Annotated in this window: 98 protein-coding genes and 1 CRISPR repeat array; of the genes, 51 read left to right on the forward strand and 47 right to left on the reverse strand. The window is 34.3% G+C overall.

What is annotated here, in order from left to right:
• The 5 genes from J2T59_RS04425 to gp17 form a co-directional block, all read right to left on the reverse strand.
• Nucleotides 1-542 (reverse strand): hypothetical protein (locus J2T59_RS04425; protein ID WP_259134374.1); only part of this gene is annotated, 542 nt, incomplete at its 3' end.
• A gap of 5 nt (nt 543-547) precedes the next feature.
• Complete coding sequence (locus J2T59_RS04430) at nt 548-811, reverse strand: hypothetical protein (RefSeq protein WP_259134377.1); 264 nt, start codon at nt 809-811, stop codon at nt 548-550.
• Nucleotides 812-846: 35 nt separating this feature from the next.
• On the reverse strand, nt 847-1,203 hold the full coding sequence (locus J2T59_RS04435; RefSeq protein WP_259134381.1) for a hypothetical protein: 357 nt from the start codon (nt 1,201-1,203) through the stop codon (nt 847-849).
• A 2-nt stretch (nt 1,204-1,205) separates the two neighbouring features.
• Complete coding sequence (locus tag J2T59_RS04440) at nt 1,206-2,000, reverse strand: hypothetical protein (protein WP_259134384.1); 795 nt, start codon at nt 1,998-2,000, stop codon at nt 1,206-1,208.
• 30 nt (nt 2,001-2,030) lie between these two features.
• Nucleotides 2,031-2,411: a tail completion protein gp17 gene (gene gp17 / locus J2T59_RS04445; protein ID WP_259134388.1), complete on the reverse strand. Its 381-nt coding sequence runs from the start codon at nt 2,409-2,411 to the stop codon at nt 2,031-2,033.
• A 495-nt stretch (nt 2,412-2,906) separates the two neighbouring features.
• Here gp17 and J2T59_RS04450 point away from each other — a divergent pair, with 495 nt between their 5' ends.
• The 5 genes from J2T59_RS04450 to J2T59_RS04470 all read left to right on the forward strand — a co-directional run bounded on the left by J2T59_RS04450 (nt 2,907) and on the right by J2T59_RS04470 (nt 14,646).
• Nucleotides 2,907-3,956, forward strand: a complete 1,050-nt coding sequence (locus J2T59_RS04450; protein ID WP_259134390.1) for a hypothetical protein — start codon at nt 2,907-2,909, stop codon at nt 3,954-3,956.
• Between the two features lie 650 nt (nt 3,957-4,606).
• Complete coding sequence (locus J2T59_RS04455; protein WP_259134392.1) at nt 4,607-8,686, forward strand: PAS domain S-box protein; 4,080 nt, start codon at nt 4,607-4,609, stop codon at nt 8,684-8,686.
• A 176-nt stretch (nt 8,687-8,862) separates the two neighbouring features.
• Nucleotides 8,863-10,971 (forward strand): histidine kinase dimerization/phosphoacceptor domain -containing protein, encoded by a 2,109-nt coding sequence (locus J2T59_RS04460; protein ID WP_259134395.1) that lies wholly within the window; start codon nt 8,863-8,865, stop codon nt 10,969-10,971.
• A 341-nt stretch (nt 10,972-11,312) separates the two neighbouring features.
• Nucleotides 11,313-11,708 (forward strand): (deoxy)nucleoside triphosphate pyrophosphohydrolase, encoded by a 396-nt coding sequence (locus J2T59_RS04465; RefSeq protein ID WP_259134398.1) that lies wholly within the window; start codon nt 11,313-11,315, stop codon nt 11,706-11,708.
• A 1-nt stretch (nt 11,709) separates the two neighbouring features.
• Nucleotides 11,710-14,646, forward strand: a complete 2,937-nt coding sequence (locus J2T59_RS04470; protein WP_259134399.1) for a DEAD/DEAH box helicase — start codon at nt 11,710-11,712, stop codon at nt 14,644-14,646.
• A gap of 318 nt (nt 14,647-14,964) precedes the next feature.
• Here the strand turns inward: J2T59_RS04470 and J2T59_RS04475 are convergent, their stop codons facing one another.
• The 9 genes from J2T59_RS04475 to J2T59_RS04515 all read right to left on the reverse strand — a co-directional run bounded on the left by J2T59_RS04475 (nt 14,965) and on the right by J2T59_RS04515 (nt 19,632).
• Nucleotides 14,965-15,378 (reverse strand): HK97-gp10 family putative phage morphogenesis protein, encoded by a 414-nt coding sequence (locus J2T59_RS04475; RefSeq protein ID WP_259134400.1) that lies wholly within the window; start codon nt 15,376-15,378, stop codon nt 14,965-14,967.
• Nucleotides 15,378-15,635, reverse strand: coding sequence for a hypothetical protein (locus J2T59_RS04480; RefSeq protein WP_259134401.1), 258 nt, complete (start codon nt 15,633-15,635; stop codon nt 15,378-15,380). The genes J2T59_RS04475 and J2T59_RS04480 overlap by 1 nt, the downstream gene beginning before the upstream one ends.
• Nucleotides 15,632-15,994, reverse strand: coding sequence for a hypothetical protein (locus tag J2T59_RS04485; protein ID WP_259134402.1), 363 nt, complete (start codon nt 15,992-15,994; stop codon nt 15,632-15,634). Before J2T59_RS04485 ends, J2T59_RS04480 begins: the two co-directional genes overlap by 4 nt.
• Nucleotides 15,995-16,000: 6 nt before the next feature.
• Nucleotides 16,001-16,384 (reverse strand): hypothetical protein, encoded by a 384-nt coding sequence (locus J2T59_RS04490; RefSeq protein ID WP_259134403.1) that lies wholly within the window; start codon nt 16,382-16,384, stop codon nt 16,001-16,003.
• Between the two features lie 6 nt (nt 16,385-16,390).
• Nucleotides 16,391-16,861, reverse strand: a complete 471-nt coding sequence (locus J2T59_RS04495) for a hypothetical protein (protein WP_259134404.1) — start codon at nt 16,859-16,861, stop codon at nt 16,391-16,393.
• A 23-nt stretch (nt 16,862-16,884) separates the two neighbouring features.
• The gene (locus tag J2T59_RS04500) at nt 16,885-17,763 is read right to left on the reverse strand and encodes an encapsulin (protein WP_259134405.1); all 879 of its coding nucleotides are present in this window, start codon (nt 17,761-17,763) and stop codon (nt 16,885-16,887) included.
• A 15-nt stretch (nt 17,764-17,778) separates the two neighbouring features.
• Nucleotides 17,779-18,261, reverse strand: coding sequence for a hypothetical protein (locus J2T59_RS04505; RefSeq protein ID WP_259134408.1), 483 nt, complete (start codon nt 18,259-18,261; stop codon nt 17,779-17,781).
• Nucleotides 18,261-19,292: a hypothetical protein gene (locus J2T59_RS04510; RefSeq protein WP_259134412.1), complete on the reverse strand. Its 1,032-nt coding sequence runs from the start codon at nt 19,290-19,292 to the stop codon at nt 18,261-18,263. The genes J2T59_RS04505 and J2T59_RS04510 overlap by 1 nt, the downstream gene beginning before the upstream one ends.
• 97 nt (nt 19,293-19,389) lie before the next feature.
• Nucleotides 19,390-19,632, reverse strand: a complete 243-nt coding sequence (locus J2T59_RS04515) for a hypothetical protein (protein ID WP_259134414.1) — start codon at nt 19,630-19,632, stop codon at nt 19,390-19,392.
• A gap of 335 nt (nt 19,633-19,967) precedes the next feature.
• On the opposite strand from J2T59_RS04515, the gene J2T59_RS04520 reads away from it, so the two are divergent.
• The 3 genes from J2T59_RS04520 (at nt 19,968) to J2T59_RS04530 (ending at nt 22,031) form a co-directional block, all read left to right on the forward strand.
• Nucleotides 19,968-20,207, forward strand: coding sequence for a hypothetical protein (locus J2T59_RS04520; RefSeq protein ID WP_259134416.1), 240 nt, complete (start codon nt 19,968-19,970; stop codon nt 20,205-20,207).
• A gap of 84 nt (nt 20,208-20,291) precedes the next feature.
• Nucleotides 20,292-20,726, forward strand: a complete 435-nt coding sequence (locus J2T59_RS04525; RefSeq protein ID WP_259134418.1) for a nucleoside deaminase — start codon at nt 20,292-20,294, stop codon at nt 20,724-20,726.
• A gap of 285 nt (nt 20,727-21,011) precedes the next feature.
• On the forward strand, nt 21,012-22,031 hold the full coding sequence (locus J2T59_RS04530) for an MtaA/CmuA family methyltransferase (protein ID WP_259134420.1): 1,020 nt from the start codon (nt 21,012-21,014) through the stop codon (nt 22,029-22,031).
• 395 nt (nt 22,032-22,426) lie between these two features.
• Here the strand turns inward: J2T59_RS04530 and J2T59_RS04535 are convergent, their stop codons facing one another.
• A complete protein-coding gene (locus J2T59_RS04535) occupies nt 22,427-23,014 on the reverse strand; it encodes a DNA alkylation repair protein (protein WP_259134552.1) in 588 nt (195 codons plus the stop codon).
• Nucleotides 22,956-23,099 (reverse strand): hypothetical protein, encoded by a 144-nt coding sequence (locus J2T59_RS04540; RefSeq protein ID WP_259134557.1) that lies wholly within the window; start codon nt 23,097-23,099, stop codon nt 22,956-22,958. Before J2T59_RS04540 ends, J2T59_RS04535 begins: the two co-directional genes overlap by 59 nt.
• A gap of 130 nt (nt 23,100-23,229) precedes the next feature.
• On the opposite strand from J2T59_RS04540, the gene J2T59_RS04545 reads away from it, so the two are divergent.
• Together J2T59_RS04545 and J2T59_RS04550 are read left to right on the forward strand one after the other, a co-directional pair.
• Complete coding sequence (locus J2T59_RS04545) at nt 23,230-23,412, forward strand: hypothetical protein (RefSeq protein WP_259134421.1); 183 nt, start codon at nt 23,230-23,232, stop codon at nt 23,410-23,412.
• A 232-nt stretch (nt 23,413-23,644) separates the two neighbouring features.
• Nucleotides 23,645-23,770, forward strand: coding sequence for a hypothetical protein (locus J2T59_RS04550; protein ID WP_259134423.1), 126 nt, complete (start codon nt 23,645-23,647; stop codon nt 23,768-23,770).
• A gap of 425 nt (nt 23,771-24,195) precedes the next feature.
• On the opposite strand, the gene J2T59_RS04555 is transcribed toward J2T59_RS04550, so the two are convergent.
• Together J2T59_RS04555 and J2T59_RS04560 are read right to left on the reverse strand one after the other, a co-directional pair.
• A complete protein-coding gene (locus J2T59_RS04555; protein WP_259134424.1) occupies nt 24,196-25,617 on the reverse strand; it encodes an MATE family efflux transporter in 1,422 nt (473 codons plus the stop codon).
• On the reverse strand, nt 25,610-26,098 hold the full coding sequence (locus tag J2T59_RS04560) for a MarR family winged helix-turn-helix transcriptional regulator (RefSeq protein ID WP_259134425.1): 489 nt from the start codon (nt 26,096-26,098) through the stop codon (nt 25,610-25,612). The genes J2T59_RS04555 and J2T59_RS04560 overlap by 8 nt, the downstream gene beginning before the upstream one ends.
• Before the next feature lie 286 nt (nt 26,099-26,384).
• On the opposite strand from J2T59_RS04560, the gene wrbA reads away from it, so the two are divergent.
• From wrbA to tsaA, 5 genes are all read left to right on the forward strand, one after another.
• Nucleotides 26,385-27,002 (forward strand): NAD(P)H:quinone oxidoreductase, encoded by a 618-nt coding sequence (wrbA, locus tag J2T59_RS04565; RefSeq protein ID WP_259134427.1) that lies wholly within the window; start codon nt 26,385-26,387, stop codon nt 27,000-27,002.
• Between the two features lie 439 nt (nt 27,003-27,441).
• Nucleotides 27,442-28,581, forward strand: a complete 1,140-nt coding sequence (locus J2T59_RS04570; RefSeq protein WP_259134429.1) for an ABC transporter substrate-binding protein — start codon at nt 27,442-27,444, stop codon at nt 28,579-28,581.
• A gap of 6 nt (nt 28,582-28,587) precedes the next feature.
• The gene (locus tag J2T59_RS04575) at nt 28,588-29,655 is read left to right on the forward strand and encodes a FecCD family ABC transporter permease (protein ID WP_310572659.1); all 1,068 of its coding nucleotides are present in this window, start codon (nt 28,588-28,590) and stop codon (nt 29,653-29,655) included.
• A gap of 168 nt (nt 29,656-29,823) precedes the next feature.
• Nucleotides 29,824-30,663 (forward strand): ABC transporter ATP-binding protein, encoded by an 840-nt coding sequence (locus J2T59_RS04580; protein WP_259134431.1) that lies wholly within the window; start codon nt 29,824-29,826, stop codon nt 30,661-30,663.
• A complete protein-coding gene (gene tsaA / locus J2T59_RS04585; protein ID WP_259134433.1) occupies nt 30,611-30,997 on the forward strand; it encodes a tRNA (N6-threonylcarbamoyladenosine(37)-N6)-methyltransferase TrmO in 387 nt (128 codons plus the stop codon). Before J2T59_RS04580 ends, tsaA begins: the two co-directional genes overlap by 53 nt.
• 61 nt (nt 30,998-31,058) lie before the next feature.
• On the opposite strand, the gene J2T59_RS04590 is transcribed toward tsaA, so the two are convergent.
• The gene (locus J2T59_RS04590) at nt 31,059-31,877 is read right to left on the reverse strand and encodes an AIM24 family protein (protein WP_259134435.1); all 819 of its coding nucleotides are present in this window, start codon (nt 31,875-31,877) and stop codon (nt 31,059-31,061) included.
• A gap of 527 nt (nt 31,878-32,404) precedes the next feature.
• Here J2T59_RS04590 and J2T59_RS04595 point away from each other — a divergent pair.
• Nucleotides 32,405-32,842 carry a protease inhibitor I42 family protein gene (locus tag J2T59_RS04595; RefSeq protein ID WP_259134437.1) on the forward strand — a complete coding sequence of 146 codons (438 nt, stop codon included), beginning with the start codon at nt 32,405-32,407 and terminating at the stop codon, nt 32,840-32,842.
• A 248-nt stretch (nt 32,843-33,090) separates the two neighbouring features.
• On the opposite strand, the gene J2T59_RS04600 is transcribed toward J2T59_RS04595, so the two are convergent.
• Nucleotides 33,091-33,603 (reverse strand): chemotaxis protein CheW, encoded by a 513-nt coding sequence (locus tag J2T59_RS04600; RefSeq protein ID WP_259134438.1) that lies wholly within the window; start codon nt 33,601-33,603, stop codon nt 33,091-33,093.
• Nucleotides 33,604-33,651: 48 nt separating this feature from the next.
• Nucleotides 33,652-35,760: a methyl-accepting chemotaxis protein gene (locus J2T59_RS04605; RefSeq protein WP_259134440.1), complete on the reverse strand. Its 2,109-nt coding sequence runs from the start codon at nt 35,758-35,760 to the stop codon at nt 33,652-33,654.
• A gap of 713 nt (nt 35,761-36,473) precedes the next feature.
• Here J2T59_RS04605 and J2T59_RS04610 point away from each other — a divergent pair.
• A complete protein-coding gene (locus J2T59_RS04610; RefSeq protein WP_259134442.1) occupies nt 36,474-40,556 on the forward strand; it encodes a PAS domain S-box protein in 4,083 nt (1,360 codons plus the stop codon).
• 299 nt (nt 40,557-40,855) lie between these two features.
• Nucleotides 40,856-44,188 carry a PAS domain S-box protein gene (locus J2T59_RS04615; protein ID WP_259134444.1) on the forward strand — a complete coding sequence of 1,111 codons (3,333 nt, stop codon included), beginning with the start codon at nt 40,856-40,858 and terminating at the stop codon, nt 44,186-44,188.
• 9 nt (nt 44,189-44,197) lie between these two features.
• On the opposite strand, the gene J2T59_RS04620 is transcribed toward J2T59_RS04615, so the two are convergent.
• From J2T59_RS04620 to J2T59_RS04650, 7 genes are all read right to left on the reverse strand, one after another.
• Nucleotides 44,198-44,968 (reverse strand): ABC transporter ATP-binding protein, encoded by a 771-nt coding sequence (locus J2T59_RS04620; RefSeq protein ID WP_259134446.1) that lies wholly within the window; start codon nt 44,966-44,968, stop codon nt 44,198-44,200.
• Nucleotides 44,955-45,755, reverse strand: coding sequence for an ABC transporter permease (locus tag J2T59_RS04625; protein ID WP_259134449.1), 801 nt, complete (start codon nt 45,753-45,755; stop codon nt 44,955-44,957). Before J2T59_RS04625 ends, J2T59_RS04620 begins: the two co-directional genes overlap by 14 nt.
• 2 nt (nt 45,756-45,757) lie before the next feature.
• A complete protein-coding gene (locus J2T59_RS04630; protein WP_259134451.1) occupies nt 45,758-46,735 on the reverse strand; it encodes an ABC transporter substrate-binding protein in 978 nt (325 codons plus the stop codon).
• Nucleotides 46,736-46,738: 3 nt separating this feature from the next.
• A complete protein-coding gene (locus J2T59_RS04635; RefSeq protein WP_259134454.1) occupies nt 46,739-47,614 on the reverse strand; it encodes a radical SAM protein in 876 nt (291 codons plus the stop codon).
• Between the two features lie 348 nt (nt 47,615-47,962).
• Nucleotides 47,963-49,177 carry a hypothetical protein gene (locus J2T59_RS04640; RefSeq protein ID WP_259134456.1) on the reverse strand — a complete coding sequence of 405 codons (1,215 nt, stop codon included), beginning with the start codon at nt 49,175-49,177 and terminating at the stop codon, nt 47,963-47,965.
• Nucleotides 49,167-49,436 (reverse strand): hypothetical protein, encoded by a 270-nt coding sequence (locus tag J2T59_RS04645; RefSeq protein WP_259134459.1) that lies wholly within the window; start codon nt 49,434-49,436, stop codon nt 49,167-49,169. Before J2T59_RS04645 ends, J2T59_RS04640 begins: the two co-directional genes overlap by 11 nt.
• 146 nt (nt 49,437-49,582) lie before the next feature.
• On the reverse strand, nt 49,583-49,894 hold the full coding sequence (locus J2T59_RS04650; protein WP_259134461.1) for a hypothetical protein: 312 nt from the start codon (nt 49,892-49,894) through the stop codon (nt 49,583-49,585).
• A gap of 288 nt (nt 49,895-50,182) precedes the next feature.
• Between J2T59_RS04650 and J2T59_RS04655 the strand changes: the two genes are divergently transcribed.
• From J2T59_RS04655 to J2T59_RS04665, 3 genes are read left to right on the forward strand one after another with little or no spacing between them, the layout of a single operon-like run.
• The gene (locus J2T59_RS04655) at nt 50,183-51,301 is read left to right on the forward strand and encodes an iron ABC transporter substrate-binding protein (RefSeq protein ID WP_259134463.1); all 1,119 of its coding nucleotides are present in this window, start codon (nt 50,183-50,185) and stop codon (nt 51,299-51,301) included.
• Nucleotides 51,302-51,303: 2 nt separating this feature from the next.
• Nucleotides 51,304-52,413 (forward strand): FecCD family ABC transporter permease, encoded by a 1,110-nt coding sequence (locus tag J2T59_RS04660; RefSeq protein WP_259134465.1) that lies wholly within the window; start codon nt 51,304-51,306, stop codon nt 52,411-52,413.
• Nucleotides 52,414-52,418: 5 nt separating this feature from the next.
• Nucleotides 52,419-53,174 (forward strand): ABC transporter ATP-binding protein, encoded by a 756-nt coding sequence (locus J2T59_RS04665; protein ID WP_259134467.1) that lies wholly within the window; start codon nt 52,419-52,421, stop codon nt 53,172-53,174.
• A gap of 40 nt (nt 53,175-53,214) precedes the next feature.
• On the opposite strand, the gene J2T59_RS04670 is transcribed toward J2T59_RS04665, so the two are convergent.
• The gene (locus tag J2T59_RS04670) at nt 53,215-53,592 is read right to left on the reverse strand and encodes a winged helix-turn-helix transcriptional regulator (RefSeq protein WP_259134468.1); all 378 of its coding nucleotides are present in this window, start codon (nt 53,590-53,592) and stop codon (nt 53,215-53,217) included.
• A 101-nt stretch (nt 53,593-53,693) separates the two neighbouring features.
• Between J2T59_RS04670 and J2T59_RS04675 the strand changes: the two genes are divergently transcribed.
• Entirely contained in the window at nt 53,694-53,921 is a 228-nt protein-coding gene (locus J2T59_RS04675; RefSeq protein ID WP_259134470.1) for a hypothetical protein, read from the forward strand.
• Between the two features lie 62 nt (nt 53,922-53,983).
• Here J2T59_RS04675 and J2T59_RS04680 read toward each other — a convergent pair whose 3' ends face one another.
• The 9 genes from J2T59_RS04680 to bet form a co-directional block, all read right to left on the reverse strand.
• On the reverse strand, nt 53,984-54,184 hold the full coding sequence (locus tag J2T59_RS04680; protein ID WP_259134471.1) for a hypothetical protein: 201 nt from the start codon (nt 54,182-54,184) through the stop codon (nt 53,984-53,986).
• 4 nt (nt 54,185-54,188) lie between these two features.
• A complete protein-coding gene (gene terL / locus J2T59_RS04685; RefSeq protein WP_259134473.1) occupies nt 54,189-55,598 on the reverse strand; it encodes a phage terminase large subunit in 1,410 nt (469 codons plus the stop codon).
• A complete protein-coding gene (locus tag J2T59_RS04690) occupies nt 55,588-56,082 on the reverse strand; it encodes a phBC6A51 family helix-turn-helix protein (RefSeq protein WP_259134475.1) in 495 nt (164 codons plus the stop codon). The genes terL and J2T59_RS04690 overlap by 11 nt, the downstream gene beginning before the upstream one ends.
• Nucleotides 56,079-56,318, reverse strand: coding sequence for a hypothetical protein (locus tag J2T59_RS04695; RefSeq protein ID WP_259134476.1), 240 nt, complete (start codon nt 56,316-56,318; stop codon nt 56,079-56,081). The genes J2T59_RS04690 and J2T59_RS04695 overlap by 4 nt, the downstream gene beginning before the upstream one ends.
• Nucleotides 56,319-56,320: 2 nt before the next feature.
• The gene (locus J2T59_RS04700) at nt 56,321-56,644 is read right to left on the reverse strand and encodes a hypothetical protein (RefSeq protein ID WP_259134477.1); all 324 of its coding nucleotides are present in this window, start codon (nt 56,642-56,644) and stop codon (nt 56,321-56,323) included.
• Between the two features lie 333 nt (nt 56,645-56,977).
• Entirely contained in the window at nt 56,978-59,011 is a 2,034-nt protein-coding gene (locus J2T59_RS04705) for a DUF927 domain-containing protein (RefSeq protein WP_259134478.1), read from the reverse strand.
• Nucleotides 59,012-59,076: 65 nt separating this feature from the next.
• Nucleotides 59,077-59,448 (reverse strand): hypothetical protein, encoded by a 372-nt coding sequence (locus J2T59_RS04710; protein WP_259134479.1) that lies wholly within the window; start codon nt 59,446-59,448, stop codon nt 59,077-59,079.
• Between the two features lie 21 nt (nt 59,449-59,469).
• Nucleotides 59,470-59,691 (reverse strand): hypothetical protein, encoded by a 222-nt coding sequence (locus J2T59_RS04715; protein WP_259134480.1) that lies wholly within the window; start codon nt 59,689-59,691, stop codon nt 59,470-59,472.
• 2 nt (nt 59,692-59,693) lie between these two features.
• On the reverse strand, nt 59,694-60,458 hold the full coding sequence (gene bet / locus J2T59_RS04720; RefSeq protein ID WP_259134481.1) for a phage recombination protein Bet: 765 nt from the start codon (nt 60,456-60,458) through the stop codon (nt 59,694-59,696).
• A 350-nt stretch (nt 60,459-60,808) separates the two neighbouring features.
• On the opposite strand from bet, the gene J2T59_RS04725 reads away from it, so the two are divergent.
• From J2T59_RS04725 to J2T59_RS04795, 15 genes are all read left to right on the forward strand, one after another.
• Nucleotides 60,809-61,066, forward strand: a complete 258-nt coding sequence (locus J2T59_RS04725) for a hypothetical protein (RefSeq protein ID WP_259134482.1) — start codon at nt 60,809-60,811, stop codon at nt 61,064-61,066.
• Between the two features lie 125 nt (nt 61,067-61,191).
• Nucleotides 61,192-61,443, forward strand: a complete 252-nt coding sequence (locus J2T59_RS04730) for a hypothetical protein (protein ID WP_259134484.1) — start codon at nt 61,192-61,194, stop codon at nt 61,441-61,443.
• Nucleotides 61,444-61,670: 227 nt separating this feature from the next.
• A complete protein-coding gene (locus tag J2T59_RS04735; protein ID WP_259134486.1) occupies nt 61,671-62,816 on the forward strand; it encodes a GTP-binding protein in 1,146 nt (381 codons plus the stop codon).
• A 273-nt stretch (nt 62,817-63,089) separates the two neighbouring features.
• Nucleotides 63,090-64,145, forward strand: coding sequence for a GTP-binding protein (locus J2T59_RS04740; protein WP_259134488.1), 1,056 nt, complete (start codon nt 63,090-63,092; stop codon nt 64,143-64,145).
• Nucleotides 64,146-64,540: 395 nt separating this feature from the next.
• Nucleotides 64,541-66,775 (forward strand): nuclease-related domain-containing DEAD/DEAH box helicase, encoded by a 2,235-nt coding sequence (locus J2T59_RS04745; RefSeq protein ID WP_259134490.1) that lies wholly within the window; start codon nt 64,541-64,543, stop codon nt 66,773-66,775.
• Between the two features lie 294 nt (nt 66,776-67,069).
• Nucleotides 67,070-70,126, forward strand: coding sequence for an ATP-dependent helicase (locus J2T59_RS04750; protein WP_259134492.1), 3,057 nt, complete (start codon nt 67,070-67,072; stop codon nt 70,124-70,126).
• A 227-nt stretch (nt 70,127-70,353) separates the two neighbouring features.
• On the forward strand, nt 70,354-72,234 hold the full coding sequence (locus J2T59_RS04755; RefSeq protein WP_259134493.1) for a TIGR02556 family CRISPR-associated protein: 1,881 nt from the start codon (nt 70,354-70,356) through the stop codon (nt 72,232-72,234).
• On the forward strand, nt 72,231-73,223 hold the full coding sequence (gene cas7b, locus J2T59_RS04760) for a type I-B CRISPR-associated protein Cas7/Csh2 (RefSeq protein ID WP_259134495.1): 993 nt from the start codon (nt 72,231-72,233) through the stop codon (nt 73,221-73,223). Before J2T59_RS04755 ends, cas7b begins: the two co-directional genes overlap by 4 nt.
• Before the next feature lie 16 nt (nt 73,224-73,239).
• Nucleotides 73,240-73,956, forward strand: coding sequence for a type I-B CRISPR-associated protein Cas5b (cas5b, locus tag J2T59_RS04765; protein WP_259134496.1), 717 nt, complete (start codon nt 73,240-73,242; stop codon nt 73,954-73,956).
• Nucleotides 73,943-76,372, forward strand: a complete 2,430-nt coding sequence (gene cas3 / locus J2T59_RS04770) for a CRISPR-associated helicase Cas3' (protein ID WP_259134498.1) — start codon at nt 73,943-73,945, stop codon at nt 76,370-76,372. Before cas5b ends, cas3 begins: the two co-directional genes overlap by 14 nt.
• 5 nt (nt 76,373-76,377) lie before the next feature.
• Nucleotides 76,378-77,037, forward strand: coding sequence for a CRISPR-associated endonuclease Cas6 (locus J2T59_RS04775; RefSeq protein ID WP_259134500.1), 660 nt, complete (start codon nt 76,378-76,380; stop codon nt 77,035-77,037).
• A complete protein-coding gene (gene cas1, locus J2T59_RS04780) occupies nt 77,025-77,993 on the forward strand; it encodes a CRISPR-associated endonuclease Cas1 (protein WP_259134502.1) in 969 nt (322 codons plus the stop codon). The genes J2T59_RS04775 and cas1 overlap by 13 nt, the downstream gene beginning before the upstream one ends.
• 14 nt (nt 77,994-78,007) lie before the next feature.
• The gene (gene cas2 / locus J2T59_RS04785) at nt 78,008-78,298 is read left to right on the forward strand and encodes a CRISPR-associated endonuclease Cas2 (protein ID WP_259134504.1); all 291 of its coding nucleotides are present in this window, start codon (nt 78,008-78,010) and stop codon (nt 78,296-78,298) included.
• Nucleotides 78,299-78,377: 79 nt separating this feature from the next.
• Entirely contained in the window at nt 78,378-78,974 is a 597-nt protein-coding gene (gene cas4, locus J2T59_RS04790) for a CRISPR-associated protein Cas4 (protein WP_259134506.1), read from the forward strand.
• A 168-nt stretch (nt 78,975-79,142) separates the two neighbouring features.
• A CRISPR array of direct repeats spans nt 79,143-81,232; the repeat unit is 37 nt; unit sequence ATTCAAATGCAACATCCATTAAAACAAGGATTGAAAC.
• Nucleotides 81,233-81,251: 19 nt separating this feature from the next.
• Nucleotides 81,252-81,950: a phosphoribosyltransferase gene (locus tag J2T59_RS04795; RefSeq protein ID WP_259134508.1), complete on the forward strand. Its 699-nt coding sequence runs from the start codon at nt 81,252-81,254 to the stop codon at nt 81,948-81,950.
• Nucleotides 81,951-82,112: 162 nt separating this feature from the next.
• Here the strand turns inward: J2T59_RS04795 and J2T59_RS04800 are convergent, their stop codons facing one another.
• The 5 genes from J2T59_RS04800 to J2T59_RS04820 all read right to left on the reverse strand — a co-directional run bounded on the left by J2T59_RS04800 (nt 82,113) and on the right by J2T59_RS04820 (nt 86,942).
• The gene (locus J2T59_RS04800) at nt 82,113-82,520 is read right to left on the reverse strand and encodes a SufE family protein (protein ID WP_259134509.1); all 408 of its coding nucleotides are present in this window, start codon (nt 82,518-82,520) and stop codon (nt 82,113-82,115) included.
• Complete coding sequence (locus J2T59_RS04805) at nt 82,517-83,698, reverse strand: aminotransferase class V-fold PLP-dependent enzyme (protein ID WP_259134510.1); 1,182 nt, start codon at nt 83,696-83,698, stop codon at nt 82,517-82,519. Before J2T59_RS04805 ends, J2T59_RS04800 begins: the two co-directional genes overlap by 4 nt.
• On the reverse strand, nt 83,695-84,657 hold the full coding sequence (gene egtD, locus J2T59_RS04810; RefSeq protein WP_259134512.1) for an L-histidine N(alpha)-methyltransferase: 963 nt from the start codon (nt 84,655-84,657) through the stop codon (nt 83,695-83,697). The genes J2T59_RS04805 and egtD overlap by 4 nt, the downstream gene beginning before the upstream one ends.
• Nucleotides 84,654-85,916 carry a sulfurtransferase gene (locus J2T59_RS04815; RefSeq protein ID WP_259134514.1) on the reverse strand — a complete coding sequence of 421 codons (1,263 nt, stop codon included), beginning with the start codon at nt 85,914-85,916 and terminating at the stop codon, nt 84,654-84,656. Before J2T59_RS04815 ends, egtD begins: the two co-directional genes overlap by 4 nt.
• Before the next feature lie 390 nt (nt 85,917-86,306).
• Nucleotides 86,307-86,942 carry a 4Fe-4S binding protein gene (locus J2T59_RS04820; RefSeq protein WP_259134517.1) on the reverse strand — a complete coding sequence of 212 codons (636 nt, stop codon included), beginning with the start codon at nt 86,940-86,942 and terminating at the stop codon, nt 86,307-86,309.
• 530 nt (nt 86,943-87,472) lie between these two features.
• Here J2T59_RS04820 and J2T59_RS04825 point away from each other — a divergent pair.
• The 6 genes from J2T59_RS04825 (at nt 87,473) to J2T59_RS04850 (ending at nt 97,325) form a co-directional block, all read left to right on the forward strand.
• Entirely contained in the window at nt 87,473-87,988 is a 516-nt protein-coding gene (locus J2T59_RS04825; protein WP_259134519.1) for a 3'-5' exonuclease, read from the forward strand.
• A gap of 441 nt (nt 87,989-88,429) precedes the next feature.
• Nucleotides 88,430-90,727 carry an efflux RND transporter permease subunit gene (locus tag J2T59_RS04830; protein ID WP_259134521.1) on the forward strand — a complete coding sequence of 766 codons (2,298 nt, stop codon included), beginning with the start codon at nt 88,430-88,432 and terminating at the stop codon, nt 90,725-90,727.
• A gap of 3 nt (nt 90,728-90,730) precedes the next feature.
• Complete coding sequence (locus tag J2T59_RS04835; protein WP_259134522.1) at nt 90,731-91,852, forward strand: COG1361 S-layer family protein; 1,122 nt, start codon at nt 90,731-90,733, stop codon at nt 91,850-91,852.
• Nucleotides 91,849-92,934 carry a COG1361 S-layer family protein gene (locus J2T59_RS04840; RefSeq protein WP_259134523.1) on the forward strand — a complete coding sequence of 362 codons (1,086 nt, stop codon included), beginning with the start codon at nt 91,849-91,851 and terminating at the stop codon, nt 92,932-92,934. The genes J2T59_RS04835 and J2T59_RS04840 overlap by 4 nt, the downstream gene beginning before the upstream one ends.
• Before the next feature lie 130 nt (nt 92,935-93,064).
• On the forward strand, nt 93,065-93,895 hold the full coding sequence (locus J2T59_RS04845) for a TrmB family transcriptional regulator (protein ID WP_259134524.1): 831 nt from the start codon (nt 93,065-93,067) through the stop codon (nt 93,893-93,895).
• Nucleotides 93,896-93,998: 103 nt separating this feature from the next.
• Entirely contained in the window at nt 93,999-97,325 is a 3,327-nt protein-coding gene (locus J2T59_RS04850) for a PAS domain S-box protein (RefSeq protein ID WP_259134525.1), read from the forward strand.
• Between the two features lie 292 nt (nt 97,326-97,617).
• Here the strand turns inward: J2T59_RS04850 and J2T59_RS04855 are convergent, their stop codons facing one another.
• Nucleotides 97,618-97,776 (reverse strand): hypothetical protein, encoded by a 159-nt coding sequence (locus tag J2T59_RS04855; RefSeq protein ID WP_259134526.1) that lies wholly within the window; start codon nt 97,774-97,776, stop codon nt 97,618-97,620.
• Nucleotides 97,777-97,894: 118 nt separating this feature from the next.
• The gene (locus J2T59_RS04860) at nt 97,895-98,152 is read right to left on the reverse strand and encodes an AbrB/MazE/SpoVT family DNA-binding domain-containing protein (protein ID WP_259134527.1); all 258 of its coding nucleotides are present in this window, start codon (nt 98,150-98,152) and stop codon (nt 97,895-97,897) included.
• Between the two features lie 685 nt (nt 98,153-98,837).
• Between J2T59_RS04860 and J2T59_RS04865 the strand changes: the two genes are divergently transcribed.
• Together J2T59_RS04865 and J2T59_RS04870 are read left to right on the forward strand one after the other, a co-directional pair.
• On the forward strand, nt 98,838-99,071 hold the full coding sequence (locus tag J2T59_RS04865) for a hypothetical protein (protein ID WP_259134528.1): 234 nt from the start codon (nt 98,838-98,840) through the stop codon (nt 99,069-99,071).
• 250 nt (nt 99,072-99,321) lie between these two features.
• Complete coding sequence (locus tag J2T59_RS04870; RefSeq protein ID WP_259134530.1) at nt 99,322-100,485, forward strand: PDDEXK family nuclease; 1,164 nt, start codon at nt 99,322-99,324, stop codon at nt 100,483-100,485.
• A gap of 95 nt (nt 100,486-100,580) precedes the next feature.
• Here the strand turns inward: J2T59_RS04870 and J2T59_RS04875 are convergent, their stop codons facing one another.
• A complete protein-coding gene (locus J2T59_RS04875; RefSeq protein ID WP_259134532.1) occupies nt 100,581-100,928 on the reverse strand; it encodes a zinc ribbon domain-containing protein in 348 nt (115 codons plus the stop codon).
• A gap of 449 nt (nt 100,929-101,377) precedes the next feature.
• Here J2T59_RS04875 and J2T59_RS04880 point away from each other — a divergent pair, with 449 nt between their 5' ends.
• The 6 genes from J2T59_RS04880 to J2T59_RS10220 all read left to right on the forward strand — a co-directional run bounded on the left by J2T59_RS04880 (nt 101,378) and on the right by J2T59_RS10220 (nt 109,449).
• Nucleotides 101,378-102,109 (forward strand): hypothetical protein, encoded by a 732-nt coding sequence (locus J2T59_RS04880; protein WP_259134534.1) that lies wholly within the window; start codon nt 101,378-101,380, stop codon nt 102,107-102,109.
• On the forward strand, nt 102,102-105,251 hold the full coding sequence (locus J2T59_RS04885; RefSeq protein WP_259134537.1) for a tubulin-like doman-containing protein: 3,150 nt from the start codon (nt 102,102-102,104) through the stop codon (nt 105,249-105,251). The genes J2T59_RS04880 and J2T59_RS04885 overlap by 8 nt, the downstream gene beginning before the upstream one ends.
• A 14-nt stretch (nt 105,252-105,265) precedes the next feature.
• Nucleotides 105,266-106,708, forward strand: a complete 1,443-nt coding sequence (locus J2T59_RS04890) for a radical SAM protein (RefSeq protein ID WP_259134540.1) — start codon at nt 105,266-105,268, stop codon at nt 106,706-106,708.
• Entirely contained in the window at nt 106,689-108,500 is a 1,812-nt protein-coding gene (locus J2T59_RS04895) for a hypothetical protein (protein ID WP_259134543.1), read from the forward strand. Before J2T59_RS04890 ends, J2T59_RS04895 begins: the two co-directional genes overlap by 20 nt.
• A 359-nt stretch (nt 108,501-108,859) precedes the next feature.
• On the forward strand, nt 108,860-109,054 hold the full coding sequence (locus J2T59_RS04900; RefSeq protein WP_259134546.1) for a hypothetical protein: 195 nt from the start codon (nt 108,860-108,862) through the stop codon (nt 109,052-109,054).
• Between the two features lie 47 nt (nt 109,055-109,101).
• Nucleotides 109,102-109,449, forward strand: a complete 348-nt coding sequence (locus J2T59_RS10220; protein ID WP_374761078.1) for a DUF4282 domain-containing protein — start codon at nt 109,102-109,104, stop codon at nt 109,447-109,449.
• A 125-nt stretch (nt 109,450-109,574) separates the two neighbouring features.
• Here J2T59_RS10220 and J2T59_RS04905 read toward each other — a convergent pair whose 3' ends face one another.
• Nucleotides 109,575-110,162, reverse strand: a complete 588-nt coding sequence (locus tag J2T59_RS04905) for a hypothetical protein (RefSeq protein ID WP_259134549.1) — start codon at nt 110,160-110,162, stop codon at nt 109,575-109,577.
• Nucleotides 110,163-110,495: the final 333 nt, after the last annotated feature.

Here is a 110,495-nt window from a genome sequence, read left to right on the forward strand (position 1 = left end):
AACACTTCCTGTGCAAGTGCAACCCGTTCATATTCATTGTCCATTTCATGTAATGACTGGAGTATACGAATAAATGCATCTTCAGTTCCAATACTCCCATCAACTATTTCGGTTTGAGAGATACCAAGCTGTTCCAGGGCCATTACTGTCCTTTCAGTCCCACTCACACCTCTTGCTAATGTATCATTGACACGTCTTAGAGCTCTTTCAACCTCACTTGTCTCCATACCAGTTCTGTTTAATGCATAATCGAGTGCATGGAACGATTGTGCAGAAACATTGACACGTTCAGCAGCATCCGCCATTTCATTAGCTAGTTCTGACGTTTTCATGGTAAGTGCAATTAAGCTTCCACCTATCGCAGTAAGTGGTACAGTTATTCCTTTGGTCATTGCCGACCCTGCCCGTGACATAGTCTCACCAGCACGAGTGAACTGAGATCCAAGGTTACTCGCCTGTTCACCTACCTCTTGAAACGATTCCTTGAGTTTCTGAGTATCACCTATTATAGAGACTACAAGTTGACCTATTCCTGCTGACACTTCAATTAACCTCTCTTAACCTTATCACCATACAAAGCATGGAATCGTTTAATGTCAGGTGTATCCTTATCCCCTATTCCAAGCTCCTCTGAATTCCTGTCATTATTGCCATTTTCTTTCTTGCTTTGTTGCATAGCTTCTCCAAGAACGTTCCAGCACAATTTCGATCTCAATTCAACAAAATTTAATCCCTTTTCATAATAGAACAGTATTTGGTCCACTGACATTTGGTCAAGAAGATAAGTGGGTGTAGCCCAACTGTACATCATACTCACCTGACAAAAAATGTTAGCTAGGGATAATCTCAGTTTTTTCCGGTTTTATCCTCCACTTGATCCAGCTCATCCATTTTTTTAAGAATTGGTTCAAGTACGAATTTAGCAAATTCAATTAAAGTTATCATATCGATATTATCCAGTAACCAATCCTTGGTTATCACAGGATTAGATCTCTGGCATGCAGTTGCAACCACGTCCACAAAACCATCAATATTCTGACCGTTCTCAAGCTGTTCAAGCTTTTCAGGAGTATCCGTCATCTCGATCAGTTTCAGAGTTGCACGAGTTGAGAATATTGAAACGTCCACGTCTTCACCCCCGATCTTAGCAAGACGTTTAGGTGGTATTATGTGATCAAAGTTCCTGATAATATCTGAACTCATATTCATTCAACTCCCTGTTCATCATATATCTCGAACAACTGGTCACCAACATCTCTTGTAGTATCAAGTATACCTTTCATCACCAATCTAGGCATTGCAGGATCATCATCGTCATCTCCAGGAAATTCTATTTCAGTTCCTTCATTAATTGTGGCTTTATAGAGTGTAATGCGAAACTCTTTCTCATTTTCATTGATGTTAGTTATCCGAATAACCCTGTCAGATATAGTGACCCTACCTCCAGATGTCATTGTAATGGCACTGGTGGGAGTGTATTGGTAGCTAACCTTAACCTCATCACCACTTGATAGAGTTCCATTCTCAATTCTGGCAATACAGGTATAACCTACAGAATCAATGGCTAGCACATAATCAGTGTTCCGTGTAAGTATGGTTTCATTCTCGTCTTTTACTACAATAGATCCAACCTCAGTACCGTCCCCGTTCCTGTACTGTAATCTCACAAAATCAGTGCTTTCAAGTACATGACTCTCATCTTCTATACTGGTAGGTTCACCTGCAACTGTTGTTAGTGTATCAAGATTACCTCGTACTGTTTTCATGGTCTCAAGGTTCACTTCCATCATATCACATTCAATGAATGCAACATGTTCCTTTATACCTACCTTGATAACACCCGCATTATCCGACCTAACTTCTACATCCTCCCACTCTTCTCGAAATAATGCGTTTCTAACTGCCCCGATATTAATTAGGCTGTTAATATTTGGTCCGATCTCCAATTTACCTGACCCGAACCGAATCGCGTTTTTATTCTGTACTGTAGTTTGTGCCATTTATGTTACCTCATCTCATCTCATTTCATCTCATCTCATATGAATCACTTTAAAATCAATTGGAACATGGAATATTTCGGTCATATCTTCATAAACGTCCTCAGAACCAAGGTACACTACTTGTTTTATTGGATTACCTGATGCTGTACCCTTGAACCTGTTCAAACACTCAATCACAGTTTCTGAGAGTTCCTGGGCCTGAGAATACGAACGTGTCCAGCACGATACCTGGTAACGAGGAGTAGCTGTATTAGTAATATGATGAATTGGATAACTTATCCTATGAATTGAGATTGCAGGTAATTCGCAATTGAGTGGTAATTTATGTGGGTAGATCCGTTCATCCACCATTTCATCTATTAATGGGTCTTGAAGTAGAAGAGTACGTATTGAAACATGAATAGATGTCATTATAAGAAATGCACGTATACAACGTATATTTAAAGTTAATACAACGATAATGTTAGGTTAGAAAATTTACCATTTGAGAAATAAACTGAGCGCAACATTAATCTATAGTAATAATATATTATAAGTTAGTGTTACTAAATATGCATAGACAAATTAAAATTGTTACTGCATTAATTTAGTGACCAAAGTAAACCATCACATCAATACTGCTCTTATTGATCCTATTTACGGAATATGAGCAGTATTAAATTTTAATTAAATATTCTAAAATCATATTAGATTCATTTTAGAAAACATACTGCTAAGTTCTATTTTTCACGTTTTATAGTTCAATTTTCCTATCAGCTATGGTTCTTAATTTAAAGCTACTAACTGTTCTACAAGGACAATTAATAAATAAGAGTATATTATTAACAACTAGTATGAATATATTATAAATTATTCATATTTCATGTCAATATTATAATGTATTGTAAAACTCATAGAGGTCTTTGTATGAAAAAAATATTTAATATGCTTATTTTGGCCATTGTTATGGTACTCATCTTTGTACCTGGTTCAGCATATGGTCATAATGTTGATAAAGTTGAAATGGTAAGTATCCTTGAAGAGATCATTGAAATTGCAGATAGTATCCATGATGAATCGGAATATTTAGCCGATGATATTGAGCCTACAGTTGGGCTTGATATTGAATTGATGGGTAAAGCAGAAGTTGTACATGGTGTATCACATGATATTGACCGATTTGCAAACATTGCAGTTACTGAATTGAATAAAGGGTTGGAAACTGGTGAATTCAATAATGAAGAGATAGCTCGCCGTATAACTATGCTTAAAGGAACCACCAATGCCATTTCATATTTGATAGATGATATTGAACAAGAAACACCTAGTTCACATGAAAATTATGCTACTAATCTAAAAGATGATTATGATAGGTTAGAGGAACTTATAACTCAACTAAATGAACTTGCAATAATTTCTGGATTCCAGAGTGAAACCAATCTTGACCCTCTATTGATGGGGAAAAGTGAAGTTGTTCATGGGGTGTCACACTCAATTGGAAGGTTTGCAAACATAGTTTATAATGAACTAGATGCTGGAATTGAATCTGGTGATTTCGATGAGGATGAAATATCAAGACGAATTAATATGATAAACGGTGTCACATCTGCATTATCTCCATTGGTCTCACAGATAAAACAAGAAACTCCTGAGTCACATCAAAGCTATGCAACTGAAATTGAAGAAGAGCATGCATTGATCAAAGAGCATGGTGATCAGTTAGGTCAGCTTGACATTAACACCGATGCTGAAGAAATGAAACGTTTAGCTGATGAGATTATGGATAGTGCTAGGTCACTACACGACTCCTCTGAGATAATAGCAGATGATGTGGACCTTACACAAGATGAAGCACCAGAAGAAGTACCAGTACCTGAACCAGTTGATGAAGATGAAATGCCAGGATTTACTATATTGGCTACATTATTAGCTGTTTCTTTGGTAGCAATGGTGGGTATGCAATACAAGAATAAATGAAAGGAAGTTCATCAATTATTCAACCATCCTTTCTAACTTTTTTAATTTTAATTTATTAATCGCTTAAAACAAAATGAATTTAGATGGACTGTTCCAGACACTTTGAGCTTTAATAATTATGAACATGAATAATTGCACTTTTGCTTTTGCGATGGGACATGATTTTTACATTGAAGAAATGAAACACTTACCTGAACCACATATCCACAATTTATGTAAAAAAATGCTTAAACCGAAATTCAGAAAACAATCAAAAACATCTGTATTCTGTTTTAGACATCTATTTAGAAGAAAAGATCGTATCTTTGATTAGGTAGTAAAGTTCTAATTAATTCTAATTCTAGCATCACTGAATTAGACCCCCACCCCCCATTTCTCCCAAATTAGCTAGAGCTTTGCTACCTATATATATGGATTTAAATAACATGTTTCATCCGTATATCTGACGGAGGAGTGGTTTGAGATGATAGCTTATAAATGATATTTACTAAACATCAATTAGAAAGTATTCTTTTGAATAAGCTGAATAAGCTTAATTTTATCAAGTTTTCTTGAACAATGCCGATTAGTTTAAGTAGTTTAAAAAAAAGATTTAAATCTTAAAGAATTATTAGACTGAAATATTTTCATCTAATAAAGGGAGAAGAGTCGTGGCTTCTGATGCTAATAATACTGATATTTCACAATTAGTACTTGGTAAGATGCAAGAAATATTTGCGTATGCATATCATAAGATTGTGCTTGATGAGTCAGGAAATGCTTGTGATTACGAATTCCTTGGTGTAAATTCAAAGTTTGAAGAAATTACTGGATTATGTTCTGATGATATTATTGGTAAAAATGTAACTGAGGTATTACCTAGTATCAAAGATGGTGAATTTAATTGGATTGAATTCTATGGCCAAGTTGCATTAGAAGGAACTGAAGACGTATTTGAACAGTTTTTTGAACCTTTAGGAAGATGGTACCGTATCCATGTATTTTCGCCTGAAGAAGAATATTTTATCACGTTATTCACTAAAATTAGCAAGGAAATAGAGGATCTCGAAGATAAAGCTAATCTCCTTACAGTATTGAATGACATTATTATTGAAGTTGATACTAAATACACTATCACTAAAGTAATCAATGACGATAGTAACTTATTATTTTTGCCAAAAGAAGATATTATTTCTAAAAATTTACTTGATCTAATACCCACTAACTTAGCTGAGAATCTTAGAAACGTATTTGAAGAAGTAGCACAGTCAAATGAAAAAGAAACATTTGAATGCCAATCTATCATTCCAGATGATGATAGATGGTTTAAGGCTGAAATACATTATATTGAGTCTGTAAGTCAGAATAAATATATTATATCTATATCTGATATAACTAAGGAAAAAAAAGCTGAATTAGCTACTGAAGATGCAATTTCAAGATTAAAACTCATTTCTAAAAATATGTTTGACCTTATCTCACTGGTCGATTTTGACGGTAATTACAAATTTGTTGGTCCTTCTCACTCCATTTTAGGTTATGATTCTTCATCTTTGATTGGAAGAAATGTTTTGAACTTTGTTCATCCAGAAGATCTTCCTGGAATAAAAGCGGCTTTTATTGAGTTCGTTTCCAATAGGGGAACAAAAGAAAAAAAATTTGAATGGCGGTATCGGTGCGCCGATGGATCATATTTATGGCTTGAATCTATTGGAAAAATTATCTTTGAAGATGATGGGAAACCTAATGAAATTATATTCAATTCAAGGGATATAACTAAACGAAAACAAGCAGAATTGAAGCTTATTGAAAGTGAAGAGAAGTATAAGTTGCTTGTCAATAATTCTAACTCTATAATTTATTCAATGACACCTGAAGGTGTGCTGATATATGTCTCTCCGGTACTATCCAATATACTTGGTTATGAAGAAAATGATATCGTTGGCCGCTCTTCGTATGATTTAATTTATTCTGAAGATATTGATTACGTTTCAAATATTGTTCAAAACATAAGTAATACAGGTGAAAAGAATTACGAGTTTAGAATAATATGTAAGGATGGACATGTCAAATGGCTTCGAACAAGTGAAAAACCAGTTTTTGAAGCTGGTAAGCTTGTTTCAATTGTAGGGGTTGCAGACGATATAACCAAACAAAAAATAGCAGAAGAAGAACTAATTAAAAGTGAGCAACATCTAAACACTTTGGTCTCAAATACTCCTGCGATAGTTTACTCTTACACCGTTGTTGATGAAATGCCCAAAATAAATTATGTTAATGAGAATGTTAAGCACATCTTAGGGTTTGAACCTGATAATTTTGTCAATGATATTGACTTTTTAAAGGACTGTATTCATCCAGATGATCATCATCTAGTGTTCAGTACTATTCCTGAAATACTAAAAAAAGAAAACATGTCCCTAAAAGAATTTAGAATCATGGATAAGCAAGGGAATTACCACTGGTTACAGGATAAACAAAAGTTGGTCCTTTGTTCAGATGGCGGAGTAGAGGTGGTTGGTGCTGCCTGGGACATAACTGAACTAGTTACTACAAAAAATAGATTAAAACAGAATGAAGCTCAGTTTAGAAATCTGATTAATAACGTACCAGGAGCTATTTTCAGGTGTAAGGCCGATTCTAATTGGACCATGTTTTACCTAAGTGAAAGAATAAAGGACATTACAGGCTATGAATCATCTGAGTTCATTGATAACAAAGTAAGGTCATATGCTAGTATTATACACCCAGATGACCGACAGAAAGTTAGTGATACTGTAGAAAGAAGTATTGAAGAAGACTTGCCTTATGAGTTAGCATACCGTATCATTACAAAAGACGGGGATATTAAATGGGTACAAGAACATGCACAATGTGATTACACTGATAGTATTGGAATAAATCACGGGATCATCACAGATATCACTGACCGCGTAATTGTAGAACAAGAACTGATCGATAAACAGAATAAACTGAGCATGGTGCAACGTTTTTCCCAAGCTGGCTATTGGGAAAATGATATTAGAACTAATTCACTTTTTTGGTCAAAGGAATGTGAACAACTTTTTGGATTAGAAGAAGGGGAGTTTGAAGGTACTTTTGAAGCATTCCTACAAAGAATTCACCCTGATGATCGGGATATGGTAATTGAAGCAAATGAACGCATAACTGAAGAACATCAAGAAACCCCCTTAACTTATCAATATCGTATCATCAAAAAAGATGGTGAAATTGCTTGGGTTAAGGAAATAGCAACAGTTCTAATTGATGATGAAGGTACTCCAATATCAGTTATTGGCTTTCTTATGAATGTAGATGACCTAAAGAAAACACAAATTGAGTTAGCTGAAAACCAAGAGATCCTGAATAAATTCTTTTCACGTGCTTTAGCAGGTTTTTTTGTTATTCTAAATGATGAGCCATTTGAATGGAACGATAATGTTGATAAAGATGCTGTACTGGAAAAAGCTATTTGTACGGCTAAGCTGGTTAAAGTAAACGAGGCATTTTTGAACCAATATAGAGCAAATGAAAACGACTTACTTGGACTCACACCAATTGAATTATACGAACAAGATGTGGAAACTTTGAAGCATATTGGAAGAGAAATATTCGATAAAGGCAGTTATTACACAGAAACCTATGAAACTCGTATGGATGGTACAAACTTATGGGTAGAAGGTGATTATTCTTGTCTCTATGACGAGAAAGGTAGGATAATAGGCTACATTGGGGTTCAAAGTGACATAACTGAAAGAAAAAGGATCAATGAAGAGATACTGGAAAGTAAAAGATTACTAGAAACCATGTTTGAGAGTATTCAGGATGGAATTTGTATTATAGATCCTGATATGACGATCAAAAAAACTAATAAGTACATGGAAGAGATGTATCATCATAATTTACCACTTAAAGGAAAAAAGTGTTATGAAGCATTTCACAATAAGACTAAACCATGTGAACCCTGTCCCACTTTGAGAACACTTGAAACCAATGAAACCTGTAATCAAATTGTACCATATACTGATGAAAAAGGTGATACTGGTAGAAGATTAGAACTTTATTCATACCCAATCAATGACAATGATGGGAATGTTGTTAATGTCATAGAGTTTGTAAGAGATGTTACTGACAGGATGAAATTAGAACAATTGGAACGAGATAAAGTTCTCGTTCAAGAGATACATCACCGTGTTAAGAACAATTTACAGGTTATAGCCAGCTTACTGAACATGCAATCGCGCTTATTCGTAGGTAAAGATATAAAAGCTGCATTTAAAGAAAGTCAAGCAAGAATCAGATCAATGTCACTTGCACACGAGAAATTATATGCAGGTAATAGTGTTGCAAGCATTGAGGCATCTGATTATATCAGTAGTTTGGTGAACCACATAACACAGATGAACAGTTCAGTGAATGTTCCAGTGAATCTAGAATTTGATGTAGATGATTTGTATCTCAACATGGATACAACCATTCCTCTTGGTCTTATTATAAATGAGATTGTTACAAATTCATTCAAGCACGCCTTTTCTGGTAAAGATAATGGTCATATTTTCATATCGTTTAAGGAAAGTGGAGAAGGCTATAAACTTCTCGTCAAAGATGATGGAATTGGGCTCCAAGATGACATTGATATAAATGAACTTGAAACATTAGGTTTCAAGATAATACATATGTTGGTCCAACAGCTCCAAGGAACTATTAACATTGATAATATTAGTGGAACTACTTATACAATCAGGTTTTAAAGGAGTGTGGATTACAATTACACCATTATATGCTCTTCTAGCCTAAATTCTATAAAGTACATACGAGTTGTTACATTTTAAAGAAGAAATATATTAATATAATTAAATTAAAGTATTCTTTATAGGGAACTAAAAATTGGGTATTGACATTAAATTTCTTTATCAGAGGTTACTCTATGTCCTTATCAAAACTTAATTTTGTATTATCATGTTTAGTTGTCTATCTTTTATTTTTTAGTTTAGTTTCACCTGCACTTGCTTCAAATCCAATCAATAATGGGGTGACTTATCAGGAAGATGAACAGTTTTTCTTTGAAATGGTTCAAAAACATGGGACTGTAATGTTACTTATTGACCCTGAAAATGGAGAAATAGTTTATGCAAATGAGGCTGCAACTCAGTATTATGGGTATGATGATATTCATAACATGAAAATTCAGGATATCAACATGTTAACCTCTGAAGAAGTCGAAGTGGAAATGAAACGTGCTGAGACTCTTGGCTTAACATCATTTCAATTTCAACATCTTCTAGCCAGTGGAGAGGTGAGGGACGTAAATGTGTATTCATCTCCTGTAGAACTTTCGGACAATACTTACCTTTTCTCAATTATAGCTGATGTAACCGATCAGGTTAGAGCTGAACAACAGATAGAAGATTGGAATAACTTGATTATTTTGAGTGGGATCATATTTTCATTTGCCCTTCTTATTATGGTTTTGTATCTAGTAATCAATATCAACCGTAGAAAGAGGGCTGAGGGATATGAGCAGCACATTAAACAGGTTCTTAGAGGTATAAGTAATGTTAATCAAATAGTTTTAAAGGAAGATGATCCAGAACAATTGATTAATAAAGCATGTGATAACCTAACTCAAAAATTGGGATATCACAGTCTTTGGGTAGCACTATTTGATGATGATGGTAATGTATCTACAGTTGCGTCTTCTGGCCAGAGTGAAGAGTTTAAACAATTTGAATCTGAGCTATTGGATGGGAACTACCCTGCTTGTATGTTAAAAGTACTTGATAGTAGAAACATTGTAAACTTTGATGATGCATACCAAGAAGAATGTGCTGGTTGTCCATTAAAGAGTGAAACTGTAAAACATGGAAGTATCTGTGCACCAATAGAATACAACAAAAAATTGTATGGTGTAATGGCCGCAGCCATACCATTGGAATTCATATCAAATAAAGAAGAAGAACTCCTGTTCAAAGAACTGGCCGATGACCTAGCGTTTGCATTCTATGACATTGAACTTGAGAAAAAGAGAATACAAGTGGAACACGAGCTAAGGGAGAACCAAAAATTTCTCTACAAAATCCTTGACCATCTCCCCATAGGTGTAGCTGTAAACACAGTAGGCTCATCTGTTGAATTTGAGTACATGAACGATAATTTCTTGAAATTTTATAGAATAACTCGTGATGAACTCGAACAAGGTAATTTTTGGGAAGTTGTTTATGAAGATCCAGAGTATAGAGAAACTATCATGAAACAAGTATTAGACGATATTAATACTGGGGATCCTGCTAAAATGCAGTGGTCAGAAATTCCTATAAAAAGAAGTGGCCAGGGAACATTTTACATTAATGCACGAAACATTCCAATCCCTAACAGCCAAAAAATGATATCTACTGTATGGGATGTGACTAAAGATAAAAAACTAAGGGAACTGGAATATAACCAGGTATTATTGAAAGAAGTACATCACCGTGTCAAAAACAATCTTCAAGTGATTGAAAGTTTACTGAACATGCAAGCTAAGAACTTTGATGATGATAAAGTTAAATGTGCATTCAAGGACAGTCAAAATCGAATCAGATCAATGTCATTAGCACATGAGAAACTGTACGGTTCTTCAAAACCATCAAGTGTTGAAATTTCAAGTTATATCGAAACATTGGAGAAAAACTTACTCCAATCGTATGATACTGGATCTACTCAAATAAAATTTGATAATGATATGGATGAAATTTATATCGGTACTGATACAATTACTCCACTTGGCCTTGTTTTAACAGAGTTATTTACCAATTCATTAAAACATGCATTTAAAGACCGAAAGAATGGTACAATATATGTCAAGTTCAGGCAAGTTGATGATGAGTATTTGTTGGAGATAAGTGATGATGGTATTGGAGTACCTGAAGATTTTGAGATAGAGAATGCGTGTTCCATGGGATTAAAGATAGTTGATCTATTAGTTAAACAACTAAGGGGCAGTATGGAACTAATTAGATATAACGGTACTAAATACATTATAAGATTTCAAGGTTAATTGAGTTGTATGCATTTTAGGATAGAGTCAACTACCTATACATTAGGGAGGAGACTCTTGATTTATGAGTCTAAACATGATATGGGAAAGTATAATTTATTTACAACTATTTTTTTATAAGCATTTCTAAATTCCTGTAAATTGTATTATCCCTAGATACGAGTATAACCGTATGTATTCTTGAATTTAAATTTCTAAATTACTTAATTCAACTTATTTTGATTTTAAATTAAGTAGTATAGAGTTTTTAGAAAAATTATGAGTGACATGTAAAAAACTATAAATGTATAACTTTACAATTTATACATGGCAGTTTATCTATTATAGGGTGTTAAATACAAATGAAACATTATGATGTAGTTGCAGCAATAGTTATTAAGAATAATAAAATTTTATGTGTTCAAAGAGATTATGGAAAATTTGATTATATTTCTTTAAAGTATGAGTTTCCTGGTGGTAAAATCAAGTACGGGGAATCTAAAAAGGACGCATTAAAACGTGAGTTATTGGAAGAACTTGACTTAGATATAAGCATAGAAAAAGAGTTTTTAGTTGTAAATCATCAATATCCTGATTTTAATGTTACGATGTACAGTTTTATATGTAGACCTTTAAATCTTGATTTAAATTTGAAGGAACATATTGATTTCAAATGGTTAAACTCAGAGAACCTACAAAAACTAGATTGGGTTGAAGCAGATATTCCAATAGTTTCAAGATTAGTGAAGGAATATTAAAATGGATAACTTTTCTACACAATTGCTAGATAGTTTAAAAACTGGGTTCATTGATAGTTCTTTAACTTCAAAAGAGGAGTATCATCCGGCACTATTAGTTAATGACACTGATAATGGAAAAAAAGTATTGAGAGCTATATCAAAAGAACTAAAAAATTGTGATAAATTTTGGTTTTCAGTAGCATTTGCAACCAAAAGTGGTGTTATTTCACTAATAAATCAACTGAAAGAACTTGAAGATACGGGGATTAATGGTAAAATATTAGTGTCTCAGTATCAATATTTCACCCAACCCGAAGCTTTAAGAATTTTATTAAAATTAAAAAATGTAGAGCTAAAAATTGCAACATCTTCTGATTTTCATGCGAAAGGCTATTTGTTTAAAAAACAAAACCAATATAACTTGGTAGTTGGGAGTAGCAATCTTACTGCTAACGCACTATGTTCAAATAGAGAGTGGAATTTAAAAATTTCGGCAACCTACAAATCAAAAATAATAGAAGATTCTATTATTGAGTTTCAAAGAGAATTCAATGATGCTGTTGATGTTGATATTGATTTCATCAATTCTTATGCTTCTGATTATGAGTTGAAAAAGAGATATACTTCATTTTCTGAAAAAGAATTTGGGAACATAAAGAGAAAATTAATTACTCCTAATACTATGCAAAATGAAGCTTTAAAAAATTTGAGAGCTTTAAGATCAAAAAATAAAAACAAAGCTCTATTAATCTCTGCTACAGGTACAGGGAAAACTTACTTATCTGCATTTGATGTTAAAGAATTCAATCCAGATAAATTTTTATACATTGTTCATCGCAAAAATATAGCCAGAAAATCGATGGATAGTTTCAAAAATATTATTGGAACTAATCGGAAGATGGGAATTTATTCCGGTAACGAAAGACAAGTAGATGCTGATTTTATTTTTTCAACCGTTCAAACTATTTCCAGAGATGAACATCTTAATTTATTTGATAAAAACCATTTTGATTACATTGTTGTAGATGAGACACATCGTGCAGGAGCAGAAAGTTACCAGAAAATACTCGATTATTTTAAACCTAAATTTTTATTAGGAATGACAGCTACGCCGGAAAGAACAGATGGATTTAATATATTTTCACAATTTGAACATAATATCGCTTACGAAATCAGACTACATAAAGCTCTAAAAGAAAACATGTTGTCAAATTTTCATTATTTTGGTGTAACTGATGTTACTATAAATGGCAAAATGTTAGATGAGAATGCAGCTTTCTCTTTATTAACTGCAAAAGAACGTGTAAATAGAATCATTGAAAAAGCTGAATTCTATGGTTGTGATAACGGCTGTATAAGAGGATTAATCTTTTGTAGTAGTGTTGCAGAAAGTGAAAAATTATCAGAGATGTTTAATACAGTTGGGTATCGAACAGTTTCATTATCTGGTAATAGCTGCGAAGAAGAAAGAACCAATTCAATAAATCGACTCGAAAGTTCGGATCCTTCTGAAAAACTAGATTATATATTTACTGTTGATATCTTTAATGAAGGAGTGGACATTCCAAAAATAAATCAAGTCATAATGTTAAGGCCAACCCAGTCCGCAATTATTTTTGTTCAGCAGCTTGGAAGGGGTTTGAGAAAGGCTAATGACAAAGAATATTTGACTATTATTGATTTTATTGGAAATTATGATAACAATTACTTGATTCCCATTGCATTATATGGAGATACCACTTACAATAAAGATAATTTGCGGAAATCAATGCTAAGTGGAAGTAGTTTAATCCCCGGACCTTCAACCATTAATTTTGATAAAATAACGTATGATAGAATATTTGCATCAATTGATAAGGCAAACTTACATCTTAAAAAGGATCTTGTTGAAGACTACGATCTTTTAAAGTTTAAACTTGGTAGAATTCCTATGATGATGGATTTTGTAGAGTTTGGTTCAAGAGATCCACAATTATATGTAAAATATTCTAAATCTTACTACAATTTTGTCTCAGGCCAAGAAAAATCAGTACAAAATAAATTATCAGTACAAGAAACTAAAATGCTAGAGCTATTTTCAAATGAAATTGCAAATGGTAAAAGAATAGAGGAAATTATCATCCTCAAAAAACTTATTGATTCAGAATATCTAAAAAAAGAAGAGTTCAAAAAGATAATTCATTATAAATATGGCTTTTTTGTCTCAGATGAGACAATTACATCATGTATCAAAAACATCAATTTTGATTTTGTAACTAAAAATCACAATGGAAAAAGGGAAAGTTTAAGCCAAATATATGGATTTAAAATAATTTTTTATGATAAAGGGATTTTCTTATTGAGTGATCAATTTAAAAAATCATTAAAAAATGAAACATTTTTGTGGTTTCTAAATGATATGCTTGATTACTCAGAGAATATATATGATAGGAATTTTGATAAAAATAAGTATGTAAATGGATTTATCTTATACCAGAAATACTCTCGAAAGGATGTTTTTCGAATTTTGAATTGGGATCAAAATCCTTTAGCACAAAATGTTGGTGGTTATCTTATTCATCCTCAAAAGAAAAACTGTCCTATATTCGTAAATTATCACAAAGAAGAACATATTTCGAGCACAACTAAATATGAAGAAGGCTTTGTTAACAATTCTGAATTTGAATGGATGTCTAAATCTAGAAGAACATTAAATAGTAATGATGTAGTTACTATAAGAAATTATAGTAAGGGACTCCGCATCCTTTTATTTATTAAAAAAAGCAATGCTGAAAGTGATGATTTCTATTATATGGGTGATGTGACACCTATTGATGATAGCTTTGAAGAAACTACTTTAGTAGATGAAAACAACAAAAACGTTTCAGTTGTTAAAGTGAGATACAAGATGAAACATCCTGTTGAAGATAACATCTATGAATATATTACTACACCAGAAGCTGAATGGGACAACTAAAAACAAAAATGTATTTAAAACATTTAAAAAAACCAGTATACATTATAAGCCTATAAGATAACAAATGTTACTAAAAATAATAATCTTATATATTTTGGAATTATAGGTATTAAGTACCAGTGAGCCGGGAATAGCTGAATCATACACTTTGCCATTTTCCACCTTTGAATTCCAGAAGCATTATTTTTCCGGTATCACAAGGTTTCTTTTTTTAATACAGATACAAAATGAATAACATGAGTTGCCTACCCAAAAAAAGTGGTCAATTATTTCATTATATAGGATTAAAAATTGATTAAATTCATGTAGCTCAAACTTTTAGATACGATCCCTTATTTTCTTAGTAATCTTTCTTTTTATAATTCTCTCATTTTCATCAATAGCAGGTCTCAAGAACGGTTTTGGGGGTTGGTTATAATTTCTACCTTTACTATCAACTCCAACAAACCCATACTCTACCCGCCGAGCATACTCTACATCAGAACCTACATCAACTGCAATTTGAGATCGATCTTTTTTGGCACTCAGAATTTTGATAGAGTTCATAAGAGTACCTGTTCTACGAGATGGGAATTTGGGTGGACCTTTTTTGGAATTGATCTTAGCATCCCTTACAACCATATGAGCACTCTTAATAACAGCATCCTCGACTTCGGCCAAGAGCTTGTCACCTAATATCTCAAATTCTTTTTGAAGATCATCAAATCCTTCAATTTTGAATTCCAGTTTCATCAATGTATACTCCCAAATAAAATAGTTAAAATCACTAGAATAAGACCAATTAACAGCTCAAGTATGACCGCTGAAAGTTTTGAGCTCATAGCATCAATTCGAGTTTCTATCCTGACCATCCAACCACGAAGTTCTGCTAACTCTTTTTCTCTATCATGCTTTTCGGCTATTACAGCTTCACGTATTTCAGCACGTATACATTTTTGGTACTCTGTACATTCGGACCTTGTAACAATGTCACGAGTCTCCAAACTCATTCCACAACCTCTAGTTCGCATTCAAAATGGTGTACATTATCTGTTAAGATATTATAAACGGGCTGTACTGATGTGATAGTATAACCCGATTCACGTTGATATCCTGTATTCAAGCTTGTAACTATCATTCCTTCACTGGCAACCACATCTGATGGTAATATGAGTGATATAGAGGAACTAACGCGAGGACCACTATCATACATTTTAATATCACCTTGAGAAGTTCCACGAGTAATAAATCTGCACTGAGTTTGAGTTTCAGTATCTGTATAAAGAGGTGAACCATATTCATCATGTCCAACCTCTTTTTTTAGAGTCAATGTACACGTATGTATCAACCCGATCAGATGGAGAGTCATCTTAGGTCACCTACCACTGCTTGCATTAACTGTACCTGGCCCAGCTCGACCAGATATCACTTTGCTACTCATTTTAGTGTAAAGATACTTGCGAACATATTCATGTGCTTGATTCACATGAAACTGTATCTGTCCCTCAATATCGTTTTGTTGTGTCTCTGACCCTAACTTTAACTGATTTGCAAGTTCACCAGTATACTTCATTTTTTGTAGTACAAGAGATACTGATAGATGGATACATGCCTGTTTTAGGTAAGGGTGATCAGAATTGGTTATACGTGCTTGAAGTAAGACCGAGGTTTCTGCCTGTTGAATGATCTCAGATATCTGGGTAACATCGATCGTCTCGGGCTCAACATAACTGGTAATATCAGTGACATCGCATAACAATAGCCATCACGTCCCCATATCATCTTTAACCGTTCCATTTTTGCTGTTATTTTTAGATAAAGTTTTTTTGGAACTCGTTTTTACATTTGTGTCCTTATTCATACTTTCATTTTTGGTACTGGAAGGACGTGCATTCTTAGTCTCCTTAACCTCGATATTTTCTTCATGAATCTCCTTTTCGACTGCAGCTTCTGAAGAACCAGGTTCTATGGAATTAACAGTCCCTTGATCCTGGTTTGATTTACTTGTTCCAGTAGAAACGATGGGGTGCATATCATTTCCTTTTTTATTTTTCCTAGAACTTTTAAGGTTGATTTTTCCTGCTCCCTTTTCAGGCTCTTCGGGAAGTATTGTAACAGAAGTTCCCAGTTTCTCAACATCTTGTAACCCCATTACAGTGACATCGTTTCTCTTAAAAACATGTGGTCCAAGTTGGAGGTTATGGACCCGTATTTTCACTTTTACATTGGTTTGCATGCTCTACTACCCCTTTGCTCATATCATGCAGTTGTTGTAAGGCTAGATAGTTTGCAGAGCACTGAATCTTTTTTTATCCGGAGTACTCCTGCCTCGAATACACGGCCGTATATAGGGCCCGTGGTGGGTCGTTTACTGTCAGTACCGTGTTCAGTAGTAACCTCTTGGCTTAGATAAAAGTCGAGATACTGTTTACCTGTATCTGGTGTTGGGGATAAGAGACCTGTACCTTCAGCAAGAGTGTTACTCTTGAAAACATTCCCACCGTTAAGAAGGTCTGAGAGTTCAGGGAGTTCTCTTGTACCGTTACTGTTCCTTGACTGTATGACCTTATTATAGATGTTAGGTGCAAGTGTTAAGTTCCATTTCAAGGCATCTGTGGGTACATTATCTGTATCGAACAGATTATAGGCTCCCACAACAGCGTCTTGTATACCACCAAACTCACCTACATTGGTGGTAGTAGCAAAATCATTTCCCGCACCTTCATACATACCTGGAATTTCATAATTAGTACCGTCTCGTGATACTCCTCTTAGTATCATGGTCTCTTCGGCTGATGATACCATGTATGCAGCATCCAGTGCTGCAGAACTATCGATCTCAGTTCGTTTGTTCCTCATAGCTTCGTATAATCTTCTGTCAATGACATAGTCTTTCCAGATAATGGGTATCTTGCTGTTAGTTAATGCGAAATCAACAGTATCGATATTACCATCACTGAAATTATAGCTAACCATAGCCTTTGACATTTCCTGTAATTCGACCCAATCCACAGAAGTTTCACCAAAACCGTCTCCTATTACGATCTCAACTAATTTTCTTGACCTGTTCACTTGTCTTAATGGTGGATGTATCTTTGCATCCATCTGACGAGAAAAATTGAATAAAACGTTTGACATTCCTTTAACCTCCACTCAAATTATACTCCTTACCAGTATTCTGATAGCATTACCTGTAGAATCAGCATCATGTGATGCATAACCTACATGGAAATTCACTCCACTATTATTTTCACCTTCACCTTCACCTTCTTCAACTGGTACTGCTTGTACCTCACCATTATCTGCTGGCACTAAAGGTTCATTTTTGTTCACTTGCTGATCCTCAGCTAAAATAGCTACTACAAAGAATCCAGTACCGTTATGTACGGGTACCATGTCGTTGATAGAATAAGGTGTATCTCTATCAACTGGCTTGAATGTGGCACCTGCACCATATCCCGCCCAGCCGCCAGGTTGACCTTCAGCATCACATATAGTTATTAAGGACTGGTCAGACCCTTTTTTAATTAACAAACCGGGTTTGATATTATCAGTTTCAGCTTTCAGGTACTCGTTTGGAGTTGGTTGACCCATGATAACATCATTTAATGGAGCTTGCAATCCATAATATGTCATCAGAAATCCTCCCACCTTTTCTCAGCTTCGTTCCATTTGCCTAAACTGCTAACCTTTTTCCCGTTCTCATCAGGATATGTGATATTGAATGATCTGCTGGTGGAATAGGGTGCAATGCGTTCATAGGATGCAGCCAATTTCTCAATTTGTTCTGATGACATGTTCTTGATCAATTTGAGGTCGGGTTCAAGACCGGCTGCCATGGCAGACCTTGTATACTTTTCAGTAGCTCTGTTCTTTTCCTGCTCCTCTTTCCACTCATTCATTAACGCAGCTGACATTTTCTTTGCACGTTCATCCACCATCTCTTGTACTTTCTCTGCAGGTATTCGTTCGGCTGCTGACATGACTATGGACTCATGTTCCTTTTTTAAAGTTTCAAAGGATATGTTGAGGTCAGTGAGGTCTTCCTTAAGTTTCTGGTTCTCTGCTTGCAATGAAGCTAATTGAGTACTATCGATTCTCATTTTTCCATCTTGATTCATTTCAGGTTCAGTTTCTTTCGTTTCTTGCTGGGACTCAAAGTTTGACATGGGTTTTGTACCTCCTCCGTTGTTTGTTTCGAGTATACTGTATCTCGATACGAGTTTAAGCTGGTCTTTTTCGAGAGGATTGCCATGACTTGCGTTAAGTAGAGTGAACGTTGCTTCATTCCATGCAGGATTACGGACAAGAGTTACACTACGGTTCTCATATCCTTCTACCCACCCTTCATTTAGCGATTCTGATATACCAAAAACTGACCACGTGTGTTCCCATGTACCTTCAACGATCTTCTGTTGAGCTACCAGATCAGTAATCTCTGCACGTATCCATATATCATCATCTATGGACCATGCATCTACCACTCTCCCAATTTCCCCTTTAGGATCTTCGGTAAGGTCACAACCGTGTTCATTATCTCTGGAGCATATCCGTACAACAGATCTTAGAAGTGAGCTTATGGCATTATCTCTTTCTGAAGAGGGTATACCCCACCCGTTCTTGTTGATCTTTCCTACAGGAAATGCAATACCTTCAATCAAGACCATTATAAGAAATGCACGTATACAACCGGTATATAAGGTTAATACAACGAAAAAACTTGGTTTTGGTCTATATTTAAAAAAAGAAAAGAATGTAAATTATTTAATTTCCTGAATTTTCATCAGGAAATCTTTTCAAACCTATTTTCCAACCCAAATAAGCTACCAGCAATGCTATTATTATTGGAATCCATGAAATACCTGCTTCTAATGTAAAGCCACCTGAAGCCGTATCTAGATCATAGAATACCAACCATTCAATGCCATAATAACTTCCTATCAAGTAAGAGAATACTAGGGTGAGAAAGAATCCAAGTATCGATATATAATACGGTACATATTTCATAATTAATCCTCTTTAAATCTTAATTTTAACTGCAGTAAACACAGTTTCATTCTATATAGCCCTTGCTATTAATCGACAAGTAGACATATTTATAGAAACACACAGTTCAATCGTTTAAGCTTAATTTATGTTTTATATTGATGGCGTATATGGTTTTCATACTAAAAACTGGACATATGACAAAGAATATAAAATAACAAGATTTGTTTTAATGTGGACAATGAACATTTATTGAACTTCAATCAATGAAAAATTCTAATTGAAAATTGTTTGGAAACCTGTTATATTGATTGGAATACTAAAACTATTTTTAACCATGAAAATGTTGTGATATTATGGAAGATAAAACAAGATTGCCGTATATGGTGATAACTAAAGAAGACTTGTTGTGTGAGGTTGGTGAGGATAATTTAGAGATGAAGAATGTGATTGAAAATATGTCTAAAGAATCCATGGAATTATTTGCAGAGAAAGTTTCCAAAGGCATAATGGCATCAGATGTTTATTGGGAGTCTATACGATCAGCTCTGGATACAATCTCAATCAACTCATATCAAATGGATAATAAGGAATAATAAGAATAGGTTGCATATATCATTTTAAGTACATAACATGTGTGAGGAGTGTAATAAGATAATGTACTACTTACAGGTGATTTAATGGATAAGTTTATGGAAGCTGCACTTGAAGAAGCACAAAAAGGACTTAATGAAGGTGGTATACCGATAGGCTCGGCTCTTGTCAAAAATGGAAAAGTTGTTGGGAAAGGCCACAATATGAGGATCCAGGAAAATGACCCTATGGCCCATGCAGAAATTGTTTGTTTGAGGGATGCGGGAAGAATAGAAACATATGGTGATACTATATTATATTCAACGCTAATGCCATGCTACCTTTGTGCAGGTGCTGCAGTACAGTTTGGTATCAAGAAAGTTATTGTTGGAGAGGCAGAAAACTTTACAGGTGCCTTAGAGTTTATGGAAGAGCATGATATTGAAGTTATTAATCTTAATGATTCAAAATGTAAAGGTATTATGCAAAAGTTCATACAGGAAAATAAAGAAATATGGTTTGAAGATATAGGCAAAGAATAAAGTAAAGATAATTTCGATTAACTGCTGATTTATTCTAAGCACTCGTTTCTACCCACTTTTTGTAAACAATAAAACTTAGGTTTTAGTTCACTATGATGTTTAACTCCTGCTGTAAAATGATTTACTATGAAAAATATCCAAATATGATTACATTTTTATATTAATCTCACATAAAAGGATTTGACAAGATAGTGATCTTCCAAATCAAAGGATTGGATTTACCGGTCGTACCCGCTTTTCTCTACCACGCCTATTTGAAAATAGAAGAATAGGATGTGTTTAACAATGGAAGAATATACCTTCAAAGAAAGACTTTCTAGATGCTTCAATGGTAAAGATATAGATAGACCACCTGCTGTTTGCTTTACTCAAACAGCGACAGTTGGTCAGATGGAATCTACTGGTTCTTTTTGGCCAGATGCACATTTAAATACAGATAAAATGGTTAAATTGGCAGCAGCAGGTCATGATCACATAGGATTTGAATCTATCAGAGTTCCCTTTAATTGTACTGCAGAACCCAAGTTATTTGGTTGTAAAGTAAAGGATGGTAGTCCAAATATACCTCCAAGTGTACAGGGCAGTGTTGTCAAGGACAGTGAAGATATAAACTCACTCAGATCGATCGATATGATGCAAGGAGAAGTTGCAACAATCCTTGAATCAATTGAGATCTTGAAAAAGGAATATCCTGAAGTTCCGCTAATCGGTTCAATGCTAGGGCCAGTGACACTAGCAGAAAACCTCAATGGTGCACGTTTCTTTGTGAACATGGCTCAGAACGATGAACTGGTCCCTAACCTTCTTGAATTCACTTCAGAGTTCAATAAGGAGTATGCTAGAGCTATGGTCGAAAGAGGAGTTGAATATGTGGTCATGCTGGATCCTGTATGCAATGGTCAACTTCTAGGAAGAGACTATTATACTAAGTTTGCACAAAGCTACCAGCAAAAGGTAGTTGACACGATCCATGACCTAGGTGCTATCTCAGTGATACATGTATGTGGGAATAATGATCAAATACTAGACCTTCTTGATATGACAGGTACTGATGGTATCAGCCTTGACCATAAGACCAATGTACAGCAAGCTCTTGACCAAATAAACAATGCAAGATATATAGGAAATCTTGACCCGAGTGGTAATTTGTATCAAGGTACTCCTGAAAAAGTAGCAGAAGAGGTAAAAAATGTATTGAATCAAGGTGTTGATATTCCAGCACCAGGCTGTGCAGTGGTCTCAAATACGCCTGATAGCAACCTAAAAGCACTTGTAGAAGCTACTAGAATGAATGGAACTAATTAACTGTAAAGTGCTTAATGTATCTAATGGCAATGTTCATGTAAATGAATTATTTAACTGGTCAAATACCAGTTATATTTTTTTAAGATATGAACTATATCATATGCTACATTTCATACATAATGGCAGTAGCTACATTTCATACATAATGGCAGTATACACTAATTTCTTGCAAGCTTGCTGATGGATATTCTTACAATTTAGGTATAGGTTCATACGCATATAGAGTTCATGCATAAACGGTATGATTATAGAATATTAAAGGCGGAGCAATACAGTTTAATAAGTTAAACCTTGTAAAAAAACCTTAAAAAATAGTTACTAATATACTCATGTATGAAAAGTTTAGCTTACTATCAAGGTCATGTGTTTTGTAAAAATATTGTTAAGCTAAAAGCTTATTTTTCCATAGCTTTATTCTTCATATCCTTTGGAAACTTCTCAATTGCATACCTAAGGGATGTTCTTGGCATAATCTTCTTGTGTTGCATAACATACTCAAATATTTCTTGCTGATGCTCTCTACTAGCTTCCTTTAGCATCCAACCATACCCTTTTCTAACCAGGTCATCATCATCTGTGAGTAGCATATCAGCAATCTCCAATATCTCATTAAAAAATTCTCCTTTACGTGCAGGCACTATTAATGAGACTGCAGCAGCACGTCTATACCACCGATTCTGTGAAGATGCCCAGTTTTTAAGTGAATCAATATACTGAGGGTACATTTGAATGAAAGTACCTATAGTATGATTACAGAGAGTATCACACTTTGCCCAGTTATTAACATAATCACCAATCCATCTTTCAAAGACAGCAAAATCCTCAGGCTCATACTGATCTTTTAGGCTATATGCCCACTTAAATGCAATAAAAGATTCTTCCAAATAATCTGATATCAACAATTCCTCACAATAAGAATATATTTCATTCTTGCTTTTTTCGGACACTAAATTGAAATATTTCTTCGCCATCTTGGTGACAATGGCAGTCTTCACCCCATAACATTTGACATTTTCCTTGAAAAAACGACTCGAATTCTGCTCTGATCAGAGAGATTAAATCATCCATATATATGTCTTGAAATAATTAGTATATAAGGACTTTCTAGTTCCCAGATATGACTAGTTGCCTTAAATGAGTATCAAGTTGTTTCATAATTCTAGAAAGGTATTAAAAGATAGGAAAACTATATTCACACATGAGTAAAAAGTGTAACATGACCGTAATTGGAATAGCTCTGATATGGGCAGCAGTTATTTTTGCATCAGCTTTTGTATTAAGGGAAACTGGGGTTTTTGTACAGTTGATACCAATATATGGGGCAGGGGCTATAATGTGTATAATACTTACAGGGAATCTTTGTAAAAGAGATGGAAATTAATATGTTTAACTTGAAGATCAATACTATGTAACCTTTTTGTGGTGAAGTTAAATGGTTCAAAACCTATAAATAAAAATCACGATGAAAGCAATACATGACTATAAAATCTATTAGATAAGGGGTTATTTTTCTGTTAAACAAAGCCATTTCAATTGCATGTAAAGCACATGAAGGACAGCTGGATAAAGGAAACAATCCTTACATCCTCCATCCTCTTAGAGTAATGCTCAATATGAAAACTGACTTTGAACGAACTTGTGCAGTATTGCATGATGTTGTTGAGGATTCTGAAATAACATTTGAAGATCTCAGGGCTGAAGGTTTTTCAGAAGAGGTTATCGAGATACTTACCATCTAACTAAAAGAGATGATGAGAATTATGACCAGTTTATTGATAGGGTTTTACTGGACCAAACTGCATGTAAGATCAAAATAGCAGACCTAGAAGATAATATGTACCGGAAAAGAATCCCAAATCCTACTCCTAAAGATGAGGCTAGGTTTGAAAAGTATAAAAGATCAATGTGCAGACTCTCCGATACTTCAGGTGAAAAAGAACAACAATAAAAAAATGATTTTCATTAAATATCCTTGATATCAGCTTAAAAAAATAATTTCATAACCAGTTATGAATTGTAAGTTTGGTATGAACATCGCGCATACATCAATGAACATACATCACAGGTTTGAACATACTGTGATGTATGCTCATGGCTATTGTTTTGGTTTTTCAATCTTTAAGCAGGTTCATTGCTTGCTTAATGGATATGCATTTGACCTAAACTACCTTAGTGCTCCATACTTCATCAATCTCATCACATAATACCTTGCCCACACAAAAATAATGATCGATCCCAGCATATTACCTACGACAATTCCCCACCATATACCGGTCAGTCCCATATCAAGAGCAAAGGCGAATATGATAGTTATCAAGGGTACAAATATAAGTGCACGAAGAATAGTAGCAATGAGTGAGTACAAACCTTTACCAATACCCTGGAAAAGAGATGAAGAGAGCATTCCTATAGATATCATTGGGTAGAATAGACAAATTATTCTCAGGAAAGTGATCAGCTCATCGGTTATATGTGCAGCATCCTCAGACATTGTGAAAATGTAAGCTAACTGTGGTGCTAAGATAAAGGTCAAAAGTGCAATGATAGTTTGCACAACAATACCTGTTTTCATGGAATAGATATGGGAAAATGATAATTTATCATAATTTTTCTCACCAAAAGAATAACCCGACATGGTCACTACAGCAGTAGAAATACCTACCAAAGGTGCAATGGCTATAGTCACTATACGCCATCCTACCGTATAAACAGCTACACCATCAGTATTACTGGCAACTATTATGATAACGTTCATAATGAGCATCATAAGTGCCATTGATGCTTGTTGAGTAGCAGCTGGAACACCTACTCTGAAAATATCCCACAGAATATTCTTATCAAAACTAAAATCCTTGAAATCAAATTCTAAGTATGTATCATTCTTGAAGAATAACCACTTGGCCATAAGAATGGATGTTGTTCCCATAGAAACGATCGTGGCCCATGCAGCACCTGCAACACCCATTTCTAAAGTATAAATGAAAATAGGGTCAAGGACCATATTTAGCACGGAACCAAATATTAGAGCATTCATAGCACGCTTGGAATCACCTTCACTTCGAAGTATGGCATTTGCTACATTTGTAAAGAATAACAGGATACTACCTGCAAAAATAACCTGGCCATAAGATGTAGCCATCTCTGTAGCCCTACCGGCACCTATGGATTCGAATATTTGTTCTGCAAATATGTACAGAGGTACAGTAAAAAGCACAGAACATATCACGAGAAGAATGAAAGTATGTACTGCAACATTATCAGCTCCTACCTTATCTCTTAGACCGAGTCTTCTTGATATGGCCGATCCTCCACCGACCCCAAGTCCATTTGATAGTGCTATTATCAAGAAATAGAACGGGAACACAAATCCAATAGCAGCAAGTGCATCCGCCCCTAGCCCGGAGACCCAGAACGTATCTACAAGATTATAAAGTGTCTGCACAAGCATACCCAACATCATGGGGAATGCCAGCTTCTTTATTGCTGTCTTAGGGTCACCTGCTAGAACCTTCATAGAAGCTGTCTTTTCATGGTCAGTACTTGACTCATAATTAGTATATTCTTGAGAATGCTTATTGTTACTCATTTGAAACCTTGTACATCTCATTCTCAGAAGCTATGTTCATTGCAGCCTTTTCTAACATTGAACTGAACAGTTCTTGTTCTTCTTGATCAAAACCACGTAGTAAAATAGCATTTAATTTAGATCTCAAACCGAACAGGACATTTCTCATATTTTCTCCTTTATCAGTAAGATGAACATAGTAAACCCTTTTATCAATAGAATCACGTTTACGGATGACATACCCCATGTCTTCTAATCTTGTAATAGACCTTGTGATAGTTGCTTTATCATACTTCAATAAGCTAGCAAGTGTCTCTTGTCGTACACCATCATGATGCATCAAGTGCATGAACAAAGGAAATTGACCGCTCCCTATACCGTAAGGTTCGAGTTCTTTTGATAGATAAATGTTCATTGACCTGAATAGATGGGAAACATTTCTTCCAATAGACTCGTGATGTTTTTTCCTATCAAATTTTTCTTTCACTGAAGATATATCCAAAAAGATCACCCGTACTCATGTTCAATAGTTGCATATGCAACGGTTTCGTATGCATCCAATGTATAAAAATGCTCAGGTGGTGTGATCCTTATATGTAATATTTGTACTGTAACACATCAAATTCCTGGTGCAATATATTCAGTTCCCGCTTCAAGTAGTGGAATTATCAATGAATTGGCGAAGCTAGAACCTGTGTACTAAAACAAAACCTTCTTTGCTAATGCTACCAGTCACAAATATTAAAAGTTATTATTTCAGTTTTCATAATTTCAAAGAGTTGGGTATAATGCGAATAAATATTATTTTTTACAGCCTTTATGGTCATAACTATAAAATGGCTGAGGCTGTTGCAGAAGGAGCAAGAGAAGTCGAAGGTGCAGAAGTTGGAATATATCAGGTAGAGGAAAGCTTTACTCCTGAGATTATTGAGAAAATGGGGGCAACAGAATCAAAAAAGAGGTTTGAGCATATACCGGTTGCAACAGTGGAAGATCTTTCTGAGTCTGATGCTGTCATATTTGGAACACCAACAAGGTTTGGGATGATGGCTTCACAGATGCGTGCGTTCCTTGATAGGACTGGAGGTATTTGGTCAAAAGGTGGACTAATAGGTAAAGTTGGCAGTGTGTTCACATCAAGTGCTACTCAGCATGGTGGTCAGGAATCAACTATACTTAGCTTTCATACAACCTTGCTACATCATGGTATGATCATAGTTGGTGTACCATACACCCAAAAAGGTCTAGCAACACTTGAAGAGATCACTGGCGGTAGTCCATATGGTGCTTCAACTGTTGCAGGTAATGGCCCAAATACCAGGCATCCAAGTGAGAACGAGCTTAAAATTGCTAGATATCAAGGCAGGCATGTAGCGCAGATAACAAAGAAATTGGTTGGGAAATGAGATAACATAACATAACATAACATAACATATTGAAGCTAGATACACTTAGCAGTTCTATAGTGACTCAATGATCAATCAACCATTTTACATTACAGTATATTCTTTCCTTTCTTTTATAAATTCGATTTTTTGCAGGGGTTTTGATAGTGCATTTGTGTTATATTATGTTAAATAACTTATAATGGCTCGGTTCACGTATAAACTTCTAGTTTCTTTTTTTTAGCTATATCTAAAAGATTAGCTGTACTAAGATCAATATATTTTAAGTCAAAGGTTGCACAGCAATCTAATGAAAACTCTCATCTGATTTTCCGTATATGCAGTTACCCTCTAAGATAATGAATATTAGCAAAAAAAATGTGTTTAAGTACTTTAAATTAAGACATGATTCCACTTTCAATTTAATTTGTAAGATTTTATGTTATGGAGACATGTTTTTATGTTTAACAAATTGAATAAAAAGAGTGGTATAGTAACAATATTAATTGCTTTGATGGTAATAGCAAGCATAGTATCATTTTCCGGATGTCTTGGAGGAGATGGAGGTGGAGGAGATATTGATGGTGGTGAAGCACAAGCAACTATACAAGTAACAGATATGGCTGGACGAACAGTTGAAGTACCCGAAAATGTGGACCGAGTTGCTGCAGTAGGAGCAGGTGCACTTCGTCAATTAGCATATTTTAATGCTATGGATAAAGCTGTAGGTACCGAACAATACGAACAAGAAGAAGAAGCAGTACCTTACATAATCGCTAATAAGGACATAATAGCTAATCTTCCTTCAGTTGGACCTAACCATGGGGGTAATGCTGAACTAATTGCTGGAGCTCAACCAGAAGTTATTTTTTTCAGTTTGGTAAGTGGTGATATTAGTGATGCTAATAACCTTCAAAGCAAAACAGGAATACCAGTAGTTGTTGTGGACATGGGTGACTTGTATCATTATAGACATGTCCTTTATGATTGCTGGGATACTTATGGATCAGTTCTTGGTAAAGAAGACCGTGCCCAGGAACTCCAGGATTATACTGAAGCACTGATCACAGACCTTGATTCTAGGACCAACGACATACCCGATGAAGACAAACCCTTATTATATGCAGGAGGTACTTCACATCGCGGTGGACATGGTTTGCTGGGTAGTAGGTCACCATATACTTCTTTCCAACACCTAAATGCAAATGATGCTCTTGATGTTTTGGGACACGAGGAATCAACACCTGTTAACATTAACCGTGAAGATCTGCTTAACTGGAACCCCGACATGATGTACGTAGATATCGGGAACATTGACCTTATAAGAAACGATTTTAATCGAAATCCTTCGTATAAAGAACTGAAAGCGTACCAAGAAGGTCAAATATATGGAATTCTACCAACATCATCCTATCAGAGGAACTTCGAATCAACACTTGCAAACTCATACTTTATAGGTTCTACAGCTTACCCAGATGAATTCAGTGACATCGGTCCAGAAGAAAAAGCTGATGAGATCTATACAATGTTCCTTGGAGAACCTGTATATCAAGAACTCGCTGATAAGCTTGGTGCAGGGTATGGACCAGTTGACCTTTGAGGAAAGATGATGGGGCAGAGCAGCATACTTGATCTGTACAAGAAAGATATTGGGAAAAAATTAGTGTTTGGTGTATCCATACTAATTTTTCTTATTATTCTCATGTCATTTGCTGTACTTGTAGGTCCAGTAAATATACCATTACCTGAAATTTTATCAGTTCTAACCGGGCAGACAAAGAGTGGTATGGCCTATCATATCATTTGGAATATACGAATGCCTCAGATACTCACTGCTGTCATTGCTGGTGCAGGATTAGCCATATCTGGTGCTGTCATGCAAAGTGTCCTCAGGAACCCGCTAGGTTCTCCTTTTACATTAGGTATCTCACATGCTGCAGCTTTTGGTGCAGCTTTTGCGATAGTTATACTTGGAACTGGTACTACGCACAGTTCTGGGGATGTAGTCAATATAAATAATCCATATATCACTACGATTTCAGCATTCATGTTCTCTATGATATCCACAGGGGTCATACTTGCACTGGCCAAATATAAACAAGCCAGTCCTGAAACTATGATATTAACAGGTGTAGCTATAGGATCTGTTTTTACTGCGGGTATAAGTGCCATTCAGTATTTTGCTGAAGATACTGCAATCGCAGCAATCATCTTTTGGCAATTTGGAGATGTTGGGAAGACCTCATGGACTGAGATCGGGCTAATTACAGCTGTAGTGGTTCCATTATCTCTCTGGTTTGCGTATAATAGCTGGAACTTCAATGCACTTAATTCAGGTGATGATACTGCTAAGAGTCTTGGTGTAGATGTAGATAAATTGCGAATCAAAGGTATGGTGATCTCATCAACAGTATCTGCACTAATTGTCTCATTTGTTGGTATAATTGGATTTGTAGGGTTGGTTGTACCTCATATTGTTCGAAAGTTGATCGGTGGTAATGAGATGTTATTACTTCCATTCTCATTTTTCACAGGTAGTCTATTACTTTTGATATCAGATACAGTTGCCAGGAACATAATCTCGCCTGAAGTACTTCCAGTAGGAATTCTAACATCGTTTTTAGGTGCACCGCTGTTCATCTACCTTGTGATCAAAGGAAGGGAATATTGGTGATATATGTACAAGAAGAGTTACCTATACGGGTAATGTATGTTAGGTAAAAAATGAGATTAATATACATTCGAATAAATATGCGTGTATAAATGTATTTTAGTTTTTAACAACTTATTCATGATTTAATTCTAATATGTATGATATGGTGTTATTGTATGGAGGGTATGTATGAAAATCGATGTTGAAGGGTTAGAGTTTAGTTATAATGGAGTTCCCACTCTCAAAAACATGAACCTTAATGTGAATAAAGGTGAGTTTTTATCTATAATCGGTCCTAATGGGTCAGGGAAAACCACGTTTTTGAAGTGTATTAACCGAATATTAAATCCTGAGAAAGGCTCTATCATGATAAATGAGTTTGATCTTGATAAACTGCACAGGAACGATATTGCAAAACAGGTTGGGTATATTCCACAAGCTGAAAGAGGTGCATTTCCTACAACGGTCTTTGATACTGTGCTAATGGGTCGTAAACCTCACATTAATTGGGTTCCTACATCTCGTGATTTGGATATTGTAGTTGAAGTTATGGAAATGCTGGACTTAAGTCATATTTCCATGAAAAACATTAATGAGCTTAGTGGTGGCCAGAGACAGAAGGTCATTATTGGAAGAGCACTTGCACAACAACCTGAGATATTACTCTTAGATGAACCTACCAGCAGTTTAGACCTGAAACATCAGTTAGAGGTTCTTGATATTACAAGAGATCAAGCTGATAATGATGTTACTGTGATCATGTCAGTACATGACCTCAATCTCGCTGCAAGGTATAGTGATAAGATCATTATGATGAAAGATGGAGAAATATTCCATGCTGGTGGTCCAGAGATACTTACACCTGAGAACATTGAACCTGTTTATGATGTCAGTGTAGATGTGCACCGTACTGGCGAACAGATATGGATATTACCAAAGAAACTGAACAAAGCAACAGAATTAAAAGCTGATAATAATGGATATAGAAATAATAGGCTCCGTGCACAGCGAGTTCCAGGAACCTGCTGACCCTGATATAATGCGTGAATCCGTAAGTACTATCGTGATAAAACCCGAATATGAAGATGGTCTATATCGAATAGAAGAAAGTGAGCATATTCAAGTACTCTTTTATTTTGATAGGTCTAAAGGTTATGACCTTATTGGAAAAAGAAGACATGGTGGAATTAAAGGTGTGTTCGCATCACGTAGTCCAGCTCGACCAACACCTATAGGATCAAGTTTAGTGAAATTATTGTCCAGAAATGGTACTGAGCTTAAAGTTCAGGGTCTTGACGCATTAGATGGAACTCCTGTAATTGACATAAAACCCTATGCACAACCTTTTGATTCCAAAGAATAACATATGCATGATTAAAAAAATAAATTTAACTGTACTAGATAAATATAGTATCTGTTACAGTTCATTTAGTAGTATTATAAGTTATAGGGAATCCAGGTTCTCCAAGTGTTAAGTAATTATATACAGGCTCTGTAGGCGCTAACCATACTTTCCCAGTACCTTCAAACGTCTGTAACATTCCTTCTCCACCAGTAACTGTACTAATTAGATTTGTAGAAGATCTTTTCACACTATATTTTATTCCTGAAGTTCTCAAAAGTGCAAAAGTTCCATCAACCTGTACTCTTTCATTTTCTAATTCATATTTCATTAATTCATCAAAAGGTACTGGTATTGAAAGTACACATATTCCCGTTCCCGAGATCTTTGTCTGGAACCAACCTTCACCACCAAACATTCCAGCAGAAAGTGTTTTCATTGACTCTACCCCGACCTCTATTCCCTCTTCACAACAGTAGAACAATCCTTTATCAACTACAATAGAATCATTATCTAGCTCGTATAATACAAAATGACCAAAACTAGGTTCTAAGAAAACTTCACCTGTACCCTTATATAAAGGTTTGAAGACAGCTTCTTGGTTAAGTTTGCTGCTGATAACCTTCTTTGCAAGTCCACCAACACCACCTACCTTTGACGCCATTTCGATATTCCCTTTATGGAAATTCAAGTTCCCACGTTCAATGATAAGACCCTTATCTTCCAAAGTGACCTTTATTTGTTTCAGAGCCATACCAGCTCTTTGGATATGGTACAGTTTTTTTGCAATGCTGTGGTGCTTACTACCTTTTAAAGTTTTGTACTGTATTACCTCTACTTTAAACCCATCTCTTTGAAATGAATCGATCACTTCAATATTGTCATAGAAATTTACTGCCATAGACGTTCACCATAAAGTAATCTGGTTTAAGTGTAAATAAAGCTATTGCTCTGTTATACTATTTTTTGAGGGTAATTCTTGTTAGAATGTGGAAAACTAGATTCAAAAGTAATTGAATTGAAAATATCTACGATAATTTGTAATAATGATGTCAAAAAAGCCATATAAATAATAATTAAGATTGAAAAGATAAGTGAGGATACACCACATTAACAAAAATATTATTTACTATATCCAATATGACGATAGGAGGATTCTTGAAATGCTTTATAATTTTAATGTGGTGTATCGGTCATAAACCCCCGCCATTTCTCCCTAATCCGCTAAATGAAAATAGTTCTCTAAAGAATAAAAATTGATATGAAACATAATTTAAGAACATATATATCCACAAATGATGACAATAGAATATCTGATAATCACAATCAAATTTTAAAAAGGAATTAATGAAAGCTTTTTCAATTTTGATATGATAAGAAGAGATTGAATTAGATCAAATATGTATAAAATTTTCTGAGATGAATTGAATGAGAATAAAAGGGATGGTGTTAATTAGTGTTGTCATACTTTTAATTTTAATTTTAATAACTCTAACTATCCATTTTAGTATAAATTTAAATGATAGTGATAATGAAAACACAATATACATAGATGAAAATGATAATGGTACTAATTTGATTGCTGAACCAGGAACATATATCAATATACAATTAGAAGAGAATCCAAGTACAGGTTATAAGTGGAACTTCTCGAAAACTGATGGTCTTGAAATAGTTAACAATAGATTTTACTTTGAAAAAAATATTGACAGTAAAAATATCAATGAAGGTCAGCCTGGTATTAGAGAATGGGTACTGCTGTTAAATGATGATGATTTTCAGTTTTTTAATGCAGAATATGAGAGATCATGGGAAAATGAATCTATTAGTGTTTTCAAAATATATATTAATGATAAATCAAACTAATCTTTGAATTGGTTTTTAGGATCTAGATCATTTACCATTCGAGTATGATCTATAATATGGTGAAATACTAAAAAAAAGATGAATATGTGGTGGAAACTAAATAATACCACCCACTGGCTAACTATTTTTGGTAGATAATTTTCTAGTGTTTGATTAAAATGTTTTTTATTAATAGACACATGAACATTGCATAATTCACAATTAGTGCCTGTGAAATATCTATTTACCTCTATTAGGATTATCTACTTTCATGCACTTTTCTTTATTTTTTCAATATGTTCCATTTCACTTTCTTGCAAGACCCTCTTTAAATCTAGTAATATCAATAATCTGTCATCTAATTTTCCAACACCTTGAATATATTCCGCTTTTATTTTTGAGGTAATGATATCAGGTGCATTTTCTACATTTGAATGAGGTAAACTGATAACATCACTTACCGAATCAACGACCATACCTAGTATATTGTCTTCAACTTCTACCACAATGACCCTTGAATTTTCATCAATTTCCTTTGCTTCGATGTTGAACTTCACATCTAAGTTGATGACAACTATTATCTTTCCACGAAGGTTGATCACACCTTTCACATAATCCGGTGCTTGTGGTATTCTGGTGGATTCTGGCATCCTTATGATCTCTTGTACTTGCATTATATCAACTGCGAACTCCTCACCACCCAATTGAAAGATAACCAGCTGTAATACATTCTCATCATCTTCGTCGACTTTCTTATCGATCTTAAGCATATTTTCTTGCATGGTACTCACCAAAAAAATGGTTATAAGGTTATTATTTTTAGAATAACCTTATTTTTTCTCTTCATTTTCTCCTTCTTCGGAGCTCAGTTTGAAACTAGATACATCTCTTTGCAACTTATCTGCCATTTCAGCAAGGTCCTGTGCAGCATTTGAGATCTCTTGCATGGATGCAGTTTGTTGTTCCACTGCAGCGGATGCTTCTTGTGTACTTGCTGCAGATTCCTCTGATATCGAAGAAACCTCTTCAACAGAAGCCGTTACTTCTTCTATTGATGCAGATTGTTCCTGTGCAGCAGCTGCAATTTCTTGTACCATCTTAGAGATATCATTAACATCTGAAACTATTGCTTGTATCGATTCAACCGTCTCGTCAAGTGATTTGGCACCAGTTTCGATCTCTGATTTACTTTCACTCATAGACTCTACAGCATTATGTGTACTCTCCTGTATTTCTGTAATGAGCTTTTCGATCTGCTTAGCTGCAGAACCTGATTCATCTGCCAATTTTTTAACTTCATCTGCAACTACTGCAAAACCTCTTCCATGTTCTCCTGCTCTTGCAGCCTCAATTGCTGCATTTAATGCTAAGAGATTGGTTTGGTCAGCAATGTTTGTGATCAAGTTAACGATCTTCCCGATCTCAGCTGATTTCTGGTCCAGTTGACTTATAACTTCAGAAGTTTCACCAGAAACCTTTTGAATACCGCTCATTTTTTGTAACAGGTCTTGTGAAGCATTACCAATCACTTGTATTTTTGAACTGATATCATCTGCATCTTCTGATGCTTTTTGTGAATTCTCGGCAACTGACTGTACACTCTCGTTCATATCATTCATTGCCCTTGCCACTTCTTCTACCTTTGTAGACTGGGTCTGTGCTCCCCTTGAAATTTCGGAAACTGTATCTGCGATCTGGTTTGCAGAAGCTGTTGTTTCTTCAGAAGTTGCTGACATTTCTTGTGATTTTGATGCTGCATTATCTGCACTTTGCTTAATGCCTGTGACTAATTGATTCAGGTTCTCTAACATAGTTCCAAACGAAGTAGCAAGTAATCCAATCTCGTCTTTTCTACCGATAAATTTTCTGTCTATTTTCCCTGTAAGGTCACCATTAGCGATATTACCAGCACGAGTAGCTGCATTACTTATTGGGACAGCCAAATATCTTGAGAACCAAAGTCCAACAACAACAACTATTATTGCAGATATAATTACAGCTAGACCGTAGAGAAGTAGAAGTGCATCAACAGCCTCAAAAGCCTCATCAGCATCAATTTCAGCTATAATGACCCAATCATCAAAATATTCCATATCTACTGGAGCATAAGCACTTAATACATCTACACCCCTATAGTCTTGGATTACCCATGTACCAGAATTACCTTGTAGACCATCTACAACTGAATCTGTATCTATCCTACTTTGGAGTATAGTACTTTCATCTGCAAATATTGAGTCGGACCTCATCAGGTAGTCAGATCCAACAAGGTACATTTCTCCAGTATCTCCAATAGGATTATCCATGATCTCATTTATAGCTTCGAACGGTATTTGGAATGCTAGTACACCTATTACTTGATTACCATCACGGATAGGCCCTGCAATGAACATAGCAGGTTCATCAGAGGCTGCATAGTGTTCAACATCAACAATATTTATTGAACTTAATCCTTGTTCAAATGCATCAGCTAAATTACTATTACTGTACTGACCCGTTACTAAATTAGTACCGAGGTCAGCTTCTTTTTCTACAGTATATATTATTTCTCCATCACTATCTATTAAAAAAACATCATAATAACCATATTCATCTAAGAAGAGATCGAACATAGGTCCGTATTCACTTTCAACTGCTCGATATTCTTGACTATTTAAGCCATTCTCGTCATATGCAACCGAAAATTCCTGAATAGCCTCTCGAACATCTCTCGTATTTGCAAAGACTTGAAGGTCAGCTTCTCTTTCAACAAAATAACCTTCAATCTCATCATCTACAATGTTCATCATATTAGTTAATTCACTGAACACTACATCTTCAATTGCATTACTTGCTTGATTGTAACTGACAGCAGAAACAGCTATTAATGGAACTAATGCTAAAATCAACATTGCCGCTAATAACTTTTTCCCGATAGAAATATCATCTAATTTGCTCATAAAAGACCTCTTTATTATAAACTATATACTTATCAATGCAGCTTGTTTTTCAGTTAAATGGACTTATTTCGTATAGCTTAGGTGCTAAAAAATCCGAACAAGCTAAATCAGATTTAAAAAGTATATAAGGTTGCCGAAATTACTTAATTAATTTACAGTGTTAACACGATTATTAGGTAAGATCGACTAATAGTCTTTTTAGATCGTTAAATGTGCAATGTGAAAATACCATTATGGTTTGTTAAATAAAATATACATACTCAAAGTTATTCACACACGTAACAGTGTGAAATATTTCATCCATATTAGATATCTATTTATAATAGATGTTAGAATCTTTAATTAGGTAGTAAAGTTCTAATTAATTCAAATTCTAGCATCACTGAATTAGACCCCCACCCGTTCCCCCTCAGATTAGTTAGAGCTTTGCTACTATATGTTCAGTGGTAGTAAAGCTCTAAATCTTCTCTCAATTAATCAAACCATGTGATCACTATACTATCTAGAGCTTTCTACCTATTTCTATCTATCTATCTATCTATCTACTTGTCTAATAAATATATCTTTCATCTATACAGTACTTTTTAAATCAACTTATTTTCTAACAAATAACCTGGACAATATAGAACATTTTAAATAGTTTCGACTGAAATCATTAGCCATTGAACAATTATTAGATTGAAATATTTTCAATTTAGAAATGGAGACATGTTATGACCTCTGATGTCAATAATGGTGTTATTTCATCACTTCTTTTAGATAATATAAAAGAAGGATATGCATATCATAAGATTCTTCTTGATGAAACTGGAACTCCTTGTGATTATAAGTTTATTACTGTGAACTCAAAGTTTGAAGAAATGACTGGTCTATGTTCAGATAATATTACTGGTAAAAAAGTAACTGAAGTATTACCTGGTATTAGAGATGGTGATTTTGATTTGGTTGAATTCTATGGTCGAGTTGCATTATCTGGCGTGAAAGAAACATTTGATCAGTTCTCTGAACCTCTAAGTAGATGGTACAGAGTCACTGTATTTTCACCTGAGATAGGATATTTTATCACACTATTCACTGAAATTAGTAAAGAATTGGAGGAACTCGAAGAAAAAGAAGATATTATTACAGTATTAAATGACATTGTCATAGAACTTGATACTGAATATACTGTAACTAAAGTTATTCCTGATAAGAAAAAACTCTTATTTTGGTCAAAAGAAGATATTGTTTCTCAAAACTTACTGGACCTGTTACCCACTGAATTCGGTGAAAATGTTCGATCATTGCTTGAAAAAGTAGCACTAACAAAAGAAAAGGAAATATTTGAATACCAATCTTTCATACCAGGTGATGAAAGGTGGTTTAGTGCTGAGCTACATTATATTGAGAATGAAAGAAAGAAGAAGTATGTTATTTCAATCTCAGATATAACTAAGAGGAAAAAAGCTGAATTGACTGCTGAAGAAGCAGTTTCAAGATTAAAGTTAATATCTGAAAATATGCTTGACCTTGTTTCACTGACAGACCTTGAGGGTAACTATAAATTTGCTGGTTCATCCCACTCAATTTTAGGGTATGATCCTGAATCCATGATCGGACAAAATTTTCTGGATTATGTTCATCCAGATGACCTACCAAGTGTAAAAGCAGCTTTTATTGATTTTGTATCCAAGAAAAAAACTGAAGAACAAAAAGTTGAATATAGAAACAGATGTGCTAATGGAACGTATTTATGGTTTGAAACTATTGGAAAACTAGTCTTGGATGATGTTGGAAGACCTAATGAGATCATTTTCAATACTAGAGATATAACCAACCGAAAGCAGGCAAAGATGAAACTTCTTGAGAGTGAAGAGAGTAAACGGTTGTTGCTTGATAATATATCTACACAAGTATGGTATTTGATCAATGAACATACCTACGGGGCAGTTAATCGAGCACATGCAGATTTCATTGGATTTGACCTGAAAAGTATCGAGTTTAGGGACATGTATGATTTTCTTGATCATGATGTCGTGGAAACGTGTCGTAGCAGTAACAGAGAAGTATTTGTCACAAAAAAGGTTGTTAAGACCGATGAATGGGTTCCAAACTATAAAGGTGAACTGAGATTATTATCTATTACAAAATCACCTAAACTTGATCAAGAGGGTAATGTTGAATATGTGGTATGTTCGGCAGAAGATGTTACTGACCAAAACATGTATGAAAATAAATTAAGGGAAAGTGAGCAACGTCTAAGGATATTCATTTCAAATACTCCTGCGGTGATCTATTCTTATACTATTATTGATGGTGTACCAAACATAACCTATGTGAATGAAAATATTAGGAACGTATTAGGGTTCGAGCCTGATGAGTTCATCAATGACATTTCTCGTTTCAAGAATGGTATCCATCCAGATGATATGCATATAGTGTTAAATTCTATTCCAAAGATACTCAAAGAGGGAAGTATATCTCTAAAATATAGGCTCATGGATAAGAATGGTAGCTACCACTGGTGGCAAGATGACCAGAAATTAATAACTCGTCCTGATGGTACCTTGGAAGTAATTGGTGCAGGGTGGGATATAACTGAACTGATCAATACACAAGATCAATTAGAACGTAGTGAAGCACAATTTAAAACTCTGGTCAATAATGTTCCTGGAGCTATTTTCAGGTGTAGTCATGAATCTAACTGGCCAATATTATATCTAAGTGAGAGTATCAAGGACATTACAGGCTATGAGTCCTTTGAATTTATCAATAACAAAATAAGGACATATGACAGTATTATATATCCGGATGACCTGCAAAATTTCATTGATACCGTAGAAAAAAGTGTTGAAGAAGGTGTTCCTTATGAACTGAAATACCGTATCATCACTAAAGATGGAGAGATTAAGTGGGTTAGAGAAAATTCACAGTGTGTTTATTCTGACAATACAACAATGATCGTTGGTATCATTACAGATATAACTGACAAGGTGCATGCAGAACAAGAACTGATCGATAAACAGAACAAACTGAGCATGGTACAACATTTCGCACAAGTTGGTTTATGGGAATATGATATTAGAACTAATTCACTTTTTTGGTCAAAGGAATGTGAAGACCTTTTTGGATTAGATGAAGGTGAGTTTGAAGGTACTTTTGAAGCATTTCTAAAAAGAGTCCATCCTGATGATAGGGATATGGTTATTGAAAAAAATGAACCTATAACTGAAGAAGATCGAGCTACTACTTTAAATTATCAGCATCGTATCATTAAAAAAGATAGTGAAATTGTTTGGGTTAAGGAAATAGCAACAGTTCTACTTGATGATGAAGGTACTCCAACATTAGTTCTAGGTTTTGTTTTTAATATAGATGACCTAAAGAAAACACAAATTGAGTTAGCAGAAAACCAAGAAATTCAAGATAAATTCTTTTCACGTGCTTTAGCAGGTTTTTTCATTGATCTGTATGATGAGCCTCTTGAATGGAATGATGATGTTGATAAAGATGCTGTACTGGAAAAAGCAATTCATACAGGTAAAAAAGTAAGAGTAAATCAGGCAATGTTGGATCAATATAGGGCAACTGAGGATGAATTTATTGGCAAGACCATGACTGAATTACTTGACCATGATGCAGATTATTGTAAAGAGCTATCAAGAGAATTGTTTGATAAAGGCGCCTGTTTTGCTGAGACCTATGAAACCCGTATGGATGGTACCAAGATATGGATAGAAGGTGATTATTCTTGTCTTTATGATGATAATGGAAGAATTATAGGTTATATAGGTGTTCAAAATGATATAACTGAGAGAAAAAGGATTAATGAAGAGATACTGGAAAGTAAAAAATTACTGGAAACCATGTTCGAAAGTATTCAGGATGGTATCAGTATAATAAATCCTGATATGACCATCAAAAAAACTAATAAGTATATGGAAAAGCTTTATAAGCATAACTTACCCTTAGAAGGAAAAAAATGTTATGAATCTTATTGTAATTCAACAAAACCATGTAATTCATGCCCGACCTTAAGGTCTTTTCAGAACAATGAAATGAATTACCAAATTCTACCTCATATTGATAAAAACGGCTTTAATGATAGGCTAAATGAAATTTATTCTTATCCAATCAGTGATAATGATGGAAATGTTGTTAATGTCGTAGAATTCGTACGAGATGTCACTGACAAGATTAAATTAGAACAATTGGAACGAGATCAAGTTCTAATCCAAGAGATACATCATCGTGTCAAGAACAATTTACAGGTCATTATAAGTCTGCTTAACATGCAATCAAGATTATTCTCGGATGAAGATATAAAAGCTGCTTTTAGAGATAGTCAGAATCGGATAAGGTCAATGTCACTGGCCCACGAGAAATTATATGCAGGTGATAGTGTTGCAAGTATTGAGGTATCTGATTATATTACTAGCTTGGTGAACCATATCACACAAATGAATAGGTTAGTGAATACTCCAGTAGATATCGAGTTCAATGTAGATGAACTGTCTCTTAGCATGGATATAACCATTCCTCTTGGTCTTCTTGTAAATGAGATTGTAACTAATTCATACAAACATGCATTTGATGGTAGGGATAAAGGTCATATTTTCATATCATTTAAGGAAAGTGGAGATGGCTATGAACTTGTAGTTAAGGATGATGGAATTGGGCTCCAGGCTGATATGGATATAAGTGAACTTGATACATTAGGATTCAAGATAATACATATGTTAGTCCACCAGCTTCAAGGAACTGTTGAGACTGATAATAGTAATGGGACTACCTATACTATCAGATTTAACAATTAATGTAAGTATAAGTGTAAGACGTGGTTGCTTTGTAGTCTCTGGACATTCATGATTTCCACAAAAGGAATATATTTGATAGTGATTCCAGTTTCTTCTATCTGTTCAATATTTAAGAGACCATTTCTATGATACAGTTCACTTAAACATGCTTGAAAATTTCCATTTCAACCCAGTAACAAATATAAGACTATTTATACATCTTAAATAAATTATTACCTGATAGTATCTATAAAAGCATTTAATTTCATTTTATTATTGAAGATATCATCTAATTATTATCACTTAAATTGGAGTATTCAATGTCCTCTAAAAACTCAAATAATGCCAGTTCACCAAATATCAGTGAAAAGGTCCGGGAGGCATATGCATATCATAAGATCATTCTTAACAACTCAGGAAAACCTTGTGATTATAAGTTCATTGACATCAATTCTAAATTCGAGGAAATGACAGGTTTAGGTTCAGAGGATATCATAGATAAAAATGTAACTGACGTATTACCTGGTATCAGAGATGGTGCTTTTGATTGGGTTGAATTCTATGGCAGAGTTGCATTAGATGGGGTGGAAGAAACATTTGATCAGTTCTGTGAACCTTTAGGGAAATGGTACAGAGTTACTGCATTTTCACCTGAGCAAGAATATTTTGTCACTTTGTTCACTGAACTGAGCAGAGAATTAGAAGAAATTGAAGAAAAAGAAGATATACTTACTGCAGTAGATAAAATAATACTGGAACTTGATAATGAATATATGATTAAAAAAGTTATACCAGATACTAAAAAACCCTTCTTTGGTTTACAAGAAAATATTGTATCTACTAATTTATTTTATGTATTTCCTGTAGAATTAGCTCAAAAAATGGTACATTTATTTGAAAAAACGTATCTTACAAGAGAGAAAGCAATAATCGAATATCCATCTTTTAGCTCAGCAGATGATAAATGGTTTAGTGCGGAGATATATTATATTGAAAATGAAAGGAAAAGTAAATATATCGTTTCCATTTCAGATATTACACTAAAAAAACAAGCTGAACTGCAGTTGAAGGAACGTGAAAAAAAGTATAGATTGATCTTGAATAATGCTAATTCTATCATTTATTCAATGACACCTGATGGTGTATTTACATATCTTTCCCCTTCATTTAAGTGGCTGGTTGGCTATGATCCAAGTGAAGTTGTGGGCCAATTATCACATGATTTTATTTATCCAGCTGATTTAGAACGTGTTACCAAAAAATTAATGAGCATTTTGAAAACAGGCACTGAGATGAGTTATGAGTTCAGAACTGTAACCAAAGATGGTGATATAAGATGGCTCAACACGAATGAGAATCCCGTATTTACCGAAAAGGGTGAAATAAGCTCAATAATTGGTGTTGCACACGATATAACAGACCGTGTAATTGCAGAAAATAAATTGAAAGAAAGTGAGTTTAGGTTCAGGTCACTGGTTGATAATGTACCCGGAGTCATTTTCAGATGTAAGTATGACAATAATTGGACAATGCTGTATCTCACGGATAAAATAAAACAGATCACAGGTTACGATCCATCTGATTTTATAGATAATAGTGTTCGAAGCTATTCCAGTATAATTCATCCTGAAGACAGACAGCAAGTAATTGATGATGTGAAAATTGGGTTTCAACAAGAACTACCTTATGAGTTGAACTACCGTATAATCACAAAAGATGGAGAAATTAAGTGGATAAGAGAGTATGCACAGAAAGTCTATGCTGATACTGGGAATATGATAGATGGTGTCATAACAGATATTACTAGATCTGTTCAAAAAGACCTTGAATTAAAAGAGAAACAGGAACTTTTAGAAAAGTTCTTCTCGAGAGCAATTACAGGCTTTTTCATCTTGTTATATGAGGAGCCATTTGAATGGAGTGAAGATTCTGATAAGGACAAGATATTGGAGACTGCTATATATAGTGGGAAAATGGTTCAGGTAAATCAGGCAATGTTGGACCAATATCATGCAACTGAAGATGAGTTTATAGGTATTACCTTGGCGCAGTTGTTTGAAAATGATATAGGAAATTGCAAGGATATAGTTCGTGAACTGCTCGATAATGGTAGTATTTTCACCGAGAGCTATGAAACCCGTATGGATGGTACTCAAATGTGGGTCGAAGGTGATTATACTTGCCTTTATGATCACAAAAACAGGATAATAGGGCATATAGGGGTACAACAGGATGTAACTGACCGTAAGATCGCTGAAAATAAATTGAAAGAAAGTGAAAGGCAGGTCAATGAATCATTAGATCTATTATCCGGTATTCTTGAAAGCTTTGATGATACAGTGGTCTTTGCAATAGATAAAGAGTATAGGTATATTGCATTTAATGAAAATCACAAAAATACTATGAGATTGATTTGGGGTGTTGATATTGAGTTAGGTAAATCCATGCTAGATTATATCCACGACTCCGAAGACCATGAAAAAGCGAAGTCCAACTTTGACCGTGCTATGGAAGGTGAATACTTCAAAGTAGTTGAACAATACGGTGATACTGAATTTGACCGTCGGTGGTATGAAAATAGTTATAATCCACTTTATGATTCTGATAATGATATAATCGGTGTAGCTCTTTTACTGTCAGATATAACTGATAGGAAAAAACATGAACTTGAGATAATTGAGAGTAAAAAATTACTGGAAGCTATGTTTGAGAGTATTCAAGATGGTATAAGCATTATGGATCCTGATATGACTATCAAGAAAGTTAATAGATATATGGAGGACTTGCATCCCAACAAAGTACCTTTAGAGGGAAAAAAATGTTATCAAGTATATCGTAACCGTAATGATGTTTGCGATTCTTGCCCAGTTTTGAAAACGTTTGAAACTCATGAAACCTGTACTCAGGTAGTACCGCATATAGATAAAGATAGTGGGACTGATAGGAAACTGGAAGTATTTTCGTATCCAATCATAGACAATGATGGAAATGTTGTTAATGTAGTTGAATTTTTACGTGATATCACTGATAGGATTAAAGTAGAAAAATTAGAACGCAATCAAGTTCTTATTCAAGAGATACATCATCGTGTCAAGAACAATTTACAGGTAATTATCAGTTTACTTAACATGCAATCAAACTTGTTCACTGATGAAAAGATCAAAGGCGCGTTTAGAGAGAGTCAAAGTAGGATCAGGTCAATGTCACTCGCACATGAAAAACTTTATGCGGGTGATAATGTTGCAAATGTTGAAATATCTGATTATATAACTAGTTTAGTGAATCATATAAAACAAATGAACATGTCAGTGAATATTCCAGTTGAGATAGATATTGATGTAGATGAACTGTATCTTAATATGGATACAACCATTCCTCTTGGTCTTCTTGTAAATGAGATCGTGACCAATTCATTTAAACATGCATTTGATGGTAGGGATAAAGGAAATATTTCTATATCATTTAAGGAAATTGATGAAGGTTATAACCTTGTTATCCAGGACGATGGTATTGGATTACCAGATGATATTAATATCAATGACCTAAATTCTTTGGGCCTGAAAATAATCGATCTGTTAGTTCAACAGCTTGGCGGGAAAGTTGAGGTCAATAACTCTAATGGCACATGTTATATTATTTCTATTTCAAATTGACTGAATTTATTAATATATACTCATCAGAGTTGATAATACATGTTTTTTTAATTCAGAAAATTCTGGTGTACCAATTACAGAGATGTTGCGTGGTCTTTTAAAAGTAACATCAATTTCTTCTTTGATCCTACCAGGTCTTTCAGTCATAATAAATACTTTATCGGAAAGAAACAGTGCTTCCTCAACATCATGTGTTACAAATATAACTGTAGGCTTCTGCTTGTTCCAAAGGTCTAATAGTAATTCTTGCATACTAAGTCTTGATTGTGCATCCAGTGATGCAAAGGGTTCGTCCATTAACAGTATATTAGGGTCAAGTACAAGAACACGTGCAAGTGCAACTCTTTGCTGCATTCCACCAGATAATTGACCAGGATAATAATGTTCAAAGTCACTGATACCAACAGCATCCAAGTACTTATCTACAAGTTTTTGTCTTACCCCATCATCCATTTTTTTTTGTTTTAAACCAAACAGTACATTTTTTCTGACACTCAACCATGGGAATAGTACAGGTGACTGAAATACAACAGCTCGCTGGGTTGAAACACCTTCAATCTTTTCTCTACAGCAAGTGGCAACACCATCATCACCAGACTCAAATCCTGCAAGGATATTGAGTAGAGTAGATTTACCACAACCACTAGGACCAACTATACTAACGAACTCACCTTGTTTTATGTGAAGATAAACCTCATCGAGAACCTTTAGACTATCTTCTCCATTAACAGAATTGTAGCTTTTACTAAGTCCTTTGATAACAATATCAGTTCCCTTCATTATTACCTCCTTCAATCATCAATCCAGACCTCTTGAAAAAGGATATTAGTAATATATCACTGACACGTCCCAAGATACCTATACAGATCATTGAAACGAGAATAATATCTACATGACCTAACATTCTTGCATCCATCATTAATGCACCAAGTCCGTTTGCCACACCTGTAAGTTCTCCAAGCACTAAAAATCCCCACGATACACCTAACCCCAATCTTAACCCTGCAATCGTTGAAGGCATAGCTGCCGGTATAATTACTGTGGTATATAACGATACTTTATTTGCACCAAGCATTTTTCCTGCTCTTATAAGAAGTGGGGAGACTGAAGAAGCACCTTGTGCTGCATTGACATATATTGGGAAGAATGCAGCTAATGAGATTAAAAACAAAGTTGTTGTTTCACCAACACCGAACCAGACTATAGCAATAGGTAACCACCCGATCCCTGGAATAATTCTTATAAGATGTACTGTGGGATCAAATGTATGTTTAGCTACCATGCTTCTTCCAGTTAAGAATCCTAGGGTCAATCCCAAAAATGTAGCTAGTGCAAATCCAGATAATACTCTTGTTATACTCGCAGATGCATGTGTCAATAAAGTTCCAGAATAAGGTGTTATGTTCAGAGTACCTATTGCAAAATCAATTGAAACTAAGATCAAACTGGAAGGAGAAGGAAGTAAGTATGGTGGTACCATACCTTCCCTTGTTACAATATACCATGTAGTAAGAACTAGTACTGGTATTAAAAAACTTAATAGATTTATCTTTTTTAGGTTTAACATTTTTAAGTAATATCAGTATTATTTGTACTCTTTCTAGCCTCTTCTACAAAACTTAGATCGAACATTGCATCAATGTCAGGGATTTCATTTATCATTCCAAGTTCGTACATTTCAATTGCAAGATTTCTTGTATTCTCTATATAATCATCATCAATATCCCATACAAGTTCCATGTTAGGTTCTGCTATTTCTAGCACATCTCTGGAAGTACCAAAAGTTTCTGCAAATGTAAGCCATTCATCGCTATTTTGGTTTAAATGCTGTGTGGTTTCTGCATGAGCTGTTACTAAAGCTTGAATTTTCTCTCTATCATTCTCGATCTTATCTTTTGTAGTGATCATTCCTGCATTGATAGTTCCTATATTATCTCCGTAATATGGATATGTAAGTATTCTGCCATACCCTTGTGATACTGCTAGAGATGGATAAGGCTCTCCACTACAAAATGCATCTATTGTACCCCTTGATAATGCCTGACCCATATCAAAGAAATCAATCCGTTTTAATACAACATCCTCATCTGGATCCAGTCCTTCCTGTTTAAGTGTTTCAAGAAGTAGGACATGATGCATTGTTCCTGGAACATATGCAATGGTTTTTCCTTTAAGGTCAGCTGGAGTTTCAATATCCGAATCGTCTCTGACAACAATAGCCGAACACTTATTGCAGAGACTGCTTACTATGACTATAGGTTCTCCCTTTGCTGCACTAGTGATTGCAAGTGCTATTGTTGTACCTGTCAGGTCCAGACCACCAGCTAACAGAGCAGATTTTTGATCACCTGGATTTGTAAATGGAAGTACATTCACACTATAATTCTGGTCAATATGTTCATGGTACATGTATGGCTGTATTGTCTGAGCTGTTCTCCATGTTCCCACAGTTGCATCGAATTCATCATCAGTGTTGATGCATCCTGATAATGTGACACTTAAACCTAATACTAATAGGATACATACTATAGAAATTAGAGGTTTCATATTTTATTTAGCCCCTAACTCGTAATTTGCATTATTGAACATTTTTGTAGCAGTTTTAATATCGAATCCATTCCATTCACTTTCACATTTAGTAACATCTCGGGGGATTGCACCCGTTTCCACAACTAATACATTTGCACCCCAGTTAAGAGCTGTTTGGTTTGGGGGATGTACACATATATTCGGTGCATGTCTATTTGCAGCAAGTCTTGTAACAGCTGCTATCTGTGCATGTCTTCGATTGGATATCTGTGGGAAGTCGCTTAATGGTGTTTTAGGTAATGGTACTCTAGCCATGGCGCCAGTTAACGTTGCACCATGCTCTAAACCAGTCAAAAAAATATCAGCGATCTCTTCATTATCATGTTCAATACCAATAGGCTCTATCAAATATGCAAGCTCAAGCTGTGATTCCTTTACAGTTTCAAGTGTATCGATCCTATCTTTAGGATTGAACTTAGTATCAATACCTTCTCTTAATCTCAGTGTATGATAAACCCTCTGAACTCCTGAATCTTCAAAGATCGTAGCGTTTAGTTCATCAAACTCTCCTGTATTGACTACAATTTCATAATTTCCTGGAATTTCTGTTCTTATTAGCTTAATAAGCTCAGTTAATTTGTTAAATTCATAGAATTGAGTGGTCCTTAACACGATCCACTTTGCTCCTTGCGATACAAAGTTACGTGTAACATCAAGTACCTGTTCAAAACTTCGTTCATTTTCTTCATTAATGATCCCCCATTTTGTTCCAAAGGCACAGAAATTACAATTCATTGGACATTTCTTATAATCAACACCAACTGATGCCCATACATAACTCGTGTTATTTGTTACGGATGCAGCAACTTCTCTTGCAGCTTTGCCAAGTACATCCATTTCTGCTGAGTCAGGATCGATCTCAAGAAGGGCTATTATCTCTTCACGAGTAAGTTTAATTCCATCTAATGCTTTTTCTTTTGAACTTTGTATCAGATCTAAGGTTGAAATGATCTCACCTTCTTTTGTATATGTAATGAGGAACTCAATTACTTATTATTAGATATAAACTGGTATCAATGCCGTAATGCTACCAAATATTTGTATAAAATGCATATATATCTTTTTAATGAAAATAATTAATAGCTATGTTAGAATCGGTTTAATGATCATTAAGGTTCTAATTACCATTTCAACTTGTTTTGGGTTAAAATGGAATTATTCATCCTCCCTCAAATCTAAGTAAGTTTAGCTGTCAGGAACAGAATCTGGTGGAAATCCAGCCCATTGCAATACTTTATCCCTAGTTAAAATATCAGCGTTATACCATTCCAGTACATCCTTCCCAGACATCCGTGGCCTGCTAAGCTCCTCAAATTCCATCCATAATGAATCTTGTGGCCAGTTCTTCATTTCTAATCTCATGTTAATGAACTGTTGCACAATGTTCTGGATACTATGTTGCAGACCTTCCAGCACAACCATCCTGTCAGACTCAGAAACGTATCCCGCAGCATGCGTAGATCCTTTGGTATCACCCATGGACAAAGGTGTCTGGAACAGTCCTAACTGTACTTCAGCTTCCAAAGATCTCTTAAATTCCATTACATCAAGTGACCCTTTTGCATCGATTGGTATTATATCAAGTCCAACTGCAGCAATATCCTCGTTCTCTGATAGATATTGGTGATCATCTAACCATGAATCAATTGCTTCCTGAGCGTCACTCATTGTCACCAGGTTTTGTTCAACCAGTTTTTCAAGTAATTGGAAATTGATCAGGTACCTTCCATTCCCATATTTCTTGACAAAAGAGACATACCCCTGATTAATATCTAGAAGGTTACGTATACTAAGTTCGATCGGGTCTAAAAGTGATCTTCCATACAATCCCCACGTATTACGCCCCTTAATATCAGCTTGAACACCGTCCCATGAATTATAGGTCCCATAGATCACATCACTAATATCAATACTCTGTTCCTCAACACCACTTTCATTGATTCCTTCATTCACTTTGACAATATCTGCCGGTGATGTCAATAGAACGTGATCCTTGGTATCCGGGTCAAAACCTTCAGGTAATATAGTGACTGCAGGCATGTATAGTGGTTTTAGTGAAAGATCATCAACGTTTCCTGAAGGTACTGCGATATAAGTACCGTCTCGACATAATAACCGAGATAATGTCTGAACTTGTTCCATGAAATTGGTTTTTCTACTCCACTGCTCAAAGTCCCTGACATACTTTTGAGCTTTACTTTCAAACTGCATACCTTTTACCAAAGATAAACCTAATTTGTTAAGTGAAGTTGATACGTGGGGTGTAGCTGTTGTCAATTGTTGATAATATTTGAAACGGTTATGAGTATCGAAAGAACAATATGTTCTGAAATTACTTGATACATCTTTGTGCTTGATCCCGGAAGAAGCTGTTAATGTTACTGGACGTTTACCTGACATATTGTACACCCATTTGTGCAAGGATCAAGAAAATGAGAATTTCCATAAATCTAGATATCCAGAACGCTGCAAGGTAATAGTTATATTTCGTTTTCAGGTCTGACCTTAATTCGGGAGAAATATCAAGACTCTTGATATCACTGAAATTAATTGGTGATTTACGAGTAAATGAATGTACTAAACCACTGAAAATAGAATTTATTATGGAGGGTTTATCTAACAATTCTTTTAATGACTCATAATTTCTAATCTGTTGCATACATGCAACTGCGTATACAACCAGTATTTAAGATTAATACAACAAAACCATTACTAAAAACCATCATTATTCCAATTTACTGAACAAAGATAAAACTAAAAAGGATATCTTGAATCGTGGATAATTGAAATATTACTGAATTCACATTAAAGATAATCATTCAAATTCACAAACGCATCAAAATAATCTGAATATGTGATCACTTGATCATCTATGCTAAATACGGGGCCTTTTAATGTTAACCAGGACAAACTTTTTTCTGGTAACGTATAGGTATCTAAGACTGGCCATTCAATATTATCTTCTATTTGTCTAATGATACCTTCAAATGGCTTAGTTTCATTCTGTTCAGTCTCTATTTCTTCCTGAGCTCGAATATGTTCATATATCCGGTTTAATTCATCCACATTTTTTGCATTTTTGATTTTCTCTTTTGATTCATCATCAATATCTTGCATGAACTCTCACCTATAACAATTTTATATTATCATACATATATAATCAGATGTAATAATCAACCGGTAGTGACTTACTCAAACCATTTGATGTTATAAACGCTTTTTTTCTTATAGAACAAAAAAAGTAGTATCCTCTAAGATTTTTAAAACTAGGGATATTGATCATCCAAAGTTTAGTAACAAATAGTTTAATATATAGCTTATTTAGTATTACAAATCTATGTAATAGTATTAACATTTACATCATATACTGAAAATAAGTAAAATTATTAAATTGGAGGCTGAACTGTGATTAGGGTAAATTTTTTTAGATCTATAATTTATTTGCTTGCCATCGTTTCTGTATTATTTTTATCTGGTTGTATTGGTGGATTTGAAGATAATTCACTAAATGGTGAAACTCGTGTAATAATAGATAGTTATAATCGGGAAGTACAAGTGCCAAATAATGTAGAAAGAGTTGTTTGTCAAGGCTCTGGTGCACTTCGATATTTAACATATCTGGAAGGAACTGATATGGTTGTAGGTGTGGAAAGTAATGAGCATAGAGATGATCAAATGAAAAAACCATACCTTCAAGCAAACCCACACTTATCTAATCTTCCAAGTATTGGGGAATTTAGAGGTAATACTGATCCTGAAAGAATAATGATGGTTGAACCAGACATCATTTTTTGGGTCGATCCACCATCTTCTTCAGATGCCAATCAATTGCAGTCAAGGACTGGTATCCCCGTAGTTGCGTTAGAATATGGGAACTTTTGGACATACAGAGAAAGCTTGGACAATTCACTTCGACTTATGGGTGAAGTAATTGGTAATCAGGAACGTCCAGAAGAAGTTATTTCTTTCTTTGATAACAAGATAGATGATTTGAACGAAAGGACAGCAGATATCTCAAAATCCGATAAAGAATCTGTGTTTATTGGAGGTGTAGCACATCGTGGACCTCATGGCTTTCAGTCAACTCAACCTGAATATCCACCATTCGAGTTCTTGAATGCTAATAATGTGGCTAGAGACATGGGTACTGAACAGGCACATGTTTCAAAAGAAGCTATTGTTGACTGGGATCCTGAAATTATTTTTGTTGATGCATCAACACATGAAACAACACCTTCTGCCATACATGAATTGGAAAGTGATCCATCTTATAGGTCTCTGTCAGCAGTAGAAGAGGGAGAAGTATACCAGGTACTTCCATACAATTCTTATAATACTAACTTTGGTACATTGTTAGCAAATTCATATTACATAGGTACGATCCTGTATCCAGATGAATTTGATGATATTGATCCTGATAAGAAAGCTGATGAAATTTATGAGTTTTTAGTTGGTAGTCCCGTATATAACCAAATAAGTGAAGAGTTCTACCAAGGTGGATTCCAAAAGGTTTCGGTTAGATAAGTATGGTACTTGGGTTCTTAAAATCTAGAATGGGTTTGGATAAAAAAAGTCATCATGATGAAAATGATGGTTTAAATGAACCATATAGGAAATATATTGTGGGGAAATTACTTTTCCTCACCGTATGCACTATATTACTTATACTATTGTTCCTCTACTCAATATCAAGGGGACCATCAACCGTATCATTAATTGATGCAGTTCATATCTTATTTGGTAACAGTACTGTAAATGCGTATAATATATTGTGGAATATTAGAATTCCACGTGCATTAACAGCAATAGTTGCTGGGGTTGGACTCTCAGTTGCAGGTGTAGCACTCCAATCGATATTAAGAAATCCTTTAGGATCACCATATACATTAGGTATTTCGAATGCAGCTGCATTTGGGGCTGCATTTTCAGTGATTGTGATCGGAACTGGTTCGATGCATAGTAGTGGAACTGATGCAGTTGTAGTAAATCAAATCTATGTCACTACATTTGCAGCTTTCATTGGTGCCATGATCGCTACATTTATACTTCTTTTGATAGCTAAATACAAGAGTGCTACACCTGAGGTAATGATCCTTGTAGGTGTTGCATTAGGCTCCCTGTTCACTGCAGGAACTATGTTCTTACAATATTTTGCTGATGATGTACAATTAGCTGCAGTTGTTTTTTGGACATTTGGAGATGTGGGCAGAGCTAGTTGGAATGACCTTATAATAATGGCAAGTGTTGTTACTATTGCTACAATTTACTTTATTTTAAACAGATGGAACTATAATGCAATTGATGCTGGGGATGAAATTGCAAAAGGGCTTGGAGTAAATGTTGATAGGGTTAGATTAACTGGTATGATGGTAGCATCCGTTGTAACCTCTTTTGTTGTTGCATTGATCGGAATAATTGGTTTTGTAGGTTTGGTATGTCCACATATAGCACGAAGGTTTGTAGGTGATGAGCAGAGGTATTTGATTCCAGCATCATGTTTGGTTGGTGGTCTTTTATTATTAGGAGCAGATACGGCTGCTAGGTTTATGTTAGAACCACATGTTCTACCGGTTGCAATATTAACGGCTTTTATGGGTGCACCTTTATTCATTTATCTATTGATCAAGAGGTATTGAGTATCATGAGTTTACTAATACAAGAACTAAAGTTCGATTTCAAGACAAGATCAGTATTAAGAGATATTGAGTTTGGATTAAAACCAGGTGAAATTTTAACTATACTTGGTCCAAACGGTGTTGGGAAAACAACATTACTTCGATGTATCAATCGCATACTTCAACCAAAAAAAGGAGTTATTATGGTTGGAGATGAAGATATTATTTCATTGAATCGAAATGAAGTTGCAAAGCGAATGGGTTATGTACCTCAACGTTGTGAAACTGGAAGAATTACTGCATATGATACTATTTTGTTAGGTAGAAAACCTTATATTAAGTTCAATGCAACAAACGACGATTTTGAACGAGTGAATGATATTATCAAAAGATTAGATCTTTCTGATCTATCTATGAGATTTATTGATGAGATCAGTGGAGGAGAGTTACAAAGAGTTTCAATTGCACGTGCACTTGTACAAGATCCAAATATCCTTCTTTTCGATGAGCCTACCAGTAGTTTAGATCTAAAACATCAACTTTTCATATTACGTACAATTAAGAACATTGTGAACACACAACAGATCTCTTCTATCCTTACAATGCATGACTTGAACCTAGCATTAAAATTTGCTAATAGGTATCTATTGCTAAAGGATGGTTGCGTGTTTGCTTATGGCGGTGATGAAATAATTACACCTGAGAATATTGAAGCGGTATATGGAGTTCCTGTAATGATCGAGAAGGTAAATGGACAACATTTTGTTGTACCTCTAGATTAGAAGCGACATTTATAGTGGCCCAGTAAATAAAAAAAGGTACCTATAGATTATTTTGATCTTCTTTTTTACATATCCACTCCATCAAAGGTATCATTGCATCCCTTACCTCAATACCATCTTTAGTCAATGAATATTCAACCCTTGGTGGAATTTCTGAAAATGCTTCTCTTTGGATCAAACCTAGAGTTTCCAGTTCTTTTAATCTATCTGTCAATGTCTTTGGACTTATGTCACCTAACAGTTCCTTAATTTCATTGAACCTTAATTTTTTTCTATTCCCAACAATGGATATTATCAAAAGAGCCCATTTTTTACCAATTATATGAATAACGCCGTCAAGAGGACATAGGCAAATATCAGTTCCACCTTTATTCATGCATTGGGTCTTAGTGCAGTGTCCATTACTTTCTTTTTTCATAGTGGCTTTCCTTCTTAGAATCTTATTCCTAATTATAAACTTGATAAGTTAAATACTTTCTAATCACTAGTTAATATAAAAATTAAAGTGAGGTGAAATATATGTGTTGTGGACAAGATGACCATCATTCAAATGTTAACCACATGAACCAAGGTTCGATCTGTAATTGTGGATGTGGATGTGGCTGCAATCATTCTTTTAGGCAATATTTTTCTGATAAAGAAAAAAAGGAATATTTAGAAGACTATAAAATGCAGCTCGAAAAAGAGATCCATGCAGTAAATGAGCATTTGGAAAAATTGAAAATACAATGCTCTTGCAATGAATGAATGAATGAATGAATAATTGTAATTGCACTTGATATCTTGATATGTCAAGTTCACTTTTTCATTCAATACCTTTTTTTTCGTTTTTTAAGCCTTTCAAGTACACGATCAGCAACTTCGTCGAGTTGATCAACACGTCTACGTTTCTCGTAATAATTTGCTAGGAAATCAATGGCTTCACTGCGATTACACTTATTTTCTTCCATGATATTATGGAGTACAACCAAAGTTTGTTTTTCAACGGTTGCATATAATTTTGGTCGCATTGAATCACCTAGACCGTGGTCGTGTACGAATAAGATTTGAAAGATCGATCTTATCTATACGTGGTTTTACCATGAGTTGTATTGCATAGGATAAAGTATCCACCTGATCATCATGGGAACCTGTAGGAAATGATAAGAGTTCATCTTCAAATTCTGATAACCAGGCAGCTTGGTGCAAGAAATAGACCGAACCCGATTCCATACGTGCAGCTGCTGGTAATGCCCGTGTTATTTTATCTATATCAGCTCTCAATTCCCTTATAGGTAAACCTTCCCTGACCAACATTTGATAAAGTGTCTTACCAAGTCCAGTAGATTCAACTGCCTGGAATGCTGGTTGCCACCTTGTATACTGCTGTTTGAATAAGTTTATCTGGTCCGGACTCTCTAATCTAGTTCTCAGAACATCTATAAGGATCAATTCATTATCATGTGTTTGAGCCCAGGTAGATAATACAAAATAATCAGCGTTAGACTTTGTGGATGCTGCAGGGTCACATGTTTGGAATATAGTACAGTCCTGGTACCTCACCTTCTTTTTATTTGACAAGGTAAATATAGAATCATGCAATTGAGCGTATTTGAAATATTCGCGTTTAAATGTACCGCCTTCAAGTGCTTGTGGTTGCTGTTGATATAAAGCATTCCACCAATAAGACCCTAAAGTCTTCCTGATCACATCTAAGGCTTCCACTGAATATCGTTTAGGGAACAATGCATCACCTTTATTTCGGCCAAGTGGATCGTTCTCTGTTGCCAGTGCAGGTAAATTGATAACTGTCCATTTATCTGGCTCTTCTTCTAATAACCTGCCAGATAGATCGTCCTGATGCCACCGTGTCTGGATAATGATCACTGCACCACCGGGTTCCAGGCGAGTATAGGCAGTGGAGCGATACCATTCCCCAGCCTTATCTCTATATGTCTTACTGTTAGCCTCTTCCGCATTCTTATGAGGATCATCGATTATGAGCAGATCAGCACCTTTACCGGTAATAGCACCACCAACACCTGCTGTGGACATACCACCTATGTGACCCTCGATGTCCCACCGATTAACTGCAGAAGATCTTGATGCTACACTTATCCCGAACAGTTCAGGCCCGTATTCACTTAATACGTTACGAGCTTTTCTACCCCACCCCGCAGCAAAATCGGCTTCATATGAGGTTAATATTATCCTCTTATCAGGGAAATGACCAAGGTACCATGCAGGAAAATACTGGGAAGTTAACATCGATTTCCCATGTCTTGGTGGCATTGAGATCATTAAGTGATCAATTTCACCACGAGCCACTTTGATAAGTGTATCTGATAAGAGCAGGAGATGTTCACCCGGGATCCATTTGAATTGTGTACAGTATTGAGTGAACAATGCAGGTGTTGCAGTCCAGGGGATTTGATCAGTTATCATTCTTGCTACCCTTACTTTTCTCACTTTTAGGTTCACTTTCAGGATCCACACCAGTTTCATAGACTTGACTTATCTGTTTTGATAATTCGTTAGCTTTCTCAAGGACCTCAGGTGAATTAACGATCCCAATAGCGTTAGTGATATTTACTTGTGATCTATTGTCAGTGAGTCCTTTCAGGTTAGCAATGAATTTGAGATAATCTAACTCTGTACTCTTATCTGTACCTACAAGTTCACTTTTTTTCTCTAATGTCGTAAGAGCTCTCTGGAGTATACCCGCTTTAGTTGCACGTTCATCTAACAGTACTAGTTCAGCTACTTTTTCTTTGAATTCGGGAGTATGATTCCAGTTATAAAAGGTATATGGATTAATTCCACACTCCTTTGCAATATCGGTCTGTTTCATGTCACCACGGGCCAATAATTTAGCAGCCTTGAGGCGCCTTTTGTTCCAGGTCCAATTCTTGATACTGGTTATGGTCATGGTTTACCTCTTTCAACTAACTTGATACCCCTGCTAAGTGTGGAAGAAATAGTGAACTCATTATTACAGTTTGAACATGTTACAAATTCCTGAGAAGGTGTCATTACAAACAAGGCTACTTTGCACTTAGAACAGCGTTTAGAAATAGGTTTAAACACTCTTTTCATATTGCTAGTAACACTTTTAGATTTGTGTTCACCCTCATCTATACCTCTAGAAATATGATCTTCAATCATGCTCAGGCCCACCCACTCTCATTCAATTTTTTCATTAACCATAAACAATTATTCGACCCGTAACTCTTTCTATATCCTGGATATTTCAAACAAAACTCGAAATTGACCTTCCCAATATCACTGATCAATAAATTAGGGTACTTGTTTCTAACAAAGTTCTTCATATCGTACACTAGAAGCTTAAAATCATCTGGTGATGTATTGGTGAACATCTCCTCATCTTGAGGTTGAAATAATTTCTGAATATCAGAAGACTTGTTTTCACTCATATTCACTTCTGGCAAATCCTGGAATTTGGATAGATATTCATCTAAGAATTTACTCATGATTGAACCTCCGAAATAACCGTGTTCCAATAATGTACCAATGAGAATTGTATCAAAAACAAGGTCGAGACACTGTTTTGTACCAATCGAACCATTTGCACCGACATTTTGTGTGTATATACATATATTTTAGATATTTTAGATATGTTAGAATAAATTGAGTTACTTTCATCTAAAATACTAATATTATAATTATTATAGGTACAATAGGTACAAATGGTATAATATATATTATATATATTATAATATAGTCTATTGTTACTGTTTTTTCTTTCAATCTTAGAAAATATATTTTGTATGTAAGCGGTACAATAAGTGGTACTTTGTACCATATCAGCAAAAGAGTATCTCATTGATCCTCCTCCTAGAAAACCTGATAACTTTTTTATGGATGCCGTTATGACATACTTTATAGTCTTTCCTTCCTTGATTTACAATAACAATACCTTCATCTATCCAATCGTTTTTAGTACGTGTCGAGTCAAAACCCGACCTTTCCATAACCTTTCGAAGTTCTGATGGGATTATATCGATATACTCGGTATCGATCCAACCATAAAATTCGTGAAATTTGTTGTTATTGTGTGGCTTCTCAAAATCATAAAAACACATGTTCTTTGATTGAACCCAGTCCATTACAGTGTGTAGTGCTCTTATGGAATAGTTTTCAATTGGATTTTCTTTGACACATCTGATAAAGAAATGATCAATTATCTTATGGGGTTCTATTGGTTCTATACCTGTCTCTGAAAAGATATCTTCCAAGAGCATACCTGCTACTAGTATAGTGGCAAAAGTTCCAGCCATACGATTTGTTTTCACGTTATCTTTTGTAACGTATCTCTCTCTTGCCATCTTATACATCATTTCAAGTTTGGGCATATACTCATACAATTTCCTAAAATAAGGTTCTGTAAAATGTCCGAAATGATCTTTTCGAATATCAGCTGCATGTTTAATGTTCTCGATCACATCCTGAGTTAATCCTCCACGAATCTCAATTGAACGTACCTGCTGGCCTGAAAAACTTTTGTGTGAAGTCAGTGGTCTCTCACCTGTAGTGAGTGCAACGGTTTTCCATTTCCCAGTTTCACGTAAACCACCTTCTTTATGTCCTCTCATCCTCCCCTGCTCATTAGCAAGCATGTATACTAGTGCCTTTAATACATCTTCGGACTGTTGTGTTCCCGTTTCATCAAGGTATAAGGGCAGGTCAGTATACATCTGTGCAAGGATCTCTGCTGCTGTCTTGGTAGTATCTCCATTGAACCTTAACGTATCAGCATCACCTATCATCGACATTGCTAGGTCGTTAGTGAATGTTTTCCCTATACTGGACTCACCATAATGGTCAAGAATGAACGATTGGATGTTCAGTAATCTGAGAAGTGGAGCAGTAAAGACAGCGTACATCTTAAAACGTACTAAAGGTAAATGTATTATCGGATTAACAGCATCGATCCATGCCTGTATATCTCCAGATACTTTTAGACCCTCATACGCCTCTTTCATTAGTGGCACAATGTCCAACACTTCACCGTTTGAAAACCCTCTATTACCAAACGCGAAAATAGTATTCTCACATTTCCATCCATTCTTTTCAGTAACGAACCTTCTTGGCATCTCAGGACCGTTTACCATCAAACATGAACTCAAATATTCATTCATGGTAGAAGAGTTCTTTTCAATCAAATTGATACCTCTACTCGCCAACCTCATAATGCCACGACGGCTTAAAGCATCCTCTTGAGATACCCATTCCGTATGTGGTCGATTATATATGTTAGCGAACTTGAGCTGTACCCAATATTCACCAGTATCTATGTTATGACCTGTTGCTACTGGTATACAAGGTGTTCTGCAAAAAGCTGTGTAATAAGGTTCATCACCAGAACTCTTTACAGTTCGGATACACCCTTCAAATATATTATATTCATTGGGTACCCTGTACCCAGCCCATTTACCATCAATTTGAGTATTTGAGAAATACCATGATCTATTTCTGACCTTATCACATATGATCCTGAGTGATAGCTGGACTGCGAGTTCAGATTCCTTATCCTTGATATGTATCAGTTTAAGTATCTTTGATCGAATGATATCTTCCATTCGACCATCTAAAGTACCGTTAAGAAAACTACCCTCTATTGATCTGTGTTGATCGACTATTGGAGAATGTATCTTGTACCTGATAACCTGACCACTATCAAACTCAAACAGAAGCTTACAATGAATAACATCATTTACACTAAGGATATCACCTTCCACAACATGCTCAATTTCCTGTTCATCATTACTAATTTCATTTGTTTGTGAAGAAGAGGCTGCCATACCAATCACGTTTTCCTTTATTTTGTTGACGACCACACATTTCCATATAAGAAAATACGCGATAATCAGGTACTATTTCAAAACAAGACCTGTTCATCAACTCAATCATCTCCCTGAACAGCCATTCCAGCAATTGCAAATACCCGTTTTTTAATTTCACCGATACCTACCTTATATGAATATTCGGCAAGTATCATGGGAATTAATCCATTATTGCAAATATGAACATTATCCAAACTCGCAGCCAACATCTCAGGATCTTCTCTCAATTCCTTATCAAGAGAAAATAATAAAGGAAACCTTAACTGGTACCATTTAGCAGAACGTTCCCCAGGCTCAATTTTATCAGTATCAAAAGCGAACCCAATTCCATTAGGAACTTCTTTGATACTTTTGAACTCTGCTATGGTCTTGTTAGAGTTGCGTTTATACTGAACTCCATTATTATTGATCGGGATAGTAGGTAATACCATAATTTCAACTCCTCCACAAGATCAAAATCGATCAAAATCAGTTGCATCAAGTTCAACTATACTGCACAGGGACTTGGGCACCCATTGTTCTCTTTCATCTAACTTGAAGAGGTACGCCATCTCAGTCTCACGTTCAATAACACACTCCTTAAAATCAAGTCCCTCTTTCCTGCAAAACCAGTCCTCAATTTCCAAAGTATGGGAGGGAAGAAGTTTAGATGTATCTTTGACACTAACCCTCATGTTTAAACCACCTCTTCCTGTGTCATTAGACCAGAGATACCAAATTGACGTTTCAATGCCAAAGCTTCCGCACATTTACTTATCATGGCCGAAGGATATGTCCTCCACGTGGAGCTGTTCTTCTTATATTCACTGAAAGGCGCATATTGGAGTACAGGTTCTTTCCCCTCTCTTTCAACAATGGCCCAAGCACCCATGATCTCACCACGGTCATTGGAACCAAAAGAATGTTCAACAAGATTCTCAGCTACATTCATAGTGAACAAATCGTTTTCATGAACAACAGCCGACTTGATACCTCTAAACTCAGGGTCACGTTGTGCGATCTTAAGATATCCATCTCTTGAGGTCATGATAGATTTCATTTCAGGTGAATAGAATATCTCTTTTAGGAACGGATCCAATCCATATGTCTTGCAAATATGGAGAAACATTGCAAGTTCATTATCATCAGCACCTCTTGCAACAGTGTTCTTTATCGTAAGTACCTGGTTCTCAGAATAATGTACCGGCTGATGAGATCCAGTTTTCAAACTATTTGGTTTAATTTCCCCACAACTCATGTCGGTAATTATTTCAGGTTGAAGCTCATATTTTGATATATCCTCGTCACCTGATTTTTCACTTTGGACAGCAAGATCTTGGATGGCGGGGATATTCTGCTTATCATCTTTTCTAAGAACCTGGGAAATTGCTACACTTTTCTCAGATCCTTGTTCTACAAGTTCAGCAACTTGCAGCTTTTGTTTCTGTGTTAGTTCTTTCATTTTATATGCCTCACATAGTTTCATTTACAAGTTATTTTTTTTATATCGTATAGTCACACTAAATTCTGTTCTCACGCTTATTCTCACTCCATTTCTCAGCCAGCTCTTTTTTTCACATAATCTGTTAATTTGACAGACTTATTGATCAACATTGAAACGTCATGACTGAAACTCTCTCAATTCGATCTTCTTTAAAAAGAAAGCTTAAATCAACTGACCAACAACCCAAATCTAGCTGACACTTAAGTATAACTATAACAGTACTTTTATTTAAAGATAACCATAGTCAGACTTTAAGACTACCAAAGTAGTCATTAATTATAAATAGTCTAACCATGATACTACTTTTTATGGAACAACGCAAAAAGAAAGAGAAGATTGGAATCTCAATAAGTCCTAATCTTAAACGGGAAGCTGAAGAAATAATGGAACGTGAAGAAATTCCTACCATGTCTGATTTTATTTCACAGGCTGTTATTGTTTATATTGATAGGTACAAGCGTGAACAAAGGGAGAAATATTTTGGGACACGTGATGATCCATATAGTAAGAACGATAATTCGAATGATCTAAATGAAAAACCTGGTAGGTTGGTACGTATGCAATAATGTCAGTAGAGTAGGAGGTGTATTAAACGTACGTCAAAAATAAATGTAAGAAATGTGGTCATGAAGAATATTTCGAAATTGAATCGACTGTTCGGTGTGAACAATATGATGGTGAGATTGAAGATATGGAGATAGTGAGCACAGTCGATAAGGAACAACTGGTATATGATATTTTCAGGGAGTTGAATGGATTCATTTACCATGGTATCACTACACATGAACTATGCTATATATTGAAAGATAAGTTTCGAGTGGCGTACAAATACTGTTGTGACATCATCGAGGAATTGAAGATTAAGCTTGATATGTATTGTCCTGACAGAGAACATTTGTATTATGTGGATCAAGTGGTTCCAAACGGGAAAAAGGTTTCTTAACTTTTTGTGTGAGACTACACCCGAGCTAAAGGTTCAGGTGCATATTTTAATGATTATATTTTTGGCATAAGCCCAAATAAATATATACTACCTGTACAAATCTCTTATTGAACATCGATGACCTCATAAGTTTCAGAAATCACTGAAATCATTGAATGTTGTTTGTGTTATGGGATCGAATGTTCTAAACTGGTAAATCTTAAACAAGATCATTAGAAGGGATTTAGATGAAAATAATAATATTAGGTGGTTTTTTAGGAAGTGGTAAGACCACTACATTGATAACTCTTGGCAAATACCTTGCAGATAATGGTAAGAAAGTAGCTATTGTTGTAAACGAGATAGGTCAAGTTGGAATTGATAGTGATATCATTAATAAATATGGGTTAACGACAAAAGAGATCACAAGTGGTTGTATTTGCTGCACACTTAAAGTTGATATGAAGACAACAATAACACAACTCTATAATTCATATTCACCTGATTATCTATTAGTTGAACCATCAGGTATTGCATTTCCTAATATGATAAAACAAAACATAGAACTTATGAACTTTGATGATTCTATTGAGATCGCACCTTTGGTCACATTAATTGATGGTAGTCGATTTACAGATATTATGAAATCGGTAAAGAACTATGCAATGAGGCAAATTGAGGACGCTGAGATCATGGTCATAAATAAGATTGACCTATTAAAGCCGATCGAAGTACCTATAATTGAGGAATCTGCACGTCAGCTTAACAAGAATGCAATTATTATTAAAATGACTGCTGACCCTAAAGATGCAGGTTTTAATGAACTTCTTAATACAATAATAGGTTTTGATGAATTTGTTAATACAATATCGCCTATATTAGCTGAAAAGAATATTTCTTTAGAGACTAAAATTGATGTTGATCAAACTGGGTCTCCTAATCTATTGGAAATTGGGGGTTTGGATGGGCATCCGCATTATGATAGTCGTTGCTCTGGTCTAGCATCCTATGCAAATGATTACCTGATAAAGGTCGATGATATAGAGATAGATAATGCCAGATCTATAACTTTTGAGATTGCAAAAAAGCTTAAAGCAGATATAGTTAGGGAAACTCCTGAATTTGTTGGTCATATAAAAATGTTTTTGGAGACTGGGGAAATGACAGTAAAGAGCAGCACAACATCATATACACAAGAGCCAACAATTGAATTACTGGACCAATTTTCAGAAAACAAACCTCATTTCAAGATACTTACAGCAGTTTCAGGGATCGATGAAGAAAAGCTTAGGCACATAGTGGATGAGAATATAAAATTGAACTTCAATAAAAGAAATATGGTAATATCAAAATCACATGATGAAGATCATCATCACCATGATCACAATCATTGAATTCGTTTTCATTTTCATCTAAATAAAAGAATATGACTTTATTTGCTGGATGAAAAACCTATCATTCACAAGCGGTGAACTTCAATTCAAATCTGTTATGAATAGAGAATAGAGATAAATTTATTTTTGGCATATAGCCAAACAAATATATACTACCAGTCCAAATTTATTATAGAACATGAATGGTCCCATATTTCACAAAGATCAGTTGGAGTGTGAGGTCGAATGTTCTAAACTAATAAATCTTAAACAAAAGCTTTAGAAGGAATTTAGATGAAAATAGCAATTATAGGTGGTTTTCTTGGTAGTGGAAAAACCACTTCGATATTGAAATTGAGTGAAATGCTTACTGAAAATGGTCAAAAGGTGGCTATATTAGTTAATGAGATTGGTCAAATTGGTGTTGATGGTGATACTATATCGAGTACTGGGCTTATGACAAAAGAACTTACAAGTGGATGTATATGTTGTTCCATATCCACAAGTCTATTAGCCACTTTGAGCGGTATTAAGAAGGATTTTAATCCAGATATTCTTTTGATCGAGCCTACAGGGATAGCATTTCCGGCTCAGATAAAGGCTAATATTCAGGATATGGACTCTGAACTGTTCACATTTGCACCAATTATTTGTCTAGTTGATGGTAAGAGGTTTATTGATGAATTTAAACAAATTCCACGGTTTGTGATAAATCAAATAGCTGAATCTGAGATTATTGGTATAAACAAGATAGATATCACTCCAGCTGAACTATTACCAGGCGTAGTTAAAAGACTTAAGGATATTAACAGTAAAGCAAAGATAATGCAGTTCTCAGCTAAAAGAAATGATGAAAAGTTTCAGGAACTGTTTGATCATATATACCATGATAGTCAGGTGAAATTATCAAAAGAACTTTTTGAACAGGCAGCATATTCTATGAAGATGTCTGAGATATCTACTTATTCTACAGAATATTCGTTGTACATGAAGAATATTGATATGAACACTGCTAAGTTTGTAAATGAGAGAATATTGCAAGAAATAAAAGGAAAGGTTATGAAAGATAGTTCTTTGTTCGTTGGTCACATGAAAGGTATAATGTATTTGTCTGGAAAGATAATCAAGTCGAGTATTACTTCATTTAATGAATCACCTGATTCAAGTATATATGAGACAGAAGATAATGCTGATCGTAAAAGTGTTTTCAAGATACTCACAGCAGTTACTGGTATGGGGAACAAGGAAGTTCAAAATATAGTGGATGAAACAGTTTCTAACGTGTTTGAGTCTGAAAATATAGGGTTTGAAAACATAATCTCAAGTCAACCTCATGAACATCACCATTGATTTTATGATATCAGTTGGCTTGACATTTTTACTATTTTCTATATTTCAAATCAAAAAAATTTTTTGATGGAACTAGTATATTCGAGATGCTGTTGACTTATTACCTAAGTTTGCCAGTCACAATTAATAAAAGTGTTCTTAGTTTATGTTGAAGTTTTGATTGAATAATGCAAAACCAAAAACACTTTTATCTCTTGTGACTGGAAACATAGTGATACAACCAAAAGGAATGGTTTTATTTATTTTAAGTTCTGTTAAAGCTAGACTGTTTTAATTCATTAGAATATTTATGTTAGATTTTCATTAGTAGAAATTAAAGTGCAAGTTATGTGGAAAAACTATAAATGCATACAATATCCATATCTTAAATTATTTACTTTAAGGAAAAATAATTTATGGCCTTGGATGTAATACCTGCAGACCTGTCGAATCTCACACCTGGTGAAAAGCGAGTTGCAAATAAACTAAAGGACGTTTACTCTGACATTGATTATGAATCATACCTTTATGTTCAACCCAGATTAAAGAACTTAAATCCAGATTTTATCCTAATAGATGCCTATAAAGGTATATGTATAATAGAAGTCAAAGATTGGGATTTAGAATACATAAAAGATGTAGATAATGTCCATGTATGGGATTTGAATGGAAAGAGATTAGAGAATCCTGCATTAAAAGCAATTAGATATTTAAATACTGCTAAAAATGTTCTTCAGTCTGAAAAGTCCTTTTTTGATGATAAAGGTACATTTAACCTAAGGGTTTTTACTAGGGTTGTCTTTACTAATATAAAAAGTTCTGATTTAGATGCCTTCAATCCCTGCTTTAATCAAACTCCTGCAGAATGTGTCGGCTCTGACGATCTTAGAAAATTTTCTCTTAATAAATTATTCTTGGAAGGCTCATGTTTTTTAGATGAAGGCCTTATGTCGAAAGTTAGAGCTTTGTTCTTTCCAGAAATAAAAGTAAAGCCTGTACAAACCAATCTGTGGAAATTTAACAGAAAGAAATGTCTTTTAAGTTCTTTTATAGCCACCCTTGATAGTGAGCAAGAAAAATTCGCCAGGCAAATACCATATGGTCACTTTATGGTAACAGGAGTACCTGGGAGTGGTAAAACAGTGATTCTTTTGTCAAGAGCAATCCATCTTGTTAAAGAGAAGCCAAATTGGAATATTCGAGTGCTTACATATAATCGCACCTTAGCTCACCAACTCCAACAAAGACTTGAGGATTTGCAAGATGATCTTGAGCTAATGGGCGTTAATTACCAAAACATAAAAACCTCCACATTTCATTCTCTTGCGAGTGAAGTATCAACTAAACCTGCTCCAACCATTAAAAACAGTGAATACTGGAACAATATCCTACCATACAATGCTATTGAAGAAGCCGTACCAACCTATGATGCGGTTCTGATAGATGAGTACCAAGATTTCAAAAACCACTGGATAAAACTTTGTTTATTGCTATGTAAAAAACATGAATATAATGGTAAACTAATTGAAAATCTATTCCTTGCAGGAGATAGATTGCAAAGTATCTATAACAAGAAAGAACATAGCTGGAAAAGTCTAGGTGTCAATATTGTTGGCAGATCGAAGCTACTCAAAACATCTTACCGCTCTGGCAGCAATCATGTAAATCTTGCTTTAGATTATCTAATGAAAGACGAGAAACTCAGGAAAGAGGTTACACAATTCTATGAAGGACGAAATAATATCGTTTGTAACTGTGAAATTGACAACAATATTGATTTCATAAAAGGAAACATAGATGTTGTGAACAAGTACCTTAAATCTCTTTTTTCAGATAAAGAATACAATCCTGAAGATGTTCTTATCCTGGTTCCCACTGCTAAGGGTAAGAATGGAACCGAAGACATATATAAGAATCTGGATGAACAATTGAAAGTTATAAGCAAAGCAACTAAGGATAGAAGCGGCGATAAAATGGATGTAATCACCTATCATTCTTCAAAGGGATTAGAATGTAAGGTTTGTGTTTTAATGAATGTAGATGCCATAAATGACAAAAAACTTCTATATGTTGGTATGACTAGAGCATCTGAAAAACTATGTATCCATTCATTTTCAAAAGATGGCGGGCCCACTTTTAATCAATTGTTATCATGTTATTCTGATATGACTAGTCCTGGTGAAGACGTTAAGAGTTTTAATTATGATGTTGAGAGTTCAGCTAATAATAAAATCTCTTTCAACACGAAAGAAATCAAAAAAAGCTCACCAAGAGCATATATGAAATGGGACGAAACCGAAGAAACTAAACTTATAAATTTATTTAATTCAGGAAAAAGTATAGAAGAAATTGGGTACATTCTTGGAAGAAATAAAGGTGGAGTTAAAATTAGGCTTAAAAAATTAGGCATATTTGAAGAACAAGATCAAAACTCACTGGATGTTGTAAATAATTTTACTAGAGAACCCAAAATAAATGCATCTCATGGTGAAGATAATTCATATCAAAATAAAATATTAGAAAGCCCAAGTTATGATGTTTACAATAGCAATAAAGATTCTATTCCTACCAATCTACAAAACAAATCTAAAAAAGGTAATACTTTTAAGGATAAGATTAAAAAATACACCTCTTTTTTGTACAAAAAATAAAAATTGGTTTAGATAAATATAAAAGCACAAAGACTATCTTAGCAAATTTAAGTTCTTCAACTTAACTATATTTTTGTCAAACAACTAACCCCTTTTGAAAAACGTTCTTCTAATTTTTCTGTAATCAGCTCAAGTTATTTTTAATGGCTATAAAAGATAAAAACAACTCCATAAAGAAAATGTAAATATATGAATAGTAATTTTATATAGTTACATTGTTAGCACTTAATCATATTGTCCAAAAAAAACTTATGAGTTTGAAACTAAATCATCTGATTAACTGGAGTGGAAAAATTGGAACGTGGAGAAATCAACGATTATCAGCGAAAAGCAGCATCATATATATCTGGACCGTTATTGATTCTAGCTGGTCCAGGGTCCGGGAAAACACTTACAATAACTGAAAAGGTCGTAACACTGATAGATAATGGGTTTGCACCTGAAAAGATACTTGCACTAACATTCTCAGAGAAAGCAGCTGGGGAAATGCAGGATAGGATTGAACAAAAAATAGGATCAGATTCTGGAATGACAGTTTCCACATTTCATTCATTCTGCAATGATATTATCAGAGAGTTTGCTCTTGATACAGGGATCGATCACGGAACGCGTCTGATATCAAAAGAACATTCACATGTATGGGGGATGAAGAACATTGATACTTTTGGTTTTGAACATATTACAATACCCACATCCCCAGTTGATCTCATTACAAGTTTGCTAGAAGGCGTTTCACAACTACATGATCACCTTATATCCCCAGAAGAACTTAGAGTCTATGTAAATAACAAATTAGCTGCTGAAAATGAACTGGGTGTTGATGAAATTGATCGGTTACATAAACTTAGTGACCTCGCAAAGTTCTATGGACATTATCAAGAATATAAATGGAAAAATAATTTTATTGACTATGATGATATGGCCACACTCACGTGCAAATTGCTTGAGAATAATAAAATTGCTAAAAAAAGTATCCAGGGAAAATATGATTATATAATGGTTGACGAATTCCAGGATACCAATTATGCTCAGTTATATCTTGTGAACTTATTGTCAGAAGAAGGTCATTTGACCTGTGTAGCAGATGATGACCAGTGTATCTATAGGTTCAGAGGTGCCTATCTTTCTAATATAGGTCAATTTGAAGACATTTATCCAACCCTTGAAAAGATCAGTTTAACTTTTAATTACAGGTCAACAGAGCAGATAGTAAAAGTTTCCCAGGACCTGATAACTGCTAATCCTGATAGACATGAGAAAGAGATTGTTTCATATAATGGAGAAGGTGAACCTGTAAAGGTAGTTAGATCACCAGATGATGTAAGTGAAGCAGAATGGGTTGCTAGCGAGGTTAGAAGGCTTATAAATGAAACTGATATTGAACCGATGGATATCTACATTCTCACACGTAAAAGGGCGGATGGTAAAAAGTACAGTGATGCCCTAAAAAGACAAATGATCCCTGTAGAATATGTTGGTAATTTGAAAATAACAAATTTACCTGTTGTACAGGAAGCACTTTCCTATATACGCTTTGTTTCAGACCCGTTCAATAATGGTATTGCTTTTGCAAAGATACTTTCCAGGGAAGGCGTGAGTGAGCATACATTGCAGCAAATCAATATAATGGCGAAAAAGCTCCAAAAAAAGGATAATATGCATGGTGATGGCATTTATTCTGTATTGCTCTATCATTTAGACAAACTGGGTCTTGATCAAGAGGAACTTGTACGGTCCATAATGGATAGACTCCATGAACTAATTGAGTATAAGAAGAACCACCTCCCCTCGGATACCTTGAAATATTTACTTATGGAAGTCACAGACCTTTATCGGTTACAAGTTCAGGAGAATACTAAAAGTTCACGCAGGAATATTGAGGTTTTGAACTCGTTGGTAAAGATGGTAGAGGACCTCGAGTTAATTGAGGGGAACAATGAACTCTATGATGTGATGGAACATCTTAATCTTGTATCTGATATGTCGATAGATGAAGGTGAACCAAGTGATGACAATAGTGTCAAGGTAATGACGATCCACCAGTCAAAAGGAAAAGAGGCGAAGGTAGTCTTTGTCTGCGATATGGCAAACAGGCATCTCCCCTTACAGTACAAGAACAAACAATTCACAGTACCATTTGAGCTAGCAAAGGGTGTTCAAAGGGACGTGGAAGAAAAAGTTTTACATCTTGAAGAGGAGAGGAGACTCGCATACGTAGCAATGACTCGTGCACAGGAACAACTTTATCTTGTTTTCCCGGAAAGGTATACTGGTAATGTTAGAGGAGTGAAACCAAGCCAGTTCTTGGAGGATATCGATTATACCAGAAACCCACTTATAGAGTTGATAGAAGCCGAGCCAGTTGTAGAAGAACTTGGACTTGAAACAAATTCACCTTTAAAGAGAAAAATGGTGGAACAAGAGGATCTTGTTAATATGTATACAAAACAGGGTCAGTTCAGGCACGCTCTTGATTCATTGGTACTCTTAGCTCAATTAAAGGAGCTGGAGAATGGCGGAAATCCTGAAAGTATAGAACTTGCAGACATTTTGACAATAGATATCAAGACATCAGAAGAATTACAGGACCTGACTGATAATAAAGTACCACCACTTGTAGATCCTGGAATGCGATTCTCTGCATCAAAGATCAAGACATATGAGGAATGTCCGCTAAAGTTCAAGTTCCAGTCGATATTACATATCCCAACTCCACAAAAGGCATACTTCAGGGTTGGCACAGATGTTCATGCTGTCCTTGAAGAAATGGCAAAACTAAGGATACGCGGTGAAAAGATCGATATGGGTCTTGCAAAGGATATGTTGGATAGGTCATGGGAATCCTGTGATTTCACCTCCGAGACACAGGAACAACAGGAATATAACAAAATGCAGAAAATGCTTGAGTTCTGGTTCGAATTCGAGAAAGATAACACCAACGAAACAGTAGAAGTTGAAGAATGGTTCGAACTTGATATTGATGGTGCTCATTTTGGTGGACTGATAGACCGTATTGACCGGACACCAGATGGTGAGTATATTGTTATAGATTACAAGACAGGGAAGAGCACAACTAGTAAGAAGAAGTTAAATGAGGATGTTCAGATGGCATTGTACTGTCTTGCAGTTAAGGAGAAGTATGGCAAATTACCCATCCAGGCAGGTCACATGTATGTTCATCCAGATAATGCTGAACTGAGATTGGTTGATGTTAGTGAGGAGAATGTGGCGAAAGTGCTTGATAGGGTAAGAGAAATTGTATCCAGAATATTGGCCGAGGACTTTGAGGTAACAGGGAATCCTAATTGTCGATTCTGTGACTATAAAGGAATATGTAGTTTTGGGGAGTGAATCACTTTAGTAGAAGAATACTAAGAAGGAGCACATTTAGGTAAATATTTGTGATACCAACATTTTAGGTGTCATGTTATGTTATATCAGGGTATTTTGTTCACCCATGAATAATTCTGTTATGAAAACAGTGCAATATTTGGTCTGAATAATCGGAGATGAAAAATAAATTTGGAAAGTATTATATATGCCATTGATATTAAATGTTTAGTTAGTGGGTGTAAATTGTGATAACAACCTTAAAAGCAATCGGTGAATATTCTCTACAAAGATCAAATATAGACTTGGAAAAGCCAATAAATGTACTTGTGGAGAATCCCAATGATAATGGATATTACAAAAACGTCTTTGTTATTTTAATTAAACATGATGTAAATTCTTATATTTTTCAAGAAGTGGAACACCAAGAGTTCTCAAAAGAACGTTTAGATAAATATCTGTACAAAAAAGGATCATCTAAAGGACCTGACCTAACTCCAACTGCAAAGTTGACAGAGGCTCATAAAACCCTAACCAATAAGATAATTGGCTGGTTTAATGGTGTACTAACTAAATCGAATAGTTCTTTGGATGAAGATGAATATTCTCTTCTTAGTTCCATTAAAGATGTTTTAGCGAACAACTTTGAGTTGATAATAGAACAGTTAAAAGAACTCATAAGTGGCCTAGATGGAAATGAAAGCGCGATTGTTACAATTGCTATAAATGAAGATGATCAGATAAAATATGTTGGCGACATTGATGTTTTCAAGAAACTTCTAGTAAGTAAAAGTACTTCCGACCTTTATGATAAATATGGCGTTATTTCAAAACAAGAAAATAAAACGTGTTCAGTTTGCTACCAAATAGCGGATGAGGTATTTGGCTTTTCTACACCATATAAATTTTATACTGTAGACAAACCTGGTTTTGTGGCGAGTGGGTTCGATCAAAGTAACGCATGGCAAAATAATCCTGTGTGTCTCAATTGCTCTTTAAAAGTAATTGCTGGTAAGGAATACATAGAAAAATATCTAAAGTTTAATGTATACAGGCTTGATTATTTCATTATACCCAATATCTTGGTAAAAGAAGGCATTGAAGATATCTATTCAGTTTTTGAGGACTATAGTACAATAGATGTTTCCTTGAATAAAGAGTACGGTAATTTCCTAAAGACAAGAGAAGACGATCTTCTTTATTACCTCAGTGATCTAGAAAATCATCTTAACATCGATCTCATGTTCTTTGCGAAAAGTAATGCACAGTTCTCTATAATCTTACACATAAAAGATATACTACCATCTAGACTGAAACATTTATTCATTTTAAAAGATGAAATTGACCGTAAAATCATTTTTAAAGAGAATATATCTCAAAACGAGATCCATCCAATTGAGTTTTCACTTAATAACGTCTATACTTTTTTCCCGAGTTCTCGTGAACACCCTGACAACACCAAATATTTTTTGGAAATAATGCATTCGATATTTACTGGTAGACCTATAGATTACAAGTTTTTGCTAAAGAACATATTGTATCATATACGATATAAACATAAAAATGAACAATCTAACAGGTGGCATACACTTGCGGGTCTTCAACTTCTTGATTATGTATATAGGCTAGGTATTTTGAACGGATATAAAGGAAATGATAACATGGACCAGCAGGATATATCAAAGCTACTTGAAGATGCAGATGTAGATAGTACTGACAGCTACGAAAAAAGGTCGAATAAAATATTTAATGAATTCGATGACTTTTTTAATATGGATGCAAAGAAGGCTATTTTTCTTGAAGGTGTGCTTGCCCAGTATCTATTGAACATACAATGGCAAAAACGTAAAAGCACACCTTTCAAGAATAAATTACGAGGTCTAAACCTTGATGAGAGGTATGTTAAAAGATTGCTACCTGAGATACAAAACAAGTTAGACCAATACGATGCAAATTACTATTCAGGTCTTGAAACATTGATATCTAAATATATGATACAGTCTGGAAATGGCTGGAAGCTTTCAAATGATGAAATCAGTTTTTATTTCGTTTTAGGAATGAACCTAGCAAGTTACGTAAAACCACAAACATCAAGCCAATCAGATGATCAAGGAGAGATAGATTTATGAACGAAATTGTAACTAACAGATCAGAAATAGTGTTTTTGTATGATATTAAAGATGGAAATCCAAACGGAGATCCTTTAGATGATAATAAACCGAGGATAGATGAAGAAACAGGTATCAATCTAGTGACAGACGTTAGACTCAAACGTACTATTCGTGATTATCTCTATAAATACAAGAAAGAAGAAATATTTATTCGTGAGATCGAAGATGATAAAGGGCATATCCAAGATGCTAAAGCGCGTGCAAGAGACTTTCTTACTATAGAAGAACCCGTTAACACCCTTCAAGAAGGAAAGAATAACATCAATGAGAACCTTTTAAAAGAATGTATCGATGCTAGGCTTTTTGGTGTTACTATTCCACTCGAACTGAAAATTAAAGATAAAAAAACTACCAAATCGCAAAAATCATCTATTATCCATACAGGACCGGTTCAGTTTAAGATCGGTAAGTCCATGCATCGAGTATTCATAAAGCATTTTAGAGGTACCGGTGCATTTGCATCTAAAACCGAAACAAGTCAGAAAACCTTTAGAGAAGAAGATTTTTTACCATATTCTCTTATTAACTTCTATGGTATTATTAATGAAAATGCAGCAAAAGGTACTTTACTTACCGAAAATGACATAAAATTATTACTTGATGGTATATGGAATGGTACTTCCAACTTGATATCAAGGACCAAGTTTGGACAGGTGCCACGCTTGTTGCTCAAGGTCAACTATAGTGTAAATAGTTATCACATTGGAGATATAAATGGACTTTTAAAGCTGGTTTCAGATACAATTGATGAAGAAATAAGAGATATATCTCAGGTTAAATTAGAACTTGCACCTTTACTGAGAAAGCTAAGTATCAACAAAGATAAAGTAGCTAATATAGAATACTTAGCTGATGACAATCTCAGTTTCGTGGTTGATAATGATCCTGTAAACCTTAAAGATTCTCTTGAAGATATTGGAATACAGACTAAGATAATTACATTATGAAGGTCGGTGTGATACTATGAACGTACTGGTGTTTGATATTTGGGGTGAATATGGTCATTTCAAGAAGCATTATACTACTACTTCACCCCTAACATATTCAATACCACCAAGAACTGCCATTGCTGGTATGATGGGTGCAATTATTGGATTAGGTAAAGAAGAGTACTCAGAGATCATGTCTAAAGATAATTGTTACATTGGTGCTCAAATACTAAATCCTATAAAAAAAACAAGAATTTCAGAAAACCTGATCAACACTAAAAGTGCCGACATGATGGCTCGGATAAAAGACAGAACTCAGATAAGGTTCGAGGTGTTAAAGGATGCAAAATATAGGATATATTTTTCCCATATATCTGCTGACATATATCAAAAGGCACACGAAATGCTGAGTTCTCATAAAAGCTTTTATTCATTATCTCTGGGGTTAAGTGAACATCTAGCTAATTTTGAATATGTTGGCGAGTTCATATGTGAAAGAGGTATTTTAGGTGAAAAAACAGATGTATTGACAGTAGTTCCTGAAAAAAATATTGAGAAAATGTTCTTCTTTGACATGGATGGTCAAAAAAACAAAGAGTATTTTTCTGAATCTATGCCAGTTGAAATGACCAATGAGAGGGTAGTTTTAGAGTACACTAATGTGCTATACGAGAAAAACGGATATCCAATTACATCAATACCTAAAGAACATTGGAACATTGAATGTGGTGGAAGTATTGTGTTCCTTTAAACTTCATTCTCATCCTTATAAACTACTGTACGACCATCTCAATCATGTGGGGGAGAGATGTAAGCGCGTTGCATGCTCAAAACACTTGAACTTTTCTGCATTCGGTATATCGAAACAAGATTTTATCAATGTCGCATATGTTCTTGGAATTTCGCACGATTTTGGGAAATCTACATCTTATTTTCAAGAACATTTATTTGGAACACATAAAGACAAATATCAAAATATTAGGAGCAGACCACATACACAACATGGTCTGATATCTGCTATATTCACATATTATCTACTTGATAAACTACTCGAAAACGATACTGATATGAAAATGAGTTTACCTATAATGGGTTATTTAATCGTAAAAAGGCATCATGGTAACCTTGATAATTACGATAAAGAGATTAATGTTCTTGTAGATGAAACTAAAAAAGATATTTTAAGAGATCAATCTAAAATGGTCTATAGGGATGAGGTAGAGAAGATATACAAGTTATTATTTGAAGATAAGATAAACGTGAACATAAATGTTCCTAGTTTCTTGGATGATATCCTTGATGTTGTTAATGCTATTCACAGACCTTCAAGACTAAAGTTCCAAAAGATCTTAAAGAAAAATAACACAAATGAGTATTATTTAATGTTACACGTTTTATATTCAATCTTGATAACTTGTGATAAGCTAGAAGCCTCGGATTTGAATTATCCTTCATGTAATATTAATGTGCCAGTCGATATTGTTGATAGGTTCATAGAAGGTTCATGTTTTGATCAAACTATGGACACTATCAATAATATTCGAGATGATATCTATTCATGTGTTACCGGTCAAGTCGATAAAGTAAACCTGGACTCGAATAATATTTTCACATTAAATGTCCCAACTGGTACTGGAAAGACACTGAGTTCATTTTCATTTGCATTAAAGCTCAGGGAACGTATCTATAAGGAGTGCGAGTATAAACCTAAAATAATATATTCATTACCATTTTTAAGCATAATCGATCAAAACTTTAAAGTTATAGAGAAGGTCTTTTTGGAAACTCAAGGGACCAGTCCTACTTCCGATATTCTCCTAAAACATCACCATCTTGCAGATATATCCTACACTAGGTCTAATGAAAGTGATATGGATACACCAGATAGTCTTGCGATGATAGAGATATGGAACTCAGAGATTGTGGTGACTACATTTGCTCAGTTTTTCCACTCTATTTTCTCTCATAGGAACAGAGCACTCAAAAAAGTACATAATATTGCAAACTCTATAATTATTTTAGATGAAGTTCAGTCGATACCTCATAGGTATTGGGGCGTATTAAGCAGTATTTTGAGGTCTTATGCACACTATTTTAATACCTATATCATTCTTGTTACTGCTACTCTACCTCTAATATTCGATCCCAAAAAAGATGATATTCTTGAACTAGTACCCAATAATAAGAATTATTTTGATAGTTTGAACCGTGTTAATTTGGATATTAACCTAGAACCAGAACATATCGATACATTCAAAGATAAGTTAGTCGACGATATTGAGGACAAGTATGCTCATAATGATGTACTTATTGTAATGAATACCATTAGGTCATCTATCGATGTATATGATCATTTAAAACAACTGGACCTTGATGATACAATTTATTATTATCTATCAACAAATGTTATTCCAAAGCATCGTATTGAGAAAATAGATGAAATAAAAAATAAAGGTATAGGTGAGGTGAGGAAAGTCATAGTTACTACACAAGTAGTTGAAGCAGGAGTTGATATTGACGTAGATGTTGTTTACCGGGACCTAGCACCTTTAGATTCTATAAATCAAGTTGCTGGTAGATGTAATCGTAATTCTACAATGAAAATGCAAGGGACTGTTAAAGTAGTTAATATAATGGATGATAATAAAGAATTGAATAAATATATTTATTCTACGTATCTCATGAACACAACAAAAGATGCACTTTCGTCTAATCATTCTATGCTGATATCAGAGAGTAGCTTTTATTCACTAAATATGACATATTTTAATAAATTGAAAATGACAAGTAGTAGTGACGAATCTCAAGAACTCATATCATGCATAAACATGCTTCGATTCCATGATCTAGGTTCAAACTTTAAGTTGATCGATGACCAAGATTTCCATAAAATAGATGTTTTTGTAGAAGTAGATGAACATGCAAAAAGTATATGGACCGAATATCTAAACTTAAAGGATATGGAATATGGAAATAAGAGACATGAAGGTTTGATCAAGATAAAAAACAAATTCAATGAACATGTCATCTCAGTTCCAAAAAAAGATTTTGCGTGCGAGTATTTTGATGACCTTGAAATTGGTTATATTCCTATTGATCAATTAAAAAACTATTATAACAAAGATACAGGTTACATATTTGAATTACCTACATCGACCATATTTTGATTAACATGCTTGTAGATATTGTAATTATTAAACTGTTTACAGTCCCACATTTCCGTGGAAATGCTGCACAATTGAGAGGATACATAGCTACTAAGTTCAATGAGTATGAGCTCTTACATCAACATCGTGCTGATAAGGTACTATATACTTACCCAAGAGTGCAGTACAAGGTCATTGAAAATATACCAATGTTAGTAGCTATCGAGGAAGGAGTAAATGTATTGCAAGATATCTATGGGGAATTAAACGAGATTAAAACAATGAACAATACATATAAAATAACATCTAAGCAGATAATTGCGGAAAAAAGAGAGTTTGGTTTAGCTCGGGAACAAAATAGGTATGAGTTTGTAACACCATGGTTTGGTCTGAATCAAACCAATTTTAAGAATAAATATTTGAAGGTGTCTGATGAAGAGCGTGCAAGTATACTACGTAAAACAATCACGGGGAACTTACTTGCACTCTCCAAATCCTTAGGATACTACGTTAGTGAAGAGGTCAAATGTAACACATATTTAAGGGCAATGCCTACCAGATTCAAAGGTGAAACTATAGTCACATTTAAAGGTCATTTTAACACTAATTTTGTTATACCTGATTATCAAGGACTAGGGAAATCTGTATCACGTGGTTTTGGGACAGTGAAATTATGCAACTTGTAATAAATTCGTATGGTTCATTTTTAAAAAAGCAGAATAACTGTTTTCTTGTTAAGAAAGATGATGATGTATTCGAAGTATCCGCTAATAAAGTTCAGAGTATCCTTATATCAACATCTTCTACTATAACAACAGATGCTATCGAGTTTGCTATTGAGAACAATATAGACATAGTTTTTCTTAATAAGTTTGGATATCCTTTTGGTAGGGTTTGGCACTCAAAACTTGGAAGTACTACACTAATTAGGAGGAGACAGATAGAGATTGCAAATACTCAAAAAGGTATAGAAATGGCTAAAAGCTGGATAGACATCAAGCTAGCTAATCAAATAAGTCTTTTAAAAGACCTTAAAAAGAACAGAGCTGATAAAAAAGAGTTTATTGATGAAAATATAAGAATAATAGGGAATATGCAGGCAGACCTTAGTGAACTTAAAGGTACTCTTGACGAAATACGTAACAATATCATGGGGCTTGAGGGTATGTCGTCAAGAGCATATTTTGATGCAATAAGCTATAGCTTACCAGATAGATGGAGCTTCAGTGGAAGAAGTAGGCAACCTGCAACAGATGGTTTTAATTGCATGCTGAATTATGGATATGGTGTTCTCTACTCAATTGTAGAAAAAGCATGCATAATTGCAGGACTTGATCCCTATGTAGGCTTTCTTCATACAGATAACTACAATAAGAAATCACTAGTATTTGATCTGATCGAAATGTATAGGATTTATGTAGATCGATCGGTCATTTTCTTATTTTCAAAGAAAAAAGTCAAAGATACGTTTTTTGATACAATTCCAAATGGACTGACATTGAACAAAGAAGGGAAGGTTCTATTGATAGAATCTTTGAATATTTCACTTGATAATAAAATCCCGTACAATGGAAGAAATGTAAAAGTTAGGAATGTTATACAACATGACCTCCATAAAATTGCTAATTCGTTAATTAAGTAGGTGGTGGTGATACTATGTTAGTATGGGTCATATATGATATTACTGAAAATTCAACTAGAAAAAAAGTTAGTGACGCATGTAAGAACTATGGTCTATACCGTGTTCAGAAAAGTGTATTCCTTGGTGACCTTAATGATAATCAAAGGGATTCATTATCTATAGAATGTGAAGATGTTATCGATGAAGATATTGATTCTGTATATATATTCCCAATGACACAGGATTCTTTTAATAAGGTCAAACTTCTAGGTCAAGCATTTAATCGAGAACTTGTGAGTGACTCTGTTATAACTAAGTTCTTTTGATGATAACTATGGAACCCGATTAGATGATGCGGAAGGACTAAATCAATTGGGTTATAACTAAGTTCTTTTGATGATAACTATGGAACTAGATACTAATAATCCTATGATTACAATAACAGACGTAATGGAATATACCTATTGTCCTCGTTTCATTTATTTCATGTATTGTCTTGATATACCACAGTATGAAGGGAGTAGACTAAAAGTTCAAAAAGGTCGTGAAATACATCATAAGAAATATATACACAACAAGGACTATTTCAGAAAGAAATTGGATTGCTTAAATAAGGAGTCAGAGGTATTCTTATCATCAAGTAAGAATCGAATAAGGGGAATCGTTGATGAAGTGCTGTTCCTAAATGATGGGACAGCTGCTCCTTTTGAATATAAGTTCGCTGAACATACAGATCGAACATATAAACCACATATATATCAACTGTTGATACAGGCGCTGTTGATAAAAGAGAATTATGGGAAAAATGTAGAAAAGGGTTACATTTGTTATACTCGCAGTAATAACCTTGTTAAAGAAATAAAGTTCAACATGTCTGATTTTAATAGAATTGAACGTGTTATTGATGATATACTCCGTATAATTGAAAAAGGAATGTTCCCAAAACCTACCTCTACCAAGAAAAAATGTGTTGATTGCTGTTATAGGAATATTTGTGCATGACTGACTGTTCCCACAGGTAAAGCTATGAAACTTTTTATAGGATAAGACTTAGTTATCGATAATTTCTTATATTTATAAACTATTCTATAATTTACTAACAAGAAAAGTAGCTCAGTAATTGGGGTAATTTGAAGTGTTTATTAGGTAAATGAAGGAAATTTTTCCCCAATTCAAATGCAACATCCATTAAAACAAGGATTGAAACGATTTCTAGCATCGATGATCTATATCGGTTCGTTCAATTCAAATGCAACATCCATTAAAACAAGGATTGAAACAGAATAGAATTGCAGATGCTGCCAGAACGAGCAACCCAAATTCAAATGCAACATCCATTAAAACAAGGATTGAAACAAAGCCATCCAGGATGCACGTAGTACAGCGCTTGAAATTCAAATGCAACATCCATTAAAACAAGGATTGAAACCATAATCCTCTTACTATAGAAGGTTGGGTATATACATATTCAAATGCAACATCCATTAAAACAAGGATTGAAACCAATGGAGGTTTACATAGGAATTTTTGATATAAAATTCAAATGCAACATCCATTAAAACAAGGATTGAAACCACCAATTCGGAGATCCATATATACTATTAAGAATAAATTCAAATGCAACATCCATTAAAACAAGGATTGAAACAGATCAAAAACATAGATGGTGAAACGCGAGTCATTGGATTCAAATGCAACATCCATTAAAACAAGGATTGAAACTGGTGGTTTTAGGTTCTGGTGTACTAACTGTCATGGATTCAAATGCAACATCCATTAAAACAAGGATTGAAACTGTTGAGAATCATCTCGGCTTGAGCAGTGTTCCCAAATTCAAATGCAACATCCATTAAAACAAGGATTGAAACCATAAACTAAATTATCTATACTCATGTGTCTGCATATTCAAATGCAACATCCATTAAAACAAGGATTGAAACAACATTCCTGAACCGCCACCGCGGAAACCTATCTTATTCAAATGCAACATCCATTAAAACAAGGATTGAAACAATCATAATTTATATGAAAAATTCCTATATAAACCTATTCAAATGCAACATCCATTAAAACAAGGATTGAAACCCGGATTAACAGAATCTGAAACCGTGTCGGACAAGATTCAAATGCAACATCCATTAAAACAAGGATTGAAACCTAGTGGACTTAGTTTTACTCCATGTTGAATTAGAAAGATTCAAATGCAACATCCATTAAAACAAGGATTGAAACTCTTTAAATTCACAAACTTTTCTTATATACAAATCATTCAAATGCAACATCCATTAAAACAAGGATTGAAACGGACATTTCATACCTACTATATCAAGAGATATTACTTATTCAAATGCAACATCCATTAAAACAAGGATTGAAACAACATTCGTATGTTGGAAATGGTATTTCTGTATCTAATTCAAATGCAACATCCATTAAAACAAGGATTGAAACTTCTCCCAGATTGTGGCGTCTCATAATCAGGGAGATCATCATATTCAAATGCAACATCCATTAAAACAAGGATTGAAACACTCAATCTGGTTTAACATATGATCAACTCTTCATAATTCAAATGCAACATCCATTAAAACAAGGATTGAAACTCCAGGTAGTTCTGGTGACGGTTCTTTTGCTATAGGATTCAAATGCAACATCCATTAAAACAAGGATTGAAACTCAGCCGGTGCAGAGATTGCTGCAAGAAGGCCCAGATTCAAATGCAACATCCATTAAAACAAGGATTGAAACCATATAATTCGTCTTCTCTATTCCAATCTGAAATCCATTCAAATGCAACATCCATTAAAACAAGGATTGAAACTTTCAGTATAAAGATATCTTGGTCTTGTATATGATAATTCAAATGCAACATCCATTAAAACAAGGATTGAAACGGCACTACACACTATGTGGTTCACTATATATATATCTGATTCAAATGCAACATCCATTAAAACAAGGATTGAAACTTGACATCATGCACGATAAACGAATCAAGCACAGCATTCAAATGCAACATCCATTAAAACAAGGATTGAAACTTCCATGAACGCAGGGTACTGGATTGACACTCCGGAATTCAAATGCAACATCCATTAAAACAAGGATTGAAACTTATCCCGTTTCATGAATGATCTTCCTCTGTTAATATTCAAATGCAACATCCATTAAAACAAGGATTGAAACACCATCACAGAGATCATTCATGGGGGAAAAGAGGAAGATTCAAATGCAACATCCATTAAAACAAGGATTGAAACTTCTATGGAGAAATAACAGATGCCCTTACCAGACAAATTCAAATGTGTCGTTACAAACTGGGATTATATTTATGATAATTGCAGGACAGTTGCAAATGAGGTGAAAGATTCAGGTTATGAACCCGATATGATAATAGCGCTTGCAAGGGGAGGATGGTTTGCTGGACGTGTCCTATGTGATCTTCTGGGTCTTGATGACCTTACAAGCCTTAAGGTGGAACATTATATTGGCACAGCCCTTGCGGGTAATGAACCAAAGATCAAATATCCGCTAGCAGACAATGCTGTTGCGGGTAAGAAAGTTCTAATTGTTGATGATATTGCAGATACCGGTAAGAGCCTGCTCCATTCTCTGGAATATGTAAAAAAACAGAATCCACTTGAAATAAAAACAGCCACATTACAATATCTGGATTCATCAGAATATCATCCTGACTACTGTGGCGAACATCTCTATGAGTGGGCATGGGTCGTATTCCCATGGAATTTCATTGAGGATATGATAGACCTTATATCTACCCTAATGAAAAAAGAGGCAAAAGATCATTGGGATATACCTGCGATCAGAGATGGTCTTTATGAATACCATTCTCTGGATACCTTTGCTTTTGAGATAGCTCAGCCGGGCAGGATCCCTGAGATAATATGGGAAATGCATCGCAGAGGTATTGTGGAATCGGTTATTGAGGATGGAAAACAGTATTGGAAAATCATTTAAGTTCTGTTTAATCCCATTAATCTCATGAATGAAAAAGTAGATGTTGTAATAATTTTAGTGGTTGAAATAGTATATATGTCGCAAAGACTGTCTAAATCTTTTTTAAAATGTAATATCATTAAAACAAGGTAATAGTGTCATAAAGAGATATATAGAATATTTCTAATTAATTTCCATTTCTGCTACTTCACGGATCCTTTTGATGATGGATGCCAGACCATCAGCTCTTGCTGGTGAAAGGTTTGATTTTAGTCCCGTCTCTTCGATAAAATATAGGTCAAGGTCTACAATTTCCTGTGGAGATCGGTTGTTCATAACTTTCATTAACAGGTAGATTATACCTTTTGTTATCATAGCCTCACTATCAAGATGAATTATGAGTTTACCATTTTCTATATGGGTTCGTATCCAAACCTTGGACTGGCAACCGCTGATAGCGTATTCTTCGGTCATGAACTGTTCATGCATTGGTTCAAGTTCTCTGGCAAATGAGATGAGTAACTCATATTTTTCAAGCCATTCAAGTCCTTGGAACTGTTCTATGATCTCATCCTGGATATGGTCGCTCATGAAAACATCATCCTTGCCTTTTCTATGCCATCCATTAGAATATCGATATCCTCTTTTGTGTTATACAATGCAAAACTTGCTCGCACAGTACCTTCAGTGCCAAGCAACTCCATCAATGGCTGTGCACAATGATGACCTGTTCTGACAGCAATTCCCATCTTGTCCAGTATAAGACCTAGGTCATAATGATGAATATTCTCAATGTTGAATGATATTGAACCACACATATCTTCATTATTCCCGTAAACAGTAATGCCATCGGTATCAAGCAATCTTTCTTTGGCATAGGAATATACATCATGTTCATGCTCTCTGATCTTATCAAGACCAATATTTTGCATATAATCAATTGCTGCACCAACACTTATGGCACCCGAAATATTAGGTGTTCCTGCCTCGTACCTTAAAGGAGGAGAAAGATACGTTGATCCCTCAAAGGTCACTTTATCGATCATACCACCACCGCCTCTTGCAGGCATAATATCACTGTACCTATTATTGGTATAAAGAATCCCAATACCCGATGATGCGTACATCTTATGTCCAGAAGCTGCCAGAAAATCACATCCAATTTTTTCAACGTCAAGGGGTAAATGTTGGATCGACTGAGCTGCGTCTACTAATACAGGAATATCGTGATCCGCTGCAATTTCAGTTATTCTCTTAATATCATTCACGGTCCCAAGTACATTGGAGACATGAGAGATGGCTATTAGCTTGGTCTTATCCGTGATTTCCATTGAATCCAGTAACAAATTACAATCTTCATCCATAGGTATGGTTTTGATCTTAGCTCCCGCTAATTGCCATGGAACAATATTTGAATGGTGTTCCATTCCACTTATGAGAACTTCATTACCCATCAAAGTTGATTTTAATGAAAATGCAACCTGATTGATCGAATCGGTTGTACCTGCAGTGAATGTAATTTCACTTGGATCACTGCTACCAATGAATGTACTTACCTTCTTTCTTGCCTCTTCATACAGATCACTTGATAGTTCACTAAGATAGTGTACACCTCGATGAATATTACTGTTATCATATTTGTAGAAGTCAGAAATGGAATCTATCACTGAACTGGGTTTTTGGCTTGTAGCTGCATTATCAAGATATACCAGTCTCTGACCATATATCTTATTTTTAAGTATAGGAAAATCATCTCGAAGATCTGTCATTTTTTCACCATTTCAGCAAGTGAGAACCAGTTTTTCTCATCAGAAAAAATATCAGATACAAAAAGACCAGCAGTATTCGCCATATCATAGATGTGCTGTACAGTATACTTCTGTGAATTTTCTGTATGAATTGTTTCCCCTTTCTTGAAGATAAAACGTTCCTCAAACAGACCACTTTTAACTACTAGATCCCTTTTTGCTTTCAAGTGCATCTCGATCCGAGACAGTTCCTTGTTAAAAAAAGCAACATGTTCAAAATCATCTGGATCAAAGTCAGTTCCTATATGATCGTTAGCCACCCTTAATATATTCTTATTAAACTCCGCGGTAATACCCAGACTATCATTATATGCTCTCTCAAGCACATTGATATCTTTTACCATATCAACTCCGAGAAGAAGCCTATCATTCTTATCCATGACGTTTCCAAGCCGTTCCATGAACTCATTAGTTCTAGCCGGAGTAAGATTGCCTATTGTACTCCCGAAAAAACAGAAAAACCTGTTCTTATCACCAGGTATTTTGTCCATACCTTCAATGAAATCGGAATTAATTCCATGAATACCGATCTCAGGGAACTTGTTCTGTAGAATATGACCAGATTTTTCCATAGCATCCTTGGAAACATCTACGGGATAATAAATGATGGTTTCACGAATATCTTTTGGAACTGCATCAAGGAATACTGATATCTTGGAACAATCACCACTCCCGAGTTCTACAAGGTTACACTCTTTCAATTCAGAATTAACTTTTTTAGCAGTTGAACTTAAAAGCGGGATCTCAACATTTGGTAAATAATACTCTTCAAGTTTTGTTATTTGTTCGAACAGCTCCGAACCTTTCTGGTCATAAAAGAATACGGATGGTAATGCCTTTGGCTCAGCCCTTAAACAAGTTAAAATCCTTTCTTGAACTGACCGTTCTCCTATCTCAGGCATAAAATTCTGTATGATCATTGTTCCGGCACACCTGTTTCAAAAGGAAGATCATTATTACTCCACTCAAACCATCCACCGTCAAAGACCGCAGCATTATCCCAGCCCATGAGCCAAGCGTTAAGGAATGCTTCACTTCCTCTCCATCCAGTACCACAATAGAAAGCATTACGCTTTTCGGGAGTTATACCTAATTCTTTCCATTTATCTTCAATTTCATGGTATTCTCGCATAGTGTGGTCCAGGTTCCTGTAGTTCTCCATGTGATAAGCATCAGTTCCGCAATCACCAAAGACAGAGCCTGGGATCCGACCTTTTTTCTCAATATAGTTATAACCACTCACTTCACCAATATATTCTCTCCAACTCCTGACACTTACCAGGTTTTTGTCAGGGTCTGAAAGTATCTCCTTTGCTTCCTCAAGATCAACAGCAAGTTTAGGATTTAAAGGAATATTGGCACCAAAGGATACTTTGTTTACTGTAATGGGTTCTGTTGTGACATTATAACCTGCATCAAGCCAGGACTGGAGTCCACCATTTAGGATCTTTACATCCTTGACTCCAGCATAAAGCATTATGAACGCACATCGCATTGCACCAAGGTGACCCGCGCTACTGCCCGGGAATGGGTCATCGTTTTTTGGGTAGGAGAACCTTCCATATACAATAACTGTAGTGTCACTGGAAATACCTGCATTTTCAAGTGCATCTTTTAGTTCTTCTGGTAAACGACGGTTCCATGTATCCTCGGATTCGAGTGAATTGGTATCAAGTGGTATTGAGCCTGGAATATGACCCTCTTCATAATCCTCTGGATTTCTGTAATGACAATGGCATATGACATACTTATCATTATCATATTCAGGTGCATTGTCTGTAGTTATCAATTGGTTCAGCCAATCAGGAGATACTAAATGTTGGTACCTTTCAAGTCGATCCATTGGCAGATCCCTTTCTACCCACTCGAAAAAAGATGGGTATATGCTCAGGTCAGTATAACCAGCCTTTTCAAACATTCTGGCAACTTCTTCTGCGTTCTCGGAGTCATAACCATAAATTACAAGTTTGTCTTGTGGTAGGATATCTTTGCTTCGAACGATCTCGATCCAGTCAATGTAACTTAACCACTTGTAAGGTAATGATTTAGCACTTTTTATATGTCCACCAGTGTTTTCCCCATTCTCCTTCCATCCATTATAAGCATCTACAGATCTAATATCAATGATCTTGTATCTATGCATATTTTCTAATAATTCATCAGTTGAAATGGATTTCATGTACTTAAATTGGTTAAGATAATATATGTAATTTAGGAAAAAAATTTCCGAGATTCTTTCTTTTTTTGTAATAACTGTATCGAAATCTAATGTTTCATAGAAATATTCCGTAGCTAGGTTGTTTTCAATCTGAAATAATATATTCTTATCTGGCGTAATTTTATTTGCTCTTAGTTTTTGTTGCAGTGTTATCGAATAATGCAAAGCTAAGAACACTTTTATTAATTGTGGCTGGCAAACTTAGGATGAATGGCAAGTTTAGGTTGAAGGAAGACTTTTGAATGTGGCCTAGATATTTGATTTAAGTGTGTATTATTGGAATCAATGGAATTTTTCTGAACGAAAAAGAAAGATTTTGAAAATGAAAAATTCAATCTAGCTAAATATATATCAAAATGCTAAAGCATTTTTTGGGCAGCTTGAAATACACTTTTCACATTTGATACAATCAGAACCTGGTTTACCTTCACTGACATGTAAATTCATAGGACATATCTTGTCACATTTCTTGCAATTGATGCACTTCATAGATTCAAGCTTTAAAGGACTTTTATCTTTTTCCAAAAGTTTCTGTAATGTTCCACCTGGACACAAAGTGCACCATGTACGGGAATGCATTCCAGTTCCTAAAATCAATACGATGCTTGTAGTCAATGCATATCTAATTACAAATATCATACCAATTTTTTCCACCATGCCTTCTGTAATAATAAATTGATTTACCATAGTAACAAGCAAAACCAAAAGTATTGGAATTCTTACCCAGTAACTTTTAAGAATTGAGGGTGTACGCATTTTATTCCGCTTTCCTCTATATTTAATATTTTCAATTATATCCGCAATAGATCCTTTTGGACAGAAGTTACCGCATGACCATCTTCCTCTTACCCTTGCGATAACCAAAATTAATAACAAGGTTATAGGTACAATAAATCCTAACAAAGGCTCTACAAATCCAAAAATCGAAACAAAAAGTATCAAAAAGCCAAAGTATTGTGTGTATCTCAACATAGTAGTGTCCTTCATTGTAGGATATTTAGGTTGAAAATATTTCGTTTTATGCTCAGTAATTTGTAGATAAGATGACGACTTCATCCACACATTTAAGGATTCCGATAGTACACACATTGTCTAAAAATGAGGTGCATTTCAATCATAATATTTGTCTTAGTTGTGGACACCAAGAAAATGGCGATATGAATGCTTCCAAGAACATATCATTTTTGGGTAGGTGTCAATTATCCCATAGTCCTCTGTCCTGTTAAAAGGAACATAAAAGGACAAGCCACCCTATTCATAGGGTGGTAGTTGACTAAGAATGCCACTAAAACAAGCCTTTCCCGGAAAGTTTTGTCAAAATTGAGATGAAAATATCACAGTGTTTTTGGTACATTGCTCCAAAATCTAAATCAATGGGCTTTCTGCTCTACATGTGTTGTGCCTTTTTCAACTTTATTATTTAAGAAAAATCAACTTAGTTCTATTTTTTCATATGAAGTTATATATGGAAAAAGAAATATCTTATTTAATTATTTTTAAGGTCATAAAGGTAAATCATGACTGACGGTATAATATGTATTGACACTGAAACCACAGGATTATCAGAAAAAGATGAGATATTGCAGCTAGCTATCATTAATGGATCAAATGAAGTACTCTTCTATGATCACTTTAAACCACAGTATGTAAAAAGTTGGCCAAAAGCTCAAAGTATACATGGCATTTCACCAGCAATGGTTGAGAATAAGAGGAGTATAGAATTTCATAGACAAAGAATCCAAAAGATAATCCAGAACTCTAAGATTATTATTGGGTATAATTTGGTTAAGTTTGATCTGAGGTTTTTGAAACGGGCCGGTATAACTGTCCCTGAAATCCCAGTTTATGATGTTATGCTAGAATTTGCTGATATTTACGGTGAATGGCATTCTTACTATGAGAATAATAAATGGCAAAAGTTGGTCACATGTGCTAAGTATTACGGTTATCCTAACCTAGATAATCTTCATGATTCATTGGAGGACGTGAAAGCAACATTATACTGTTATAGGTGCATGAACAATAAAAAATAGATATAATATCAATTTTGTATCTCAAGACTGTACTATATTCAAATATATTTGAAATTACTAAGAACTTCAATTGATTTTATTTTGTTTTTTTTTTACTAACACACTCTAATATAGTTTTTATTATTTTAACGATTTCCTTTTTTAAAAAAATCCTAAATAAATTATTTTTTTATTCTGAAACTAAATAAAGTTTTAAATTTATATAAGTACTATATTAAAAGCTTTTATTGTATTTAAATCTCAAATAAACCTTTAATACTAATAATTTTTTAAAAATTTAAAACAAGAATTCCTAAAAAAACTGTGTTTAAGTTTATTTAAGAGTGATTTTCTTATATAAACGAAGTTTCTTTTTTGATTTAAAATTAAACCACTTTACTAGAGTTTAATATTTTTACAAATTGAGTTGAGGAATGATCTATCAAAAATTTCTTTCAAAAATTGGGTTTCTTTATAGAAAATAATTATAGAAGTGTTATTATTATAGCAGTGCTTTTGCTAATAATATCAATTCAAAGTGCCCAATTGATCGAGATGGAATCGGGTACTGAGACCTATATTGATAAAGGTTCAAGTTTATATCAGGATTACGATCACTTATATCGCAACAATTTTGCAACTGAGCCTATTGTAATAATGGTTGAAGGAACCGACAGTTCACATCCTGAGTTGCTCAATTCGCTTGACAGGATAGAAATGTCAGTGTCCGAGTTTCCAGGTATTGTAGATGTATTATCTCCTTCTAGTATTGTCAAAGATGTCAACTATCAGACTACTGGAAGGAAGAATATACCAAGTGATCGTGTTCTTTTAAATGGAATTGTAGATGAGTATGTTCCTTCTCCTTTAATGCCCGATGACAGACATGCATTTGTCAGAATTCTAATAGATGGTCAAGTATCCGATAGTGATCAAGAGGAACTGCTGGAAGAAATTGAAAAATCTATTGAGATTGCAGGAATTCCACCAGGTTATCATGTGACAGTGACAGGTTTCCCTGCTTTTTTGATAGGAATGCAAGAAGAAATGCTTGACAGTATAACCACCCTACTATTATTGGCAATTATTTTGATGACAGTAGTGCTTTATATTGTGTTCAAGCATGTCAGATGGAGATTATTACCATTACCAATAGTGATAGTAGGTATAATATTCACATTCGGTGCAATGGGTTTACTTGATATTTCAATGACAATGGTCTCAATGGCTGCTTTTCCTGTATTGATCGGTATTGGGATCGATTATGCTATCCAGTTCCAAAATAGATTAGAAGAAGAACTTGAGATCGGTAAAACGAAACAAAAAGCTGTTGTCGATACGATCACCTATACAGGTCCTGCAGTTTTAAATGCACTTATTATTACGTCTCTTGGATTTCTAGCATTACTCACATCAAATATTCCAATGATCAGAGACTTTGGTTTATTGTTAATAATTGGTGTAATAATGTGTTTTATTGCAGCAATGTTTCTAGGGATAGCTATTTTTTATGGATTCCACAAAATAGAGGAAAAAAGAAGTAATGGCTCATCAAAAAACTTGAAATCCAATTCTAAACCCGAAAATGAATCAGATATTCTTAAATCAAGTCTAAAGAAAATTGCATTATTCTCAATTAATCATTCAGGTATAATACTAATTTTAGCTGCTATATTGTGTATTGGGGGTCTTTATGCAGATACTACGATTCCAATTGAGACTGATACTGAATCGTTTGTACCCCAGGATATGCCTGTATTGATCGACTTGAAAAATATGCGATCAATTGTTGACGATGATGCTTACTTAAACTTGATCATAAAAACCGATGATAACACAAACCCTGAATTACTAGAATGGATTGACGGATTCTCCCAACATCAAGTGGATAGTCGTAGTTATATTCACAGTTCTTCGAGTATAGTAGACATTATTAAAGAAACGAGCTATGCTGCTGGAACAATACCTAATACTCAAAATGAGATCGAATCCATATATGATAATTTATGTGAATCTCAGTTATCAGAACATGTCCATGAAAATGATATGCTTCTTCTAAAACTAAATGTTGGAAGTATTGTACGTGATAAGGGCATTGAAGGTATCGATGAGGTCATTGACATAGTTTATGAGGATATTGTTTGGATTCCACCTCCACCAGGCACCAGTGTAACTATTACAGGTAATTCGGTAGTTATGACCGATCTTCTTGAAGAATTAACTTCAGGCAGGTTACAAATGACTTTTCTTGGCATTATTTTTGTATTCCTGGGACTGCTCGTTTTGTACAAAGATGTTCTAAAGGCATTGATCCCAGTCACAACAATGTTCATAGTAATTGGCTGGTCAGGTTTTGTCATGTATTTTACTGGTGTTGAATATACTCCAATGACGGCTACAATGGGTGCATTAATACTAGCTGTTGGATCAGAATATGCAATTTTGATAATGGAACGATATTTTGAGGAAAAGAATAAAGGTTTCAATACTGAATATGCGATGATACAGACATTTGGTACTGTTGGTAAAGCTATAATAGCGTCTGGGATTACCACCATATTTGGTTTTTCAGCACTTATTGCCTCTTCTTTTGGCATTACTAGCAGTTTTGGGTTAATCACAGTGATCAATGTATCCCTTGCTCTGTTTGCCACTTTTATGATCCTTCCTGCTCTAATAGTCTCATTTGAGACACTAAAAGAAAAGAGGACTATTCCAATGTTTATTGAAAAAGTAAATTTTTTTAACGGTAGGTTGTAAATTATGATCAAGCAATGCAAGTCAGGTAATATTGGAAGGCTTAGTTTAGTAGTATTAGTATCAATTTTATTTATCTTGCTCATATTTGCAGTCAACTGCTCTTCTGCAAATGCAAAAGAATTTTTACCACCTGCTGTAGAGTATACTAGTAATTTTTATAGAGTACACGGGGAGCCCGATATAAGTGTAAGTGTTATTGGAGATACTGAGTTTGAAAGGGGAGAAACTGCACAAGTAAAATTAATACTTTCAAATAAAGGCAAAGTTCATGGTTTTGAGTCACTCAAAAGTGTCAATACAACAGATGAACACCAAATGGCAGTTAAAGAGCTGGAATATGGTTTTCAAAGAACCACTGCTCAAGGGATCAAAGTAAGTCTTGTCTCACCAAGTGAAGCTATTACATTAGATTCAAGTACACAACCTCATACTATAGACAATCTATATGCTGGTGTATTAAGCGAACCACTATCATTCCCGATAACCATTTCCAAAAATATTCCTGCAGGAATGTATGAATTGGAACTACTTTTACTCTATGAATATCCAAAAAGTATCAGGACGACTGATGGAAAAACAGCGATCATGGGAACACCAGGTGTCGAACACGCTGTCTACTATGAAAGTGTTGAAAAAACTATTAAAGTTCCTATTTTTGTTCAGCCTGATGCGAGGTTTGTGGTAGATGATATTGAAGGTACACTTGAAGCTGGTAGTACAAGTGTGATCAATGTAACCTATAAGAACATTGGAGAGTTACCAGCAAAAGATTCAGTTGCAAGGTTGATCACAATGAAACCATTGAGTACTGACTCTTCAATGCAGTATCTTGGAACTATTCAACCAGGGGATAGCAGTGTAGCATCTTTCAAAATAGATGCTGATAGGGATTCAACCATAAAAAAATATGGATTGGATAGCGAAATAAGATATACTGGTGAAGATGGTAGTTTTGTTCTTTCTGATAAAGTGTTGGTAGATGTAGTTCTTGAGGAGCCTAGCGTACATCTCAATTTGACCAGAATATCATTTGCTGGTATTATAGTAATAATCCTTTTTTTAATCATCAAAAGTAGAAGAAACAGTCAATTAGAACAAGATCAAGATTCGGAGAATGAGCCATGATCAAAATCAAGTATTTGAAATTATTGATATTAGCATATGTTATATTTTGTATGCTTTTTGTATTGCCAGTAAGTGCACAGTTTTCTATAAAACAAGTAGAAGTACCTGACTTCTTTAATTTTGGAGATGACTATTATAAAGTTCATGGTGGCCCTGATGTCACTGCAACTCTTATAGGTAATAATGAATATTCCAGAGGAGATGAAGTTACTATTAGTATAAATCTAATGAACAGAGGTAAAATAACCGGCTTTGAATCTAACCTTAACGCTGAAAATGAACTCGATATGCGATTACAAAGGGAAGAAATGGGTTATGAGTCCCAGAGATCAAATGCGCTTGGAATATCTGCAACATTAAAATCTGATGATCCTCACATAAGAGTCAAATCCGGTCCACAAGAAGCGGGTAGTCTTGCTTCTGGTGATCAGACCTTAAGACCATTACAGTTCAATATAGAAATAAAAAAAGATGCACCTACAGGTAAATATCCACTCAATCTCTCACTGCAATATGATTTCCAGAAAAATGTGCAATTAAGTGGAACTGATCATGATACTCTAGGAATGGTTGATAAAGAAGCTGGGTTTTGGTATGCAACTGCTCAACAGTTCCAAGAAATAAATGTCAATATAGTAGATGATGCACGATTTGAAGTTACTAACGTTACATATGATCTCATTCCTGGAAATAATGGATTGATATATGTCACATACAAGAACGTGGGTGAAGAAACTGCTAAAAATTCAGTTGTCAGGATAAGTACACATGATCCATTTAGCACAACTGATGACCAAGCTTTTATTGGAACATTAGAACCTGGAGATGAAAGTGTTGCCGTATTTAATTTGAATGTAAATGATGGTGCTACTCCTAAGATCTATGCAATGAACAGTATGATCAAGTATGAAGACAAAAATGGACATGTGGAAATGTCTGATAATATACAATTTCAGGTAGAACTTAAACCAGGTGATAGTTTACTGAACAGGGTAATCGTTCCAATTATATTTCTGACCTTTGTTAGTGGAACTGTACTGATTCTTCGTAAGTTAATTAAAAAAGGTAAGAAAAACAAATAAGTAAAAACTAAAAAAAGTGTATAAATATATGACATTACTACCTTGAAAATATTTTATTTGAGGATAAGGTCAGCAACTAAAAAATTGTAATTCTCATATTTAGCTAGATATATTTTTACGAGTCAATAGCATGAAACGGATAAAAGCATTAAAAGACATGGGACTAACTCAATATGAAGCTTCAGCTTATGTCGCTTTGCTAACACTAGGTGTCTCAACAGCACATGAATTGTCACGTAAGTCAGACGTACCTATGGGTAAAATATATGAGGTACTCTCATCTCTAAAGAATTTGGGAATAGTGGAGTTTCAGATGACTCGGCCTCGGATGTATAAAGCTAAAAAACCTTCTATAGCACTTGATAATTTATACTCAAAAAAAGAAGAGGAAGCAAAGAAACAGCTAGATAACTTGAAATTCAAATTGAATGAGATCGAAGAGATATTCTCAGAAGTACCACATCCTGATCATACATATATTAAGTTCTGGTACACAACAATTGGCGAAGATGAGATCCTAAAAAAAATGAAACATATGCTGGAAGAGACCAAACAAGAAATATTAATAGTTAAACCAAAATTATTCACAATAAAAACTATCATGAATAAAACGAATATTAATGAATCTAGCATTTTTGAACATATTGTTGCAGAGGCTATTAAAGCAGCTGAGAAAGGTATGATCATAAAAACGATTGCACCTGAGGAACTGATATTTTCTCTAAAACAGAAATTTGATACTATACAAAGCAAGAATGTAAAAAAAAATGTTTATTTAAAATATCTAGATTGTGATCATGATTTCATATTAGTCGATAATAGTATTATATTCATACCTATACATGACCCGCTTAATCCAACCAATATATTTGGTCAATTAAAAGTTTATGATAAGGAATATGGAACTAAACTGAAAGAAAAGCATGATCAACTTTGGATGCAAGCTAAACCTGTTATGTGAACTAGTCCACTAGCAATTAAGGATAGTTGACTAACATAAAAATCTATTTAACTGTTAAGTTCCCTAACTTAGTTATAGATTTATTTTTTGGGATAGTGACCAAATGTCGTCTAATGAACTTAATTCCCATGTTCCAAGATATATTTTGGATAAAATAACTGAAAGTTATTGCTATTGTAAGATAATCTTAAATGATTTGGGAGAACCTGTTGACTTTTTAATAAAAGATGTCAATAAAGCTTTTGAAACAATTTCAGGGGTAGATAGTGACAAAATACTTGGGAATAAGGCAAGTAAAGTATTTAATAATATAAAAAACGCCGATTTTGATTTGATTGATCTCTGCGGTCAGATTGCTTTATCTGGTGGAGAAAAGACAATTGAACAATATTCTATGATCACTAGATCATGGTATAAAGTGATTGTATTCTCACCTAAAAAATATTATGTTGTACTATTATTTTCTGAGATCAAAAAAGGTATAGATAACATCAATGAAAAAGAAAACATTCTGACAGTTTCACATGATATTATATTTAATTTAGATTCAAACTATGTGATTCAAAATGTTATAAGTTCACAAGAGACTAACAAAAGATTACGCATAGATAAAGATCATTTTGTAGGTAAACGAATTAATGATGTTGTTTCGGGTAACATTCTCGATAATTTTCTTCGAGCATTTAAGGTAGCTTATTCTTCTGGTGAAAACCAGATATTAGAATATGAATGTGACCATTTTGAAGAACCTCTATGGCTACGAGCCGAAGTAGCTTTTGTTGTACGTGAAAATAAATCACAGTATATTGTTATGGTTACTGATATTACTGATTCTAAAAAGGCTGAGGGAAAACTAATTTCAAAAGAGGAACAGGTTCAAAATCCATTCCCGGTTAATATTGATCTTTTCTGTATAATAGATCGAAATATCTGTTTTAAACAAATCAATGAAAATTGGGTCCATACTTTTGGATATAATGTTGAAGAAATACAGGGCAAACCACTCATAGACTTCATTCATCCAAATGATATTGAACCCTTCACAGAATTTATAGCTAAACTTAAGTTGAGTTGTGAACCCGAAAAAGTAGTTGCACGTTTTAGAAATGAAGATGGGACCTACAAATATCTTGAGTGGTACATGGAATTCATAGGTGAGGATATATACGCATCTGCTAGAGATATATCTCAGGAAAAAAGGGAAGCTCAGATCTATTACCTTAATCATCTAAGAAGCCAGGCTTTATTACAGCTTGGAAGAATGACTGGATCTCCAATTAAAGAAATCACAGACTTTGCACTAGAAAAAGCAGTTGAATTAACTCATAGTAAAGTGGGTTATCTTGCATTTCTTAATGAGGATGAGACAGTACTAAAGATGTATTCCTGGTCAAAATCTGCTATGAAGCAATGTAATACTTTAGATAAACCTTTAGATTATCCAATAAATACAACTGGTCTATGGGGAGAAGCTGTTAGGCAACGAAAACCTATTATAACTAATGATTATCAGGCATCAAATTCACTTAAAAAAGGAGTGCCTGAAGGACATGTACAATTATCAAGACATATGAACGTACCAATATTTGATGGGGATAAGATCGTTTTGTTGATCGGTGTTGGTAACAAGGAAGAAGAATATACTCAGGACGAGGTAAATGGTCTTATTTTGTTAATGGAAGGTTTATGGAGAATACTACGCCGTAAAAGTTCGGAAGAGGCATTAAAAGAAAGTGAGCACAAATATAGAGAACTTGTTGAAAATGCAAATAGTATCATCCTCAAGTTTGACTCAAATGGAAATATTTTGTACTTAAATGAATTTGGTCAATCGTTTTTCGGCTACTCGTCTTCTGAAATTTTAGGTAAGTCAGTGATGGGGACAATCGTACCAGAAAAGGATTTTCAGAATAAAGATTTACGTGAAATGATCTTAGATATTTCTAAAAGGCCTGAATATTATATCCACAATGAAAATGAGAACATAAAAAAAGATGGGTCACGTGTCTGGATATCATGGACTAATAAACCTGTATACGATAAAGATGGTAACCTTATACATATTTTGGCTATTGGTAAGGATATGACGGATCAAAAAAGAGCTGAAAATGCGATAAATGAATGGAAATCACTTTTAGAATATATTATCAAGCATGATCCGAATGCAATAGCAATATTAGACAAAAACCTTAATTTCAAGTTTGTAAGTGATCGGTTTAAACGCGATTATAAGGTTTATGATACTGATATAATAGGTAAACATCATTATGATGTATTTCCTGATATCCCTGAGAAATGGAGAAAAATTCATCAACGCGCATTAAATGGTGAAATTCTTTCTCAAAAGGAGGATAGTTTTCAAAGAACTGATGGGTCGTTTGACTGGACTCGTTGGGAATGTAGGCCATGGTATGGTCAATATGGTGACATTGGTGGAATTGTTATTTATACTGAGGTTATTACTCAGCGAAAGATAGCTGAACAAAAGATAATTGAAAAGAACCAACTTTTAGAAGATATTATTGATTCTACACCTGATATTTTAACGATTCAATTCCCTGATCACACGATAGAATGGTCGAATCGTTTTGGACATGAGGTATTGAACTTGAATCCTGAAGAAGTTTCAGGGAAAAAGTGTTATGAGGTTTTTGGACTAACTGATAACTGTGATACTTGTGTTTCAGAAGTAGCATTGATGATGAGAAGAAAAGAATCTCTAGAAAAATACATTCCTGAGTTAGGTAAGTATTTTGAGTTCCACAGCAGTCCGATTTTAGATGATAATGGAAATGTTATTCGAATTGTTGAACATATAAGGGACGTGACTGAGAATAAAAGGTTACAAGAACTTGAACGAAACAGATTGATAGTGCAGGAGATACATCATCGTGTCAAGAACAACTTGCAAGTAATTATCAGCTTACTCAACATGCAATCTCGCTTATTTAAAGATAGTCAAAATAGAATAAGATCAATGTCATTAGCGCATGAAAAATTGTACGGTACTGACAATATAGCCAATATAGAAGTTTCTGATTACCTTAAAAGTTTGATCAATCATATTTCGAAGAGTTATCAAAGTAATGAAAGAACGGTTATAATCAACTTTAGTTCAGATACTGCTCATCTAGATATGGAAAAAATCATACCACTAGGGTTGATATTAAACGAGATTCTAACTAACTCTTTTAAACACGCATTTTCAGCACAAGAAAAAGAAGATAATCAAATCTCTGTTTCTTTTAAGAAAAACAATGAAGTTTACCAACTATTAGTTTATGATAATGGTATAGGGCTCCCTGCAGATTTTGATATGGAAAAGTCAGATTCCCTTGGTTTCAAGATAATAAAAATGCTAGCTCAACAATTAGAAGGTAACCTTGAATATGGTAACTCGGATGGCACTTTTATAAAAGTTATTTTTTGAATGAAATTTTGAGTAAATGTACTTATTCATATACTTTTGAACAAACTCAAAGGTAACTGTCAAAGCGAACTACACCACACTCACACATGATGTAGTTCACAGGAGGAAATATATACTATCAATACTGGGAGAAAAGAATCTGGATCTAATAAGAGATTTTGTACTGGATATTACCCTGCTAAACTTGATATTACAGTCTTGCTCGATGAAGTCTATATAATTTTCCTGGAAGATGGGCAGGATGAGGTATATGTACTAACCTACTTGGAGATATCTATGGTAAAAGAATAAATCATTCAGAGATATTGAGAGCACAACCAAAAAAGCAGACCTTATAATAATGGAAACAGTTATGAGTAATCATTTCTATCAATTTATCATCAACCTCTCGCATGTTTTCCTTAGTCAGAGTTCCAGATTTTGCAAGAATTGAATCTATATCCAAAGTCATTATCATGTTAGTTTTGACTAAACTGGGCGGTTTTTCAATTTTGACATGTCTGTATAAGGAAATGTTATTACAACTAAATCTCCCTTTCCGACAGTTCTGATAACCACGTGCTAAAACCTCACTCTTCGGTCTGCTGATTCTCCATAGCATGCTCAAGAAGATTTTCCCATGCTTGATCATCATCCGGAGAATCCCATTCTTTTGCAAATGAATTTTCGGAGGCTAAAGCACATTCTAATTTACCCAATACATATGACAATGGCCGAATTTCTATGTGATCCGAATATGCAACAATTGCAGCCTGTGAACCTTCGGTAAATATATTTCCTCTAAGATCTTTTGGTATTACAATCTGGCCCTTAGAGGAAAATTTCACCTTCTTGAATCCAATTATTGAATTCATTTCCGATTCTTCCTTTGTTCAATAATTATTCTAATGCTTGTCTATATTCTCTCAAAGGATGTAAAATAAAATCTTCAATAGATAAATTTACATCTTACATTATATTATTTCTAGAAGAATATATGTATGTAGGGTTTCTTTCTCTAGTATTTTGTTAAAAATTCCGATTGAGCCCAAGTTTGCCACTCATAATTAATAAAATTGTTGTTAGCTTTTTTTTATTCGATGAAGACGCAACAAAAACTAAGAACAAATACAATTACGCCAAATGAGAATATATTATGTCCGATTGAAATCATTCTAGCTACTGAATACATTTGTGAATCAAATCTTCAAATAATTCTGCAAATTTTGAATGTAAGGGGTGTTAGACATATAATACAATGCTAAGGAAATTTTTATCTCTTATGACTGACAAACTTATTTTATGTGAAATATTTAATCAGAAATCAGTTAATTTTTTGATATGATTAGTCAAATAAAAAGAGAAGGGTGTGTTATGTCAGTTAATGAAAAAGATACATTTGTATTTCTAGTTGAAGTTGCAAAAAAAGGTTCAAATACTTCAAAAGAATAGAAGGATTTTTATTTTAAACAGGGTCGAGAACAACTTCATGAAAAGGGGATCATTGTTACATATGATGATGTTTTAAACCATTTGAATCTTAATAACAAAAATAGACCTGAACTCTTTAGAGTACTTGATAATATTAACAAAGAAGCAAATAGTTTAAATTTTTCTTCTCTTGTTGTAAATAAAAAAGAACTCTTACCAGGAAACGGATACTTTAAAAAATGGTTAAACGAAGTTGATATATCTGACACCAGCTCAAAGATAAAAGCTTGGAAAAAAGAATTGGATTATATCTGGAACTTTTATACCAATAAATAAGTCAAATAAACGTTTAAATGAACTATATGTATAAGTTCACATAATGTTTATGTAATTACTGAAATATATTCGTACTATGTGATTGTAGCTGATAAATTATGAAAGTATTGTTAGTTGTTATTTTACAGTCAATTAACTTAGGAAATTTATTTTAAATTCAATATTTGAATAATCTCTTGCTTAGGTATGAAATTGAAATAAAGGATGTTACAGTTGTTATTGTAGTTAGCTGATTTAAGGTGAGTGGGTTATGGAAAATGAACTTAAAGAAGAAGTTCCAGATAATATTGTTCAGATAGCAAGAGAGCTGGGTTGTATCAAAGTACCTAAATATATCTATAAAGATGGCAATTATGACAAGTTTCCTGCTGCATGTATCGGTGGTAGTAAAGCAACAAAGTTTCGATCAATGGAAAGTGCAAATGCCAATAAAGTAGAACTTGGTGATGGCTGGGTTGCTTTTAGGTCACCATCGCATTCAGGTAAAGTTATAAAAGGGACAGGAAACTCATCATCTAGTTCAAACGTATCAGCTTTAGTGGGTGGATTTGATGGTGCAGATGGACTGTGGAAATCACTTGATGAACATAGGGAATATATTTATTCTTCAAAGCACCAGAATGCATGGGATGCTATACTGAAATCTTGTTTTTCTTTTGCCAATAAAGAATTACATGTGTTTAGTAGAAGAGATGGATTTACATGCATCATCTCTGGCTTAAAAGTACTAGAATTAAAATATGAAAGTGGTGACCTCGTTATAAAATTTTTCAAAAATATTCACAATAAAGGTAAAAGAAGTATTGGACAAGAAAAAATGAAGTTTAATGTCAATCAGTTTGATATTAGTACCCTTACTAAAAATGTAGAAGAACATTTAGAAGAACAGCTCAAAACCTTGTCTTACCTTAGAGACACTAATTCTATTGGTTACATGGAAAAATGGTTACATACAACCTTGACATATCATCTTCAAAAGAACAAGATACAAGGATTGGACCTTGATGTCTTGTATTATGAAGTTCCAGTTGGTAAACTTAAAAGAAATAAACGATTTGGTAGAGAAAAAGCTGATATATTTGCTAGAGATAGCTCGGGTTCACTTGTTATTATTGAAGTAAAAGAGAGTTCATTTAATATTCATGAAGCTATTGAACAAGGTCTTTCTTATGTGAGATGGGTTGACACACACAAAGATCAACTTAAAGAAAGAGTAGATGAGCTTGGCTGGGATGTGAACTTAGAGTCTTTGAAATTGTATATTATAGCTCCAGGTAATCATTTAGATCAAATGGATATTAAGGATAAGTTAAAAAGCGATTTGAACAAATATGCAATATCTATTATTCTTATCAATGATGATTGGTACTCTAAACGTGTGATAGAAGTAAATAAAGTAGTATATATTAACTAAAATGTAAATGAAAAAAGGATTTATGAAGAGTCTATTATTCAAAAAACCTCTGCAACTTATATTAACGGGGGGTTATTTTCCATTAAAAGTAAATATCACCTGTTAAAAGAGCTATTGTTAATATTTTCAGCAGTATTATATGCATCGTATATTGAATATACCCAAACAGCTAGGTATGTAAAAACACCTATTAGAATAAACATTAGTAGTATATTAAATATCTGAACAAAGAACAAAAGTAATCCTTTTCCTATTTCGCCATTATATACTTGTCCAAGCCCAGTTACTAAAAAGGATAGTACAGCAGCAAAAGCTGGTTCTTTATGTTTATATCCTGTAAAATGCTTTTGGCGAACTCCACAATCAGGGCATATTTCAGCTTCTTTTTTTATATTGTGTCCACAACTGTGGCAATACATCTCATCTACTTTTAATTCGTCCATAGTGTAAACTATTATACATATTATATAAATTTATTCTAAAAGCTAACAATCTATAGAAATTAATTACATGGATACTTATATGTCACTCTTTTAGACTAAACATTAACTGTACCTTTGTTAATAAACTAGTTGAATTATTAGCATTCACCTATGTTTGAATTTATTCAATTGTTTTACTAAAAAAAAGTCGATTATACATTTTATCCCAAGTAAATTGTATATGACTCAAGATTAAAAATTGAGTCAATAAGTACTATATTTATGCATAACAGTCTGAACTAATTTTAAAAAAAACATTAATTTTCTGATATAAATGCAAATATTCTAATAGTATTTGGATATTATATAAAATATATTACAAGGTAGACTTTATCATATTTGAATAATAACAATAACAGATATAACATTATAGTAAGAAAACTATTTATTCTGTTGGACGTGGGTAAAGAATGATTAAAATAAACTTTATTCTAAAAATATTACTATGTTTATTCCTATTGATTATACTTGCACAGAGTGGTATGGGGATGCAGGTTGAAGTTATTGGAGACCTTCCAGATGTTGTAGAAGAAGGCGAATTAATAGAATATGAACTTTACATATCTGGAATACCGCAAGCTGCAAAGTTTCTTTCTATTGATACTGATCTTTCACCTATGAGGGACGAGTGGCTATATAATTTTACTAATGAGAATATATCTACGAGGTCCACAGATTATGTTTTAGACCTCTCAGAAAGTGATGAAACTGTTCATATAAAGGTACAAGGGACAACTCCAGTAGTTACTGATGTAGTTCAATTTGAGGACCTTACACTGAGCAAGATGGATTCTAGGACTACTGGCTATGCATATTATCGCTTCAATATGATGGACAGTGATATGAATCCATTAAGGGAAAGGGACACTAATGCATTTTCTGTTCATGTACCACTCATCGAGGAATTTGATGAAAAGGTTGAGATGGTAGATGACCCATTTTTAAGGAACTATTTAAGAGACCTATTCAATAAAGGCCTTGTAAATGAAGCCAATGAACTAGCAGATTACCTAAATTCACAAGAAGATGTTAGAAGTGTTCCATTGATATATGCTGCAATCGGGTTGATATTAATGTTGATAATAGGTATAATTGCCGGAATTAGGCTTGGAAATAGAGAAGAGGATGATGATTATGAATAATAGTGATCGTGTAAATCCATTACAATTACCAACAAACTTAACAATCGTTGGTGTAGGTGGCTGTGGTAAAAGACTTACTATGGAAATATGCAAGAACGATTGGTTCTTGGACCACTATTCCAGTGATGGTAAGAGACTTAAGATCTATACGATGGATACAGATGCAAATGAAAAAATAAACGATGAAAATCAGAATGAGAAGTTAAGTGAAAAGATCATTAGTCATAAAGGGCAAGGTAATATTGAGTCTAGGTACTATTATTTACCATCTCTTGCTAACATTAGCCAAGTGTCGGATCTAGCTAACAAAGAATTAGTACAAAATGTCAAGGAAAATCCTACAGAACCGAAAGTAAACACATGGTGGTTGAATGATGAAGAAAGTGAAAATGGGATTTCATTCAATAAGCTGAAGGAACTTGACCCGTTTGTGATGGATGATTTTGGTGGTGGGGTGCATAGGAGGCGAGCTATCTCGAAAGCTATTTTTTATAAGGTCAAAACTGAAGGTGAATCAAGTGGATTCCCTACATTTTCAGATATGGGCAGTGTTGCTATTGTAGTGGGTATTGGAGGAGGTACCGGTTCTGGAATGTTCATTGATCTTGCACGCTACATCCGATTCAAAAAAGGGGATTCTGCACAATTGAGCTTATTTGTTGTACTACCAACAACAAATGAAGGAGAAAAAGAGCAACTAAACGCTTCAATTGCTTTAACTGAATTAGAGTATCTTAACTTGAACGAAAGGCTGTTCAACAATATAATAGTCACATCACTTGGCCCTACAGGTTATAAGAAGGGAGAAGAAGCAAAACAAGAAGTTTACGAATTCGATGCTATGTTTCCTAATGTTTTCACAAACTTTTACCACATAGAACGTGGTGATATTAATATAAGTGATTCTAAAACTCCGTTTTCCTCGTTCATATTTGGGAATTCACATAATATAGAGTATCCTATAGAGGACTTAAAGGTATTAAAGGACCGCTACGAGTCGCTCATAAATTCTCTTGAACTTATTACAAATAAAAGGAAAGAACTTAATCAGCATATTCTATCATACTTAGATGATTATTCAATATCTGAAGATGCATCACCTACTAAAGATAATCTTGAATTCATAAAAAAGGAATATAAGAACATTGAAAATGTAATGATGCATGATATTGCCAAATTATTGAGCTATAATAGTGCTGAAACAATAGAATATTTTATTCATAATAATATACCAGAAGATCTCAAACATGAGAACATAAAAAAATTCGATGACATGATCTCTTATCTTTCAAGACTTATGAGTGGATCAATGAATGTCAACGAAGCAGAACTAACTGATCAAATTGATAAAAAGCTTGCTAGAGTGGTACCAGAAAGTATTGGGACATTAAATGAAACCGCTCAACTCTTCAAGAAAGTATCTTCAATCGAGAGTGAAACTACACGCTCGTCTTTAATTGAGCTTCTTAAGGGTAGCCAGAACATGCTATCTATCATTACTAGCATGAACACTGATTCTAAGAAAATAAGTGACCAAATAAATGAATTGAAAGGTGAACTTAATGCAAAGGAACAGGCTCTAGAGGATATACAGAAACTTCAGAATGAATCGATTAAAAAATCTGAAAACAAACTACAAGAAAAAGAAAGTGATATAGATAACTATATTTCACTCAAGCAAAGAGTTCGGGCATTAGATGATAAAGAGATTCTTATCAGGTCAAAACTACAGCATCTTATTGATACATTAGAGTCAGATGAAATAAAGGGAAGAACAAAAGAAGGTTGGTTGAAGGCAGCTAATGTTTCAGAGGTTCAACAAGAAATAAAAGATTTATCAAACGAGTTTGATGGTCGATATGATAATCTCATTAAGCTAGTTGAAAATATTGCACTGTACTATTTCTATGAATATCAAAAGACAAATTCAGCTAAGGGAGGTATCATAAGCTTCATAAAAGGCGACAAAAAGAAAAAAATGAAAAAATTTGAGGCTTTGAAAAAAGAATGCGAGGCTTATATCAAGACCAATGCAAAAGAATGGAATATTCAAATAAACAGTCCATTTGAGTTCTATATACCTGAAGACTTTCTGAACAAAGGCATAAGTAAACAGGCATATGCTTTAAAAGATGATATAATTTCTTATATTTCATCGGATCTTGATTCAAGTATTGTTGATAAAGATGAGTTTAATGATATTTTAGAGTTAGATAACCGAACAGAAATTTATGCTGGGCTAAAAAGTCATTTACGAGATGCTTATCTTAAAGACGGAGGGTATTCTGATAGGGTTGAAAGTATTAGAAAGGAAACCGATGCTATAAAGGATGATATCAACAAAAAACAAAATCTTATTGACATGATAACAAATGTTGATAAGCTTCATGAATCAACCTTTGGACTAAGAAAGGATATGAGCAATTATTATAACGAGTTCTATGATATTTCAGCTAAGGTCAATGAAAGTTCAAAGACAAAGAGTGGAACTCAAAAAAGCCTTTACAGGACAAAGGTGGGTAATATTGACTCAAAGATATTATCGCTTGTCGGTGACCATTCAGATCTCACAAACCTTGAAAACGATGACCATGGAAAAAGAGAATTAGATAAGCTTGTTAGTGAGATCAAGGCAACATATCCATCACTTCTTGAAAACTATAAGCTAGGTATCCACAATCAAATGATACCTATAAGTTCAACGGAACGATGGAACTTTAATAAGGCGGGGCTTGTTATATCCTCAAGGTCCTCTTACATTTGCTCAACAGTTGCAAATAGTAATATAGCTTCTGACATCAACAGTATATTATCTTTGAGTTCGTCCCAAGATGCACATGTGATAACTCATAGAAATGCAAAGAACTGGGAAGTATCATTGACATTCCTTGCTGCCACATGTTTCCTTGATAATATCTCTCCTCTTATATCCGGTGGAGGGTACTGGAAAATATATGAACAGAATCGTGACAACCTTTTACATCATGTTTTAATGTTACAGGAAGGTAACTACATTACGAGGAAAAAATTACTGGATGTCAAAAAAGCGGGAGAGGTTGCTAATATAAAAGATGTTCAAGAGATATCTGAGATAATTGAACAACTCTATGAGGTAAAATCACTTCCAGAAGCCTTTAGATAATTTGGAGATATCAAATGAAAATAAAGGGGCCAATCAGATTTTATAATATTTTATTAGTTCTGTTATGCTTGGTTTTATCTTATGCTATGCTGAACATTATTGCAATGTTTATCAGTTACCCAGTTAACTGGTTTGCAAGTATAACTTTAAGTGCTTTTGTTATATTGTTCATAGGTGCAAGTATTGGATTGTTATTTGAAGACCGCTCAAAGCAGGGTGGAATGCTACTACTCGCAGTATTTACACCTTACATTGCATTCTCATTGTTAGAAGTTAATCTATTTCGGCTAGAAGGTATCCTGTTAGGACTTATTGCTGGTTTTGGCATGCTATACCATGCATATAATAATAACAAATTCAATGTTGTTGCTAATGCAAGCAAGCTGTTCCTTACCTTGTTCTTTGGTCTTTTTATAGCGTACTTGTGGCCAATTATAATAGATATTGTTATTAATGAGTCTCAAAGGGATGTTCCACATGCTTATCTTAGTGGTTTTAGTGATTTTTCATTGATAATTCTAAGTATTTTAGCCATGATTTTACTTTATCTGATATTAATTAAGCACATACATGGAGTTAATGGCAGTGACGTATTTGTTTATGGACCATCAAAGTCCGGTAAAACATTGTTATTACTTGCATTGTACAACCAGTTTGTGAATTATTATGATGGTCATAGGAATGAAGTGATTCTATCATCTTCAGGTGATGAAGAGTATTATCGTCTAGAAAATATGCTATCAGAACTAAAACATGGTAACCAACCCAGAAGTAACCAAAAGACAGATTTGACATTGTATAGTCTTGATGGTAAAAAAGGCATGAAACCAATAGCTTTTGACTTTGTTGATTACGGTGGTGAGTTCACAGAGAACCTTACTCCAGAAGACTATAAAGATGCAATTGAAAAACTTCAATTGGAGATTCCGGATGAAGAATTTGAATCTTTCATAGATAAACCAATGTTCATAAAAAGAATTAAAGAAAGTTACCCAAAAAAGATCATTTACTTGCTAGATCAACTAGTCCTCACACATGTATATAAAAAATTAGAAATGTCTAGCAAAATAGTCTTTTTAATTGATGGAGAACATATTGCTTCGATGCACGATGATGGTGAAAGATACCTTACCAGATTGTTTGGACAATATTCAAGGATAATGGAACTTTTCGGGAATGAAAAGTCCTATGCAATTGTTGTCACAAAGACAGATAAAATAAAAGATATTACAGGAATAGAAGATAATTCTAGAGAAGCTATTGAAATTGAACGAGATATATTTGAAAAATTACTTGAAATCGATACTTTCAAAGAAATAAGGAATAGAGCATCTAAAGTTCCTATTTATTTCTATACTGTAAGCGTGAGTGGAATTGCCACAAGAGATACTGAAGATAATCTTATAACGAACTTATATCCATGGAGAGTTGATCAACTTGCAAGGTTTGGGTACTGATTTTTTTGTTTTCAACTCTACTGGTAAATTGTTGAGTGGTGATGGCCAACATTACACTAATGAATACAGTTCACTTGCAAAACAGCTTGATTCTAAGAGGAATGCACTTTACCTAAACCTTGACTCTGAAGGTAATTTAGTCCTAGGTTGTAGTTTCTTAGTAAAACAGGTAGGTGGTAGAGAGGAACGCGTTGTCTGCATTTCAAGTTGTACTAGAGACCGTTATGATGTGAAATCATCTCCTATAAACGAGTTCTATCAACGTGCCGTTACTGAGATAAAAAAAATTGATAAATATGAATATGAAATTGTGGGTATATGGGAAGAAGGTGATATATCTCGCATTGAAGACTTAGAAAATATTGTTGTTGATCCAGATCTGAAAAGGTATATCGAAGGTAAAATAATTTCAGATGAAAAAGTGAGTGTTATTTCCTACGATGCTGTAAACCCAATAACTGTAATTTCAAGTATCTATCCATTATTAGAAAAGTTTCTTGGAAACGATATTACTATAAATGTATCGAAATATCCCTACAATATAGCAATATCATTTTCATCAATGGAACCAGAACCAGATTTAGAGCTCATGGGTAGGGACATTGTAACATGGAAAAAAGCTCCTCCATATTCTGACTATTATATCATTCTTAGTCAGACATTTGAAATTGAAGAAAATTACCCTTTACCACATTTTGCTGGAAAAGATAGAGAACATATTGCACGAGAAGCTAAGAAAAATATATTTAAAAAATATACTGGTCAGGTTCTCAATATATTCAATCACCCTAACTCTATAAATAAGTTGTTTAATCTCTATAAAAACGATATAGAAATATTATCAGATATATTCAAAACTAAGTATCAAGCTATAAATCAAATGTATATAGAAAATGATTCTCTTATAGCACAGATTATACTTGAATATGAAGCTAACCGTGACCAGAGTTTAGTTGGGATATCAGGTACTAATGTTCCATCAATCCTTTTTTCTAAGTTACATGACGAATCTATAAAGAAACAACTAGTTTCCAAGTTAATGAAACTAAACCCATACCCGAGTTATGCCCTAGAGTACTTTGTGAAAAAAGCCATTGTTTATCAGGACATAGATATGCTAAAAGAACTCACTTATTTTAGTATACCATATGATCCAAGGTTATCACGAGATTTCGAGAATACCGTTGAGAGGCATTTTCAACAAATATCTCTCAGTGGATACATAGATATTCTCAAACTATTGGCTGATAATATCAGATCAAAATCCGGTGATGGCGGGAAGCTCTTATATAAATATATAATAAGCTCCGGTAAAGATTTTTCAAAGGAGTTGAGCATGGACCAAGCGAAGAGGCTGGATAAATGTTTCAATACCAAATATACAAAGAAGAAAAAAGATGAACAGAATAGGAAACGAATAATAATCTTAGAAACTATTGCAGTTGTATCAGTGTTAGGAATAATAATATTAGCTATAGCAGGTACATGGATATATACGTCTCCTAATAATGTGCTATTTCCATACAACGAGTCTGTTATGGATGAAACTGTATTAGGTGATTATCTAGGCCCCGTTTTAGGTCTACTAGAACCATTAATAGATTTCAATGGCAATCTAACTAATATTAGCAGTGTTGAAAATGAAACTGCTCTTAATGATACCATTATTAATGAAACTATTATTAATGAAACCATAACTAATGAAACAATTAATGGGAACGAATCATCAAATATAACAAAATTAGATGCTAATTTATCCAATAACACAACTGGAAATAATAATATATCTTGAACCTAGGATTTATTTAATGCATATTTCTAGGTGAAATTTATTTTTTAAATATGAATAAAATGTTATTCATCTAGACTTAGTTACATTATGAGAGGTTGAATTAATATTTCTAATATGTCTACTAAGCCATTTTAACATAACCGAGTTTATGTGTAAGAGCTAAATGTATACCTCTTTTTAATTTTGGCGTTTAGTATGATTTAGTCCTTGATGTAGAATTAGTTCCTTATTTAAACTAGAATTTTTAATTAATAGCTAACAAACTTAGGTTTTTAGAGATTTTTCAAAATTTTGAAGATTATATCAAAAGAAGCAACAAAAAACCTGTCATTTTAAACCAAAAAGCAAATCTAAACCAAATGAAGCGAGAATACATTGAAACTGAATTAGATAAATATTTGAATAAAATAATATTGAATCAAGAAGTTAGTAACATAATTAAGTCTAAAAATACGATTTTCAAAAAAACCTACAAAAATTATAATGAAACTGATATAAGTTCTATAATTGAGCGAATTCATTCATTATATTCAACTGAAAATATTGGAGAATAAGGCTTCCAGGATGACAAAATTTTCACAAATGTTGCATAATAATCTCAATTTTTAAATTTGATGCTTATAGATTTTTCAATTTTGATTATTATATTACATTGAATGTAGTTAAGTGGATTTATGTCCAGGGAACTGTTTTATTCAATTTAATTATGATATTTATTCTATTCACATACTTACTTTCGGATGAATTAGACTATATTATGGATTCATTGATTATGGATTTAGGTGTTGTAATTCTCATATTTACTATTCTGGTACTGGGTAATATTTATTGGAGAATTTTCTGTGAATTAACTACAGTTCTATTTTCAATCAACTCAAACTTAACTAGCATAGATTCGAAAATGAACTGTAAAATAAAAGAAGAAAATAACATATTAATAATTTTTTAAAAAATAAAAATCAAGTTGATCAAAGCAAAATTGATAATAGTGAAGATAGAAAAAATAATAAATAATCACAAAAGATTATTTTTCCAAATTGATCATCAATACCAACCTTCTTCTATACAAATATTTTAATTTCTATATTTGATAAGAACTAGTCCAAATATGCCTATAATTAGCATTAACACACTGGCTCCAGGCATAGGCATTGTGGGGATTTCACTCTTGGCATAAATTGTGTCTAGTTGCCTAGGACCTGCTATGTTCCACTGAGCGTTGTTTTCTGATACTAGATCTGCATTAGTTTCTATTATTGTTCCAGGCATTTCTAAATAGTAAGTTACTGTGAAACCTGGAGCAGTTTGTGATATATCATTTGCCAGCCTATTTTCATAAACCATATAACCGTCTTCTATTCTAGAGGTAACCCCTATTACTTCAGGATTAACATTATCAAATTCGCTAATTACAGTGACAGTTCCTTGTCCCCAGGTTTCTCTATAGGTACCACCCATTTGCTCTACATCTTCTTTTAACTCTTGAAATGTTCCGTCTTCATTAATTAAGTGATAAGTCATACTATCCATTTCTAACTTAATATTATAGTGATTTAGATTGCCATCTCTGCCAACTTTTGAATCTATGGTCATATCAATACAGCCACTAAGGAAAATAACTGTAGATATAACTAATAAAAGCAAAACAATCTTTGATTTCATTTAGTGCCTCCCTGTTAAAAATATCCTTATGTCTAAACTTACTTAATTGTCTTATATAGAATACTCGGAGATTTTTGTATTCCTTGATTAATATCCCTAGATTGAATAGTTCAATCAATTTACTTTACCTTTTTAGAATTTATAGTAATCTGGCTTTTGGCTTGAAAATAGGACTGATGTGTGGTTGTACTATCATCACAAAAAACATGGTTTATGTTAGTTCTTTTTCTGTATCTAAGAGACTGTCGGATAATAACAGATTCAAGTATCATTCATTTGATTAAAACACAAGTTTAAGACTTTAATTTGTTTTATGAGGATATTCAGAAATTA

Origin of the sequence: Methanosalsum natronophilum, assembly GCF_024808815.1 — an archaeon.
GTDB lineage: Archaea > Halobacteriota > Methanosarcinia > Methanosarcinales > Methanosarcinaceae > Methanosalsum > Methanosalsum natronophilum.

Bases quoted from the DNA above. Each gene is read 5' to 3' on its own strand.
- J2T59_RS04430 (WP_259134377.1), bottom strand. From the start codon at position 811: ATGATGTACAGTTGGGCTACACCCACTTATCTTCTTGACCAAATGTCA.
- J2T59_RS04435 (WP_259134381.1), bottom strand. From the start codon at position 1,203: ATGAGTTCAGATATTATCAGGAACTTTGATCACATAATACCACCTAAA.
- J2T59_RS04440 (WP_259134384.1), bottom strand. From the start codon at position 2,000: ATGGCACAAACTACAGTACAGAATAAAAACGCGATTCGGTTCGGGTCA.
- gp17 (WP_259134388.1), bottom strand. From the start codon at position 2,411: ATGACATCTATTCATGTTTCAATACGTACTCTTCTACTTCAAGACCCA.
- J2T59_RS04450 (WP_259134390.1), top strand. From the start codon at position 2,907: ATGAAAAAAATATTTAATATGCTTATTTTGGCCATTGTTATGGTACTC.
- J2T59_RS04460 (WP_259134395.1), top strand. From the start codon at position 8,863: ATGTCCTTATCAAAACTTAATTTTGTATTATCATGTTTAGTTGTCTAT.
- J2T59_RS04465 (WP_259134398.1), top strand. From the start codon at position 11,313: ATGAAACATTATGATGTAGTTGCAGCAATAGTTATTAAGAATAATAAA.
- J2T59_RS04470 (WP_259134399.1), top strand. From the start codon at position 11,710: ATGGATAACTTTTCTACACAATTGCTAGATAGTTTAAAAACTGGGTTC.
- J2T59_RS04475 (WP_259134400.1), bottom strand. From the start codon at position 15,378: ATGAAACTGGAATTCAAAATTGAAGGATTTGATGATCTTCAAAAAGAA.
- J2T59_RS04480 (WP_259134401.1), bottom strand. From the start codon at position 15,635: ATGAGTTTGGAGACTCGTGACATTGTTACAAGGTCCGAATGTACAGAG.
- J2T59_RS04485 (WP_259134402.1), bottom strand. From the start codon at position 15,994: ATGACTCTCCATCTGATCGGGTTGATACATACGTGTACATTGACTCTA.
- J2T59_RS04495 (WP_259134404.1), bottom strand. From the start codon at position 16,861: ATGCAAACCAATGTAAAAGTGAAAATACGGGTCCATAACCTCCAACTT.
- J2T59_RS04500 (WP_259134405.1), bottom strand. From the start codon at position 17,763: ATGTCAAACGTTTTATTCAATTTTTCTCGTCAGATGGATGCAAAGATA.
- J2T59_RS04505 (WP_259134408.1), bottom strand. From the start codon at position 18,261: ATGACATATTATGGATTGCAAGCTCCATTAAATGATGTTATCATGGGT.
- J2T59_RS04510 (WP_259134412.1), bottom strand. From the start codon at position 19,292: ATGGTCTTGATTGAAGGTATTGCATTTCCTGTAGGAAAGATCAACAAG.
- J2T59_RS04515 (WP_259134414.1), bottom strand. From the start codon at position 19,632: ATGAAATATGTACCGTATTATATATCGATACTTGGATTCTTTCTCACC.
- J2T59_RS04520 (WP_259134416.1), top strand. From the start codon at position 19,968: ATGGAAGATAAAACAAGATTGCCGTATATGGTGATAACTAAAGAAGAC.
- J2T59_RS04525 (WP_259134418.1), top strand. From the start codon at position 20,292: ATGGATAAGTTTATGGAAGCTGCACTTGAAGAAGCACAAAAAGGACTT.
- J2T59_RS04530 (WP_259134420.1), top strand. From the start codon at position 21,012: ATGGAAGAATATACCTTCAAAGAAAGACTTTCTAGATGCTTCAATGGT.
- J2T59_RS04540 (WP_259134557.1), bottom strand. From the start codon at position 23,099: ATGGATGATTTAATCTCTCTGATCAGAGCAGAATTCGAGTCGTTTTTT.
- J2T59_RS04545 (WP_259134421.1), top strand. From the start codon at position 23,230: ATGAGTAAAAAGTGTAACATGACCGTAATTGGAATAGCTCTGATATGG.
- J2T59_RS04550 (WP_259134423.1), top strand. From the start codon at position 23,645: ATGAAAACTGACTTTGAACGAACTTGTGCAGTATTGCATGATGTTGTT.
- J2T59_RS04555 (WP_259134424.1), bottom strand. From the start codon at position 25,617: ATGAGTAACAATAAGCATTCTCAAGAATATACTAATTATGAGTCAAGT.
- wrbA (WP_259134427.1), top strand. From the start codon at position 26,385: ATGCGAATAAATATTATTTTTTACAGCCTTTATGGTCATAACTATAAA.
- J2T59_RS04570 (WP_259134429.1), top strand. From the start codon at position 27,442: ATGTTTAACAAATTGAATAAAAAGAGTGGTATAGTAACAATATTAATT.
- J2T59_RS04575 (WP_310572659.1), top strand. From the start codon at position 28,588: ATGATGGGGCAGAGCAGCATACTTGATCTGTACAAGAAAGATATTGGG.
- J2T59_RS04580 (WP_259134431.1), top strand. From the start codon at position 29,824: ATGAAAATCGATGTTGAAGGGTTAGAGTTTAGTTATAATGGAGTTCCC.
- tsaA (WP_259134433.1), top strand. From the start codon at position 30,611: ATGGATATAGAAATAATAGGCTCCGTGCACAGCGAGTTCCAGGAACCT.
- J2T59_RS04590 (WP_259134435.1), bottom strand. From the start codon at position 31,877: ATGGCAGTAAATTTCTATGACAATATTGAAGTGATCGATTCATTTCAA.
- J2T59_RS04595 (WP_259134437.1), top strand. From the start codon at position 32,405: ATGAGAATAAAAGGGATGGTGTTAATTAGTGTTGTCATACTTTTAATT.
- J2T59_RS04600 (WP_259134438.1), bottom strand. From the start codon at position 33,603: ATGCAAGAAAATATGCTTAAGATCGATAAGAAAGTCGACGAAGATGAT.
- J2T59_RS04605 (WP_259134440.1), bottom strand. From the start codon at position 35,760: ATGAGCAAATTAGATGATATTTCTATCGGGAAAAAGTTATTAGCGGCA.
- J2T59_RS04610 (WP_259134442.1), top strand. From the start codon at position 36,474: ATGACCTCTGATGTCAATAATGGTGTTATTTCATCACTTCTTTTAGAT.
- J2T59_RS04615 (WP_259134444.1), top strand. From the start codon at position 40,856: ATGTCCTCTAAAAACTCAAATAATGCCAGTTCACCAAATATCAGTGAA.
- J2T59_RS04620 (WP_259134446.1), bottom strand. From the start codon at position 44,968: ATGAAGGGAACTGATATTGTTATCAAAGGACTTAGTAAAAGCTACAAT.
- J2T59_RS04625 (WP_259134449.1), bottom strand. From the start codon at position 45,755: ATGTTAAACCTAAAAAAGATAAATCTATTAAGTTTTTTAATACCAGTA.
- J2T59_RS04630 (WP_259134451.1), bottom strand. From the start codon at position 46,735: ATGAAACCTCTAATTTCTATAGTATGTATCCTATTAGTATTAGGTTTA.
- J2T59_RS04635 (WP_259134454.1), bottom strand. From the start codon at position 47,614: ATGGATGTACTTGGCAAAGCTGCAAGAGAAGTTGCTGCATCCGTAACA.
- J2T59_RS04640 (WP_259134456.1), bottom strand. From the start codon at position 49,177: ATGTCAGGTAAACGTCCAGTAACATTAACAGCTTCTTCCGGGATCAAG.
- J2T59_RS04645 (WP_259134459.1), bottom strand. From the start codon at position 49,436: ATGCAACAGATTAGAAATTATGAGTCATTAAAAGAATTGTTAGATAAA.
- J2T59_RS04650 (WP_259134461.1), bottom strand. From the start codon at position 49,894: ATGCAAGATATTGATGATGAATCAAAAGAGAAAATCAAAAATGCAAAA.
- J2T59_RS04660 (WP_259134465.1), top strand. From the start codon at position 51,304: ATGGTACTTGGGTTCTTAAAATCTAGAATGGGTTTGGATAAAAAAAGT.
- J2T59_RS04665 (WP_259134467.1), top strand. From the start codon at position 52,419: ATGAGTTTACTAATACAAGAACTAAAGTTCGATTTCAAGACAAGATCA.
- J2T59_RS04670 (WP_259134468.1), bottom strand. From the start codon at position 53,592: ATGAAAAAAGAAAGTAATGGACACTGCACTAAGACCCAATGCATGAAT.
- J2T59_RS04675 (WP_259134470.1), top strand. From the start codon at position 53,694: ATGTGTTGTGGACAAGATGACCATCATTCAAATGTTAACCACATGAAC.
- J2T59_RS04680 (WP_259134471.1), bottom strand. From the start codon at position 54,184: ATGCGACCAAAATTATATGCAACCGTTGAAAAACAAACTTTGGTTGTA.
- terL (WP_259134473.1), bottom strand. From the start codon at position 55,598: ATGATAACTGATCAAATCCCCTGGACTGCAACACCTGCATTGTTCACT.
- J2T59_RS04690 (WP_259134475.1), bottom strand. From the start codon at position 56,082: ATGACCATAACCAGTATCAAGAATTGGACCTGGAACAAAAGGCGCCTC.
- J2T59_RS04695 (WP_259134476.1), bottom strand. From the start codon at position 56,318: ATGATTGAAGATCATATTTCTAGAGGTATAGATGAGGGTGAACACAAA.
- J2T59_RS04700 (WP_259134477.1), bottom strand. From the start codon at position 56,644: ATGAGTAAATTCTTAGATGAATATCTATCCAAATTCCAGGATTTGCCA.
- J2T59_RS04710 (WP_259134479.1), bottom strand. From the start codon at position 59,448: ATGGTATTACCTACTATCCCGATCAATAATAATGGAGTTCAGTATAAA.
- J2T59_RS04715 (WP_259134480.1), bottom strand. From the start codon at position 59,691: ATGAGGGTTAGTGTCAAAGATACATCTAAACTTCTTCCCTCCCATACT.
- bet (WP_259134481.1), bottom strand. From the start codon at position 60,458: ATGAAAGAACTAACACAGAAACAAAAGCTGCAAGTTGCTGAACTTGTA.
- J2T59_RS04725 (WP_259134482.1), top strand. From the start codon at position 60,809: ATGGAACAACGCAAAAAGAAAGAGAAGATTGGAATCTCAATAAGTCCT.
- J2T59_RS04730 (WP_259134484.1), top strand. From the start codon at position 61,192: ATGGAGATAGTGAGCACAGTCGATAAGGAACAACTGGTATATGATATT.
- J2T59_RS04735 (WP_259134486.1), top strand. From the start codon at position 61,671: ATGAAAATAATAATATTAGGTGGTTTTTTAGGAAGTGGTAAGACCACT.
- J2T59_RS04740 (WP_259134488.1), top strand. From the start codon at position 63,090: ATGAAAATAGCAATTATAGGTGGTTTTCTTGGTAGTGGAAAAACCACT.
- J2T59_RS04745 (WP_259134490.1), top strand. From the start codon at position 64,541: ATGGCCTTGGATGTAATACCTGCAGACCTGTCGAATCTCACACCTGGT.
- cas7b (WP_259134495.1), top strand. From the start codon at position 72,231: ATGAACGAAATTGTAACTAACAGATCAGAAATAGTGTTTTTGTATGAT.
- cas5b (WP_259134496.1), top strand. From the start codon at position 73,240: ATGAACGTACTGGTGTTTGATATTTGGGGTGAATATGGTCATTTCAAG.
- J2T59_RS04775 (WP_259134500.1), top strand. From the start codon at position 76,378: ATGCTTGTAGATATTGTAATTATTAAACTGTTTACAGTCCCACATTTC.
- cas1 (WP_259134502.1), top strand. From the start codon at position 77,025: ATGCAACTTGTAATAAATTCGTATGGTTCATTTTTAAAAAAGCAGAAT.
- cas2 (WP_259134504.1), top strand. From the start codon at position 78,008: ATGTTAGTATGGGTCATATATGATATTACTGAAAATTCAACTAGAAAA.
- cas4 (WP_259134506.1), top strand. From the start codon at position 78,378: ATGGAACTAGATACTAATAATCCTATGATTACAATAACAGACGTAATG.
- J2T59_RS04795 (WP_259134508.1), top strand. From the start codon at position 81,252: ATGCCCTTACCAGACAAATTCAAATGTGTCGTTACAAACTGGGATTAT.
- J2T59_RS04800 (WP_259134509.1), bottom strand. From the start codon at position 82,520: ATGAGCGACCATATCCAGGATGAGATCATAGAACAGTTCCAAGGACTT.
- J2T59_RS04805 (WP_259134510.1), bottom strand. From the start codon at position 83,698: ATGACAGATCTTCGAGATGATTTTCCTATACTTAAAAATAAGATATAT.
- egtD (WP_259134512.1), bottom strand. From the start codon at position 84,657: ATGATCATACAGAATTTTATGCCTGAGATAGGAGAACGGTCAGTTCAA.
- J2T59_RS04815 (WP_259134514.1), bottom strand. From the start codon at position 85,916: ATGAAATCCATTTCAACTGATGAATTATTAGAAAATATGCATAGATAC.
- J2T59_RS04820 (WP_259134517.1), bottom strand. From the start codon at position 86,942: ATGAAGGACACTACTATGTTGAGATACACACAATACTTTGGCTTTTTG.
- J2T59_RS04825 (WP_259134519.1), top strand. From the start codon at position 87,473: ATGACTGACGGTATAATATGTATTGACACTGAAACCACAGGATTATCA.
- J2T59_RS04835 (WP_259134522.1), top strand. From the start codon at position 90,731: ATGATCAAGCAATGCAAGTCAGGTAATATTGGAAGGCTTAGTTTAGTA.
- J2T59_RS04840 (WP_259134523.1), top strand. From the start codon at position 91,849: ATGATCAAAATCAAGTATTTGAAATTATTGATATTAGCATATGTTATA.
- J2T59_RS04845 (WP_259134524.1), top strand. From the start codon at position 93,065: ATGAAACGGATAAAAGCATTAAAAGACATGGGACTAACTCAATATGAA.
- J2T59_RS04850 (WP_259134525.1), top strand. From the start codon at position 93,999: ATGTCGTCTAATGAACTTAATTCCCATGTTCCAAGATATATTTTGGAT.
- J2T59_RS04855 (WP_259134526.1), bottom strand. From the start codon at position 97,776: ATGACTTTGGATATAGATTCAATTCTTGCAAAATCTGGAACTCTGACT.
- J2T59_RS04870 (WP_259134530.1), top strand. From the start codon at position 99,322: ATGGAAAATGAACTTAAAGAAGAAGTTCCAGATAATATTGTTCAGATA.
- J2T59_RS04875 (WP_259134532.1), bottom strand. From the start codon at position 100,928: ATGGACGAATTAAAAGTAGATGAGATGTATTGCCACAGTTGTGGACAC.
- J2T59_RS04880 (WP_259134534.1), top strand. From the start codon at position 101,378: ATGATTAAAATAAACTTTATTCTAAAAATATTACTATGTTTATTCCTA.
- J2T59_RS04885 (WP_259134537.1), top strand. From the start codon at position 102,102: ATGAATAATAGTGATCGTGTAAATCCATTACAATTACCAACAAACTTA.
- J2T59_RS04890 (WP_259134540.1), top strand. From the start codon at position 105,266: ATGAAAATAAAGGGGCCAATCAGATTTTATAATATTTTATTAGTTCTG.
- J2T59_RS04900 (WP_259134546.1), top strand. From the start codon at position 108,860: ATGAAGCGAGAATACATTGAAACTGAATTAGATAAATATTTGAATAAA.
- J2T59_RS04905 (WP_259134549.1), bottom strand. From the start codon at position 110,162: ATGAAATCAAAGATTGTTTTGCTTTTATTAGTTATATCTACAGTTATT.